The organism is Streptomyces chryseus (assembly GCF_014650755.1).
Classification (GTDB): Bacteria; Actinomycetota; Actinomycetes; order Streptomycetales; family Streptomycetaceae; genus Streptomyces; species Streptomyces chryseus.
On the sequence record NZ_BMVO01000010.1, the window covers coordinates 55255 to 170171 of the forward strand.

99 protein-coding genes, 1 tRNA gene and 3 pseudogenes (2 of these 103 only partly in view) are annotated in these 114917 nt (G+C 72.9%); 67 read left to right on the forward strand and 36 right to left on the reverse strand.

Going from position 1 to position 114917, the window contains the following annotated elements; translation table 11 throughout:
• From IE185_RS17240 to IE185_RS17255, 4 genes are all read right to left on the reverse strand, one after another.
• On the reverse strand, positions 1 to 130 hold the 5' portion of the coding sequence (locus tag IE185_RS17240) for an ABC transporter substrate-binding protein (RefSeq protein ID WP_170198256.1). Its footprint begins 713 nt before the window's first position; the window shows 130 of its 843 coding nt (coding positions 1-130); its start codon is at positions 128 to 130; its stop codon lies off the left edge, out of view.
• A 108-nt stretch (positions 131 to 238) separates the two neighbouring features.
• Positions 239 to 1672: a hypothetical protein gene (locus IE185_RS17245; protein WP_138894231.1), complete on the reverse strand. Its 1434-nt coding sequence runs from the start codon at positions 1670 to 1672 to the stop codon at positions 239 to 241.
• 169 nt (positions 1673 to 1841) lie between these two features.
• Entirely contained in the window at positions 1842 to 2135 is a 294-nt protein-coding gene (locus IE185_RS17250; protein WP_138894230.1) for a hypothetical protein, read from the reverse strand.
• Positions 2136 to 2242: 107 nt separating this feature from the next.
• The gene (locus IE185_RS17255) at positions 2243 to 2389 is read right to left on the reverse strand and encodes a hypothetical protein (protein ID WP_167518918.1); all 147 of its coding nucleotides are present in this window, start codon (positions 2387 to 2389) and stop codon (positions 2243 to 2245) included.
• A 409-nt stretch (positions 2390 to 2798) separates the two neighbouring features.
• Between IE185_RS17255 and IE185_RS17260 the strand changes: the two genes are divergently transcribed.
• Positions 2799 to 3212, forward strand: a complete 414-nt coding sequence (locus IE185_RS17260; protein WP_138894229.1) for a hypothetical protein — start codon at positions 2799 to 2801, stop codon at positions 3210 to 3212.
• 12 nt (positions 3213 to 3224) lie between these two features.
• Here IE185_RS17260 and IE185_RS17265 read toward each other — a convergent pair whose 3' ends face one another.
• Positions 3225 to 4034, reverse strand: a complete 810-nt coding sequence (locus tag IE185_RS17265) for a helix-turn-helix domain-containing protein (RefSeq protein WP_138894228.1) — start codon at positions 4032 to 4034, stop codon at positions 3225 to 3227.
• A 205-nt stretch (positions 4035 to 4239) separates the two neighbouring features.
• Between IE185_RS17265 and IE185_RS17270 the strand changes: the two genes are divergently transcribed.
• Entirely contained in the window at positions 4240 to 4545 is a 306-nt protein-coding gene (locus IE185_RS17270) for a 4a-hydroxytetrahydrobiopterin dehydratase (RefSeq protein WP_028813031.1), read from the forward strand.
• Between the two features lie 94 nt (positions 4546 to 4639).
• Here the strand turns inward: IE185_RS17270 and IE185_RS17275 are convergent, their stop codons facing one another.
• Positions 4640 to 5521, reverse strand: coding sequence for an NmrA family NAD(P)-binding protein (locus tag IE185_RS17275; RefSeq protein ID WP_138894227.1), 882 nt, complete (start codon positions 5519 to 5521; stop codon positions 4640 to 4642).
• Positions 5522 to 5622: 101 nt separating this feature from the next.
• Here IE185_RS17275 and IE185_RS17280 point away from each other — a divergent pair, with 101 nt between their 5' ends.
• The gene (locus IE185_RS17280; RefSeq protein WP_138894226.1) at positions 5623 to 6618 is read left to right on the forward strand and encodes an AraC family transcriptional regulator; all 996 of its coding nucleotides are present in this window, start codon (positions 5623 to 5625) and stop codon (positions 6616 to 6618) included.
• Entirely contained in the window at positions 6615 to 7541 is a 927-nt protein-coding gene (locus IE185_RS17285; protein ID WP_138894225.1) for a class I SAM-dependent methyltransferase, read from the forward strand. The genes IE185_RS17280 and IE185_RS17285 overlap by 4 nt, the downstream gene beginning before the upstream one ends.
• Before the next feature lie 199 nt (positions 7542 to 7740).
• On the opposite strand, the gene IE185_RS17290 is transcribed toward IE185_RS17285, so the two are convergent.
• Positions 7741 to 8577, reverse strand: a complete 837-nt coding sequence (locus IE185_RS17290) for an aldo/keto reductase (protein WP_138894224.1) — start codon at positions 8575 to 8577, stop codon at positions 7741 to 7743.
• Between the two features lie 218 nt (positions 8578 to 8795).
• Positions 8796 to 10595 (reverse strand): AMP-dependent synthetase/ligase, encoded by a 1800-nt coding sequence (locus IE185_RS17295; protein ID WP_138894223.1) that lies wholly within the window; start codon positions 10593 to 10595, stop codon positions 8796 to 8798.
• Between the two features lie 369 nt (positions 10596 to 10964).
• On the opposite strand from IE185_RS17295, the gene IE185_RS17300 reads away from it, so the two are divergent.
• Together IE185_RS17300 and IE185_RS17305 are read left to right on the forward strand one after the other, a co-directional pair.
• A complete protein-coding gene (locus IE185_RS17300) occupies positions 10965 to 12023 on the forward strand; it encodes a bile acid:sodium symporter family protein (protein WP_138894222.1) in 1059 nt (352 codons plus the stop codon).
• 175 nt (positions 12024 to 12198) lie between these two features.
• The gene (locus IE185_RS17305; RefSeq protein WP_138894221.1) at positions 12199 to 12612 is read left to right on the forward strand and encodes a (2Fe-2S) ferredoxin domain-containing protein; all 414 of its coding nucleotides are present in this window, start codon (positions 12199 to 12201) and stop codon (positions 12610 to 12612) included.
• 104 nt (positions 12613 to 12716) lie between these two features.
• On the opposite strand, the gene fdhD is transcribed toward IE185_RS17305, so the two are convergent.
• From fdhD to IE185_RS17325, 4 genes and pseudogenes are all read right to left on the reverse strand, one after another.
• Entirely contained in the window at positions 12717 to 13556 is an 840-nt protein-coding gene (fdhD, locus tag IE185_RS17310) for a formate dehydrogenase accessory sulfurtransferase FdhD (RefSeq protein WP_138894220.1), read from the reverse strand.
• Positions 13557 to 13598: 42 nt separating this feature from the next.
• Positions 13599 to 13931 (reverse strand): annotated as a pseudogene (locus tag IE185_RS17315) (2Fe-2S iron-sulfur cluster-binding protein); the annotation flags it as partial.
• Positions 13920 to 14466: pseudogene (locus IE185_RS17320) on the reverse strand (molybdopterin oxidoreductase family protein); the annotation flags it as partial. The pseudogenes IE185_RS17315 and IE185_RS17320, both read right to left, overlap by 12 nt.
• Positions 14463 to 15443, reverse strand: a complete 981-nt coding sequence (locus IE185_RS17325; RefSeq protein ID WP_170198257.1) for a 2-dehydropantoate 2-reductase — start codon at positions 15441 to 15443, stop codon at positions 14463 to 14465. The gene IE185_RS17325 and the pseudogene IE185_RS17320, both read right to left, overlap by 4 nt.
• Before the next feature lie 152 nt (positions 15444 to 15595).
• Here IE185_RS17325 and IE185_RS17330 point away from each other — a divergent pair, with 152 nt between their 5' ends.
• The 20 genes and pseudogenes from IE185_RS17330 to IE185_RS17425 all read left to right on the forward strand — a co-directional run bounded on the left by IE185_RS17330 (position 15596) and on the right by IE185_RS17425 (position 38954).
• A complete protein-coding gene (locus tag IE185_RS17330; RefSeq protein WP_138894218.1) occupies positions 15596 to 16543 on the forward strand; it encodes a beta-ketoacyl-ACP synthase III in 948 nt (315 codons plus the stop codon).
• 128 nt (positions 16544 to 16671) lie between these two features.
• Positions 16672 to 17346, forward strand: coding sequence for a GntR family transcriptional regulator (locus IE185_RS17335; protein WP_138894217.1), 675 nt, complete (start codon positions 16672 to 16674; stop codon positions 17344 to 17346).
• Between the two features lie 269 nt (positions 17347 to 17615).
• Positions 17616 to 18797: an ROK family transcriptional regulator gene (locus tag IE185_RS17340; protein ID WP_138894235.1), complete on the forward strand. Its 1182-nt coding sequence runs from the start codon at positions 17616 to 17618 to the stop codon at positions 18795 to 18797.
• Between the two features lie 229 nt (positions 18798 to 19026).
• On the forward strand, positions 19027 to 20574 hold the full coding sequence (locus IE185_RS17345; protein ID WP_138894216.1) for a sugar ABC transporter ATP-binding protein: 1548 nt from the start codon (positions 19027 to 19029) through the stop codon (positions 20572 to 20574).
• The gene (locus IE185_RS17350; RefSeq protein WP_138894215.1) at positions 20571 to 21602 is read left to right on the forward strand and encodes an ABC transporter permease; all 1032 of its coding nucleotides are present in this window, start codon (positions 20571 to 20573) and stop codon (positions 21600 to 21602) included. Before IE185_RS17345 ends, IE185_RS17350 begins: the two co-directional genes overlap by 4 nt.
• Positions 21603 to 21692: 90 nt before the next feature.
• The gene (locus IE185_RS17355) at positions 21693 to 22733 is read left to right on the forward strand and encodes a substrate-binding domain-containing protein (RefSeq protein ID WP_138894214.1); all 1041 of its coding nucleotides are present in this window, start codon (positions 21693 to 21695) and stop codon (positions 22731 to 22733) included.
• Positions 22734 to 22797: 64 nt separating this feature from the next.
• A complete protein-coding gene (locus IE185_RS17360) occupies positions 22798 to 24057 on the forward strand; it encodes a Gfo/Idh/MocA family protein (RefSeq protein ID WP_189715455.1) in 1260 nt (419 codons plus the stop codon).
• 15 nt (positions 24058 to 24072) lie between these two features.
• A complete protein-coding gene (locus tag IE185_RS17365; RefSeq protein WP_138898165.1) occupies positions 24073 to 25077 on the forward strand; it encodes a sugar phosphate isomerase/epimerase family protein in 1005 nt (334 codons plus the stop codon).
• Positions 25078 to 25393: 316 nt separating this feature from the next.
• Positions 25394 to 29140 carry a ThuA domain-containing protein gene (locus tag IE185_RS17370; RefSeq protein ID WP_189715457.1) on the forward strand — a complete coding sequence of 1249 codons (3747 nt, stop codon included), beginning with the start codon at positions 25394 to 25396 and terminating at the stop codon, positions 29138 to 29140.
• 156 nt (positions 29141 to 29296) lie between these two features.
• Positions 29297 to 30442, forward strand: coding sequence for an inositol-3-phosphate synthase (locus IE185_RS17375; RefSeq protein WP_138898880.1), 1146 nt, complete (start codon positions 29297 to 29299; stop codon positions 30440 to 30442).
• Positions 30439 to 31626, forward strand: coding sequence for an SCO3242 family prenyltransferase (locus IE185_RS17380; RefSeq protein ID WP_138898881.1), 1188 nt, complete (start codon positions 30439 to 30441; stop codon positions 31624 to 31626). Before IE185_RS17375 ends, IE185_RS17380 begins: the two co-directional genes overlap by 4 nt.
• Positions 31623 to 32561, forward strand: coding sequence for a sugar phosphate isomerase/epimerase family protein (locus IE185_RS17385; RefSeq protein ID WP_138898882.1), 939 nt, complete (start codon positions 31623 to 31625; stop codon positions 32559 to 32561). Before IE185_RS17380 ends, IE185_RS17385 begins: the two co-directional genes overlap by 4 nt.
• Positions 32546 to 33412 carry an EboA domain-containing protein gene (locus tag IE185_RS17390; RefSeq protein WP_189715459.1) on the forward strand — a complete coding sequence of 289 codons (867 nt, stop codon included), beginning with the start codon at positions 32546 to 32548 and terminating at the stop codon, positions 33410 to 33412. Before IE185_RS17385 ends, IE185_RS17390 begins: the two co-directional genes overlap by 16 nt.
• On the forward strand, positions 33412 to 34263 hold the full coding sequence (locus IE185_RS17395; RefSeq protein WP_138899322.1) for a TatD family hydrolase: 852 nt from the start codon (positions 33412 to 33414) through the stop codon (positions 34261 to 34263). Before IE185_RS17390 ends, IE185_RS17395 begins: the two co-directional genes overlap by 1 nt.
• Before the next feature lie 17 nt (positions 34264 to 34280).
• Positions 34281 to 35450, forward strand: a complete 1170-nt coding sequence (gene eboE, locus IE185_RS17400) for a metabolite traffic protein EboE (RefSeq protein WP_189715461.1) — start codon at positions 34281 to 34283, stop codon at positions 35448 to 35450.
• Positions 35447 to 36853, forward strand: coding sequence for an alkaline phosphatase family protein (locus tag IE185_RS17405; RefSeq protein WP_189715463.1), 1407 nt, complete (start codon positions 35447 to 35449; stop codon positions 36851 to 36853). The genes eboE and IE185_RS17405 overlap by 4 nt, the downstream gene beginning before the upstream one ends.
• A 38-nt stretch (positions 36854 to 36891) precedes the next feature.
• Positions 36892 to 37923 carry a sugar phosphate isomerase/epimerase family protein gene (locus IE185_RS17410; protein ID WP_138897806.1) on the forward strand — a complete coding sequence of 344 codons (1032 nt, stop codon included), beginning with the start codon at positions 36892 to 36894 and terminating at the stop codon, positions 37921 to 37923.
• Between the two features lie 3 nt (positions 37924 to 37926).
• A pseudogene (locus IE185_RS34000) lies at positions 37927 to 38109 on the forward strand (hypothetical protein); the annotation flags it as partial.
• 161 nt (positions 38110 to 38270) lie between these two features.
• Positions 38271 to 38358 (forward strand) — tRNA-Leu (locus IE185_RS17420).
• 116 nt (positions 38359 to 38474) lie between these two features.
• Entirely contained in the window at positions 38475 to 38954 is a 480-nt protein-coding gene (locus tag IE185_RS17425) for a VOC family protein (protein WP_138897805.1), read from the forward strand.
• A gap of 45 nt (positions 38955 to 38999) precedes the next feature.
• Here IE185_RS17425 and IE185_RS17430 read toward each other — a convergent pair whose 3' ends face one another.
• Positions 39000 to 40433: an aminopeptidase P family protein gene (locus IE185_RS17430; protein ID WP_138897802.1), complete on the reverse strand. Its 1434-nt coding sequence runs from the start codon at positions 40431 to 40433 to the stop codon at positions 39000 to 39002.
• A gap of 92 nt (positions 40434 to 40525) precedes the next feature.
• Here IE185_RS17430 and IE185_RS17435 point away from each other — a divergent pair, with 92 nt between their 5' ends.
• The 14 genes from IE185_RS17435 (at position 40526) to IE185_RS17500 (ending at position 55423) form a co-directional block, all read left to right on the forward strand.
• Positions 40526 to 41707 (forward strand): NAD(P)/FAD-dependent oxidoreductase, encoded by a 1182-nt coding sequence (locus IE185_RS17435; protein ID WP_138897801.1) that lies wholly within the window; start codon positions 40526 to 40528, stop codon positions 41705 to 41707.
• Positions 41704 to 42057, forward strand: a complete 354-nt coding sequence (locus IE185_RS17440) for a (2Fe-2S)-binding protein (protein WP_189715465.1) — start codon at positions 41704 to 41706, stop codon at positions 42055 to 42057. Before IE185_RS17435 ends, IE185_RS17440 begins: the two co-directional genes overlap by 4 nt.
• The gene (locus tag IE185_RS17445) at positions 42035 to 43495 is read left to right on the forward strand and encodes an FAD/NAD(P)-dependent oxidoreductase (RefSeq protein ID WP_189715510.1); all 1461 of its coding nucleotides are present in this window, start codon (positions 42035 to 42037) and stop codon (positions 43493 to 43495) included. Before IE185_RS17440 ends, IE185_RS17445 begins: the two co-directional genes overlap by 23 nt.
• Positions 43496 to 43799: 304 nt before the next feature.
• The gene (locus IE185_RS17450; RefSeq protein WP_138897001.1) at positions 43800 to 44699 is read left to right on the forward strand and encodes a dihydrodipicolinate synthase family protein; all 900 of its coding nucleotides are present in this window, start codon (positions 43800 to 43802) and stop codon (positions 44697 to 44699) included.
• A 1-nt stretch (position 44700) separates the two neighbouring features.
• Positions 44701 to 45699 carry a proline racemase family protein gene (locus IE185_RS17455; protein ID WP_138897000.1) on the forward strand — a complete coding sequence of 333 codons (999 nt, stop codon included), beginning with the start codon at positions 44701 to 44703 and terminating at the stop codon, positions 45697 to 45699.
• A gap of 61 nt (positions 45700 to 45760) precedes the next feature.
• A complete protein-coding gene (locus IE185_RS17460) occupies positions 45761 to 46429 on the forward strand; it encodes a GntR family transcriptional regulator (RefSeq protein ID WP_138896999.1) in 669 nt (222 codons plus the stop codon).
• 100 nt (positions 46430 to 46529) lie between these two features.
• A complete protein-coding gene (locus IE185_RS17465; RefSeq protein WP_138896998.1) occupies positions 46530 to 47444 on the forward strand; it encodes a ribokinase in 915 nt (304 codons plus the stop codon).
• A gap of 203 nt (positions 47445 to 47647) precedes the next feature.
• Positions 47648 to 48412 carry a peptidoglycan recognition protein family protein gene (locus tag IE185_RS17470; protein ID WP_229843561.1) on the forward strand — a complete coding sequence of 255 codons (765 nt, stop codon included), beginning with the start codon at positions 47648 to 47650 and terminating at the stop codon, positions 48410 to 48412.
• Between the two features lie 121 nt (positions 48413 to 48533).
• Positions 48534 to 49316: an SAM-dependent methyltransferase gene (locus IE185_RS17475; RefSeq protein ID WP_229843562.1), complete on the forward strand. Its 783-nt coding sequence runs from the start codon at positions 48534 to 48536 to the stop codon at positions 49314 to 49316.
• Positions 49317 to 49385: 69 nt separating this feature from the next.
• Complete coding sequence (locus IE185_RS17480; protein WP_138896997.1) at positions 49386 to 50291, forward strand: LysR family transcriptional regulator; 906 nt, start codon at positions 49386 to 49388, stop codon at positions 50289 to 50291.
• A 98-nt stretch (positions 50292 to 50389) separates the two neighbouring features.
• Positions 50390 to 50953, forward strand: a complete 564-nt coding sequence (locus IE185_RS17485) for a cysteine dioxygenase family protein (protein WP_138896996.1) — start codon at positions 50390 to 50392, stop codon at positions 50951 to 50953.
• Positions 50954 to 51007: 54 nt separating this feature from the next.
• Positions 51008 to 51625 (forward strand): TOPRIM nucleotidyl transferase/hydrolase domain-containing protein, encoded by a 618-nt coding sequence (locus tag IE185_RS17490; protein ID WP_138896995.1) that lies wholly within the window; start codon positions 51008 to 51010, stop codon positions 51623 to 51625.
• Between the two features lie 94 nt (positions 51626 to 51719).
• On the forward strand, positions 51720 to 52496 hold the full coding sequence (locus IE185_RS17495; RefSeq protein WP_229843563.1) for a 4'-phosphopantetheinyl transferase family protein: 777 nt from the start codon (positions 51720 to 51722) through the stop codon (positions 52494 to 52496).
• Between the two features lie 296 nt (positions 52497 to 52792).
• Positions 52793 to 55423, forward strand: coding sequence for an ATP-binding protein (locus IE185_RS17500; protein ID WP_229843564.1), 2631 nt, complete (start codon positions 52793 to 52795; stop codon positions 55421 to 55423).
• 81 nt (positions 55424 to 55504) lie between these two features.
• Here the strand turns inward: IE185_RS17500 and IE185_RS17505 are convergent, their stop codons facing one another.
• From IE185_RS17505 to IE185_RS17515, 3 genes are all read right to left on the reverse strand, one after another.
• Complete coding sequence (locus IE185_RS17505) at positions 55505 to 56761, reverse strand: SGNH/GDSL hydrolase family protein (RefSeq protein ID WP_189715468.1); 1257 nt, start codon at positions 56759 to 56761, stop codon at positions 55505 to 55507.
• A 119-nt stretch (positions 56762 to 56880) separates the two neighbouring features.
• A complete protein-coding gene (locus IE185_RS17510; RefSeq protein WP_229843565.1) occupies positions 56881 to 57354 on the reverse strand; it encodes a hypothetical protein in 474 nt (157 codons plus the stop codon).
• Entirely contained in the window at positions 57348 to 57788 is a 441-nt protein-coding gene (locus IE185_RS17515) for an ATP-binding protein (protein WP_138898904.1), read from the reverse strand. Before IE185_RS17515 ends, IE185_RS17510 begins: the two co-directional genes overlap by 7 nt.
• Positions 57789 to 57994: 206 nt before the next feature.
• On the opposite strand from IE185_RS17515, the gene IE185_RS17520 reads away from it, so the two are divergent.
• The 3 genes from IE185_RS17520 (at position 57995) to IE185_RS17530 (ending at position 60034) form a co-directional block, all read left to right on the forward strand.
• Positions 57995 to 58864: a Sco1979 family transcriptional regulator gene (locus IE185_RS17520; RefSeq protein ID WP_138898903.1), complete on the forward strand. Its 870-nt coding sequence runs from the start codon at positions 57995 to 57997 to the stop codon at positions 58862 to 58864.
• Position 58865: 1 nt separating this feature from the next.
• The gene (locus IE185_RS17525; RefSeq protein WP_138898902.1) at positions 58866 to 59102 is read left to right on the forward strand and encodes a DUF397 domain-containing protein; all 237 of its coding nucleotides are present in this window, start codon (positions 58866 to 58868) and stop codon (positions 59100 to 59102) included.
• Positions 59103 to 59224: 122 nt separating this feature from the next.
• Entirely contained in the window at positions 59225 to 60034 is an 810-nt protein-coding gene (locus IE185_RS17530; protein ID WP_138898901.1) for an SAM-dependent methyltransferase, read from the forward strand.
• A gap of 172 nt (positions 60035 to 60206) precedes the next feature.
• On the opposite strand, the gene xylB is transcribed toward IE185_RS17530, so the two are convergent.
• Positions 60207 to 61685: a xylulokinase gene (gene xylB / locus IE185_RS17535; RefSeq protein WP_189715469.1), complete on the reverse strand. Its 1479-nt coding sequence runs from the start codon at positions 61683 to 61685 to the stop codon at positions 60207 to 60209.
• Between the two features lie 88 nt (positions 61686 to 61773).
• Between xylB and xylA the strand changes: the two genes are divergently transcribed.
• On the forward strand, positions 61774 to 62946 hold the full coding sequence (gene xylA / locus IE185_RS17540) for a xylose isomerase (protein ID WP_138898711.1): 1173 nt from the start codon (positions 61774 to 61776) through the stop codon (positions 62944 to 62946).
• A gap of 36 nt (positions 62947 to 62982) precedes the next feature.
• Here xylA and IE185_RS17545 read toward each other — a convergent pair whose 3' ends face one another.
• The gene (locus IE185_RS17545) at positions 62983 to 64188 is read right to left on the reverse strand and encodes an ROK family transcriptional regulator (protein ID WP_138898710.1); all 1206 of its coding nucleotides are present in this window, start codon (positions 64186 to 64188) and stop codon (positions 62983 to 62985) included.
• A gap of 325 nt (positions 64189 to 64513) precedes the next feature.
• On the opposite strand from IE185_RS17545, the gene IE185_RS17550 reads away from it, so the two are divergent.
• On the forward strand, positions 64514 to 66013 hold the full coding sequence (locus IE185_RS17550; RefSeq protein ID WP_189715471.1) for a nucleobase:cation symporter-2 family protein: 1500 nt from the start codon (positions 64514 to 64516) through the stop codon (positions 66011 to 66013).
• A gap of 91 nt (positions 66014 to 66104) precedes the next feature.
• On the opposite strand, the gene IE185_RS17555 is transcribed toward IE185_RS17550, so the two are convergent.
• A complete protein-coding gene (locus tag IE185_RS17555; protein ID WP_229843566.1) occupies positions 66105 to 66827 on the reverse strand; it encodes a transcriptional regulator in 723 nt (240 codons plus the stop codon).
• 191 nt (positions 66828 to 67018) lie between these two features.
• Here IE185_RS17555 and ligA point away from each other — a divergent pair, with 191 nt between their 5' ends.
• Positions 67019 to 69109 carry an NAD-dependent DNA ligase LigA gene (gene ligA / locus IE185_RS17560; protein WP_138898428.1) on the forward strand — a complete coding sequence of 697 codons (2091 nt, stop codon included), beginning with the start codon at positions 67019 to 67021 and terminating at the stop codon, positions 69107 to 69109.
• 149 nt (positions 69110 to 69258) lie between these two features.
• On the opposite strand, the gene IE185_RS17565 is transcribed toward ligA, so the two are convergent.
• From IE185_RS17565 to IE185_RS17590, 6 genes are all read right to left on the reverse strand, one after another.
• On the reverse strand, positions 69259 to 71205 hold the full coding sequence (locus IE185_RS17565; RefSeq protein WP_138898336.1) for a M64 family metallopeptidase: 1947 nt from the start codon (positions 71203 to 71205) through the stop codon (positions 69259 to 69261).
• Between the two features lie 62 nt (positions 71206 to 71267).
• Entirely contained in the window at positions 71268 to 72497 is a 1230-nt protein-coding gene (locus tag IE185_RS17570) for an anhydro-N-acetylmuramic acid kinase (protein ID WP_138898338.1), read from the reverse strand.
• Positions 72498 to 72502: 5 nt separating this feature from the next.
• Positions 72503 to 73822: an MFS transporter gene (locus IE185_RS17575; RefSeq protein WP_138898337.1), complete on the reverse strand. Its 1320-nt coding sequence runs from the start codon at positions 73820 to 73822 to the stop codon at positions 72503 to 72505.
• Between the two features lie 155 nt (positions 73823 to 73977).
• Positions 73978 to 74772, reverse strand: coding sequence for a hypothetical protein (locus tag IE185_RS17580; RefSeq protein WP_189715473.1), 795 nt, complete (start codon positions 74770 to 74772; stop codon positions 73978 to 73980).
• Positions 74772 to 76064, reverse strand: a complete 1293-nt coding sequence (locus tag IE185_RS17585) for a VWA domain-containing protein (protein ID WP_138895380.1) — start codon at positions 76062 to 76064, stop codon at positions 74772 to 74774. The genes IE185_RS17580 and IE185_RS17585 overlap by 1 nt, the downstream gene beginning before the upstream one ends.
• A gap of 52 nt (positions 76065 to 76116) precedes the next feature.
• Positions 76117 to 76539, reverse strand: a complete 423-nt coding sequence (locus IE185_RS17590) for a cupin domain-containing protein (RefSeq protein WP_138895381.1) — start codon at positions 76537 to 76539, stop codon at positions 76117 to 76119.
• Positions 76540 to 76591: 52 nt separating this feature from the next.
• Between IE185_RS17590 and IE185_RS17595 the strand changes: the two genes are divergently transcribed.
• The 5 genes from IE185_RS17595 to IE185_RS17615 all read left to right on the forward strand — a co-directional run bounded on the left by IE185_RS17595 (position 76592) and on the right by IE185_RS17615 (position 83563).
• A complete protein-coding gene (locus IE185_RS17595) occupies positions 76592 to 77590 on the forward strand; it encodes a GlxA family transcriptional regulator (RefSeq protein WP_138895382.1) in 999 nt (332 codons plus the stop codon).
• A gap of 109 nt (positions 77591 to 77699) precedes the next feature.
• The gene (locus tag IE185_RS17600; protein ID WP_373303734.1) at positions 77700 to 78599 is read left to right on the forward strand and encodes an ABC transporter substrate-binding protein; all 900 of its coding nucleotides are present in this window, start codon (positions 77700 to 77702) and stop codon (positions 78597 to 78599) included.
• Positions 78596 to 79480 carry an amino acid ABC transporter permease gene (locus tag IE185_RS17605; protein WP_373303733.1) on the forward strand — a complete coding sequence of 295 codons (885 nt, stop codon included), beginning with the start codon at positions 78596 to 78598 and terminating at the stop codon, positions 79478 to 79480. Before IE185_RS17600 ends, IE185_RS17605 begins: the two co-directional genes overlap by 4 nt.
• Positions 79477 to 80226 (forward strand): amino acid ABC transporter ATP-binding protein, encoded by a 750-nt coding sequence (locus tag IE185_RS17610; RefSeq protein ID WP_138895384.1) that lies wholly within the window; start codon positions 79477 to 79479, stop codon positions 80224 to 80226. Before IE185_RS17605 ends, IE185_RS17610 begins: the two co-directional genes overlap by 4 nt.
• A gap of 61 nt (positions 80227 to 80287) precedes the next feature.
• The gene (locus IE185_RS17615; RefSeq protein ID WP_138895385.1) at positions 80288 to 83563 is read left to right on the forward strand and encodes an NACHT domain-containing protein; all 3276 of its coding nucleotides are present in this window, start codon (positions 80288 to 80290) and stop codon (positions 83561 to 83563) included.
• Positions 83564 to 83571: 8 nt separating this feature from the next.
• On the opposite strand, the gene IE185_RS17620 is transcribed toward IE185_RS17615, so the two are convergent.
• The gene (locus IE185_RS17620; RefSeq protein WP_189715476.1) at positions 83572 to 85347 is read right to left on the reverse strand and encodes a hydroxysqualene dehydroxylase; all 1776 of its coding nucleotides are present in this window, start codon (positions 85345 to 85347) and stop codon (positions 83572 to 83574) included.
• 147 nt (positions 85348 to 85494) lie between these two features.
• Between IE185_RS17620 and IE185_RS17625 the strand changes: the two genes are divergently transcribed.
• From IE185_RS17625 to IE185_RS17640, 4 genes are all read left to right on the forward strand, one after another.
• Positions 85495 to 85947 (forward strand): YchJ family protein, encoded by a 453-nt coding sequence (locus IE185_RS17625; RefSeq protein ID WP_138895387.1) that lies wholly within the window; start codon positions 85495 to 85497, stop codon positions 85945 to 85947.
• A gap of 118 nt (positions 85948 to 86065) precedes the next feature.
• Positions 86066 to 86338: a DUF3140 domain-containing protein gene (locus IE185_RS17630; protein ID WP_138895388.1), complete on the forward strand. Its 273-nt coding sequence runs from the start codon at positions 86066 to 86068 to the stop codon at positions 86336 to 86338.
• Positions 86339 to 86493: 155 nt separating this feature from the next.
• Positions 86494 to 87120 carry a DUF5819 family protein gene (locus IE185_RS17635; RefSeq protein WP_167519106.1) on the forward strand — a complete coding sequence of 209 codons (627 nt, stop codon included), beginning with the start codon at positions 86494 to 86496 and terminating at the stop codon, positions 87118 to 87120.
• Complete coding sequence (locus tag IE185_RS17640) at positions 87117 to 88232, forward strand: HTTM domain-containing protein (protein ID WP_167519107.1); 1116 nt, start codon at positions 87117 to 87119, stop codon at positions 88230 to 88232. The genes IE185_RS17635 and IE185_RS17640 overlap by 4 nt, the downstream gene beginning before the upstream one ends.
• Positions 88233 to 88249: 17 nt before the next feature.
• Here IE185_RS17640 and IE185_RS17645 read toward each other — a convergent pair whose 3' ends face one another.
• Positions 88250 to 90334: an MDR family MFS transporter gene (locus IE185_RS17645; protein WP_170198300.1), complete on the reverse strand. Its 2085-nt coding sequence runs from the start codon at positions 90332 to 90334 to the stop codon at positions 88250 to 88252.
• Positions 90335 to 90526: 192 nt separating this feature from the next.
• On the opposite strand from IE185_RS17645, the gene IE185_RS17650 reads away from it, so the two are divergent.
• Complete coding sequence (locus tag IE185_RS17650) at positions 90527 to 91963, forward strand: NAD(P)/FAD-dependent oxidoreductase (RefSeq protein ID WP_189715478.1); 1437 nt, start codon at positions 90527 to 90529, stop codon at positions 91961 to 91963.
• A gap of 18 nt (positions 91964 to 91981) precedes the next feature.
• Here IE185_RS17650 and IE185_RS17655 read toward each other — a convergent pair whose 3' ends face one another.
• Positions 91982 to 93058, reverse strand: coding sequence for an ATP-dependent DNA ligase (locus tag IE185_RS17655; RefSeq protein ID WP_138896318.1), 1077 nt, complete (start codon positions 93056 to 93058; stop codon positions 91982 to 91984).
• 152 nt (positions 93059 to 93210) lie between these two features.
• Here IE185_RS17655 and ligD point away from each other — a divergent pair, with 152 nt between their 5' ends.
• Together ligD and IE185_RS17665 are read left to right on the forward strand one after the other, a co-directional pair.
• The gene (gene ligD / locus IE185_RS17660; RefSeq protein WP_138896319.1) at positions 93211 to 94224 is read left to right on the forward strand and encodes a non-homologous end-joining DNA ligase; all 1014 of its coding nucleotides are present in this window, start codon (positions 93211 to 93213) and stop codon (positions 94222 to 94224) included.
• 7 nt (positions 94225 to 94231) lie between these two features.
• Positions 94232 to 95320, forward strand: coding sequence for an ABC-2 transporter permease (locus IE185_RS17665; RefSeq protein ID WP_138896320.1), 1089 nt, complete (start codon positions 94232 to 94234; stop codon positions 95318 to 95320).
• A gap of 22 nt (positions 95321 to 95342) precedes the next feature.
• Here the strand turns inward: IE185_RS17665 and IE185_RS17670 are convergent, their stop codons facing one another.
• Positions 95343 to 97505 (reverse strand): OmpL47-type beta-barrel domain-containing protein, encoded by a 2163-nt coding sequence (locus tag IE185_RS17670; protein ID WP_138896324.1) that lies wholly within the window; start codon positions 97503 to 97505, stop codon positions 95343 to 95345.
• Between the two features lie 60 nt (positions 97506 to 97565).
• Complete coding sequence (locus tag IE185_RS17675) at positions 97566 to 100055, reverse strand: ThuA domain-containing protein (RefSeq protein ID WP_138896321.1); 2490 nt, start codon at positions 100053 to 100055, stop codon at positions 97566 to 97568.
• 176 nt (positions 100056 to 100231) lie between these two features.
• Between IE185_RS17675 and IE185_RS17680 the strand changes: the two genes are divergently transcribed.
• From IE185_RS17680 to IE185_RS17690, 3 genes are all read left to right on the forward strand, one after another.
• Positions 100232 to 101209, forward strand: a complete 978-nt coding sequence (locus IE185_RS17680; protein ID WP_138896322.1) for a multicopper oxidase domain-containing protein — start codon at positions 100232 to 100234, stop codon at positions 101207 to 101209.
• Positions 101210 to 101308: 99 nt separating this feature from the next.
• Positions 101309 to 101542 (forward strand): WhiB family transcriptional regulator, encoded by a 234-nt coding sequence (locus IE185_RS17685; RefSeq protein WP_138896323.1) that lies wholly within the window; start codon positions 101309 to 101311, stop codon positions 101540 to 101542.
• An 82-nt stretch (positions 101543 to 101624) separates the two neighbouring features.
• Positions 101625 to 103202 (forward strand): GMC family oxidoreductase, encoded by a 1578-nt coding sequence (locus tag IE185_RS17690; protein WP_189715480.1) that lies wholly within the window; start codon positions 101625 to 101627, stop codon positions 103200 to 103202.
• 1 nt (position 103203) lies between these two features.
• Here IE185_RS17690 and IE185_RS17695 read toward each other — a convergent pair whose 3' ends face one another.
• From IE185_RS17695 to ssgD, 4 genes are all read right to left on the reverse strand, one after another.
• Positions 103204 to 104124 (reverse strand): chitosanase, encoded by a 921-nt coding sequence (locus IE185_RS17695; protein WP_229843570.1) that lies wholly within the window; start codon positions 104122 to 104124, stop codon positions 103204 to 103206.
• Positions 104125 to 104326: 202 nt separating this feature from the next.
• Positions 104327 to 105301 (reverse strand): acyl-ACP desaturase, encoded by a 975-nt coding sequence (locus IE185_RS17700; RefSeq protein ID WP_138908764.1) that lies wholly within the window; start codon positions 105299 to 105301, stop codon positions 104327 to 104329.
• Between the two features lie 196 nt (positions 105302 to 105497).
• Entirely contained in the window at positions 105498 to 107114 is a 1617-nt protein-coding gene (locus tag IE185_RS17705) for an ABC-F family ATP-binding cassette domain-containing protein (protein WP_138898365.1), read from the reverse strand.
• 350 nt (positions 107115 to 107464) lie between these two features.
• Positions 107465 to 107881, reverse strand: a complete 417-nt coding sequence (ssgD, locus tag IE185_RS17710; protein ID WP_138898364.1) for a spore wall synthesis regulator SsgD — start codon at positions 107879 to 107881, stop codon at positions 107465 to 107467.
• A gap of 194 nt (positions 107882 to 108075) precedes the next feature.
• Between ssgD and IE185_RS17715 the strand changes: the two genes are divergently transcribed.
• Positions 108076 to 109146, forward strand: coding sequence for a WD40/YVTN/BNR-like repeat-containing protein (locus IE185_RS17715; RefSeq protein ID WP_229843568.1), 1071 nt, complete (start codon positions 108076 to 108078; stop codon positions 109144 to 109146).
• Positions 109147 to 109201: 55 nt separating this feature from the next.
• Here the strand turns inward: IE185_RS17715 and IE185_RS17720 are convergent, their stop codons facing one another.
• The gene (locus IE185_RS17720; RefSeq protein WP_138898362.1) at positions 109202 to 109504 is read right to left on the reverse strand and encodes a YciI family protein; all 303 of its coding nucleotides are present in this window, start codon (positions 109502 to 109504) and stop codon (positions 109202 to 109204) included.
• A gap of 33 nt (positions 109505 to 109537) precedes the next feature.
• Here IE185_RS17720 and IE185_RS17725 point away from each other — a divergent pair, with 33 nt between their 5' ends.
• Together IE185_RS17725 and mmpA are read left to right on the forward strand one after the other, a co-directional pair.
• The gene (locus IE185_RS17725) at positions 109538 to 110239 is read left to right on the forward strand and encodes an endonuclease V (protein WP_138908768.1); all 702 of its coding nucleotides are present in this window, start codon (positions 109538 to 109540) and stop codon (positions 110237 to 110239) included.
• 51 nt (positions 110240 to 110290) lie between these two features.
• Positions 110291 to 110473 carry a morphogenic membrane protein MmpA gene (gene mmpA, locus IE185_RS17730; protein ID WP_138908769.1) on the forward strand — a complete coding sequence of 61 codons (183 nt, stop codon included), beginning with the start codon at positions 110291 to 110293 and terminating at the stop codon, positions 110471 to 110473.
• 99 nt (positions 110474 to 110572) lie between these two features.
• On the opposite strand, the gene IE185_RS17735 is transcribed toward mmpA, so the two are convergent.
• Positions 110573 to 111778, reverse strand: coding sequence for a saccharopine dehydrogenase family protein (locus tag IE185_RS17735; protein WP_189715482.1), 1206 nt, complete (start codon positions 111776 to 111778; stop codon positions 110573 to 110575).
• A gap of 132 nt (positions 111779 to 111910) precedes the next feature.
• Between IE185_RS17735 and IE185_RS17740 the strand changes: the two genes are divergently transcribed.
• The 3 genes in view from IE185_RS17740 to IE185_RS17750 are tightly spaced (at most 47 nt apart) and all read left to right on the forward strand, a layout consistent with a single transcriptional unit that may run on beyond the window.
• Positions 111911 to 113056 carry a CaiB/BaiF CoA transferase family protein gene (locus IE185_RS17740; RefSeq protein ID WP_189715484.1) on the forward strand — a complete coding sequence of 382 codons (1146 nt, stop codon included), beginning with the start codon at positions 111911 to 111913 and terminating at the stop codon, positions 113054 to 113056.
• Positions 113053 to 114195 carry an acyl-CoA dehydrogenase family protein gene (locus IE185_RS17745; protein WP_138898933.1) on the forward strand — a complete coding sequence of 381 codons (1143 nt, stop codon included), beginning with the start codon at positions 113053 to 113055 and terminating at the stop codon, positions 114193 to 114195. Before IE185_RS17740 ends, IE185_RS17745 begins: the two co-directional genes overlap by 4 nt.
• Before the next feature lie 47 nt (positions 114196 to 114242).
• Positions 114243 to 114917, forward strand: the 5' portion of a protein-coding gene (locus IE185_RS17750) for an acetyl-CoA C-acetyltransferase (protein ID WP_138898934.1). The gene runs 540 nt beyond the window's last position; the window shows 675 of its 1215 coding nt (coding positions 1-675); the start codon lies at positions 114243 to 114245; its stop codon lies off the right edge, out of view.

The following is a 114917-nucleotide window of genomic DNA, read 5'->3' on the forward strand; positions in this document are numbered from 1 at the left end:
CGGCCGCTTCGGAAGGCCCGTCGTCACCGGAGGAACACCCGACGGCGAGGAACAGTCCGGCCGCGGTGGCGCCGGCGGTGGCGAGCGTACGGATGCGGCGGGCGCGGTGGCCCTTGGCCGTCCTGGACACGGTTGACCTCCATGGGGCGGGGGGCGACGGCGGCGGGGGTGAGCGCACCGTCAGCGGTGATCGTAAGCCAGCCGGCCGCCGTTCGCGGAACTCTTCTCGATGGCTGGACTACGCCGTCGTGCCGGTCCCGGCCGCCGGGGCGTCGTGCACGCGGTGCACCACCGCGTGCCGCAGGGACCGCGCCAGACCGGCGGCGGCGTCGTGGTCCATCCCGTCCTCGCCGAAGGTGACGGAGCCGCCGCTGCCCTTGTCGGCCCAGCCGCACGTCACTTCGGGATCGCCGGTGACCTCCGTGGCCGCCGACTCGTACGCCACGCACCGCATCCAGCCCCCGTGGGGGCCGGCCTCGGCGCTCCAGTCGGCCACGATCGTCGCCCCCGAGGTCTCCAGATCCCGCCGGAAGCCTTCGACCGCCTCCGGTGAGACGTCGTGGTTGTCGCCGAGCGCGCCGATGACCACCACCGGGAGCGCATCCCCGCCGGGACGCGCGTACGCGTAATGGAACGGTGCGAACGCGCCGCCGTCCGCGCCGGCGGAGACGAAGGAGCCGAGGTGGTCCTCAAAGGCGCCGTCGGCGCGTTCCATTCCCCGGAAGGTGGCCGGCGCGGAAGCCACGTACCGCGGATAGTCCCGGTACTGGACGTACGACCACGCCCCCGCGCCGGCCGCGGCCGCGACGACGATCGCGGCGGCGGCGCCGGCCACGGCCTTCTCCCGGCCCGACACCGGAGGGACGGGCGGCAGCGGCGGGTACGCGCTCACGGCCGGAGGGGTCGCGGGCAGCTCGCGCCCCTCGGCCCGCCGGCGGGCGCGCCGCAGGACCTGATGAAGGGTGAGGTGGGGCAGCAGGCACAGGAGGGAAACGGTGCTCGCCCACCCCGGCAGACCGAAGGCGGGCTCGGCGACGTGCGACGACGCGGCGGCCACGGCGAGCACGAGAAGGCTGACGAGCGGTGCGCGCACCAGTGGCCGCAGCGCCGCGTACCCGGGCCGGGCCAGGGCCCCGAGCGTCTCGGCCCGTACGGCGAGCCGGCCGTCGTACGGCTGCGCGTCCGCCCGCGCCCGGGCCAGGGTCGCGGCCGTCCGCGCGTCGGCGCCGGCCAGCGCGTGCCGCGCCAGGTACCGCTGCTCCCGGGCAGCCGCCCACCCCTGCGGACGGGGGCCTGGCGTGCCGGCGGCGTCCTTGGCCGCCCCCGCCTGCGGGGGTCCGGGCGCCGGGGCGCGCAGCCGCCCGACGAGCTCGGGCCCGCGCCGGTGCCGGGCCGGCTGGTCGAACGGGTCGCTGTTCAGGCAGAGTTCCGCGTAGCCGACGAGCAGATCGAGATCGTCGGGGAAGGCGTCGAGACCCGCGCGGTACGCCTGCTCGGCGCGGTCGTCGTCGTCCTCACCCGCGTGCGCCCGCGCCAGTACGAGATACATCCCGGCATCGGGCCCGCCCCCGGTGAGGGCCGCGCTCGCGGCCCTCCGCGCTTCGCCGAGCCTTCCCGCGCTCAGCAGCGCCGCCGCACGGGCGCGTGCGCCCTCTTCATCGTCGGCCTGCATGTGTCCCCACCCCTGGTGAACGGACCGATCGCTTCGGCCGTGTCACTATTGCCCGCGCCGGCGAAGCAGGTCAATCGCCCCGGGCCGGGTCGGCGCGCCCCGGCCGCACAACGCGACGCCCGCCCCGGCGGGTCGGGCCGGGACGGGCGTCGGTGTGCGGCGGTGCGGACTACATGTTGTTCTCGGCGTCGATGAGCTGCTGGATACGCTGGTCGATCGCCGCGGCCTGGGCGCGGGCGCGCTGCGCCGCCTGGCGCTCGCCCAGCCGGTCCAGCTGCGCGGCCTTGGACTTCAGCTCGGCGGACTGGCGGCGCAGCTCGTCGATGTTGACGGTGATGGCGCCACCGCGAGCGGACATCGTCTGCTGGCCGGCGCCCGGAGCGGCGTGCGCCGGCAGCGCCGCGAAGAGAACGCCACCGGTCATCGCGGCGGTCACGGCGATCGTGGAAATGCGTCGAAGCATGAGAGCTTCCCCCTGGTAGGTCGGTCATTACCTGCCAGTAACTCTATACGAAACGATCTTGTGGTGCGGGCCGCGACACAGGAGGCCCGGCCCCTCCTTCGGCCGTTCTACGCCCCCGGCACCCAGTAGTTGTGCACCTGCGAGGTCGTCGGCTCACCACCCTGCGGCATGCCGGCCTCCGAGGCGACCGGCATGACGACCTCGTTGAACCGCCGCAGGGCTTCCTCGGACTCCCACACATCGAAGATCCGCATGCCGGAGCCCGTGGCGACGGCGACGTGCGCCAGGCACCCCTCGAAGGGGTTGCCGGGCAGCGACTGCAGTGGCGTTCAGCTTGTCGTACTGCTCGCTCGTCACGCCCGCCAGCCCCACCTGCATGAGAATCGCCATCGAGGTCTCCTCCGTGTGAACAGGTCCGTGTCCTCCCCGCCGCCGCACCGTCGGCCCGTGCCAGGAACAGAACACCACGCCCGCCCCACGACGGCATTCCGCCCGGTGCCGTACGGGGCGGCGCCGGCCCCGCACCGGTCGCATGACTCCGGAGGTAATCGACGCCCTTCCGCCGGCGCGGCATCGTTGCGGTCACCGGGGGCCGGGCGGCGCACTCCGCCCGGGCTCCGGGCCCCTTCCAGTCCGTACGACCTCGACGGAGGCTGATCCGCCATGTCCGCAGCCCTGCTCGCCCACCTGTCCAGGACCACCGACCCGCGGACGATGCTGCGCCGCTTCCTCGCGCTCGACGCCGTCGTCACCACCGGCAACGGGCTGGTGTACGTCGTCGCCTCCGGCCCGGTCGGACGGCTGCTCGGCGTCGGGTCCGGGCTGCTGCTCGGACTCGGCGTGCTCCTGGTGGTGTTCGGAGCCGGTGTCGGCCACCTGGCGTCCCGGCCGGAGCCCCCCGCGCTTCTCGTCACGGCCGTCATCGAGGTGAACCTGGCGTGGGCCGTGGCCAGTGTCGCCGCGCTCTGGCTCTGGTTCTCGCCGACGACGGCCGGTTCGTTCTGGATCCCGGTGCAGGCCGCGACCGTCGCCGGCTTCGCCGGGCTCCAGTACCTCGCGTCGCGCGCCCGGGGCTGAGCACCCGCCCGCTCAGGGGGTCAGCGACCGGAGGTACTTGACCGTCGCCGGGTCGGCCGGGAGGAACGTCTCGATGGCCAGCTCGGCGACCGTCACGTCCATCGGCGTGTTGAAAGTCGAGATCGACGACACGAACGACAGGATCTGCCCGTCGTGCTCGATCCGCAGCGGCAGTGCGAAGTAGGGGTACGGCGGGTCCTCCGGGCGCGCCGCCTCTCCCGGCTCCGGCTCCGGGACCGGATAGGCCGACACCTCCTCGTACACCGCGCGCAGGGCAGGCGAGCGGTCCAGTGCGATCTGGCGCTCCATCTGCGCCCGCAGGTGCCCGCGCCACTCCGCGAGATTGCGGATCCGCGGCGCGAGTCCCTCCGGGTGGAGGGTGAGGCGCATCGCGTTCAGCGGAGGCCGCAGGAGATGCCCGGGCACACCGTCGAGCAGCATCATGATGCCGCGGTTCGCGGCGACCACGGTGTACGAACCGTCGACGACAAGAGCGGGGTACGGCTCGTAGCCCGCCAGCAGCCGGTCGATGCCCTCGCGCAGGGCGCCGAGCGCCGGGTCGTCGAGCGGGGTCTCGGCGTACTGGGGGGCGTACCCCGCCGCGAGCAGCAGGGCGTTGCGCTCCCGCACGGGCACATCGAGGTGCTCGGCCAGCCGCAGCACCATCTCCTCGCTCGGACGCGACCTGCCGGTCTCGACGAAGCTGATGTGCCGGGCGGACGACCCGGCGCGCAGCGCCAGCTCCAGCTGGCTCAGCCGGCGCTGCTCCCGCCAGCCCCGCAGCAGCGTGCCCACACCCTTGTCGACCGCGACAGTTGTCATGGGACAAGACGGTAACCGACCGGCCCACGGACCGTGTTGGCCGTCCACGGGCCCGGTGCGGCGGGCGGACCCGGGCCCCGCGCGGGGAGCACGCCCGCGCGTCCCGCGCCGCCGGGGACGAATCGCGGCGGCGTCGAGCGCCGGATCCGGTCGGAAGGTGGGAGGCTGACCGGTGACGAGACCGCATTCCGGAGGGAGCTTCGCCATGGCCACTGAGCCGCTGTCGCAGAAGGAGATCGAGGACCGTCTGCGCGAACTCCCCGGCTGGTCGCTGGACGACAACCGGATCGCCCGTACGTACCGGCTCGGCACGCACTTCGCGGCCGCCGCGCTGGTCGTCCACGTCGCCGGGATCCAGGACGAGCTGGACCACCACTCCGACCTGACCCTCGGCTACAACACCGTGGCCCTGACGGTGAACACGCACAGCGCGGGCGGGGCCGTCACCGACCTCGACTTCGAGCTCGCACGCCGGGTGGAGGACATCGCGCCGGGCCACGGCGCGAGCTGAGCCGCACGTCCACCCGCCCGCCCGCGACACGTTCGCGTCCGCGACGCGCCGGCGACCGCGACCGGCCGCGCGTGGCGGGGCCGGTCCGCGGCCCCTACGCCCGCGCGCCCTCACCGGTCGGGGCGTCCTGGCCGGCCGTCCGGCCGTCCCACGCCCCCGACGCCGCCGCCTCCCGCACGAAGTCGGTGAAGTCCTTCGCCTCGCGGCCCAGGACGCGCCGCACCCCGTCCGTCACCGACGCGTTGTGGCCGTCCAGCAGCGAGGTGAACAGCCCGGAGATCCACCGCGCCTCCGGCGCGGGCATGCCGTACTCCTCAAGGAGCGCGGCGTACTGCGGACCGGACAGCGGGACGTACCGCACCTCGTGGCCCGTCGCCTTCGAGATCTCGGTCGCCACCTCGTCGAAGGTCAGCAGCCGGGGACCCGTCAGCTCGTGCACCAGACCCGCGTGCTCCTCCCGCGTCAGCGCCGCGACGACGACGTCGGCCAGGTCGTCGGCGTGCACCCACGGCTCCGCCGTGCCGCCCGCCGGGAAGGCCACTTCACCGGCGACGACGCCTTCGGCCAGGACGCCCTCGCTGAAGTTCTGCGCGAAGAAGGCGGCCCGTACGACGGTGAGCCCCAGGCCCGACTCGCGCAGCGCCTCCTCCGCGACCACCGCCTCCGGCTCGCCGCGCCCCGACAGCAGCACCAGCCGCCGGACCCCGCTCTCCCGCGCGATCCGCCCGAACGTCCGCACGGCCTCGGCCGCCCCCGGAGCGGCCAGGTCCGGGTAGTACGCCACATACGCGGCGTCCGCGCCGCGCAGGGCCGGACCCCACGTCGACGCGTCCCCCCAGTCGAACCGCACCGCCCCCGTGCGCGATCCGGACCTCACCGGCACACCGAGGGCCGCGAGCCGCTCGACGACCCGGCGGCCGGTCTTGCCCGTGCCGCTCGTCACCAACACCGTTTCCCGCTGCGTGTTCTCTGTCATGCCTCAAGGTTCGCGGCCCACGGCTGGACGAGCCATGCTCCAGAGGCTCAACTCCATACGTCTGCGTCCACGGTGGGCCGATGCCGCCTTACGCTGGCCCCATGGACGTACTCGCGGGTCTGCTCGACGGGCCGCGCGCCCGGGGCGCCTTCCTCCTCCGGGCCGTGCTGAACCCGCCCTGGGCCGTGCGGATCGAGGACCGGGCGCCCCTCTCGCTGATGTGCGTGACCCGTGGCCACGCCTGGGTGATGCCCGACGGCGGCGACCCCGTGCTGCTGCGCCCCGGCGACGTGGCCGTCGCGCGCGGGCCCGAGCCGTACACGTGCGCCGACGACCCGGCGAGCCCGCCGCGCGCCCTGATCGGGCCCGGCGGCGAGTGCCGCACACTCCAGGGGGAGCCGCTGGCCGAGACGATGCATCTCGGAGTACGGACGTGGGGCGACAGCCCGGACGGCGAGTCGGCGATGCTCATCGGCACGTACCAGATGGCGGGGGAGGTCAGCGGCCGCCTCCTCGACGCGCTGCCGCCGCTCCTGCACCTGCCCGCCGAGCTGTGGGACTGCCCGCTCATGCCGGCTCTGGAGGACGAGATCAGCCGGGACGAACCCGGACAGAGCGTGATGCTCGACCGGCTGCTCGACCTGCTGCTGATCGCGACCCTGCGGTCGTGGTTCTCGCGCCCGGAGGCGGCTGCCCCCGCCTGGTACCGGGCGATGGGCGACCCGGTGGTCGGCCGGGCGCTGCGGCTGATGCAGAACGACCCCGCCCACCCCTGGACGGTCGCCGGGCTCGCCGCGAAGGCCGGGGTGTCACGCGCGGGGCTCGCCCGGCGCTTCACCGAGCTGGTCGGCGAGCCGCCCATGGCGTACCTCACCGCGTGGCGGCTCGCGCTCGCGGCGGACCTGCTGAGGGAGACGGAGGCGACGGTGGGGGCGGTGGCGCGCCAGGTGGGCTACAGCGGTTCCTTCGCGCTGAGCGCGGCCTTCAAACGGGTGCGCGGGGTGAGCCCGCAGCAGTACCGCAACGGCGGCAGCGGTTTGCCGGACCGGCAAGAAGGTTCGCCGAAGGAGCGGTCCGGCGAGACAGTGGACGCATGACGAACAGCGACAGCCAACGCCACGGCGACACCCCCCGTCAGGGCCACCACCACGGCCACGACCACACCCACAGCACCACCGACTTCGACTGGGACGCGCTCGCCGTGCACCTGGAGCACGAGGCCGAGGTGAACCGCCCCGTCTACGAGCAGGCCGCCGCCTGGATCGCGGAGCGCTTCCGGGGCGCGCGGGGCGTACGCCGCGTCCTCGACATCGGCAGCGGCCCCGGAGTGATCACCTGCATGCTCGCCGCGGCCTTCCCGGACGCGGAGATCGTGGCCGTCGACGGTACGCCGGCGCTGCTGGAGCGCACCCGGGCACGGGCGGAGCGGGCCGGCGCGGGGGAGCGGGTGCGTACCGTCGTCGCCGAAGTACCGGACGGCATCGGGTCGTTGGGCGAGGCCGACCTGGTCTGGGCCGCCAACTCCCTGCACCACGTCGGCGACCAGCGCGCGGCCCTCACCGGCCTCGCCGGGCTGCTGCGCCCGGGCGGCGCCCTGGCTCTCTTCGAAGGCGGCCTGCCGCAGCGTCACCTGCCCCGCGACTTCGGGATCGGCATGCCGGGGCTGGAGGCGCGGCTGGAAGTCGTGGCGGGCGAGTGGTTCGCGCGGATGCGTGAGGAACTGCCCGGAGCCAAGTCCGAGGTGGAGGACTGGCCGGCCCTGCTGACCGCCGCCGGACTGACCCCGGAGCCCGGCCGCTCCTTCCTGCTCGACCTGCCCGCGCCGTTGGCGCCTCTCGGCCGCGAGATGGTCCTGAAGGTCTTCACGCGCTACCGGAGCGTGTACGCCGAAAGGCTGGCGGCCGAGGACGTCGCGACACTGGACCGGCTGCTGGACGCGCGGGACCCGGCCGGACTCGCGCAGCGCCCCGACGTCTTCCTGCTGCGGGCGCGCACCCTGCACCTCGCGCACCGCGCCTGACGGCCGCCTACGGGGTGACCACCGGATCCAACCGCCATCACTGGCCGGGGGAGTCGGTCCTTCACTCCTCCGGTCGGTCGGTCGTGGCACCGGCGGCCGGTGGGGGTACGGGGCGGTCGCGCGCCGCCCGCACATGGCGGACGGCGCCGACCGGACCGAACCGGCCGGCGCCGCCGCGCCGTTGCTCGTGGTGTGCGGGTCAGGCGCCCGCGTCGAACGTCGCCGGGTCGGGCCCGAGACGCTTGCCCTCGTCCAGCGCGGCGAACGCCGCCAGGTCGTCGGCGTCCAGCTCGAAGTCGAACACGTCGATGTTCTCCTCGATCCGCGACGGCGTCACGGACTTCGGAATCACGACGTTGCCGGTCTGCAGGTGCCAGCGCAGCACCGCCTGGGCCGGGGTCTTGCCGTGCTTGCGTGCGACGGCGACGACCGTCGGCACGTCGAGCAGGCCCTTGCCCTGCCCCAGCGGCGACCACGCCTCGGTCGCGATGCCGTGCTGCGCGTGGAAGGCGCGGGACGCCGCCTGCTGGAGCTGCGGGTGGAGCTCGATCTGGTTGACCGCCGGGACCACCGAGGTCTCGCCGATCAGGCGCTCCAGGTGCTCGGGAAGGAAGTTGGAGACACCGATCGCCTTGGCGCGGCCGTCCGCGTAGATCTTCTCGAACGCCTTGTACGTGTCCACGTACGCGTCCTTGGACGGCAGCGGCCAGTGGATCAGGTACAGGTCGACGTAGTCGAGGCCGAGCTTCGACAGCGACTCGTCGAAGGCGCGCAGCGTGGAGTCGAACCCCTGCTCGGAGTTCCAGAGCTTCGTCGTGACGAACAGCTCTTCGCGGGCGACGCCGGAGGCGGCGATGGCCTTGCCCGTGCCGGTCTCGTTCTCGTAGATCGCGGCCGTGTCGATGGATCGGTAACCGGCCTGGATGGCGGTGTCGACGGCCTTCTCGGCCTCGTCGTCAGGCACCTGCCAAACGCCGAACCCCAGCTGGGGCATCTCGACGCCGTTGTTCAGGGTGAGGGAAGGGGCCTTGCTCACGAGCGATCGATCCTTACGTCGTCGGTTGGTACTCCCCGGGTCAACGATCACGGTGCCCCGCGCATTCCCGCGGTCCGGCCGGGATGTGCCCGCGCCGGCGGCCGGGTCCCGGTGCCGCGAGGCGACGCCGTGCGCGACGGGCGGCGCGGTCCTCCTCGGCGGCCAAGTGGCGCGCACGGAGGGTCGGTTGCCCGTCGTCCTCGCCGGCCCCGCGCGCATCACCGGTACAGCGCGTCGACCTCCGCCCGGTACGCCGCCTCGATCGCCTTGCGCTTCAGCTTGAGCGAGGGCGTGAGCAGCCCGTGCTCCTCGCTGAACTGGTGGGCCAGTATCCGGAACGTACGGATCGACTCCGCCTGCGAGACCAGCGTGTTCGCCGCCACCACCGCGCGCCGCACCTCCGTCTCCAGGTCCGGGTCGCGCACCAGGTCGGCCGAGCGCAGCGGCGGTTTGTCGCGCATCTGCAGCCAGTGGTCCACGGCCTCCTGGTCGAGCGTGACGAGCGCGGCGATGTACGGCCTGTCGTTGCCGACGACGATGCACTGGGCCACCAGCGGATGCGCCCGCACCCGTTCCTCCAGCCCGGCCGGCGACACGCTCTTGCCGCCCGACGTCACCAGGATCTCCTTCTTCCGCCCGGTGATCGTCAGATAGCCGTCCTCGTCCAGCGCGCCGATGTCCCCCGTGGCCAGCCAGCCGTCCCGCAGTACGGCGTCGGTGGACCTGGGGTCGTTGAGGTACCCGGAGAAGACCTGGCCGCCGCGCAGCAGGATCTCGCCGTCCTCGGCGATGTGCACGGTGGTGCCCGGGAGCGGCTGCCCCACCGTGCCGTAACGGGTGCGCTCGGGCGGGTTGGCGGTCGCGGCGGCCGTGGTCTCGGTCAGCCCGTACCCCTCGAAAACCGTCACGCCGGCGCCGGCGAAGAACAGGCCGAGCCGCCGGGCCATTCCCGATCCGCCGGACATCGCGTGCCGCACGCGGCCGCCCATGGCCTCGCGCACCTTCGCGTACACGGCCTTCTCGAAGAACTGGTGCTGGAGCCGCAGCGCGGCGGAAGGCCCGGGCCCGGTGCCGAACGCACGGTGCTCCTGCGCCTCGGCGTACCGCACCGCCACCTCGACGGCCTTGTCGAAGGGCCCGGCCCTCCCGTCGGCCTCGGCCTTGCGCCGGGCGCCGTGGAAGACCTTCTCGAAGATGTACGGCACGGCCAGGATGAACGTCGGCCGAAAGCTCACCAGGTCGGGCATGAGGGCGTGCGCCGCGAGCACCGGCTGGTGCCCCAGCTTGACCCGCCCCCGGACCGCCGCGACCTCGACCATGCGCCCGAAGACGTGGGCGAGCGGCAGGAAGAGCAGCGTCGCGGGCTCGTCGCCCGGTGTGGAACGGAACAGCGACTCCCAGCGGGCCAGCACGGTGTCGGTCTCGTACATGAAGTTCGCGTGCGTCAGCACACAGCCCTTGGACCGTCCCGTGGTCCCCGACGTATAGATCACGGTCGCCACGGAGTCGGGCGTCACCGCCCGCCGGTGGCGGTGCACCACGTCCTCGTCGAGATGCGCGCCCGCCCGGACCAGTTCCGCCTCCGCGCCCGCGTCGAGCTGCCACAGGCGCCCCAGCATCGGCAGCCGGTCGACCACCGAGCCGATGGTCATCGCGTGGTCCTCGTGCTCGACCACGCAGGCCGTGACGCCGGCGTCGTGCAGGGTCCAGTACACCTGGTCCGCGGAGGCGGTGGGATAGATCGGGACGGGCTGGGCCCCGACCGTCCACAGCGCGAAGTCGAAGAGCGTCCACTCGTACCGGGTGCGGGACATGATCGCGACCCGGTCGCCGAACCGTACGCCGTGCGCCAGCAGTCCCTTCGCGACGGCGAGCACCTGGTCGCGGAAGCGGACGGCCGACACGTCGTGCCACCCCCCGTCGTCGCCCTTGCGGGCGAGTACGACGCGGTGCGGGTCCTGCTCGGCGTGGTCGAAGACGACGTCCGCCAGCCCGCCGACCTGAGGCGCCGTCGCCATGGGTGGGACAGTGAACTCGCGCAATGACCTGCTCCTTGTGACGCTCCGCACAGCGCCGTGACGCTACCCCAAGCCTTCCGCGCGCGGCAGGGGGGCACGGATTACGAACTCCTGTGCATATACACAGCTCAACAGGCGATATGCGGTCACATGGGGAAGGCCCGGGCGGTCTCCTGACCGTGGAGTAAGCACGGTGCGCGGAAATCTCCACGGAATCTGTACGCCCGCTTCCCATTCCGCGCGCCGCCTGCGTGCGGACGCCCGCGCACGGAATGCGGAATTCCCCGTGCCACGGTTCCCGTGGAACATGGGAGGACCCGCCGACCGCGCGCACGCGCCGACCGAGAGCAAGTGGAGCACCACGCCAGCATGAGCCGCCGCCCGTCGCAGATCCGGATGCCGTCCTGGCTGCCCCTCGACCCGTACATCCTCCTGCTGATCGGCACGGTCGTCCTCGCCACACTGCTGCCGGCGTCCGGCCAGGCCGCCCAGGCCGTCGGCGGGGCCTCGACCGGGGCCGTCGCGCTGCTGTTCTTCCTGTACGGCGCCCGGCTCTCCACCCGCGAGGCGCTGGACGGACTGCGCCACTGGCGGCTGCACCTGACGGTCCTCGTCTGCACGTTCGCGCTGTTCCCGCTGCTGGGACTCGCGGCGCGGGGCCTGGTGCCGTACGTCCTGACCCCCGAGCTGTACGGCGGCCTCCTCTTCCTCTGCCTCGTCCCCTCCACCATCCAGTCCTCGATCGCCTTCACCTCGATCGCGCGCGGAAACGTTCCGGCGGCGATCTGCGCGGGCTCCTTCTCCAGCCTCGTCGGGATCGTCGCCACCCCGCTGCTCGCGGCCCTGCTGATCGGCGGCGCGGCCGGCGGCTTCTCGGCGGACTCGGTGCTGAAGATCGTCCTGCAGCTCCTGGCGCCGTTCGTCGCGGGCCAGCTGCTGCGCCGGTGGGTCGGCGGCTTCCTGCTGCGGCACAAGAAGGCGCTGGGGTACGTGGACCGGGGATCGATCCTGCTCGTCGTCTACACCGCGTTCGGTCACGGGGTCACCGAGGGCATCTGGCAGCGGGTGAGCCCCGGCCGGCTCGGGGCGCTGCTCGGGGTGGAGGTCGTGCTGCTCGCCACGATGCTGGCGGTGAGCTGGTACGGGGCGCGGCGGCTCGGCTTCGACCGCGCCGACCGGATCGCGATCCAGTTCGCCGGATCGAAGAAGTCGCTGGCGGCGGGGCTGCCGATGGCGAGCGTGCTGTTCGGCGCGGAGGCGAGCCTGGCCGTACTGCCGCTGATGCTGTTCCACCAGATGCAGCTGATGGTGTGCGCGGTGCTCGCGAAGCGGCGCTCGCGCGACGGCGAGCAGCGGACCCGGGAAACGGGGCGTTCCGACTCCGGCACCGGCGCCGCGTGGCGCAGATCGAGCCCGACCGGCGTGTAAGCCGGGGGCCCGAAGTGCCGGGGTGGGTCCGACGGGTGTGTGCGGCCGGGGAGCGCTGAGCCCGACCGGCGTGTGAAGGGGCCCGGATCGCCGCGAAGGGCCCCGGCCACAAACGTGACCAACCCCTCCCGCCGGGCGCCGACGCCCCACCGCGCCCGGCTGGCAAGATCGTCAAGTGACTTCCGCGATACGTCCCTTCGGGCCCCGCCCCTGCGCCCTCACCGTGTGCCGAGGCTGCTGCTGCGGCGACGCCCGGAAGAACCCCGGCACGGACCACGAGGGCCAGCTGCGCCGTCTGCGCGACGCGGCCGCCGCGTCCGGCGGGCGGCTGCTCGTGCGTACCAGCGACTGCCTCGGCCCGTGCGGCCAGGCCAACGTCGTGGTCGTCCAGCCCTCCACGGAGGGCCGCCGCAGAGGCGGCCGCGCCGCCTGGGTCGGCTGGGCGCTGGACGACGACTGCACGGACGACATCCTCGCCTGGGTCGCGGCCGGCGGCCCCGGCGTCGCGAAACCCCCCGCCACCCTCGCGCTCCAGTTCATCCCGCCACCGGCCGAGGCCAGGCAGCGCGCCCGCCGCGGCAAGCGCTAGCGCGGGTCCGGTCCGCGAGCGGAGAGGACCGGCGAGCGGAGAGGCCCGGCCGCGCAGGGGGCGCTCCCCGCCGGCCGGGCCCGTATCCCGTGTCGCGGGGCGCGTCAGACCCCGGAGTGCAGGGCGATGCGCTCGTCGCCCGCGTACACGTTCATGTTGGGTCCGCGCAGGAAGCCGACCAGGGTCAGACCCGTCTCGGCCGCCAGGTCCACGGCCAGCGAGGAAGGCGCCGAGACCGCCGCCAGCACCGGGATCCCGGCCATGACCGCCTTCTGCGCCAACTCGAACGAGGCCCGCCCCGAGACCAGCAGCACCGCCCGCGACAGCGGCAGGCGCCCGTCCGTGAGCGCCCGGCCCACGAGCTTGTCGACCGCGTTGTGCCGGCCCACGTCCTCCCGCACGTCGAGCAGTTCGCCCTCCTCCGAGAAGAGCGCCGCCGCGTGCAGACCCCCGGTCCTGTCGAACACCTGCTGCGCCGCGCGGAGCCGGTCGGGGAGGCCGGCGAGCAGTTCGGGCGTCAGACGGACCGGGGGAGTGTCGGCGATCGGGAAGCGGGCCGTGGTGCGGACCGCGTCCAGGCTGGCCTTGCCGCACAGGCCGCACGACGACGTCGTGTAGACGTTGCGCTCCAGGGTGATGTCGGGGACCGGGACGCCGGGGGCCAGCCGCACGTCCACCACGTTGTACGTGTTGGAACCGTCCGCCGTCGCCCCCGCGCAGTACACGATCGACCGCACCTCCTCGGCGGCGCCCAGCACTCCCTCGCTCACCAGGAACCCGGCCGCGAGCGCGAAGTCGTCGCCGGGCGTGCGCATGGTGATCGCGAGGGGCTTGCCGTTCAGGCGGATCTCCAGCGGCTCCTCGGCGACCAGCGTGTCCGGCCGGGTGCTCACCGCCCCGTCCCGGACGCGGATGACGCGGCGGCGCTCGGTGACCCGTCCCATGGTGATCAGTCCGTTTCCTCGGGTTCTTCGTGATCCGCGCGGTCAGCGCTGCTGTACGTGCTGGTAGCCGAACCGGCCCTTGATGCACAGGTTGCCGTGGGTCACCGGGTTGTCGTGCGCCGAGGTGACCTTGACGATCTCATTGTCCTGCACGTGCAGGGTGAGGTTGCAGCCGACGCCGCAGTACGCGCACACCGAGTCCGTCAGCGGGGCGTCCTGCTCCACCGAGATGCGGGCGTCGAAGCCCCGGCCCGCGACGGCGATGGCGAAGGTGTTCTGCCACTGCTCCCCGCACGCGTCGACGCACTTGAGGCAGAGGATGCACTTGTCGTCGTCGCGGACGTAGAGCTCGTTGTCGATCCTCGCCTGCTCGCTGTCGGCCTCCGACTGGGCCGGGTTCTCGCCGATGCAGTAGACCGCCCGCAGCTCGCGGCTCTCCATCGCCTCGAACATCCCCGTCAGCGTCATGCCGTACCGGGGCTGGATGACCGTCTCCCAGGTACGTTCGAACTTGCCCCGCGCCACCGGGTCGAGGATGTCCTGGAAGCCGGGCAGCCGGTTCGGGATGGCGCCCATGTCGCCGCCGCCCTGGACGTTGTTCTGCCCGCGCAGCGGCTGCACGCCCGCGCCGTACCGTCCGCATCAGGATCAGGTCGGTGTGCTCCACCTCCTCGTACGACGAGGTGCCGCCGCCCGAGCCGAACGCCGCCGAGAGCCCGGCCACGCTCGGCGCGTGGCACGTCCGGTTGCACGAGTCGACGTTGCTGGTGCCCATGACCACCCGGGTGAACTTCCGGGCGACGTAGTTCATCTCGTCCCAGCCCGCTCGGCGCAGGACAACCTCGGAGTCGCGGACGAGCGGGTGGGTCAGCCGTGCGTACTGCGTGGGCTGCCTGTCTTTCCTTTTCACGGTGCGCTTCCGGACGAGGAGGAGGTCTGGGCCAGCAGGTCCGCCAGCGCGTGGATCGCGCGCAGCGTCGGTACGGGGGTGCCGGTCACGCCGGCGAGTTCGACGACGGCGGCGAGCAGGACGTCGAGTTCGAGCGGTTTGCCCTTCTCCAGATCCTGGAGGGTGGACGTCTTGTGGTCGCCGACGCGCTCGGCGCCCGTGATCCGCCGCTCCACGGAGATCCCGGGGCGGCAGCCCACCGCGGTGGCGACCGCCAGCGTCTCGCGCATCATCGACTCGACGAGCGCGCGGGTGTCCGGATGGCGGCAGATCCAGATGTCGTTCCTGAGGTCCGGTTCCACGGGGCACTTCAGGCCGCCCGCCCGTATGGCCTCGCTGAAGTCGAGGCAGCGGCGGGAGACCTCACGGCCCGGCTCGCCGATGGAGAAGCGGGTGCCTTCCAGATGCCGTACGACACCGGGGGCCTCCAGTGCGGTGGCGGCGTACACGACGCACCCGATGGCGCGTGCCGGTGGCAGGGTCGCGCTGACCGTGCCCGCCGGGTCGACGCTCTCGATGCGGCGGCCGGCGTGCGGCCCCGGCAGGCCGTGGAAGGCCCTCCAGGGGATGCCGTTCTGGGCGGCGATGACCGCCGTCCGGTCGTGCAGCAGCGGGTGTACGAGCGGGCCCGACGCGGCGTAGGAGTTCGCCTTGAGGCCGAGGAAGACGTAGTCGACGGGCCCGACCTCGGCCGGGTCGTCCGTCGCGGCGGGCCGCGCGGTGAAGTCGCCGCGCGGGCTGAGCACCCGGACACCGTCCCGGCGCATGGCGGCGAGGTGCGGGCCACGGGCGATCAGATGGACCTCGGCGCCGGCGCGGTGCAGCGCGGCCCCGACATACGCGCCGATGGCTCCGGCGCCGACAACTGCGACTTTCACGGGGCTCTCCGATCGGTTGACGGACCGAGTGAGGGGGAGCGAGTATGGTCGACAGAATATTGTCTACAGTATGTGGGTGGTCAAGGGTTGCCGTCAGCAGGAAGCTCCAAAGAGTCGGGAGCGAATCCTGTCGGTTCACCTGCCCTCGTACCGGTGAGTCACAAAGAAGACTGGACCGTTCCGACTGTCCGCAAAGAGGGGTGGAACCGCCAATGACCGGCTCACGAGTCGTCGCGCTCGGGCACTATCAGCCTGCCAAGGTGCTCACGAACGACGATCTGGCGGCCATGGTCGACACCACCGACGAGTGGATCACCAGCCGGGTGGGCATCAAGACCCGCCACGTCGCGGGCCCCGACGAGCCCGTCGACGAGCTGGCCGCGCACGCCGGGGCCAAGGCCCTGGCCGCCGCCGGGCTCACCCCGGCCGACGTGGACCTGGTCCTGGTCGCCACCTCCACCGCGATCAACCGTTCGCCCAACATGGCGGCGCGGGTGGCGGCCCGCCTCGGGATGAAGTCGCCGGCGGTCATGGACCTCAACGTCGTCTGCTCGGGCTTCACGCACGCCCTCGCCACCGCCGACCACGCCGTACGGGCCGGATCCGCGACCCGGGCCCTGGTGATCGGCGCCGACAAGATGGCCGAGATCGCCGACTGGGCCGACCGCACCACCTGCGTGCTCGTCGGCGACGGCGCGGGCGCCGCGGTCGTCGAGGCGTGCGCCGACGACGAGGAGCCGGGCATCGGCCCGGTGCTCTGGGGTTCGGTGCCGGAGATGGGCCACGCCGTACGGATCGAGGGCACGCCCCCGCGTTTCGCCCAGGAGGGTCAGTCCGTCTACCGCTGGGCCACCACCCAGCTGCCGCCCATCGCGCGCAAGGTCTGCGAGCGGGCCGGTGTGACGCCCCAGGAGCTGGCGGCGGTCGTACTGCACCAGGCGAACCTGCGGATCATCGAGCCGGTCGCGCAGAAGATCGGCGCCGTGAACGCGGTGATCGCCCGCGATGTGGTCGACTCCGGCAACACCTCGGCGGCCAGCATCCCCATGGCCCTGTCCAAGCTGATCGAGCGCGGCGAGATCGAGTCCGGCGCGCCGGTCCTGCTCTTCGGCTTCGGCGGCAACCTCTCGTACGCCGGCCAGGTCATCCGCTGCCCCTGACGCGCCGGACGGCGCCCGGCGTGACGAGGAGCTCGGCATACCCCCGATCGGCGATCGCGATCGGTAGACTGTAGACGATAGCCAATTCGTCCGCGCTCGCCGATGTTGGCCCGAAGGGGGACACCGCGATGTTGTCCGCAGGACTGCCGCAAGGGACCGTACCCAGGCTGGAGAGGCCGGGACCACTCCGCGAGCGCGTGTACGAGGCGCTGCTCGAACTCATCACGACCCGGACCCTGCGGCCCGGCCAGCACCTGATCGAGTCCGAGCTCGCCGGGCACCTCGGGGTGTCCAGGCAGCCCGTCCGTGAGGCGTTGCAGCGGCTCAACACCGAGGGGTGGGTCGATCTGCGGCCCGCGCAGGGCGCGTTCGTGCACGAACCCACCGAGGAAGAGGCCGACCAGCTCCTGTCCGTCCGCACGCTGCTGGAGGCGGAGGCGGCCAGGCTCGCCGCCGCGAGCGCCGGGCCGGCCGCGATCGCCGCGCTCGAAGAGGTGTGCGCGAAGGGTGAGCGGGCGGTCGCGGACGACGACGTGGACCTCGCCGTGTCGCTCAACGCCCAGTTCCACGCCAAGGTCATGGAGCTGGCGGGCAACGTCGTGCTCACCGAGCTGGCGGCGCAGGTCGGCCGGCGCGTCCGCTGGTACTACACGCCCGTCGCCCGGCAGCGCGGCATGCAGTCCTGGATCGAGCACCGCGAGCTGATCGCCGCCATCGCGGACCGCGACGAGCGGCGCGCCACCGAGATCATGCGCGCCCACACGGAGCACACCCGCACGACGTACCACGAGCGCGCCGCCTGAGCGAGCGCCCCTGCACACGGGTGGCCGGGAACGAGCGGCCTGTACGCGGGTGGCCCGGCCGCACTTCGTCACCGCGCGCCCTGCCCGCCCCCCGCCAACCAGCCGCACGGCGGGGCCGTTTGTGCACGGAACCGTCTTTGTCCTCGGTGTGGAGAAAGTTGAGGTGGATTCCCGCGCAACTTCTTCCCACTCCCGGCAGCCGCTGCTACGTTCCCCTCCAAAGCCCGGCAGTGAACGGCCGATGAGGCAGGGAGGGGCACGTGAGACGGATGACGGCTCGACCGGCGAACGCGCATCAGGCGCGGCTGCTCCGTCTGCTGCGTGACGGCGGACCCAACTCCCGCGCCCAGCTGGGCGATCAGATCGATCTCTCCCGTTCCAAACTCGCCGTCGAGGTCGACCGGCTCCTCGACACCGGCCTGGTCGTCGCCGACGGCCTCGCCGCCTCCCGGGGCGGCCGCCGCTCGCACAACATCCGGCTCGCGCCCGCCCTGCGCTTCCTCGGCATCGACATCGGCGCCACCTCGATCGACGTGGCCGTCACCAACGCCGAGCTGGAGGTGCTCGGCCACCTCAACCACCCCATGGACGTACGGGAGGGCCCGGTCGCGGTCTTCGAGCAGGCCCTCGCCCTGGCGGCCAAGCTCAAGGCGTCCGGCCTCGCCGAGGGCTTCGACGGCGCGGGCATCGGCGTGCCGGGCCCGGTCCGCTTCCCGGAGGGCGTGCCGGTCGCGCCGCCGATCATGCCCGGCTGGGACGGCTTTCCCGTACGCGAGGCACTCAGCCAGGAGCTGGGCTGCCCCGTCATGGTCGACAACGACGTGAACCTGATGGCGATGGGGGAGCAGCACGCGGGTGTCGCACGCTCGGTGGGCGACTTCCTCTGCGTCAAGATCGGCACCGGCATCGGCTGCGGCATCGTCGTCGGCGGCGAGGTCTACCGGGGCACGACCGGCAGCGCCGGCGACATCGGCCACATCCAGGTCGAACCGGAGGGCCGGTCCTGCGCCTGCGGCAACAAGGGCTGCCTGGAAGCCCATTTCAGCGGCGCCGCGCTCGCCCGCGACGCCGAGGACGCGGCCCGCTCCGGCCGCTCGCCCGAACTGGCGGCGCGCCTCGACGCGGCCGGACGGCTCACGGCCGCCGACGTGGCCGCCGCGGCGGCCGCCGGCGACGCCACCTCGCTCGATCTCATCCGCGAGGGCGGCAACCGCGTCGGCCAGGTCATCGCGGGACTCGTCAGCTTCTTCAACCCCGGGCTCGTGGTGATCGGCGGCGGGGTGACCGGCCTCGGCCACACCCTGCTCGCCAGCGTCCGCACCCAGGTCTACCGCCAGTCGCTGCCGCTGGCGACCGGCAACCTGCCCATCGTCCTGGGCGAGCTGGGGGCCGCCGCCGGCGTGATCGGCGCGGCCAGGCTCATCAGCGACCACCTGTTCTCGCCGGCCTGACCCGGCCGGCGCCCGTACGACCCGTACGCCACACGCAACGCGAACGGCACCACCTCACAGCGCCGGCTCCGCCGTGCCCAGCTCCGTCCTGCCCGCCTGCCCGCTTCTTTCCGTCCCGCTCGTCCCAGCCGTACCTCCCGAACCGCCCGCACCACCCGTACCCGTACTGCCCCTGCTCCGTCCTGCCCTGCTCGCTCACCGGCCGCCGCACCAGCCGAGGGGAACCGTCATGGCACCACCGCAAGCAGCCCCAGCAGCCCCGCCCCTTCTTCTCACCATGTCCGGCATCACCAAGTCCTTCCCCGGTGTCCGGGCCCTCGACGGCGTCGACCTGGAGGTCCAGGCCGGCGAGGTCCACTGCCTGCTCGGCCAGAACGGCGCCGGGAAATCCACCCTCATCAAGGTCCTCGCCGGCGTGCACCAGCCCGACGGCGGCGAGATCACCTGGCAGGGGGCCGCCGTCACGCTCAAGTCGCCCATCGCCGCCATGCGCCTGGGCATCGCCACCATCTACCAGGAACTCGACCTGGTGGAGGGCCTGTCGGTCGCCGAGAACATCTTCCTCGGCCACGAACCCACCACCGCCGGCTTCGTCGTACGCGGCAGACAGGCCCGCGCCTCGGCCACCGCCCTCCTCGAACGCCTCGGCCACGCCGAGATCGACGCCGGCAGCCTCGTCGGCTCGCTCTCCGCCGCCCAGCAGCAGATCGTGTCGATGGCGCGGGCCCTCTCCCACGACGTACGCCTCATCGTGATGGACGAGCCCTCCGCCGCCCTCGACCCCGACGAGGTCGACAACCTCTTCCGCATCGTCGCCGGACTCACGGCGGACGGCGTCGCCGTCGTCTACATCTCCCACCGGCTGGAGGAGATCCGGCGCATCGGCGACCGCGTGACCGTACTCAAGGACGGCCGCGCGGTCGCGGTCGGCCTGCCCGCCAGGAGCACTCCGACCCGTGACGTCGTCGCGCTGATGACCGGCCGCGACGTCGAGTACGTCTTCCCCCGGCGGCCCGGGGACGGTGCTCGGGCCGCCGGGGCGGAACCGGTTCTGCGCGTCGAAGGACTGTCCAGGGACGGGGAGTTCGCGGCGCTCGACCTCGACGTCCGCCCCGGCGAGATCGTCGGTCTCGCCGGACTGGTCGGCTCCGGGCGCTCCGAGGTCCTGGAGACGGTCTACGGCGCGCGCAAACCCAGCACCGGCCGTGTGCTCGTCGACGGCCGGCCCCTGCGCCCCGGCAGCGTCCGCGCCGCCGTCCGCGCCGGCATCGGACTCGCCCCCGAGGAGCGCAAGGCCCAGGGCCTGCTGATGCTCGAATCCGTCACGCGCAACGTGTCCGTGTCGACCCTGTCCCGCTTCTCGCGCGGCGGCTGGCTCGACCGTACGGCCGAACGCGAGGCCGCCCGTGCCGCCACCCGCGAACTGTCCCTGCGGCCGGACAACCCCGACGCCCCCGTCCGCACCCTCTCCGGCGGCAACCAGCAGAAGGCCGTCCTCGCCCGCTGGCTGCTGCGCGGCTGCCGCGTCCTGCTGCTCGACGAGCCGACGCGCGGCGTCGACGTCGGCGCGCGGGCCGAGCTGTACGCCGTGATCCGCCGGCTGGCCGACGAAGGCCTCGCGGTACTTCTCGTATCCAGCGAGGTCCCCGAAGTCCTGGGCCTCGCCGACCGGGTGCTGGTGCTCAGGGAGGGCCGCGTCGTCCACACCGCGCCCGCCCGGGAGCTCGACGAGCACCGCGTACTCGACCTCGTGATGGAAGGGAGCCCCACGCCATGACGCAGCCAGTCTCGCCGGCGCAGCGGCACCAGCAGGACGGACCGGCCGCCACCCCCGCCAAGACGCCCGCGCGGCAGCCGGCCGGGCTGCGCCCGGACGTACGCAACCTGTCGCTGCTCGGCGTCCTCGCGGTCCTGGTCGCGGTCGGCGGCTTCACCAAACCCGAGCAGTTCCTGGACAGCAGCAACCTCCAGCTCGTCCTCACCCAGGCGTCCGTCATCGGCGTCGTCACCGTCGGCATGACCTTCGTCATCACCAGCGGCGGCATCGACCTGTCGGTCGGCGCGATCGTGGCCCTCGCCTCGGTGTGGGCGACGACGCTCGCGACGCAGGAGTACGGCTTCGCGGGCATCCTCTTCACCGCGGTCGTCGTGGGTCTCGCCTGCGGGCTCGTCAACGGGCTGCTCATCGCGTACGGCGGGATGGTGCCGTTCATCGCGACGCTCGCCATGCTGGCGTCGGCCCGCGGCCTCGCCCTGCAGATCACCGACGGCAAGACGCAGATCGTCACCGTCGACTCCGTGCTGGACCTCGGCGTCCCCGACTCCTACGTCCTCGGCATACCGCCCCTCGTGCTGGTCTTCGCCGTCGTCACCGTCGTCGGCTGGCTGCTGCTCAACCGCACCACCTTCGGGCGGCGCACCGTCGCGGTCGGTGGCAACGCGGAAGCGGCCAGGCTCGCCGGGATCGACGTACGCCGCCAGCGCCTCTACCTCTACCTGCTGTCCGGACTGTGCTGCGGAATCGCCGCCTTCCTCCTGGTCGTCCTGTCCGGCTCGGGCCAGAACACCAACGGGAACCTGTACGAACTCGACGCCATCGCGGCGGCCATCATCGGCGGGACGCTGCTCAGCGGCGGCCGGGGCACCATCGTCGGCTCCGTGCTCGGCGTCCTGGTCTTCACCACCATCACCAACATCTTCGCCCTCAACAACCTCCAGAGCGACGTCCAGCAGATCGCCAAGGGCGCCATCATCGTCGCCGCCGTCCTGGTCCAGCGCCGCACCGCGCGCGACGGCGCGATCTGATCCGGGCCGCTGTCGCCCGTCTCCCTTTCTCCTTCTCCCGCTTCCCCCCGCCCCGTCCCGCACGCCCTGACCTGAAGGGTTGGAACCGCCATGCCAGAAACCAGTCGCAGAGGACTGCTCTTCGGCACCGCCGCCGTGTCCGCCGGCGCTCTGCTCACCGCCTGCACCAGCAACGAGCCCAAGACCAAGGAACCGGCCGCGAACAACGAGCCGGCCGCCTCCGACGACAAGCCCGGCAAGAAGGTCACGATCGGTTTCGCGGGCCCGCAGGCCGACCACGGCTGGCTCAACGCCATCAACGAGAACGCGAAGTCACGCGCCGGGAAGTACTCCGAGGTGACCCTGGAGATCACCGAGGGGTCGAACGACACGGCCGCGCAGATCGGCCAGGTCCAGACGCTGATCAACAAGAAGGTCGACGTACTGGTGATCCTGCCGGCCGACGGCAAGGCCCTCACCCAGGTCGGCCTCCAGGCGATGAAGGCGGGCATCCCCGTCATCAACCTGGACCGCGTCTTCGCGTCCCCGCAGGCCTACCGCTGCTGGATCGGCGGCGACAACTACGGCATGGGCCTCAACGCGGGCAACTACATCGGCGAGCGGCTCAAGGACAAGAAGAACGCCAAGGTGGTGGAGCTCGCGGGGCTCGACAACCTGGAGCTGACCAAGCAGCGCAGCCAGGGCTTCGCGGACGCCCTCAAGAACTACCCCAACATCAAGCGCGTGGCCCGCCAGGCGGCCGACTTCACCGTCGAGTCCGGGCAGGCCAAGATGGCCCAGCTGCTCCAGGCGCAGAAGCAGTTCGACGCGCTGTGGAACCACGACGACGACCAGGGCGTGGGCGCCCTGCGTGCCATCGAGCAGGCCGGGCGCGACGACTTCCTGATGGTCGGCGGGGCCGGGGCCAAGGCCGCGATGGACGCCATCAAGGCCGACAACAGCGTGCTGAAGGCCACCGTCCTCTACCCGCCGACCATGGCCGCCTCCGCCATCGACCTGGCCCGCGCGCTGGGCCAGGGCAAGGGGGTGGGCGGGATGTCGGAACTGGAGATCCCGGCCTCGATCACCCTCTACTCGGCCGTCGTCACCAAGGACAACGTCGACGAGTACCTGCCGACGGGCTTCAGCTGACCGGGCCGCGGCGCCCGCCTGCCCCCCACCGTGCGAGTGACGAGTTCGACGAGGAGGAATCCGTATGGCCCGCAGGGAAGAGTCACAGACGGAGACAGAGGCCGGGACAGCCGCCGGAACGGGCGCGCCGGCCGGTGTGCGGTCGCCGGCGCTCGGCGTCGGCATGGTCGGGTACGCGTTCATGGGAGCCGCCCACTCGCAGGGCTGGCGCACCGCGGGCCGCGTGTTCGACCTGCCGGTACGGCCGGTCCTGGCGGCCGTCTGCGGACGCGACGCGGTGGCCGTGCGCGCCGCGGCGGACCAGCACGGATGGGCGGCGGCGGAGACCGACTGGCGTGACCTGATCGCCCGCGACGACGTACAGATCGTCGACATCTGCACGCCGGGCGACAGCCACGCCGAGATCGCCGTCGCCGCGCTCGAAGCGGGCAAGCACGTGCTGTGCGAGAAGCCGCTGGCCAACTCGGTCGCCGAGGCGGAGGCGATGACCGCCGCCGCCGAGCGCGCCCGGGCGCGGGGCCAGGTGGCGATGGTCGGCTTCAACTACCGCCGGGTTCCCGCCATGACGTACGCCCGGCGGCTGGTCGCCCAGGGGCGGCTCGGGGCGCTCCGGCACGTACGCGTCACCTATCTCCAGGACTGGCTCGTCGACCCGGACTTCCCCCTGACCTGGCGGCTCCAGCGCGAGCACGCGGGCTCGGGCGCGCTCGGCGACCTGGGGGCGCACATCGTCGACCTCGCGCAGTACCTGGCGGGCGAGCCGGTGGTGGGGGTGTCCGCGATGACCGAGACGTTCGTACGGTCGCGGCCGCTGCCGGCGGCCGCTTCGGCGGGGCTCGCGGCGGGGGCCACGGGGGCCGGGCGCGGTGCGGTGACGGTCGACGACGCCGCCCTGTTCACGGCGCGGCTGGCCTCGGGGGCGCTGGCCTCGTTCGAGGCGACGCGCACGGCGGCGGGCCGCAAGAACGCGCTCAGCGTCGAACTCAACGGTGAGCGGGGTTCGTTGGCCTTCGACCTGGAACGGCTGAACGAACTGTCCTTCCACGACCACACCGAGCCCGCCGTCTCCTCCGGGTTCCGCCGGATCCTGGTGACCGAGCCGCAGCACCCGTACCTGGAGGCGTGGTGGCCGCCGGGCCACGCCCTGGGGTACGAGCACACCTTCGTCCACCAGGCGCGCGACCTGCTGCACGCCATCGCCACCGGCACCGACCCGGAGCCGTCCTTCGCGGACGGGCTGCGGGTGCAGCGGGTGCTGGCGGCGGTGGAGGAGAGCGCCCAGAAGAACGCTATCTACACGCCCGTACTCCCCGCACTCCCGTAGGAGGGCCGTTCCCGCATGCCACGACCATTCACCCTCTTCACCGGCCAGTGGGCCGACCTGCCACTGGAGGAGGTCTGCCGACTCGCCCGCGACTTCGGCTACGACGGCCTCGAACTCGCCTGCTGGGGCGACCACTTCGAAGTCGACAAGGCGCTGAACGAACCCGGCTACCTGGCAGGACGGCACCAGCTCCTCGACAAGTACGGCCTCGGATGCTGGGCGATCTCCAACCACCTGGTCGGCCAGGCGGTCTGCGACGCGCCCATCGACGAGCGCCACCAGGCCATCCTGCCGGCGCGGATCTGGGGCGACGGCGAACCCGAGGGCGTACGGGGCCGGGCCGCGGCCGAGATGGCGGACACGGCCCGGGCCGCCGCCGCCTTCGGCGTCCGTACGGTCATCGGCTTCACCGGCTCCTCGATCTGGCACCTGGTGGCGATGTTCCCGCCCGTACCGCCGCGCATGATCGAGCGGGGGTACGAGGACTTCGCCGAGCGGTGGAACCCCGTCCTCGACGTCTTCGACGCGGAGGGGGTGCGTTTCGCCCACGAGGTGCACCCGAGCGAGATCGCGTACGACTACTGGACGACGCGGCGGGCCCTGGAGGCGGTCGGGCACCGGCCGGCGTTCGGGCTGAACTTCGACCCGAGCCACTTCGTGTGGCAGGACCTGGACCCGGTCGGGTTCCTGTACGACTTCCGGGACCGGATCTACCACGTGGACTGCAAGGAGGCGCGCAAGCGGCTCGACGGGCGCAACGGCCGCCTCGGCTCGCACCTGCCGTGGGGCGACCCGCGGCGCGGCTGGGACTTCGTGTCGGCCGGGCACGGTGACGTCCCCTGGGAGGACGTGTTCCGGATGCTGCGCTCCATCGGATACGAGGGGCCGGTCTCGGTGGAGTGGGAGGACGCGGGGATGGACCGCCTCACAGGGGCGCCGGAAGCCCTCGCCACGCTGAAGCGGTACGACTTCGACCCGCCGAGCGCGTCGTTCGACGCGGCGTTCGGGGGCGCGGACTAGGCCCCGCCACCGGGGCGCGTCCCCCCGCGAGGGGCCCCGGGCGGGGCAGCGCACGGCAGCCCGGCGGCACAGTGCCGCCGGGCCGGTCCGGGCTGAGCCCCGGCCGCTTTGTCCTGCGGCGGGAGAAAGTTCAACTTCCTTGCCGCACAAGGGCTTTCCGTTCCGGACGAACGCGGCTACCGTCCCTGAGGTGTACAGGACATGACTCCGGTACCGGTATGACGGCGCATTCCGGTGCCGGTTCCGTATTGAGAGAGCTTCCCGCCCGGCACCGGTGCAGGACGAGCACCGCCCGGCCCACTCCCGGAGGACACTCGTGCACAGGAAACGGCTCAGAGCCGGATCGGCCCGAAAAACCCTCGCACTCCTCACCGGCGGCCTCCTCGCCGCCACGTCGCTCGCCCTGACCCCCACCGTGTCCACCGCCGCCGAGCACCCCGAACCGATCGGCGGCGCGGGTTCGGCGCCCGCCGCCGAACCCGCCGCCGAGGACTTCCAGCAGGTCACCCTCGCCAAGGGCGAGCCCGAGACGGGCGAGCCCATGTCGCTCGCCGTGCTTCCCGACCGCAGCGTCCTGCACACCTCGCGCGACGGCGAGCTCCGCATGACCGACGCGGCCGGCAACACGCGTGTCGTCGGCACCATCCCGGTCTACTCGCACGACGAAGAGGGCCTCCAGGGCATCGGCATCGACCCGGAGTTCAGCGAGAACCGGCGCATCTACCTCTATTACGCGCCCCCGATGGACACGCCGGCGGGCGACGCCCCCAACGAGGGCACGGCCGCCGACTTCGCCAAGTTCGACGGCGTCAACCGGCTCTCGCGCTTCGAACTCAAGGCCGACGGCACGCTCGACAACGCCAGCGAGAAGAAGATCCTCGACGTACCCGCGACCCGCGGCATCTGCTGCCATGTCGGCGGCGACATCGACTTCGACGCGCAGGGCAACCTCTACCTCTCGACCGGCGACGACTCCAACCCCTTCGCCTCCGACGGCTTCACCCCCATCGACGAACGCCCGGACCGCAACCCGGCGTACGACGCCCGTCGCACCTCCGGCAACACCAACGACCTGCGCGGCAAGATCCTGCGCATCAAGGTGAACGACGACGGCTCGTACGCGGTTCCCGAGGGCAACCTGTTCGCGCCCGGCACCGACAAGACGCGCCCCGAAATCTACGCCATGGGCTTCCGCAACCCCTTCCGCTTCAGCGTCGACAAGCCCACCGGCGTCCTGTACGTCGGCGACTACGGGCCCGACGCCGGCGCCGCCGACCCGAAACGCGGCCCGGCCGGACAGGTCGAGTTCGCCCGCGTCACCGAGCCCGGCAACTTCGGCTGGCCCTTCTGCACCGGCAAGAACGACGCGTACGTCGACTACGACTTCGCGACGAAGGAGTCCGGCGCGAAGTTCGACTGCGCCGCGCCGAAGAACACCTCGCCGCACAACACCGGCCTGACCGACCTGCCCCCCGCCCAGGAGGCGTGGATCCCGTACGACGGCGGCTCGGTCCCCGAGTTCGGCACCGGCTCGGAGTCCCCGATGGGCGGACCCGTCTACCGGTACGACAAGGACCTCGACTCCCCGGTGAAGTTCCCCGAGGCCTACGACGGCGACTTCTTCGCGGGCGAGTTCGGCCGGCGCTGGATCAAGCGCGTGGAGCAGGACGCGAACGGCGCCGTGCAGTCCATCAACCCCGTCCCGTGGACCGGCACCCAGGTCATGGACTCCGCCTTCGGCCCCGACGGCGCGCTGTACGTCCTCGACTACGGCACCGCCTGGTTCGGCGGCAACGAGAACTCCGGCCTCTACCGCATCGAGAACGCCACCAGCGGCCACTCGCCCGTCGCGGAGGCCGCGGCCGACAAGACCTCGGGCCAGGCCCCGCTGCGCGTGAGGTTCTCCTCCGCGGGGACGACGGACTCCGACGGCGACGCCCTGAAGTACTCCTGGACCTTCGGCGACGGTGGCACGTCGACGGCGGCCAACCCCACGTACACGTACCGCAGGAACGGCACCTACACCGCCACCGTCACCGCCAAGGACAGCACCGGGCGCACCGGCTCGGCGAGCGTGCGGATCGTCGTCGGCAACACCGCGCCCAAGGTGACGCTCGAACTGCCCGGCGACGGCCAGCTCTTCACCTTCGGCGACGACGTGCCCTTCAAGGTGAAGGTCACCGACCCCGAGGACGGCACGGTCGACTGCGCCAAGGTCAAGGTGACGTACGTCCTCGGCCACGACAGCCACGGCCACCCGATCACCTCGGCCAACGGCTGCACCGGCACCATCAAGACCCCGGCCGACAGCAGCCACGACCCCAACGCCAACATCTTCGCGGTGTTCGACGCCGAGTACACGGACGGCGGAGGCGGCGGCCAGGAGCCGCTGACGACCCACGACCAGAAGGTGCTCCAGCCCAAGCAGCGCCAGGCCGAGCACTACGCAAGCCAGAGCGGCGTCGCACCGCAGAGCAAGCCGGCCGCGCACGGCGGCAAGACCGTCGGCGACATCGACGACGGGGACTGGATCGCCTTCAAGCCCTACCGGGTCGGAGACGCCACCTCCCTCACCGCACGCGTCTCCTCCGGGGGAGCGGGCGGCACCCTCGAAGTCCGTACCGGAGCGCCCGACGGCAGGCTCATCGGCTCCACCGTCGTCCCCGTCACGGGCGGCTGGGACGTCTTCCAGGACGTCACCACCACCATCAAGCGGCCCCCGGCCGGCACCACCACGCTCTACCTGGTCTTCAAGGGCGGCGCGGGAGCGCTCTACGACCTCGACGACTTCACCTTCTCGACGGCGAGGGGCGACGCCACCCCCAAGAAGCGGGTCCTGGTCTTCTCCAAGACCGCCGGATTCCGCCACGACTCCATCGCGACGGGCATCACCGCGCTCAAGGAACTCGGCGCGCAGCGCGGCCTCGCCGTCGACGCGACCGAGGAGGCCAGGCAGTTCACCCCGCAGAACCTCGCCCGCTACGACGCGGTCGCGTTCCTCTCCACGACCGGCGACGTGCTGAACGCCCACCAGCAGACGGTCTTCGAGCAGTACGTCGCCGACGGCGGCGGCTACCTCGGCATCCACGCGGCCGCCGACACCGAGTACGACTGGAAGTTCTACGGCGGACTCGTCGGCGCGCACTTCGACTCGCACCCGCAGATCCAGTCGGCGACCGTACGCGTCGAGGACCACGACCACCCCGCCACCGCGCACCTGGACAGCACCTGGCAGCGCACCGACGAGTGGTACAACTACCGCACCAACCCCCGCGACCAGGCCCGCGTCCTGGCCACCCTCGACGAGACGAGCTACACCGGCGGGAACATGAAGGGCGACCACCCGATCGCCTGGTGCCAGCCGTACGAGGGCGGGCGCTCCTTCTACACGGGCGGCGGTCACACGAAGGAGTCGTACGCCGAACCGGCCTTCCGCAAGCACCTGCTCGGCGGGCTGCTCTACGCGACCGGCATCGCCAAGGCCGACTGCAAGCCCTCCAAGGGCTACCGGCCGATCTTCAACGGCGAGACCCACGAAGGCTGGAAGCAGGCCGGCCCCGGCTCCTTCGAGATCAAGGACGACCGCACGCTGAACTCCGTCGGCGGCATGGGCATGCTCTGGTACCAGGCCAAGGAGCTGAAGTCGTACTCGCTCAAGCTCGACTGGAAGATGGCCGGTGACGACAACTCCGGGATCTTCGTGGGCTTCCCGGCCTCCGACGACCCGTGGTCGGCCGTCGACAAGGGGTACGAGATCCAGATCGACGCGACCGACGCCCCCGACCGCACCACCGGGTCCGTGTACGGCTTCAAGGCGGCGAACATCGCCGCCCGGGACGCCGCGCTCAACCCGCCGGGGGAGTGGAACACGTACGAGATCAGGGTCGGGGGAGAACGGCTGCGGCTCTTCCTCAACGGCGTGAAGATCAACGACTTCACGAACACCGATCCCGCGCGCAGCCTGGCCGAGGGGCACATCGGCATCCAGAACCACGGCGCCGGCGACCAGGTCTCCTTCCGCAACATCAAGCTCAAGGAGACGGCGGTGAGCAACGGCTCCTGACGGCCGCCCCCAGGACCGGCGGCGGGCGGGAGCACGCCGAGCCCCCGCCCGCCGCCCCCACCTCGTCCACGCGTTTCCCGCCTCACCGCACCTCCGCACGCCCGCTCCACTTCCCCACCTCTCCATCTCTCCATCGCTCTGGCAGGGAGGCAGCCCGTGACCACCCCATCCGAAGGCACGACGGCGCACACGGCAACGGCACGGACCGGCGTGTGGTTCGTCGGAGCGCGTGGTTCCGTCGCCACCACCGCCGTCGCGGGCTGCGCGGCGCTCACGGCGGGGCTGCACGCCCCGGACGGCCTCGTCACCGAGACCCCGCCGTTCGCCGGGAGCGGGCTGGCCCCGCTCGCCTCGCTCGTCTTCGGCGGACACGACACGGTGAGCTGCCCCCTGCCCAAACGGGCCGAGGAACTGGAGGCCGGCGGTGTCCTGCCGTACGGTCTGGCCTCCGCCGTACGCAGCGAACTGGCCGCCGCCGACCGGGAGATCCGCACCGGCGGCCCCCTGCCCGGGGACACGCGCGGCGACGAGGAACTCATCGGCACGTTCGCGGCGGACCTGCGCGACTTCGCCCGGCGCCAGTGCCTGGACCGGGTCGTGGTCGTCAACGTGGCCTCGACCGAACCCGCGCCCGCGGACCCCGACACCCTGCCGCCCAGCTCCCTCTACGCGGCCGCGGCGCTGCGGGCAGGCTGCCCGTACGTCAACTTCACCCCCTCCACCGGGCTGCGCGCACCGGCCCTCCAGGACGCCGTCACGGCCAGTGGCCTTCCCCACGCGGGACGCGACGGCAAGACGGGCCAGACGCTGCTCCGTTCCGTACTCGCCCCGATGTTCGTCCAGCGCGCCCTGTCCGTACGGGCGTGGTCCGGCACGAACCTGCTCGGCGGCGGGGACGGGGCGGCGCTGGCCGACCCGGCCGCGGCTGCGGCCAAGAACGCGGGCAAGAACCGGGTACTGGCCGACACGCTCGGCGTGCTGCCCGAGGGCGACGTCCACATCGACGACGTACCGGCGCTCGGCGAGTGGAAGACGGCGTGGGACCACATCGCCTTCGACGGCTTCCTCGGCTCGCGGATGACGCTCCAGACGACGTGGCAGGGCTGCGACTCGGCGCTCGCGGCGCCGCTGGTGCTGGACCTCGCCCGGCTGGTGGCCCGCGCCCACGAGGTGGGCGTGTCCGGCCCGCTGCCGGAGCTGGGCTTCTACTTCAAGGACCCGGACGACGGCGGCCCGGCGGCGCTCGCGGCGCAGTACGAGGCGCTGCTCGGCTTCGGGGCGCGGCTGCGGGCGGCCCGATGAGGCCGGCCGCGCGCGCGGCCGCGTGGGCGCAACTCCTGCGCGTGTCCGCCCTGTTCACCGTCCCGGGCGACGCGGTGGCGGGCGCGGCGTCCGTCGGCGTACGGCCGAACCGCGGAACGGCGCTGGCCGTGGGAGCCTCGCTGTGCCTGTACGAGGCGGGCATGGCGCTCAACGACTGGGCGGATCGCGCCGAGGACGCGGTGGACCGTCCGCACCGCCCCATCCCTTCGGGCCGCGTCACACCTCGGGCCGCCCTGGCGGCGTCGGGCGCGCTGACGGCCGCGGGCCTCGCGCTGGCCGCCGGGGCGGGCCGGCCGGCGCTGGCGGTGGCCTCGGGGCTGGCCGCCACGATCTGGGCGTACGACCTGCGCCTGAAGCACACCCCGGCGGCCCCCGCGGCGATGGCCGCGGCCCGGGCCCTGGACCTGCTCCTGGGCGCGACGGCGACGGCGACACGGGCCCGGTCGGACACTCTCCCCGCGCGTCTCGCTGCTTCCCGAGGCTTTCGGCCGCCGGGCGGGCCCGCTGCGGCCGGGGCAGGCGCTCACGACGCGGCCGGCCATGCGCGGCGCCGGGACCCGGCCCGTCCGGCGTCCGTCGAGCGGGGTCCGGAGGGAATCCTCGGTGCGCCCGGCGGCGGGGCGAGGAACGAGGGCCGCAGGACACGGCCCACCCCAGGACGCGACGCACTGACCGCCGCGACCGTGCTCGGCGCGCACACCTACGCCGTCACGGCGGTCTCGCGCCGGGAAACGCAGGGCGGCTCCACCACAGCGCCTCTCGCCGCCCTCGCGGCAACCGCCGTACTGGCCACCCTGACCGCCCGCACCCGCCCCGGTGACGCGGGCGCCGTGGCGCCGCCCCGGGGAGCCGGTGGCGCACCCGCGCCGGCCACCCGGCAACCACGCGCCCGCCACCGAGGCCACAGAGTCGCCACCCACTTGGCGACCCCCGCCGGCCTCGCGGCCGCCGCCTACTTCCGCACCGCCGCCAAGCCGTTCCTGCACGCCGTGCTCAACCCCTCGCCGGCCCTCACCCAGCGGGCCGTCGGCGGCGGGATCCGGGCCATGATCCCGCTGCAGGCCGCGCTCGCCGCCCGTAGCGGTGCGGCCGGGACCGGGGCGGCGCTCCTCGGGCTCGTGCCCGTCGCCCGCAAACTGTCGCGAAAGGTGAGTCCCACATGACCGGCGACCCCGTACGTCACTCCGGCCCCGGCCCCCGCTCCGCACCCGGGCCCGTCCGGTTCGGCTACGGGACCAACGGGCTCACCGACCTGCGGCTGGACGACGCCCTCGCCCTCCTCGCCGACCTCGGGTACGACGGCGTCGGGCTGACGCTCGACCACATGCACCTGGACCCCCTCGCCCCCGGACTCGCCGCCGAAACGGCCCGCGTGGCCCGCAGGCTGTCGCAGCTCGGCCTGGGCGTGACCGTCGAGACCGGCGCGCGGTACGTGCTCGACCCGCGCCGCAAGCACGGTCCGTCCCTGCTCGACCCGGACCCGGCCGGCCGCGCCGCCCGCGTCGGCCTGCTCGTCACGGCGGTAGGCGTGGCGGCGGACCTGGGCGCCCACGCCGTCCACTGCTTCAGCGGCGTCACCCCGGCCGGCACCCCGCCCGACACCGCCTGGCAGCGGCTGACGGCATCGCTCGCCCCCGTGGCCGACGCGGCCGCCACCGCCGGCGTACCGCTCGCCGTCGAGCCGGAACCCGGTCACCTCCTCGCCACTCTCGCCGACTTCCACCACCTGCGCGGTGCCCTCGGCGACCCTTCCTCCCTCGGCCTGACCCTGGACATCGGCCACTGCCAGTGCCTGGAACCGTCCTCGCCCGCCGACTGCGTGCGCGAGGCCGCTCCGTGGCTGCGGCACGTGCAGATCGAGGACATGCGCCGGGGTGTGCACGAGCATCTGCCGTTCGGGGACGGCGAGATCGACTTCCCGCCGGTACTGGAGGCACTCGCCACCAGCGGCTACCAGGGCCTGACGGTCGTCGAACTGCCCCGCCACTCGCACGCCGGGCCCGCCCTGGCCGCACAGTCCCTCGACTTCCTGCGTGGGGCGCTGCCCGCCGGACCGCTCGTTCCGGCGGGGGGTGACGCGCGATGCCGACGGCACTGACCGAACTGACCAACGGCGCACCGGCCCCCGCCCTGCAAGCCGCACTCGAAGGACATCTGGCGGGTGCGGACCGCGTCTGGCTCCACGAGGCGCTGGCGGAGGCGGAGGCCGCAGCGGGGGACGAAGCCGAGGCGGGGGCCGGGGCTGCGGGCCGGTCCGCGTGGGCCCTCCCCACCTGGGAGATCCGGTTCGCCGAAGCCGGGCGTCACTGCCGCCCCGCCCAGGGCGGCCCGTCCGGCCCGAGCGCCCAGGACCTCGCCGACGCCGCCCGCGTCCTGATCCTGCACACCGTACGAGCCGACCACGACACCACCACCCGCCTCTACACGCACGGCACCGCCGCCGAACGCCGCGCCGTTCTGCTCGCCCTGCCGCACCTGAGCGCGCACATCCCCCCGGCTTCCGCCCTTCCGCTCGTCGAAGACGCCCTGCGCACCAACGACACCCGCCTCGTGGCCGCGGCCGTCGGCCCGTACGCCGCCGAGCACCTCGATCAGCACGCCTGGCGGCACGCCGTTCTCAAGTGCCTGTTCACCGGAGTGCCGGTGGACGCCGTCGACGGCCTGGCCCCGCGCGCCCGGGCCGACGCCGAACTGGCCCGGATGCTCCGCGACTACGCCGCCGAACGCACCGCCGCGAGCCGCCCCGTACCGGACGATCTCCACCGCGTCCTCGCCCTCACGGCCGACCGCGACACGGCAACCGGCCCGGACACGGCAACCGGCCCGGACACGGCAACCGGCCCGGACACGGCAACCGCCCCGGACGCGCCCGGCGACCGGGACACCACCGCCCGCCCGGACACGGCGGACCGCCCCCACGTCACGGCCGCCCCCACCGAGGAGTCCTGATGCGCATCTTCGACCCCCACATCCACATGACCTCCCGCACCACGGACGACTACGAGGCGATGTACGCCGCCGGAGTGCGCGCCGTCGTCGAGCCGTCCTTCTGGCTGGGCCAGCCCCGTACCTCGCCCGCCAGCTTCTTCGACTACTTCGACACGCTCCTCGGCTGGGAGCCCTTCCGCGCCTCCCAGTACGGCATCGCCCACCACTGCACGCTCGCCCTCAACCCCAAAGAGGCGAACGACCCCCGCTGCACCCCCGTTCTCGACGCGCTTCCCCGCTACCTCGTCAAGGACTCCGTCGTCGCCGTCGGCGAGATCGGCTACGACTCCATGACGCCCGCCGAGGACACCGCCCTCGCCGCCCAGCTCCAGCTCGCCGCCGACCACGGGCTGCCCGCCCTCGTGCACACCCCGCACCGCGACAAGCTCGCCGGTCTCCACCGCACCGTCGCCGTCATCCGTGAATCGGACCTCCCCCCGGAGCGCGTCCTGCTCGATCACCTCAACGAGACAACCGTAAAGGCCGCCACTGACAGCGGCTGCTGGCTCGGCTTCTCCGTCTACCCCGACACCAAGATGGACGAGGACCGTATGGTCGCCGTCATCAAGGACCACGGCACGGAGAAGGTACTGGTCAACTCCGCCGCCGACTGGGGGAAGAGCGACCCGCTCAAGACCCGCAAGGTCGGCGACGCCCTGCTCGCCGCCGGCTTCACCGAGGACGACGTCGACCAGGTCCTGTGGCGCAACCCCGTCGCCTTCTACGGCCTCAGCGGCCGCCTGCGGCTCGACGTGACCGACGCCCCCGAGCCGCTCCACGAGGGCAACTCCATCCTCCGCGGCGGGGAATGAGAAGGAGGACAGCCACCATGCGCTTCCGCCACCCCGACGGTTCCACCGTCCACCTCGCGTACTGCACCAACGTCCACCCCGCCGAGACCCTCGACGGCGTCCTCGCGCAGCTGCGCGACCACTGCGAGCCCGTCCGCAGACGCCTCGGCCGCGACCGCCTCGGCATCGGTCTGTGGCTCGCGAGGGACGCCGCGCGCGCCCTGATCACCGACCCGGCGGCCCTGCGCGGCCTGCGCGGCGAACTGGACAGACGCGGACTGGAAGTCGTCACCCTCAACGGCTTCCCGTACGCCGGGTTCGGCGCCGAAGAGGTCAAGTACCGCGTCTACCGGCCCGACTGGACCGAGGCCCCGCGGCTCGACCACACCACGGACCTCGCCCACCTCCTCGCCGCGCTGCTGCCCGAAGACGTCACCGAGGGCACGATCTCCACCCTCCCGCTCGCCTGGCGCGTCCCCTTCGGCGCGGCCGCCGCCCAGGCCGCCCGCACGGCGCTCACCACCCTGGGGGAGCGCCTCGACGTACTGGAGGAGCTGACGGGCAAGTCCGTCCGCGTCGGTCTGGAACCCGAGCCGGGCTGCACCGTCGAGACCACCGCCGACGCCATCGGCCCCCTCACCGACCTGGCCTCCCCGCGCGTCGGCGTCTGCGTCGACACCTGCCACCTCGCCACCTCCTTCGAGGATCCGGCGACCGCCCTCGACGCGCTCACCGCGGCCGGCGTCACCCTCCCCAAAGCCCAGCTCTCCGCCGCCCTGCACGCCGAGCACCCCCACCTCCCCGAGGTGCGCGAAGCCCTCGCCGCCTTCGCCGAACCCCGCTTCCTCCACCAGACCCGCACCCGCACCGCGGCCGGCCTGCGCGGCACCGACGACCTCGACGAGGCCCTCACCGGGGCGGTGCTCCCCGACGGCGCCCCCTGGCGCGCCCACTTCCACGTTCCCCTGCACGCCCCGCCCGCCCCGCCGCTCACCTCCACCCTCCCGGTGCTCCAGGACGCCCTCGCCCGCCTCGTCGGCGGCCCCGCGCCCCTCACCCGGCACCTGGAGGTCGAGACGTACACCTGGCAGGCCCTCCCGCCCGAGCTGCGCCCCCGCAACCGCACCCAGCTCGCCGAGGGGATCGCCGCCGAACTCGTCCTCGCCCGCGACCTCCTGGTCGACCTCGGCCTCAAGGAGCTGCCGTGACCGAGACACCCGCCAACGGCGGCCCCACGCCCCTGCTCGTCCTGGACGTCGTCGGCCTCACCCCGCGGCTGCTCGCCCACATGCCGCACCTCGGGCGGCTCGCCCAATCCGGCTCCCAGGCCCCCCTCGGCACCGTCCTGCCCGCCGTCACCTGCGCCGCCCAGTCGACCTTCCTCACCGGCACCACCCCCGCCGAGCACGGCATCGTCGGCAACGGCTGGTACTTCCGCGAACTCGGCGAAGTACTCCTGTGGCGCCAGCACAACGGCCTCGTCGCCGGCGACAAGATCTGGGACGCCGCCCGCCGCGCCCATCCCGGCTACACCGTCGCCAACATCTGCTGGTGGTACGCGATGGGCGCCGACACCGACTACACCGTCACCCCACGCCCCGTCTACTACGCCGACGGCCGCAAGGAACCCGACTGCTACACCCGGCCCCCGTCCCTCCACGACGAACTCACCGACCGGTTCGGCACGTTCCCCCTCTTCCACTTCTGGGGCCCCGGCGCCGACCTCGTCTCCTCCCAATGGATCATCGACGCCACGCGCCACATCCTGCGCACCCGCCACCCCGACCTGGCCCTGTGCTACCTCCCGCACCTCGACTACGACCTCCAGCGCTACGGCCCCGACGACCCCCGCGCGCACCGCGCCGCGGCCGACCTCGACGCCGCCCTCGCACCGCTGCTCGACGACGCGAGGGCCGAGGGCCGTACGGTCGTGGCGCTCTCCGAGTACGGCATCACCCGCGTCTCGCGACCCGTCGACATCAACCGGGCCCTGCGCCGCGCCGGCCTCGTCGAGGTCCACACCCAGGACGGCATGGAGTATCTGGACCCCATGACCTCACGGGCGTTCGCCGTGGCCGACCACCAGCTCGCGCACGTCTACGTCCGACACCCCGAGAACCCCGAGAACATGGCAGCCGCCCGCGCCGCTCTCGCGGACCTCGAAGGCGTCGCCGAACTCCTCGACGACGAGGGCAAGAAGAGCCACGGCCTCGACCACCCACGCTCCGGCGAGCTGGTCGCGGTGGCGGAGCCCGACGCCTGGTTCACGTACTACTACTGGCTCGACGACGCGAAGGCCCCGGACTTCGCCCAGCTCGTCGAGATCCACCGCAAACCCGGCTACGACCCGGTCGAACTCTTCATGGACCCCCTCGATCCGTACGTACGCGTGAAAGCGGCCACCGCACTCGCCCGCAAGAAGCTCGGCATGCGCTACCGCATGGCGGTCGTGCCCCTCGACCCCTCACCTGTCCGCGGCAGCCACGGCCGCCTCCCCGAGAGCGACGGCGAAGGTCCGCTCATCCTGTGCTCCACCCCCCGCGCCGTCGACGGCCGCGTAGCGGCCACCGATGTGAAAGCCCTGCTCCTCCAGCTTGCCGGACTGCACTGACAAGAGCCCTGACGAAGGAGTTTCCACCCGTGCGACCCATGAGCCGCAAGACCACCACCGCCGACCCCGAACTCACCCACAAGCTCTCCCGGCGAGGCATGCTCGGCGTGGCCGCCGGGGCCACCGCCGCGGCCCTCCTCGGTGCCACGGCGCCCACCGCCACGGCGCGGAGCAACGGCCGGGGACGGCCCGTCCTGCCCCCCGGCCGCCTCGGCATCCAGCTCTACTCCCTGCGCGACAAGGTCTCCACCCTCGGCTTCGCGAAGGTCTTCGCCGAGCTGGAGCGCTTCGGTTACGACGAGGTCGAGTACGCCGGCTACACCCAGGGCTCCGCCGGCGCCATCACCCTGGCCCAGCTCCGCAAGCTCACCCGCGACCACGGCCTGCGCGGCATAGGCAGCCACGTCGGGTACTACTCCGACGGCAACCCCGGCGCGTACACCTTCGCCCAGAACCTCACCAAGGTCCTCGACGACGCCCAGGCCCTCGGCCTCCAGCACATCGGCACCGCGTCCGGACCCTGGCGCTACGGCGCGACCGTCGACGGCTGGAAGCGGGCCGCCGAGGACTTCAACACCTACGGTGCGGCGGCCAGGGCGCGCGGCATGAAGTTCTACCAGCACAACCACGCCGAGGAGTTCTCCTTCGCGACCGACCGGCCCGACGTCCGTCTCTACGACGTACTCCTCGCCGAGACGGACCCCGACCTGGTCTACCTGGAGATGGACATCTACTGGGCCTACGCCGCCCAGTTCCGCTTCGGCAAGCGCGCCGACGGCACCCCGGCGCCCTTCGACCCCCTCGACTACGTACTGAAGCAGCCCGACCGCTACCCGCTGTTCCACGTCAAGGACGGCGAACACGACGCATCCGCCCGCGACGGCTACCGGATGGTGGACGTCGGGGACGGAGACATCGACTACCAGCGGTTCATCTCGGCGGTGTCGAAGACCCGGGGCGGGCGCCGGGACCACCACTGGCAGGCGGAACACGACAACCCCGTCGAGTCGTTCGCCTTCGCCCGCAAGTCCAGCGCGCACCTGCACTCCCTGCGCGAGAAGGACTGCTGAGAGCGGCGGCGGTCAGACCGCGTCGCGGCTGAGTGGCGGGGCGCGTTCGTCGGCGGCGACCTCCTCGTCCGGTCCGTCACCGAGGGCCCGGACGAGGAGCGCACGATGCCGCGCCAGCGGCTCCCGCGGGCCACCGGCGCCGGGCGCGGCAAGGGCGCGGAGAACGGGTGCGAACGCTGCGCGTAAGCGCATGGCAACAGCCCGTGATATCGGCTGCGCGGCACCCCCAAGATCACGCCGCCCGGACTCGCCGCAAGCCACTGACCACGGGATACGCAGGTGAAAGCCACACCGAACCCCTGGTATTGTTTTCCATGTCGCCACGGGAAACCGGGGCCGACCACCTGGTCCGGGTGGCGGAATGGCAGACGCGCTAGCTTGAGGTGCTAGTGCCCTTTATCGGGCGTGGGGGTTCAAGTCCCCCCTCGGACACCAGCAGGAAGAGACCCCAGTCGATCTGGGGTCTTTTTCGCGTTCCAGCGTGTCAACGATGAGTTCTCGGCCGACGGGCGGTCTGCATGGGTACACCCACTCACGTGCTGGAGGTACCGATGGGCGCCAAGGGATTCACCACCTGTCTGTGGTTCGACGGGCAGGCCGAAGAGGCCGCGAACCACTACGTGTCGATCTTCAAGGACTCCAGGATCGGCAGGATCACCCGCTACAACGAGGCGTCGCCCGGGACGGCCGGTGAGATCATGGCCGTCGAGTTCGAAGCCAACGGGCAGCGGTTCGTGGCGCTGAACGGCGGTCCGCAGTTCACCTTCAACGAGGCCGTCTCGTTCCAGATCCTCTGCGCCGACCAGCCCGAGCTGGACTATTACTGGAACAGCCTCGTCGAAGGGGGCTCGGGCACCGCCTGCGGCTGGCTCAAGGACAAGTACGGGGTGTCCTGGCAGGTCGTTCCTGACGGCCTCGTCGACATGATCGGCGACGCCGACCCGGAGAAGGCGAAGCGGACCACCGAGGCGATGCTCTCCATGGTCAAGTTCGACATCGCCGCACTGCGGAGGGCTTACGCGGGGGAGTAGTCCCTGCTGTGGGGTTCGGGGTGCTCTGCCGGGTGCCGGTGGAGATCATTCCGGGGTCGTGAGGGACCGCATCCACGTCTCGATCCCGGTGGAGGTGCGGGGCAGGCCCGCCGACAGGTTCTCGTTCCCGTCGGCGGTGACCAGGATGTCGTCCTCGATGCGTACGCCGACGCCCCGGTACTCCGCCGGCACGGTCAGGTCGTCCGGCTGGAAGTACAGGCCCGGCTCGACGGTCAGCACCATGCCCGGCCGCAGCGTTCCGTCGACGTACGCCTGCCTGCGCGCGGTCGCGCAGTCGTGCACGTCCAGGCCCAGCATGTGGCCCGTGCCGGCCATCGTGAAGCGGCGTTGCAGGCCGAGGCGGTGGACGCGCTCGGCAGGGCCCTCCAGCAGGCCCCACTCGACCAGCTTCTCCGCCAGGCGCCGCTGCGCCGCCTCGTGGAAGTCCCGGTAGCGCGCGCCCGGCCGCACGGCGTCGATGCCGGCCTGCTGGGCCTCGTACACCGCGTCGTAGATCCTGCGCTGGAGGGGCGTGAAGGTGCCGTCGACGGGGAGGGTGCGGGTGACGTCGGCGGTGTAGAGGGTACGGGCCTCCACACCCGCGTCGAGGAGGAGCAGGTCGCCGGGGCGCACCTCGCCGTCGTTGCGCACCCAGTGCATGATCGTGGCGTGCTCGCCCGCCGCGCAGATCGAGCCGTAGCCGACGTCATTGCCCTCCAGGCGGGCACGGCGGAAGAACGTGCCCTCGATCCACCGCTCGGAGGTGGCGACGGCGGTCGCCAGCTCCCGTACGACGTCGGTGAAGCCGCGCACGGTCGCGTCGCAGGCCTTGCGCAGTTCGCCGATCTCCCACTCGTCCTTGACGAGGCGCATCTCGGACAGGGCCGTCTTCAGCTCGCTGTCCCGCGCGTCGTCCGTCTCCAGGGCCGCCTCCAGGCCCGCGTCGTAACCCCGCACCATCCGCGTGGGCGTCGTCGGCGCCGCGGCCACGGCGGCGCGCAGCTCCGCGGCGGCCAGGCGTACGTCACGGCAGGGCAGGCCCAGCAGCGTCGCCGCCTCGGCCAGGCTGTTCCTGCGGCCGACCCACAGCTCGCCCTTGGCCGCGTCCTGCCAGAACTCGCCGGTGTCCCGGTCGGACCGGGGGAGGAGGTAGGCGGTCGCCGCGTGGCCGCCGTCCGCGCGCGGTTCCAGGACCAGCACCGCGTCCTCGCTCTGGTCGCCGGTGAGGTGGACGTACTCGCTGGAGGGGCGGAAGGGGTAGTGGCTGTCATTGGCGCGCACCTTGAGCTTCCCGGCGGGGACCACCAGGCGCTCGCCGGGGAAGCGGGCGCAGAGCGCGGCGCGGCGCTTGGCCGCGTACGGGCTCTGCTCGGCCGGTTCGAGGTCGCGCCGCTCGGTGTCCGCCCACCCGCGCCTCATGAGCTCCGCCAGCTCGGCGGAGACAGTCGGGCTGAGGCTGTTCTTCCGGTCCCTGTACATGGGTGGGCCCCTCTCGTCCTGCGGCTCGCTGCCGGCGAGGAACCAGCGTAGAGACCCTTGGCGCGAAAGGGAACATGTGACATTGTACTGCCGTGAGCAACCAACTGACCTGCGACGTTGTGGTAGTTGGGGCCGGAATGGTGGGCGCGGCCTGCGCCTTCTACGCGGCCCGGGCGGGCTTGCGCACCGTACTCGTCGACCGGGGGCCGGTCGCCGGCGGCACCACCGGGGCGGGCGAGGGCAACCTGCTGGTGTCCGACAAGGAGCCGGGACCGGAGCTGGAACTGGCACTGTTGTCGCTGGAGTTGTGGCGACGGCTCGTGGCGGAGGACCCGGGTCTGCGGACGGCCGTCGAGTACGAGGCCAAAGGCGGGCTCGTGGTGGGTTCGGAGTACGCCGGGCTCGCCGCGCTCGAAGAGTTCGCCGCGCGCCAGCGTGCGGGCGGGGTGGCGGCGGTGGGGGTTGACGCGAGTGAACTCCGCTCCCTTGAGCCGAACTTGGACGGCGGACTGGCGGGAGGCGTGCTCTACCCCCAGGACTGCCAGGTGATGCCCGCCCTCGCCGCCGCGCATCTCGTACGGGAGGCGCGACGGGCGGGCGCTGTGTTGCGTACCGGGGAAGTCGTGACCGCGGTGCGACGGGCGGCGGGCGACGGCGGGCGCGTGCTCGGCGTGCGCACCAGCCGGGGCGACATCCACGCGCCGGCCGTCGTCAACGCGGCCGGGACGTGGGGCGGTGAGATCGCCGCCCTGGCCGGCGCGCACCTTCCGGTGCTCCCGCGGCGCGGCTTCGTGCTCGTGACCGAGCCGCTGCCGCCTCGGACCGTCCGGCACAAGGTGTACTCCGCGGACTACGTCGCCGACGTCGCCAGTGACTCCGCCGCGCTCCAGACCTCGGCGGTGGTCGAGGGGACGGCCGCCGGTCCCGTACTGATCGGCGCGAGCCGGGAGCGGGTCGGCTTCGACCGCACGTTCTCGCTGCCGGCCGTACGGCGGCTCGCGGCGCAGGCGGTCGGGCTCTTCCCGGTGCTGGGGAGGGTCGGCGTGGTGCGCGGGTACCTCGGGTTCCGGCCGTACCTGCCCGACCACCTGCCGGCGATCGGCCCCGACGCGCGCGTGCCGGGCCTGCACCACGCGTGCGGACACGAGGGGGCGGGGATCGGACTCGCCACGGGTACGGGGCACTTGGTCGCCCAGGGGCTCATCGGCGAGGTGCCGGAGCTGGACCTCGCGGCCTTCCGGCCCGACCGGTTCGGTGCGGAGGAGAGTGGATGAGGTTGCGTCGTACTACGCCGCAGGGGCTCGTGCGGGCGCGGCCCGGGCCCGGCTTCGAGGTCACGCTGGACGGGCGGCCCGTTCCGGCGCTGCCCGGCCGGACCGTCGCCGCCGTGCTGTGGGAGGCGGGCGTCGTCGCCTGGCGCACCACGCGGGACGGGGGGCGGCCGCGCGGGGTGTTCTGCGGCATCGGGGTGTGCTTCGACTGTCTGGTGACGGTCAACGACCGGCCGAATCAGCGGGCTTGTCTGGTGACGGTTTCAGCCGGGGACGCGATTCGGACGCAGGAGGGGGTGGGGGATGCGGGTGGCTCGGGTGCGGATGCGGATGCGGAAGCCGGTGGGGAGTGAGGGGCGTCAGGAGCGTGGGGGGCGTGCGGGTGCTGGTGCGGTTGTGGTGGTGGGTGCGGGGCCTGCCGGGGTCGCTGCAGCCGTCTGCGCCGCCGATCAGGGGGTGCGGGTCGTTCTCGTGGACTCCGCCGTGCGGGCCGGCGGGCAGTTCTACCGGCAGCCCGACGCGCGGTGGGGTGCGCGGCGGCCCCAGGTACTGCACCACGGGTGGCGTACGTGGCAGCGGCTGACCGCGCGGCTGGACGCCCACCTGGCCGACGGTCAGGTCACGCATCTCGCCGAACGCCACGTCTGGTTCGTCGAGCGGGCCGGCGGGGACGGGTTCGTCGTGCACGCTCTCGGGGGCTCCGGGCAGGACCGACCGGAGACGGTGCGGGGCGACGCCGTGCTCCTGGCGACCGGTGCGTACGAGAAGGTGCTGCCGTTCCCCGGCTGGACGCTGCCGGGGGTCGTCACGGCGGGGGGCGCGCAGGCCATGCTCAAGGGCGGGCTGGTGCTGCCGCCCGGTCGTACCGTGGTGGTCGCCGGGACGGGGCCGCTGCTCATGCCGGTCGCCGCAGGGCTGGCGGCGGCGGGGGCGCGGGTGGGCGCGCTGATCGAGTCCGCCGGTCCCGGGCGGCTGGCGTGGGGCGCGGCGAAGGTGGCCGGGCATCCGGCGAAGCTGGCGGAGGGCGCGCGGTACGCGGCGGCGCTGGTGTGGCGCGGGGTGCCGGTGCGGACCGGGCACGCTGTGGTCGCCGCGCACGGCTCGGTCCGGTTGGAAGCGGTGACGGTGGCGGCGCTGGACGCCGAAGGGCGCGTACGGGCGGGCACCGGGCGGCGGATCGCGTGCGACGCGCTGGCGGTGGGGCACGGGCTGCTGCCGCACACCGGCCTTGCCGGGGCCCTCGGTTGCCGGATCGAGGAGACGGCGTACGGGGGCTGGGGGGTGGCCGTGGACGGTGAGCAGCGTACGGACCTGCCCGGTGTCTGGGCGGCGGGAGAGGCGAGCGGGGTGGGGGGCGCGGAACTGGCCCTCGCCGAGGGGGAGATCGCCGGGCGCTCGATCGCGGCGCGGCTGCGGGGGCGTGAGCCGGACCGGCGGGGGTGCGCGGCGGCGGCCGGCACCCGGGCGGGGCTGCGGGCGTTCGCCCGGGTGATCGACGGTGTGTACGGGCCGCCCGCGCAATGGGCGGAGCGGGTCGGGGACGACACCGTCGTCTGCCGCTGCGAGGAGGTCCCGGCGTCGGCCGTGCGGTCGGCGGTGGCGGGACTGGGCGCCACGGACCTGCGCAGCGTCAAGCTCCTGACCCGGGCCGGTATGGGGTGGTGCCAGGGGCGCGTGTGCGCCCCGGGGGTCGCGGGGGTGGCCGGGTGTGCGTGGAGTCCGGCGTCGCGGGTGCTCGCGCAGCCGGTTCCCCTGGCGGTGCTCGCCCGGGAGGAGGGGGCGGCGCCGTGAGTTCGGCGGGGCTGCGGCGGCGGCCGTTTCGGGGGCGTCGGGGTCGGTGCCGCGCCGGGGCGTCTCCGCGGGCGTCGGACGTTCGGGCAGGTCGGGGTGCGTCACGGTGGTCGCGTTCAACGCCCTGTGGGGAGCGCCCCGGCACGTCCCCTCCCGGCAGCTGTGATCGCTGGGCGGTGGTGGGGCGGGCACCGCAGCGCGTCCCGGGTTCGCGTTGTTGTGCGGTGTCCCGGAGTTCGGCACCGGGATGCTTGGTCGGCGCCACAGGGGCGACTGGCCATCGCTGAAGAGGAGATGAGGGTCCATGAACGCGTACGACAGTCGCCGCCCCTGGCACGGTGTCCTGGTGGCCACCGCGTTGCCCCTGCGGCACGATCTCAGCATCGATTACGACACCTTCGCGGCGCACTGCGTCTGGCTCGTCGACAACGGCTGCGACGGCGTCGTGCCGAACGGGTCGCTGGGCGAGTACCAGGTGCTCACGGCGGAGGAACGCGCCAGGGTCGTCGAGACCGCCGTCGCCGCCGTCGGCGGGGAGCGCGTGATGCCGGGTGTCGCGGCGTACGGCGCCGCCGAGGCCCGGCGGTGGGCCGAACAGGCACGGGACGCCGGCTGCGCCTCCGTCATGCTGCTGCCGCCGAACGCCTACCGCGCCGACGAGCGTTCCGTACGGGCCCACTACGCGGAGGTCGCCGAGGCCGGGATCCCCGTCGTCGCGTACAACAATCCGCACGACACGAGGGTCGATCTGCTGCCCGAGCTGCTGGCGACCCTGCACGCCGACGGGTGCGTCCAGGCGGTCAAGGAGTTCTCCGGGGATGTCCGCCGGATCTACGAGATCGGTGAACTCGCCCCGGAGCTCGACGTGCTGGCAGGGGCCGACGACGTGGTGCTGGAGTTGGTGGCGGCTGGGGCCAAGGGCTGGGTGGCCGGGTACCCGAACGCTCTGCCCCGGGCCGCTGTGGAGCTCTACCGGTCGGCTGCCGCGGGTGATCTGGACACCGCCGTACCGCTGTACCGGCAGCTCCACTCACTGCATCGCTGGGACTCCAAGGTCGAGTTCGTGCAGGCGATCAAGCTGTCCATGGACGTCGTCGGCCGCCACGGGGGTCCGTGCCGGCCGCCGCGCGTCGCCTTGTCGCCCGAGCAGGAGACGGCCGTCCGTGCCGCGACCGAGAAGGCCGTCGCGGCGGGGCTTCGCTGACATGCGGAGCAGACGGGTTCTGCACGCGGTCGACTCGCACACCGAGGGCATGCCCACCCGGGTCGTCACCGGCGGTGTGGGCACCCTTCCCGGTGCGAGCATGTCCGAGCGGCGCGCGTACTTCATGGAGCACCTCGACCATCTGCGTACGCTGCTGATGTACGAGCCGCGCGGTCACGCGGCGATGAGCGGCGCGATCCTCCAGCCGCCCACCCGGCCGGACGCGGACTTCGGCGTGCTGTTCATCGAGGTCTCCGGCTGTCTCCCGATGTGCGGGCACGGCACGATCGGGGTGGCGACCGTACTCGTCGAGACCGGCATGGTCGCCGTCACCGAGCCGGTCACCGTGATCCGGCTCGACACACCGGCAGGGCTCGTCACCGCCGAGGTGGCGGTCGAGGAAGGCGCCGCCACCGCCGTCACCCTGCGCAACGTTCCCTCGTTCTGCGCGGGTGTCGACCGTGAGGCGACGCTCGCCGACGGACGGACCGTCACCTACGACCTCGCGTACGGGGGGAACTTCTACGCCATCCTGCCGTTGGAGCAGTTCGGTCTGCCCTTCGCCCGCGAACGCAAGGACGACATCCTCGCCGCCGCTCTCTCGCTCATGGAGGCGATCAACGCCGACCCTCCGGTCCATCCGCAGGACCCCACCATCCGCGGGTGCCACCATGTCCAACTGCTCGCCCCCGGCTCCACGGCCGAGCGCTCCCGGCACGCCATGGCCATCCACCCCGGCTGGTTCGACCGCTCGCCCTGCGGTACGGGCACCAGCGCGCGGATGGCGCAGTTGCACGCCCGCGGTGAACTGCCGCTGTTCCAGGACTTCGTCAACGAGTCCTTCATCGGTACGTCGTTCACCGGGCGTCTCCTCGGTACGGCCGAAGTGGGCGGGGTGCCCGGCGTCCTGCCCGCCGTCACCGGCCGCGCCTGGATCACGGCAACCGCCCAGTACCTCCTGGACCCCACCGACCCCTTCCCCGCCGGGTTCCTCCTGTAGCCGGCCGGTACGTGGGCTCGCACTAGGATCGGTCGACGCGTACCAGACCGAGGAGGACCCCATGGCCGCTGCCGCGGTGCCGGATCTGCCGTCGCTCGGCGGCCGGCGCAACCACTACCGCGAGCGTGTCGCCGACGCCCTGCGCGCCGCCCTGATCGCCGGTGAACTGCGCCCCGGTGACGTCTACTCCGCGCCCAGCCTCGCGTCCCGCTTCGGAGTCTCTGCGACGCCCGTACGCGAAGCGATGCTCGACCTCGTACGGGAAGGTCTGGTCGACACGGTCCCGAACAAGGGGTTCCGGGTGACCGAGGTCTCCGAGCGGCAGTTGGACGAGTACAACCACATCCGCTCGCTCATCGAGATCCCGACGGTCGCGGGGCTGGCCACGACGGCGGACCCGGCGGCCCTGGAAGCCCTCCGGCCGGTCGCCCGCTCCATCGTCACCTCCGCCGCCGCCGGCGATCTCATCGCGTACGTCGAAGCCGACCGGCAGTTCCACCTCGGGCTGCTGGGCCTGGCAGGGAACGCCCACCTGGTGGAGGTGGTCGGCGACCTGCGCAAGCGTTCCAGGCTGTACGGCCTCACCGCCCTGGTCGAGCGGGGGCTGCTGGAGGCGTCGGCCCAGGAGCACCTCGAACTCCTCGACGCCCTGCTGGCACGCGACGCCGAACAGGCCCGCGCGATCATGACCCGCCACCTCGGCCACGTCAGGGACAAGTGGGCGGGCTGAGCGGGCTCGGGTGACAGCCCGTCGGGGCGGCGGCGCGGCGCCGGGCGACCAGCGTGGTAAAGGTGCCGGTCAAGCCGTCGACAGCGAAGGCAGGACAGGTATGAACGACTACGACCTGCTGGTCGTGGGGTCGGCCAACGCCGATCTGGTGATCGGCGTCGAGCGCCGCCCCGCGCCCGGCGAGACCGTCCTCGGCTCCGACCTGGCCGTCCACCCGGGCGGCAAGGGCGCCAACCAGGCCGTCGCCGCCGCCCGCCTCGGCGCCCGGACCGCCCTGCTGGCCCGCGTCGGGGACGACGCCCACGGCCGGCTGCTGCTGGACTCGCAGCGCGCGGCCGGTGTCGACACCGGAGGGGTACGCGTCGGCGGGGCGCCGACCGGCGTCGCGCTGATCACCGTGGACCCGTCGGGCGACAACAGCATCGTCGTCTCGCCCGGCGCCAACGCCCGGCTGACCCCCGAAGACATCCGCGACGCCGCCGGCCTGTTCGCCCGGGCCCGGGTCGTCTCGGCGCAGCTGGAGATCCCGCTGGAGACGGTGACCGAGGCGGTACGCGCCCGGGCGGCCGGGAGCCGGTTCGTACTGAACCCCTCGCCGCCCCGGCCGCTGCCCGCCGAAGTGCTCGCCGCGTGCGATCCGCTGGTGCTCAACGAGCACGAGGCCCGGTTCGTGCTCGGCGACGGCGGTGGTGACGGGGGCGACGGCAAGGACCCCGAGGGCCGCGCACGGGCGCTGCTCGCGCTCGGCGCGCGGTCGGTCGTCGTCACCCTGGGCGCGGAGGGCGCGCTGGTCGCCGAGGGCGGTACGGCCGTACGGGTCCCGAGCCCCCGCGTCGGCGCCGTCGACACCACGGGCGCCGGCGACGCGTTCACCGCGGCCCTGGCCTGGCGGCTCGGCCTGGGCGAGGATTTGGCGACAGCCGCCGCGTTCGCGGTGCGGGTGGGCGCGGCCGCCGTCACCAAGGAGGGGGCGCAGGCGTCGTTCCCGACCGCCGGGGAGGTCGCGGCGCTGTGAAGAGGCCGGGGCCCTGAACCGTCACCCGGCGGCGGAACTCGTCATCGAAGGCGCCCCGCTACCGGCGGCGGAGCTGTCCCCGGCCGTCCCCCGACACTTCGGCGGCTGGACGGGTAGGGGCGCACCCAGCGGCCCGACGGGCGCGTTCACCCGTCCGGCCGACGCGCGTGGCGTGCGGCGGCGGGCGGGCCGACGGTGGGAGCATGCGTGACCTCCGCGTGGCGCGGCGCCGGATGCCCGGGGCCCTCGTGACCGGGCTCCTGCTGCTGTGCGCCACGGCCGTCGACCCGGCGCCCCCGCACCGGTCCGAGACGCCGGCCGCCGAGGCCCCCGTACGCCGGGCGTCCTCCGCGCACCGCGCTCCGCCGCCGTCCGTGGTGCCACGGGAGAAGTGGCTCCCGGACACCGGACAGCGCCGGGTGCGGGCGCGTTACGCCCCTCCGGTCGAAGCCGCCTTCGTCCACCACACCAACTCCCCCAACGGCTACGACTGCGCCGACGTCCCGCGCATCATCCGCAAGGTCTACGCCGCCCAGGCCGGCGGCCGGCACTGGGACGACATCGGGTACAACTTCCTCGTCGACCGCTGCGGCACGATCTACGAAGGCCGTGCGGGCGGCACCGGCCGCCCCGTCGTGGGCGCGCACGCCCAGGGCTTCAACCACCACACGGTGGGCATAGCCGCCATCGGCGTCTTCACCGAAGGGGCGGACGTCCCCAAGCCCATGCGCGACGCCATCGCGGCGCTCGTCGCCTGGAAGCTCGGCATGGCGGACGTCGACCCGCGCTCCACGGTGCGGCTGGTGTCCTCGAACAGCCGGAGCAAGTACCCGAAGGGGACGAGCGTGCGGCTGAACGCCGTGCCGGGCCACAGCGACGGCTACTCGACGCAGTGCCCGGGCGCCGCGCTGGCGGCGGAACTGCCCGCCATCAGAAACGCGGCCGCCCGCCTCCAGGGCCGCCGGTAGCAGACGCCTGCGGCGGTGCACAAGTCGGCCCCCGCGCGGGCGGGTTGAGGGTCGTTTCGCGGTGGCGAAGAGGTTACCTTGGGGGCCGATCGTCGGACGACGCCCCCAGGAGGCAAAGCCCGTGGCCGCCATAGACACCTCGAAGCCCCACTCCGCCCGTTTCTGGAACTACTTCGTCGGGGGCAAGGACCACTACGAGGTGGACCGGCAGATCGGCGACGAGATCAAGTCGATCTTCCCCGGCCTGGTCGACGTCGCCCTGAGCAGCCGCCGCTTCCTCGGCCGCGCCGTCCGCACCCTCGTCGCCGAGCACGGCATCCGGCAGTTCCTCGACATCGGTACGGGCCTGCCGACCGCCGACAACACGCACGAGGTCGCCCAGCGGGCCGCACCCGAGTCCCGGATCGTGTACGTCGACAACGACCCCCTGGTGCTCACACACGCCCGCGCCCTGCTGGTCGGCTCGCCCGAAGGCGCGACGGCCTACGTCGACGCGAACCTGTACGAGCCCGAGAAGGTGCTGGCCGAGGCGGCCCGTACGCTCGACTTCGAACAACCCGTGGCCCTGATGCTCCTCAACGTGCTCGGGCACGTCGCCGACTACCAGGAGGCCAGGTCGCTGGTGTCCCGGCTGGTCGCGGAGCTGCCGTCCGGCAGTTGCCTGGTGATCAGCGACAGCACCGCCACCAGCGAGGGCATGATCGCCGCGTCGGAGGCGTACAACGCCAGCGGGGCGGTGCCGTACCACGTGCGCGGTGTCGAGGAGATCGCCGGCTTCTTCGACGGTCTGGAGCTCCTGGAGCCCGGGGTCGTCCAGGTCACGCGGTGGCGGCCGGAGCCCGGCGACGGGGAGGGACCCGGCACACCGGTCGACGCCTACGCCGGGGTCGCGCGCAAACCGTAGGGGCGGTCTTCGGCCACGGGTCCGAAGCGGCGGTGTCCGGACCTCCCAAATTCCGCTTATGGTTCACGGGTGTTCGACTCGCGGCACATCAGGACGTTCCACGAAGTGGTCAGGACCGGCTCGTACTCCGCCGCCGCCCGCGCCCTCGGGTACACACAGCCCGCGATCACCCAGCAGATGAAAGCGCTCGAACGCGACGTCGGCACCCCCCTGTTCACCCGCGCGGGCCGTGGCCTGCGGCTCACCGAGGCCGGGGAGACGCTGTCGCGGCACGCGGCCGTCATCCTCGACGACATGACGGCCGCGCGGCAGCAGATGGACTCCCTCACCCGGCTCCACGCGGGCCGGGTGCGCCTCTGCGCCTTCCCCAGCGCCAACGCCACCCTCGTCCCCGAGGCCATGGGGCTGCTCGCCGCCGCCCACCCGGGGGTCGCCGTGGAACTCCTGGAGGACGAGCCGCCCGGGTCGCTGCGGCGCCTGGTGCGCGGTGAGTGCGACATCACGCTCGCCTTCGCCTTTCCCGGGCTGCGCGAGGACGTGCCCGACGAGGTGAGGGAAGTACCGCTGATGGAGGACCAGTCGCTGGTCCTGCTGCCGTCGGGGCATCCGCTCGCGCGGCGCCGTGCCGTGCGGCTCGCCGACCTCGCCGGCGAGCGCTGGATCGTGGGCTGCCCGCGCTGCCGCGTGCACTTCCTGCACGCCTGCGCCGACGAGGGTTTCGCGCCGGACATCGCCTTCACCACCGACGACAGCCTCGTCGTGCAGAGCCTCGTCGCGGAGGGGCTCGGGGTGGCCATGATGCCGGGCCTGGTGCTCAACTTCCTGCGCCACCCCAAGGTCGCCGGACGCGCGTCGCAGCCCGCGTCCCGGCGGCAGATCTCGGCGTACGTCCTGCGCGAGCATCTGCGGATCCCGGCCACGGCGGCGGTGCTCGGGGAACTCCGTACGGTCGCGGCCCACAAGATCGGCTGCTGAGCAGCGCCCCCCTGACCGCCGGTCCATAAGCGGAGGTTGGCCGACGTCGCACGAACTGTCCTTGGACGTCCCGGTCCGGGCGGCGCGAAGGTGCCCGTATGACCTCTTCGACCGCACCCGTGTCAGGGCGTACGACCACGCGTCTCGCCGTACTCGTCTCCGAAGTCCGCGAGGCTGTCGCCCTCGGCCTGCCGCCGGACCTCACGTCGTACCTCGTCGGCGAGCGGCTCGCCCCGCACCTCGGCGCCGACGACCTGCTCACCGCCGGGCAGCGCGCCGGTGACCCCGCGCGCTACCGCCAGCACCTGCTGCACGCGGAGGACGACGGCGGCTTCTCGGTCGTCGCGCTCGTGTGGCTGCCCGGGCAGCGCACGCCCGTGCACGACCACGTGGCGTGGTGCACGACCGGCGTCCACGCGGGCACCGAACACGAGCGGCGCTACCGGCTCGTCCCGTCCCGCGACGGCGCCCCCGCCCGGCTGACCGCCACCGAGGACGTGGTGAACCCGCGCGGGACGGTGTGCGGCTTCGCGCCGCCCGGAGACATCCACGAGGTGCGGAACGCGGGCACGGACGTGGCGATCTCGCTCCATGTGTACGGCGCGGACCTGTCGCGGCTCGGCACCAGTGTCCGGCGCCTCTACGCCCGCCCCGACGACTGACCGTCCCGGCGAAAATCCCTACCCCGGGCAGCCGGGAAGGGGGAGACTCGTCCCATGGCTGACATGGGGGCGTTCCGCGAGGCGGTCACCGCGTGGGCGGCCGGCGGCCCCGGCGGCCCCGCGCGCGAACTGGCCGCGGGGCTGCACGTCCGGGCAGCCGTCCTGCTCGAAGGGCCGAGCGACGCCGCGGCGGTCGGCGCGCTCGCCGCGAGCCGCGGCCGTGACCTGGCGGCCGAAGGGGTCTGCGTCCTGCCGATGGGCGGTGCCATGAGCGTCGGGCGCTTCGCCCGCCTCCTCGGGCCGCCCGGGCTCGGCCTGCGCCTCACGGGGCTGTGCGACGAGGCGGAGCGCCGCTACTACGCCCGCGCCCTGGACCGGGCCGGCGCCGCGCGGGGGCAGTTCTTCGTCTGCGCGGCGGATCTGGAGGACGAGCTCATCCGCGCGCTCGGCGTGGCCCGGGTGGAGGAGCTGGTCCGGGCGGAGGGCGATCTGCGCGCCCTGGATACCTTCCTGCGCCAGCCCGCACAACAGGGCCGCACCGCACAGAGGCAGTTGCGGCGCTTCCTCGGCACGAAGAAGGGGCGCAAGATCCGATACGGCCGCGTCCTCGTCGAGGCCCTCGACCCCGGCAGCACACCGGCCCCGCTCGACGACCTGCTCACCAGCCTGTGACCACGGGGCGGTGCCACTCCCGTCGCGACGTCGCGCGGTCGCGTGCGGGCCGGCCCGCTTCGGCGATCGCACACGAACTGCCTATGCTCGGCCGGTGAACGCAACCGTGATGTACGAACCCACGCCCGCGGTGTTCGAGGAGCCCGCCGCCTTCGCCCGGCCGGAGCCGTCCGGGCGGGGCGGCCACGCGGCGCCCGTGCTGTGGAGCGTGGACGCCGAGCTGCAGGGAGACGCCGCGATGCGGCTGGCCGGCGGCGTACTCGACGACGGGGAGAAGGAGCGCGCGGCGGCCTTCGTCCGCGAGGCCGACCGCAGGTGCTACGTCACGGCCCACGTGGCGCTCAGGTCGATGCTGGGCGCCTGCCTGGGCCTGGCACCCGGCGCGGTCCGGCTGCACCGGGAGCCGTGCGTGTCCTGCGGCGGCCCGCACGGGCGGCCCGCCACGGCGGACGGGCCGGTGCACTTCTCGCTGTCGCACAGCGGCAGCGTGGCCCTGATCGCCTGTGCGGCGGTGCCCGTGGGAGTGGACGTGGAGGCGGCGCCGCGACCGGGTGTCGTGAACGAGGTCGCGGGGGAGCTGCATCCGCGCGAGAGGGCCGAGCTGCTGGCCCTGCCGGAGGCCGCGAGGAGCGCCGCGTTCGCGCGCGTCTGGGCGCGCAAGGAGGCGTACCTCAAGGGCCTCGGCGTCGGCCTCGCCCGCGGTCTCTCGCTGGACTACCTCGGCACCGGCCCGGCGGCGGCGAACCATCCGCCGGGGTGGCGCGTCGCCGACGTGGCCGCGCCCGACGGATACGCGGCCGCCGTCGCGCTGCGGACGGGCCTCGGCTCCGTACCGGAGGCGCGGGTGACGCGGACGCCGGGCACCCCGTGACGGCGGACCGGCCTGCGGGCCCGGGCGGGAGGGGCGGCCTGGGGGCGGACCGGCCGGGCGCCGGGCGCCGGTACGGAGCGGGGGCTTCCGGGAGCTGACGTCCCGTCCGCGCGCCGGTCGTATACGACCGCAGGTGTACGCGCGTTGACCGGAGCCCCCGAATCCGCAAGCCGGGCCGACCAGTGACGGAGCCTGCGGGTAACGCTCGTTCACTCGTACCGGACCAAAGTGCGCGGAACGATTCCACCCACCGCGTCGCCGGGCTACGCTCGAGGTCCGCCATGGTTTGGGGAGGGATGATGGTGTCCGGCCCGGAGCGCCCGGTCACCGTCCCGCTGCTGGAGCGCGAGACGGAACTCGCGGCCGCCGCAGGCGCTGTCGAAGCGCTCTGCGCGGACGTGCCGACCGGTGGAGTCCTCGTCTGCAGCGGCGAGGCCGGCATCGGCAAGACGGCCCTGCTGTCCGAGATCCGGCGGCTGGCCGCCGGACGGTGCACCGTGTGGTCGGCGCGCGGTGGCGAGACCGTCACCTCCGTGCCCTTCCACGTCGTACGGCAACTGCTGCAGCCCGCCGTCGCCCTGCCCGGCACGGTGGACACCAGGGAACTGCTCGGCGACGGCTACGAGATCATCGGTCCCGCGCTCGGCGTGGCCCCGCCCGACGGCCGGGCCGACCCCCAGGGCGTCCGCGACGGACTGGACACGCTGCTGCTGCGCCTGGCCGACACGCACCGGCCGCTGGTGCTGCTCGTCGACGACGCGCACTGGTGCGATCTGGAAACCCTCGGCTGGCTGGCGTCCTTCGTCCAGCGCGAGGACCTTCCCGTGCTCGTCGTCATCGCGTACCGCACCGAGGAGGCGGACGACGAGACCGCGGAGTTCATCCGGGCGATGGAGGCCGCCGCCGGGCAGTGCGTGTCGCTGCGGGCGCTCACCCCCGACGCCGTGGCGAGCCTCGCCCGGGCCGCCCTCGGCGAGCACGCGGACGACCCGTTCTGCCGGGAGGTGTGGGCGGTCACCGGCGGCAACCTCTACGAGACCGTCGAGCTCGTCGCCAAGGTGCGCGACGAACGCCTGGACCCCGTCGAGGCGTCGGCGGGCGCCCTGCGCGCCCTCGGCGCCGCCGCGCGCGGCACCGGCCTGATCGCCCGGCTCGAGGAACTGGGCACCGACACCACCCGGTTCGCCTGGGCGGCCGCCATCCTCGGCACGGAGATCTCGCTCGACCTCGCGGCGTCGCTCGCCGGCCTGGGCGACGCGGAGGCCGCCGACTGCGCCGAACGCCTGCGCGCGGCCCGCATCCTCGCCGGTACGGACCCCACGGAGTTCGTCCACCCGCTCATCGCGGGCGCCGTCTACCGCGCCATTCCGTCCGCCACCCGCACGGCCATGCACGGCCGGGCCGCCTGGGCGGTCACCCGCGCGGGCCGGGGCGCGGCGGCCGCGGCCCGCCACCTCCTGGAAGTCCACCCGGACGACGACCCCGAGCTGGTCGCCCAGTTGCGCGAGGCCGCCTCCGAGCACCTCGCCGTCGGCGCGCCGGACGCCGCCCGGCGCTGCCTCGAACGCGCTCTCCAGGAGCCCCCGCTGCCGGAGGAGTACGCCCCGGTGCTGTACGAACTGGGCTGCGCCACGCTCCTCACCTCGCCCGCCACGACCGTGGGCCACCTGCGGGACGCGCTCGGGATGCCGGGCCTCGACGCCGGCCAGCGGGTGGACGCGGTCTTCCGGCTCTCCCAGGCGCTCACGCACAACAACCAGACACGGGAGGCGGCGCAGGTCGTGGCCGACGAGGTCGCGCGGACCGCCGCCGGCCCCACCAGAATGCGGCTCCAGGCGGTGCACTTCCTGTGGGAGGGCGTACAGGCGGCCGAGGACGACGGGCCCGGGCGCTCCCGGCGCCTCGCCGAGATGGCCGAGGGCCTGGAGGGCCGCGACAACTCCGAACGGGTCCTGCTCATACTGAGGGCCTTCGACGGGACGGCACGCGGCGAGAACGCCGAGGAGATCGTCCAGATCTGCGACCGCGCACTGGTCGACGGCATGCTCGCCCCGGGCCTCGGCTGGACCAACACGGCGTGGGGCTTCGAACCCCCGGCGCTGCTCGGTCTCACGTACGCCTTCGCGGACCGGCTCGACCGGGCCGAGAGCCTCTTCGACGAGGCCCTGCGTGCCTTCGAGATCTCGGGCTGGAGCGGCGGGCACCTGGCCTTCGCCCACGCGCTCGTCGGCTACCTCAACCGCAGGCGCGGAAAGCTCGCCCAGGCGGAGATGTACCTGCGCGAGAGCCTGCGGCTGGCCGAGCGCGTCGGCAACGGCCTGCCGATGCACTGGGACGCCGCGTGCATGCTGATCGACACCCTGCTCGCGCGCGGCAGGATCGGCGCCGCGTGGGAGGCCGCGGAGCGTCACGGGTTCGCCCCTCCGTACCCGTCGTCGATCGTCATCCCCGACGCCCAGTGCGTACGGGGGAGGCTGCTGCTCGCGCAGGGCCGGACGAAGGAGGCCGTCGCCGAACTCGAGGCGGCGGGGGCGGCGTTGACCGCTCGCGGCCGGCACAACGGCGTCATGGCCCCCTGGGCGAGCGACCTCGCCCGGGCGGTGGCCGCCGACGACCCGGACCGCGCCGCCGCTCTCGCCGCGCACGTACGGGACCGCGCGGAGCGCTTCGGCACGGACACCGCCATCGGGGAGTCGCTGCGCTGCGCCGCGGCCCTGGAGGAGGGCGAACGTGCCGTCGAACTGCTCGCCAAGGCGGTGGCGTTCCTCGAAGGGTCCCCGTGCGCGTACGAGCACGCCCTGGCCCGGGTCGAGTACGGCATCGCGGCCCGGTCGGCCGGCGAGCTGTCCCGCGGCCTGGCCCTCGCCGAGAAGCGCAGCGCCGACGGACTGGTGCGGCGGGCCAGGCAGGAGCTGCGCGCGCTCTGAGGAGCGCCTGCCGGGCCGCGCGGGGGTGGGGAGCGTGTCGCGGACACGGCCCTCCGCCGGAGCGGCCCCGGTCGCGGGCCGTCAGCGCCGGTGGCAGCGCAGGCTCTTCAGGTCGACGATGTCGGCCATCCTGCGCATCCCCAGGTCGTTGGGGTGGAGATGGTCGCCGCTGTTGTACGCCGGGAGGATGCGGGACGGCGCGGCCGGGTCCATGACGGCCCGGTCGAAGTCGACGACGGCGTCGAACGCGCCGCTCTCCCGGACGAACGCGTTGACCTCCTGCCGCACCGCCTCGCCCGCCGGCGTCCACTCCCGCCAGCCCTCGTACGGCATGACCGTCGCCCCCACGACGCACACGCCCGCCGCGTGCGACCGGTCGACGATCTGCCGGTATCCGGCGATCAGTTCGGCGGCCGTCGGCGCGGGAACGGACTTGATGTCGTTGACCCCTTCGAGCAGCACCACCGTCCGCACGCCGGCCTGCGTGAGCACGTCCCGGTCGAGCCGTTTGAGCGCGCTCTCGCCGGAGCCGTCCTTGAGGACCTTGTTGCCCGAGATCCCCTCGTTCGCGACACCCTTGACGCGCGTACCGGCGTCGGCGTCCAGCCTCCGGGCCAGGAAGTCCGGCCAGCGGCGGTTGGTGTCGCGGGTGGACAGGGCGCCGTCGGTGATCGAGTCGCCGAGGGCGGCGACCGCGCTCGTGCCGCGCCGGGCGTTCACGGTCACGGCGTCGAGGTAGAACCACGAGGTGACCGGCTGGGTGTACGCCGTCGCGGTGTCGTCGGAGGCGTGGTCGCCCGAGGGTGCGACGTACGACGTCTGGAGTGCCATCCGGTGCCCGGTGGCGGCGCCGCCCGCGTCGCGTACGTACAGGCTGACGGCCAGGTCGGACCGGGGCCGTACCGTGCCGGGCAGCGGGTCGCTGGAGACGGATCCGCCGGGCGGGACGGTCACCGAGGGCGAACCGGCGAAGGACAGCGGCCGGTTGGTGCCCGGCACCAGGGCGGCCCCGGTGGCCCGCAGTCCGGCGTGGGCGCGGCCGAAGGTCACGGGCCGGGTGCCGAAGGCGTTGGAGAGCCGGATCCGCAGCCCGTCGCCGCCCGCGCTGGTGCGCACGACGAGCCGGTACGTCCGTTCGGGGGCGGCGCCCGCGGTGGACAGCCGGTCCGCGCTCGCGGCCCAGGTGACGACGGACGTTCTGCCCGGCTCGGCGGCGCCGGGCGGGGCGGCGGGCCGGGCGGTGGCGGGCGGCCCGGAGGCCAGGACTACCGTGGTGAGCGCGACGGCGGCGGCGGCCAGGGCGCGCGGGGCGTGCCGGCGCGGCGTGGGTCTGTTCATGGCGCGGAGATCCCTCCCCTGAGCATGGGCATGCCAGTACCGGCACTCAGGGGATTGACGCGCGGACGGCATGCGCTGTCCAGGGCGCGGCGCCGGAACAGGCCATCGCGTGCGGCAGGTCAGGACCCCTGATGCGGCACAGTGGACCACGCCGGAGCGGTGCCCGCGACCCGGCAGACCATCAGGTACAGCGGAATCGGCGGCGTGTACGGCGCGCTCGCCTCCGGCAGGTGGATCAGGCGCGGACGCGTCGGCACGTACGCCCCGGGAACGTAACGGGCGGGCTGCGGCCAGGAGAGTCCGAGGTCCGACTCGGCGGGCACGATCCACCACCACCAGTCGGTGTCGGCGAAGACGCAGCCGGGCCGGGACAGGTGCGCCATCGTCCGGAACCCGTGCCGCGCGGGAAGCCCCACCGCGTCGCAGCCCAGCGGTGTGGTGAAGCCGGGCGGCAGGGGCAGGCGGACCGGCCCGCCGCTCGCGCCGCCGTCGGGGGCGGTGCTCCGCGACGAGGCGAGGTCGTAACCGCTCCGCTCACGGAGCCCGCGCGACAGGCGGCCGGCCGGCAGACCGGTCATCACGGACCTCAGCAAGGAACCTCCGCCCAGACGATGCGCCCGGGCCCGTCCGCGGCGTCGCGCGTGCCCCAGAAGCTGCTCAGGGTGTCGACGAGCTGAAGCCCCCGCCCGTGCTCGTCGTCGCCGGCGTGGCGCAGGCGCGGGCCCGTGGGGCGCCGCCCCTGGTCCTTGACGGCGACCCGCAGACGGCCGTCGCTGTCGCGCAGTTCGCAGACGACCCGCTCGCTCGCGGTGTGCAGCACGGCATTGGTGAACAGCTCGGAGACGATCAGCGCCGCCGCGTCGCAGGTGTCCTCGCCGATGCCCCACTGCGTCAGCTGCTGCCTGGTCAGGCGGCGGGCGGCCGCCACGAACTCGGCGCGGCCCGGCAGTTCGAACCCGTAACGGCGTATGGCCGTTCCCCGGCAGTGGTCCATGAGCGGGGGGACGAGGGCGGTGCCATGTGCCACGAGCGTTTCCTCACGGTGTGGGGGGCAGGGCCGACTGCTGCTTCCCCCCGGTGGGCAGCGACGGCGTCCGCGTGTTCTGGTTCACCGCGCAACTCTCCCTCCGAAAGCGACACTTGGCAAGGGTCACAATGAAAATTGCAGAGTGTCGTGTCTTGGGTCGCGACCGCGTGGCACACTGCTCGCAACAGCCCATGGGGAGGTCTGAAGTGAGTGAACCGCGGTCCGCCCCGACGGTCGGTCAGGTCGTTCTCGGCAAGCGCCTGCTGGATCTGCGCGAACGGGCCGGCCTGAGCCGCGACGAGGCCGCCAAGGTCCTTCGCGTCACCCCGGCGACCATCCGGCGGATGGAGACCGCCGAGGTCGCGCTCAAGATCCCTTACGTACAACTCCTGCTCCAGGCCTACGGCCACGGCCCCGAGGACATCGCGTCCTTCGTCGAGCTGGCCGAAGAGGCGAACAAGCCGGGCTGGTGGCAGCGGTTCCACGGCATCCTGCCGGACTGGTTCAGCATGTACGTGAGCCTGGAGGGCGCCGCGTCGCTCATCAGGGCGTACGAGCCGCAGTTCGTCCCGGGCCTCCTCCAGACCGAGAGCTACGCCCGCGCCATCATGCGCGGCGGAGCCCTCGGCCAGTCCGGCGCCGGGAGCGCCGAGGCCATCGAGCGGCATGTGGCCCTGCGCATGGAGCGCCAGAGCCTCCTCACCCGCCCCGACGCCCCGAGACTGTGGGTCGTCATGGACGAGACGGTGCTGCGGCGTCCGGTGGGCAGCCCGAACGTGCTGGGGGAGCAGATCGACCGGCTCCTGGAGGCCGTCGAGAGACCCAACGTCACGCTGCAGATAGCCGAGTTCGCGACGGGCCACCACCCCGGCACCTACGGCCCGTTCGTCCTCTTCCGCTTCGCCGTGCCGGAACTCCCGGACATGGTCTACAGCGAGTACCTGACCGGCGCCGTCTATCTCGACGCGCGCCCCGAGGTGGCGGCCCACCTGGAGGTCATGGACCGCATGGCGGCTCAGGCCGCGACTGCACAACGCACGAAGGAGATCCTCAAGGATCTCCGCGAGGAGCTGTGAGATGGACCCCATATACAACGGCATGCCCGCCAACGACCTGCCCGCGGAGGGCTGGTACAAGCCGTGGAGCGGCGGCAACGGCGGCAACTGCATCGAAGCCATGAAGCTGTCCGACGGCAGAGTCGCCGTCCGGCAGTCCGCCGACCCCGAGGGGCCCGCGCTGATCTACACCCCCGGCGAGATCGCCGCGTTCATCCGGGGGGCGAAGGCGGGCCAGGCCGACTTCCTGCTCACCTGACCCGCACGGACCCGCCGGACGCCCGTTCCCGGCCACTGCCCACGACCACTGTCCCGCGACCCCGTTCCCGGGCCGCCACCCGGCCGCCCGTCCACCGTTCACCCCCACCCATGGAGCGCCGTATGACCGGGCAAGACCGCACCGCCGTCGAGATCGACACCAGCAAGCCGCACCCGGCGCGCATGTACGACTGGTTCCTGGGCGGCAAGGACAACTACCCGGTCGACGAGGAGATGGCCCGCCAGCTCCTCACCCTCGACTCGCGGGGGCGCGACATGGCGCGGGTCAACCGGGCGTTCATGCACCGGGCCACGCGCTGGCTCGCCGAGAACGGCGTACGGCAGTTCCTCGACATCGGTACGGGCATACCGACCGAGCCGAACCTCCACCAGGTCGCCCAGCGGACCGCCCCCGACGCGCGCATCGTCTACTGCGACAACGACCCGATCGTGCTGGCCCACGCGGAGGCGTTGCTGCGGTCCACGCCCGAGGGCGCCACGGAGTACATCCAGGCGGACGCCCGGGAGCCCGACCTGATCCTGGAGCGGGCCGGCAAGACGCTCGACTTCTCGCAGCCGGTCGCCCTGTCGCTGGTCGCGCTGCTGCACTTCGTGGGCGACGAGGACGGCGCGCACGCGCTGGTGAACCGGCTCATGGACCGGCTGGCGCCCGGCAGTTACCTGGTGCTCTCGCACGTCACGGGGGACTTCGACCCGGAGGGCGCGGCGAAGGCGTCGGCGCTGTACTCGGCGAAGGGGCTGACGCTTCGGCCGCGCTCCCGCGCGGAGTTCAGCGCGTTCTTCGACGGGTACGAGCTCGTCGAACCGGGTGTCTCGCTGGCCGCCGAATGGCGGCCGGAACTGGGCGAAGTGGTCCCGGTCGCCGGCGACGACCCGATCCCGGGGTACACGGGCGTGGCCCGCAAGGTTTGACGAGGCCGGCGGTTTCAGGGGGCCCGGGCGGCCGCCCTCGCGGGGTCGTACGCCGCTGGGGGCGGCCGGTCCTGCGGGTGCGCGCCGTCGCGGGCGGGGGCCGGTCGCGACGGCGCGCACGCCCCCGGGCCGGCCGGGATCGCGGCGGCGGTGAGGGGCGGCGCCCCGCTCTCTAGCCGGGGCTCCCGCCGGCGACGAGGCCGTCGATTACCGACGTGACCCGGTACCAGGTGGCCCGGTCCCGCTCCACCGGCGGCACCAGCCTGCCGTTCCCCGTGCCCCACTCGCCCGCCACCTCCACCGCGTCCCGGCCGCTCGCCGCGCCCGCGGCGAGCGCCGCCGCGCCGAGGGCGACCAGTTCGCCTGCCGCCGGGATCAGGAGCGGCCGGCCGGAGAGGCGGCGTACCGTCTCCACCCACGTACGGCCCCGCGCCCCGCCCCCGACCAGCCGCAGCGGGCGCGACGCGACGGCGGGGTCGGCGGGGTCCAGGCCGCAGGCGCGCACCACCTCGTCGAGGGCGCGCAGCACGGTGACGGCCGCGCCCTCGTAGGCGGCGCCCAGGAGCTGACGCGGTGTGGTGTCGTGGCGCAGTCCGGTCAGGACGCCGGAGGCGGCGGGGAGGTCGGGGGTGCGTTCGCCGTCGAGGTAGGGCAGGAGCACCGCCTCGCCGCCCGGCGCGGCGTCGTCGCGGTCCAGGCCCAGCAGGGCGGCCACCTTGTCGACGGCGAGGGTGCAGTTCAGCGTGCAGGCGAGCGGCAGGTAGCCGCCGTCGGCCGACGCGAAGCCCGCGAGGGCAGCGGAGGCAGGGCGGGTCCGGGTCGCCGCGAACACGGTGCCGGAGGTGCCCAGGCCGAGCACCGGGTGGTCCAGCAGGCCGGCGCCGCCGAGGCCCAGCCCGACCGCCGCCGCCATGTTGTCGCCGGTGCCCGCCGCCACCGCGATCCCCGCGGGCAGGCCGAGCCGTTCGGCCGCCGCACGCGTGAGGGAGCCGACGCGGGTGGCGCCGGTGGGTGCCACGGGCGGCAGCAGACTCTCGTCCAGTCCGACCAGGCCCAGGATCTCGGTGTCGTACGCGCCGGTGGCGGTGGAGTACCAGCAGGTGCCCGAGGCGTCGCCCGGGTCGGTCGCGGCCACCCCGGCGAGGCGCTCGGTGAGGAAGTCGTGGGGGAGGCGCACGGCGGCGGCCGACTCGGCGGCGTACGGCTCGTGCTCGCGCAGCCACTGCCACTTCGCGGCCGTCATGGAGGCGACGGGGACGGATCCGGTACGCGCCGCCCAGGCGGCCGGGCCGCCGAGCGCCCCCGCGAGGGCGGCGGCCTGCGGAGCCGCACGGGTGTCGTTCCACAACAGGGCCGGGCGCAGCGGCCGCCCGTGGCCGTCGAGGACCACCAGGCCGTGCTGCTGGCCCGCGACCGCGATGCCGGCGACCGCCGAGGCCGGCACCCCCGCCTCCCGCAGCCCGGCGGCCACGGCCTCGCCGAGCGCCCGCCACCACTCCTCGGGGTCGCTCTCGCGGGCCCCCGCCCCGCCGGTGACCCGGTGCGGCGCGCGCCCGAGTGCCAGCAGCCGGCCGGTCGCGGCGTCGGTGAACGCGGCCTTGGTGGACTGCGTCGAACTGTCCACCCCGACGACGACCGTGCTCGGCGTCATGGGACCCCTCGTTTCCTCGGTTGTCTTCTGTGGAACAGATTGGTCGTGGCGTATTAGTCATGTCAACAAACAAATGGAGGACGGTCGTATGTCGGAGCGCTTCACCCCCACCCCGGACGACAAGTTCACCTTCGGCCTGTGGACCGTCGGCTGGCAGGGCGTCGACCCCTTCGGCACGGCCACCCGCCCGGCCCTCGATCCGGTCGAGACCGTCCGGCGGCTGGCCGGGCTCGGCGCGCACGGCGTCACCTTCCACGACGACGACCTCATCCCCTTCGGCTCCTCGGACGCCGAGCGCGAGGCGTGCGTCAAGCGGTTCCGCCAGGCACTGGACGCCACCGGCATGAAGGTGCCGATGGCCACCACCAACCTGTTCACCCACCCGGTGTTCAAGGACGGCGCGTTCACCGCCAACGACCGCGACGTCCGCCGCTACGCCCTGCGCAAGACCATCCGCAACATCGACCTCGCCGTCGAGCTCGGAGCGAGCACCTACGTCGCCTGGGGCGGCCGCGAGGGAGCCGAGTCGGGGGCGGCGAAGGACGTCCGCGTCGCCCTCGACCGCATGAAGGAAGCCTTCGACCTGCTCGGCGCGTACGTCACCGAGCAGGGGTACGACCTGCGCTTCGCCATCGAACCCAAGCCGAACGAGCCGCGCGGCGACATCCTGCTGCCCACCATCGGCCACGCGCTGGCGTTCATCGAGCGCCTGGAGCGCCCCGGCCTGGTCGGCGTGAACCCCGAGACGGGCCACGAGCAGATGGCCGGGCTCAACTTCCCGCACGGCATCGCGCAGGCCCTGTGGGCGGGAAAGCTGTTCCACATCGACCTCAACGGCCAGACCGGCATCAAGTACGACCAGGACTTCCGCTTCGGCGCCGGCGACCTGCGCCAGGCCTTCTGGCTCGTCGACCTCCTGGAGACGGCGGGCTATGACGGCCCCCGGCACTTCGACTTCAAGCCGGTGCGCACCGACGGCGTGGACGGCGTGTGGGCCTCGGCGGCCGGCTGCATGCGCAACTACCTGATCCTGAAGGAGCGCGCCGCCGCCTTCCGCGCCGACCCGGAGGTCCAGGACGCCCTGCGCGCCTCCCGGCTCGACGACCTCGCCCGCCCGACCGCCGCCGACGGTCTCACGGCGCTGCTCGCCGACCGGGGCGCGTACGAGGACTTCGACGTGACGGCGGCGGCGGAGCGGAGCATGTCCTTCGAGGTGCTCGACCAACTGGCCCTGGACCACCTGCTGGGCGTACGCGGCTAGCGGCGCCGGCGGCCGGCGCGCGGCCCGCCCGGTCGTCTAGGCGTACGCCGCCGGGTCCGCCAGCGCGTCGCGGACCACCAGGGCCGCCGCGCCGCGTGACGCGTCGCCGGTCAGGGACGAGGCGCGCAGGCGGCCGCTGTCGCCCGACCAGAGACCCGACACCACCCTGCGGTCAAGCTCCCGGGCGGCGGGGGGCGCCAGCCACGGCATCAGGGTCCGGTAGATGCCGCCGAGCACCACCGCGTCCGGATCGAGGAGGTTCACCGCGCCGGACAGGACGAGCCCCAGCGTCGACCCGGCCCGGCGGATCGCCTCGACGGCCCGGGTGTCGTCCGCGCGGGCCCGGGATTCGAGCTCCGCCATGCCCGGCAGCCCCGCGTTCTCGTCGATGCCCGCCGCCCGCAGCACCGCCCGCTGGCCGGCGTACTGCTCCAGGCAGCCCCGCGAACCGCAGCGGCACGCGGGCCCGGCGGGGTCCACCACGACGTGGCCGATCTCCCCGGCGAAACCGTGGGCCCCGCGCAGCAGTTCGCCGCCCAGCACGAGGGCGCCGCCCACGCCGATCTCCCCGCTCAGGTAGAGGAACGTGCGCTCCCGGCCCACACCGCCGAACCACAGCTCGGCCAGCGCCGCCAGGTTCGCCTCGTTGTCCGAGCCGACCGGCAGTGGTCGCGCGAGCGCCCGCGCGAAGAGTTCCCCGGCCGCCACGCCGTTCCAGCCCAGGTTGGGCGCCTGGCGGACCGTACCGCCGGACACCAGGCCGGGGAGCGCCAGCCGCACGCCGACGGGGCGCAGATCCAGCTCGGCCGCCGAGCCCAGGGCCCGCGAGGCGAGCGCGGCGGCGTGCGCCAGGACCTCGGCGGGCGGGGCCGCGCGGTTGTCGGTGTGCTCGGCGAGGCGGACCCGGTCGTCACCGGACAGATCGGTCACGCACACGGACACGTAGTCGATGTTGACCTCGACCCCCAGGCCCGCGACGCCCGTGCGCGCCACCTTCAGGACGGTGCCGGGCCGCCCCGCCTGCCCGCTGAACGTCTTGCCCGACTCGGTGACGAAACCGCTGTCCAGCAACTGCTCGACCAGCGAGGAGACGGCGGCCCGCGTCAGGCCCACCCGCGCGGCGACCCCCGCGCGCGTCGCCTCGCCACCGTCGTGGACGGCGCGCAGCACCAGGCTCAGGTTGTGCCTGCGCACGGTGTCCTTGTCAGCCTTGGGCTCCAGGCGCGGGGGGTTGCTCCTCATGGCACCGAGAGCCTAGGCGACGCCGTCCGGAAAGGATCGTTCCGGTGGAGGCGCCGGTTACTCGCGAGGAACGACGAGGTTGCTCTAAGGTGAGCGCTCCGATCGGCGCCACCTGCGGATCCCATGGGTGAAGCGGGCTTTGCTGTGCCAATCGAAGGAAGTCCTGCCAATCCAGGACGCAATGTGTAGCGCAGGGCGACGTGGTGTCGGCAACTCCGCCAGACGTCGGCTTCCCGTACGAGCCGATCCGCCCTCCCTCCCGCCATCCGGGACTCGACGGCGGCGGTCCTCTCTCAATCACCTACCTCGCGAAGGCAAGGCAGAGATGGCACGAGTCTCCCGACAGTCCGCCGCACCGTCCCCCCGCCGCTCCGGCCGGCAGTCCGCCCGGGACCTCTCCCGGCAGCAGACCCACCCCGTCGACCACCGGCTGCCCCTCCCCAAGCTCACCCTCTTCGGCTTCCAGCACGTCCTCGCGTTCTACGCGGCCGCGGTGATCGTCCCGATCCTCCTCGGCAACGCCCTGGGCCTGTCCCACCAGGAACTCGTCTACCTGATCAACGCCGACCTGCTGACCTGCGGCGTCGCCTCGATCATCCAGGCCCTCGGCGTCTGGCGGATCGGCGCCAGACTGCCCCTGGTCCAGGGCGTCACCTTCACCGCCGTCTCTCCCATGATCGCCATCGGACTGGGCGCGGGCGGCGGCACCGCAGGGCTGCTCGTCGTCTACGGGGCGGTGATCACGGCCGGCATGGCGACGTTCCTCCTCGCACCGTTCTTCAGCAGGCTGGTGAAGTACTTCCCGCCCGTCGTCATCGGCACGATCCTCACCATCATCGGCCTCACCCTCATACCGGTGGGCCTGCGGGACGCGGCGGGCGGCTCGCAGCTGAGCGGGGACGACCCGGCGTACGGCGATCCGAAGAACCTCGCGTACGCGCTCGGCACGCTCCTGTTCATCCTCGCGCTGGTCCGCGTCGGCAAGCCGTTCCTCAGCAGCCTTGCCGTGCTGCTCGGACTCGTCGGCGGTACGGCCGTCGCCTGGCTCCTCGGCGACGTGCACTTCGGCGCGGTCGCGCAGGCCGACTGGTTCGGGGTCAGCACGCCGTTCCACTACGGCATGCCGAGGTTCGAACTCCTCCCGATCGTCGCCATGACCGTCGTCATGCTGATCACGATGGTGGAGACGACCGGCGACGTGTACGCCATCGGGGAGATCACCCGCAAGAAGGTCGACGGCGACACCGTCGCCCGGGCGCTGCGGGCCGACGGCGTCGCGACCGTTCTCGGCGGCGTTCTCAACTCGTTCCCGTACGTGGCGTTCGCCGAGAACATCGGCCTCGTGCGGATGTCCAAGGTGATGAGCCGGTACGTCGTGGTCGCGGCCGGCGTGTTCATGATCATCCTGGGGCTGCTGCCGAAGGCCGGAAGCCTGGTCGCCGTGATTCCGCAGCCCGTGCTGGGCGGTGCGGCGATCTCCATGTTCGGCATGGTCGCCGCCGTCGGCATCCAGATCCTGGGGAAGGCCGACCTGCGGGAGGAACGCAACGCCCTGATCCTCGCGGTCAGTCTGGGCGCCGCCCTGCTGCCCACCACGGTCCCGTCGTTCTTCGACCGGATGTCGGACGACGTACAGGCGGTCCTGGACAGCGGGATCACGCTCGGCGGCCTCACCGCCATCACGCTCAACCTGTTCTTCAACGTCTTCACGCGCCGCAAGACGATGGAGATCGACTGGGACGACCTGGAAGCCCCGGAGGACACGGGGGGACCGGTGGACACCGGCGGCCCGGCGCGGCCCTACCGGGGCGCCACCCCTCGCTGAGCCGTCCGCGCCACCGGTCACGGGCCGGGAGGGCACACGCCCTCCCGGCCCCGGCCGGCGCCTCGCGGTGGTGCGGCGTAACGGCGTCGGGTCAGCGGCCCACCGCGGGGAACGGCGTCACGTCGCCCGGCTCGCCGATCAACTCCCAGAAGTGGTCGACCAGCCGGCGCAGGAACGCGGCGCGCTCGGCGGCGATCTCCTTGAGCCGGGCGTCGTCGTTGCGCGCCACCAGATGACCCATGTAGCGCTCGGAGAACTCCGCGAACTGCGCGTGCATCGTCCGCAGCGCGTCGCCCACCAGGGTCTCGTCGACGCACACGATCTCCGCCACCGGAGCCACCTGCGCCTTCCACCGCCCCTCGATCGCCGTCCGCAGGTGCTCGGCCAGCTCGTCGACCCGGCCCATGATGCCGATCAACTTCCGCAGGGAGAGCCCCAGTGCGTCCAACAGGGCCCTGGTCTGGCGCGGGTCCCCGTCCCAGCGCTGCGCCGCCTCGGCGGCCCGGTAGGCGGCCGCGTCCATGCCGATCCGGTACGCCAGCCGCTCCGCGCTCAGCAGCTTGGCGAGCCGGTGCTCGGCGAGCGTCCGCGGCTCGACGCCCATCAGCGTGGTCGGCGTGCACCACAGGACATCGGCCAGTGCGAAGAGCTGCGGCTCCGAGGGCACATGGGACCCCTGCTCCCAGCCGGCTATCAGGTCCGGGTGGGCGGGGGCGCCGCACGCCGCCATCGCGTGGGCGACCTGAGTCGTGGTCAGTCCCATCCGGGCGCGCGCGGCTCTGGCTTCTGCGGGGGAGAAAGGAGTGCTGTACACGGACGGGACACCTCGCTGCACCCGGTGGGCCGCGGGCGCTTGGGGAGACGGACGGGTGGACGAACATCCAGGAGCGGGCAGATTAACAGAAGGTCCAGTGGTACGAACCCCCGACTGGCCTTCGATACGAAGGCGGAGCCGCACGGTCGCCGGTGCGTGGATCAGGGGCGTTGTCAGTGCTGGGAGGCAGGATGAACGGCATGACGAACACACCTGCCGCCCTCGCACATTCCGCCGCGTACGCCGAGGCGGTCCAGACCGCGACCCGCGCCGCCGCCGCCTACTACGCCCGGGGCGACAGCGCGCTGGACGACGACGCGTACGACCGGCTGGTGCGCCTGATCGAGGCGTACGAGCAGGCACACCCCGACGAGGTCCTGCTGGACTCGCCGACCGGGAAGGTGGCCGGTGGCGCCGCGGTCGGGGACGTGCCGCACACCGTGCCGATGCTGTCGCTGGACAACGTGTTCTCCGCCGAGCAGTTCGTCACCTGGACGGCGTCGCTGGAGCGCAGACTCGGCCGGCCGGTGGAGCGGTGGAGCGTCGAGCCGAAGCTCGACGGCCTCGCCGTCGCCGCCCGCTACCGGCACGGCAGACTCGTCCAGCTCGTCACGCGCGGGGACGGCACGGCGGGCGAGGACGTCTCGCACGCGCTCGGCAGCGTCGTGGGGCTGCCCGGCGAGCTGACCGAGCCGGCCACCTTCGAGGTGCGCGGCGAAGTCCTCATGACCACCGAGCAGTTCGAGAAGGCGAACGCGGTGCGCACGGAGCACGGCGGGGAGCCGTTCGCCAACCCGCGCAACGGCGCGGCGGGCACGCTGCGCGCCAAGGACCGTCCGTACACGGTGGAGATGACGTTCTTCGCGTACGGAGCCCTGCCGCTGGCCGGGTCGGGGGAGCTCGGGGAGGGGCTGGCGGAGTGGCCGCACAGCGAGATCCTGCGGCGCGTCGCCGCGCTCGGCGTGCACACCGCGGCCGACACCGCCGTGCCGCCGAGCACAGCGGCCACGGCCGAGGAGGTGAAGGCCCGGATCGAGGAGATCGCGGCGCTGCGCCCCGAGCTGCCGTTCGGCATCGACGGGATCGTCGTCAAGGCCGACGCGGCGGCGGACCAGCGGCAGGCGGGGGCCGGATCGCGGGCGCCGCGGTGGGCCATCGCGTACAAGCTGCCCGCGGTCGAGAAGGTCACCCGGCTGATCGCCGTGGAGTGGAACGTCGGGCGCACGGGAGTCATCGCGCCGCGCGCCGTGCTCGAACCGGTGGAGATCGACGGGTCCACGGTCACCTACGCCACCCTGCACAACCCGGCCGACATCACACGGCGCGACCTGCGCCTCGGTGACCAGGTGATGGTCTACAAGGCCGGCGACATCATCCCGCGCATCGAGGCGCCCGTCGCCCATCTGCGCACCGGCGACGAACAGCCGATCGTCTTCCCCGAGACCTGCCCGCAGTGCGGTTCCGAGATCGACGCCAGCGAGCAGCGCTGGCGGTGTGTACGCGGCCGCGACTGCCGGGTGGTGGCGTCCATCGCGTACGCCGTCGGGCGCGACCAGCTCGACATCGAGGGCCTGGGGACGTCGCGTGTGGTCCAGCTCGTCGACACGGGCCTGGTCACCGACTTCTCCGACCTGTTCACGCTGACGCGCGAGCAGCTCCTCCCGCTGGACCGGATGGGCGAGACCAGCGCGGACAATCTGCTGGCCGCCATCGACCGGGCCAGGACCCGGCCGCTGTCCCGCGTCCTGGCGGCGCTCGGCGTGCGCGGGACCGGCCGCTCCATGTCCCGCCGCATCGCCCGGCACTTCGCGACGATGGACCACCTGCGGGCGGCCGACGCGGAGGCCGTGCAGCGGGTGGAGGGCATCGGTGGGGAGAAGGCGCCGGTGATCGTGGCCGAACTGGCCGAACTGGGGCCGCTGATCAGCAAGCTCGTCGCCGCGGGCGTGAACATGACGGAGCCGGGGGCGACGCCTCCGGCGGAAGAGGAAGCCACGGCGGGAGACGGGGCGGCGCTGCCCGCCGGGCCGCTGGCCGGCATGACCGTCGTCGTCACCGGCGCGATGACCGGGCCGCTGGAGAAGCTCAGCCGCAACCAGATGAACGAGGTCATCGAGCGTGCGGGCGGCAAGGCGTCGTCCAGCGTCTCGAAGCGCACGGCGCTGGTGGTGGCGGGCGAGAACGCGGGCTCGAAACGGGCGAAGGCGGAGGACCTCGGCGTACGGATCGCGACCCCGGACGAGTTCGCGGTGATGGTCGCCGACGCGCTGCCGGAGGACTAGCGGAGCGGAGGGCCGGCGACCGGAGAACCTGCCGGGACCGGAGGACCAGCGGCTCGGCGCCCGCAGGGGGCCAGAAGCGGGGTCGGGGGCGCCCCGGTTCGGAACGGCGGGTGGCGGGGAACACCCCCGCCACCCCCCGGCCCGTACCGCTACCGGCCGACGCCCGCCCCCGCTCCCGGCGGAACCAGCGTGACCCGGAACGCCCTCGCCGGGCCCGTGTTGCCCGCCGAGTCGATCGTGCGGTACTCGATCGTGTGCGCGCCGTACTCCGGCGTCGCGTCGTCCCACGGCACGACGCGCGGCGTGCCGAGCTTGCCGTACACCAGGTCGTCGATGACCGTGCCGCCCGGCGTGAAGAGGAACGGGGCGTCCGCGTCCGTCGGCCAGCCGAAGTACGTGTACCAGCCGTCGCCGTCGACCCGGAACTGCGTGACCACGTACCCGTCCTGATCGTCCCGCGCCGTCAGCTTCATCGTGAACGGCCCGTCATAGACGTACTCCACCGGCCTGCCCGGCCGCCGCACCGTGCGCAGCGGATCGGACAGCGCGTACGCCGCTGTCGCGGGTGTCGCGTCGACCGTCCAGGTCAGCGTCCGCTCCGTACCGGCGATGCGCGCCGTCAGGACGTGGCTGCCGCCGCCCGGCGCCAGCGCTCCGAGGTCCAGGTCGCGGTCGTTGCCGGGGTTGCGGACCGGCCGCCCGTCGAGTGTCCACCGCACGCGCGGGTCGCGGTCCGTGGGGTGGGTGGTGTCGGCGTACACGACCGACTCGGCCCCCACCGGGGCGGCGGTCGCGGTGTGACCCGTGAACGCGGCTGCGACGGGCGACGGTCGCGTCGTGAGGGACGGGTCGACCGTCCACGTGACGGTGCGGGTCAGCGCCGACGAGGCGCGGATCCCGGGGTCCCGCACGAACGGGGTCGGGTCGGACACCGTCGCTGTGAGGGTGTGCCGGCGGCCCTCGCGCAGCCCGAGGCGCCGCAGGTCCAGGCTGCGCTCGCCCGCCGTGCCGCCCACCCGGCGGCCGTCGAGCCGCCACACGGTGTCGAGTTCGCCGCCCACCGGATGCAGTGTGTCGACCCACACCGTCCGGTCGTCGCCGACCGGTCCGCCGTTCGGGGTGTGCCCCTGCACCAGGTTCACCTTGGCGGAGATCGCCCGCGTCATCACCTCCCGCTCCACCTGGTCGAAGGAGTAACCGAGCGTCTTCATCAGGGAGTGCCTGCTCGGCCGCCACACCCCCTTCGTCTGGTACATGCCGCCCTCATGACGTCCGATGACACCGCCGGCGTCGCTGCGCTCGCCCAGCCAGCGCCACCACTTGCGCCGCTCGGCGCGCATCTGCCGCTCGGTGAGGAGTGTGTGGTGGGCGGAGTCCGGCTCCCCGCCCTGGTACGTACCGCCGGGCACTCCGCGCGCGTAGTAGTCGTACTCGTCCTGGAGCTTGCCCAGCGAGTGCCCGATCTCGTGCGGCGTGATGAGCGACGACAGCGCGTTGCCGCCGGACGCCGTGGCGAAGGTGCCGCCCGCGCCGCCGTACGTCGCACTGTTGGCGAGACCGACGATCTGCCGGTTGGAGCTGTTCGAACCGGGGACCAGATCGGCCAGGGCGGTCGCCGCCGCCGCGTCGATCGACAGCAGCCGCTGCACACTCGCCGGGTTGCAGCCGCCCCAGAAGCCCATGTCCAGCGGGGTGTCGCGGCGGGGTGCGTCGAGGCCAGGATCGCAGTCGACGCCCGACTCGGCGGACGGCACCTGCACCGCCCAGACGTTGATGTACGAACGGTAGGAGGCGAACGGCTCCGTGCTCCACAGCACGTTGAGGTGCTTGTCGACATCGGCGCGGAAGGCCGCCATGTCACCGGCCGTGTACCCGTCACCGAGAACGACCAGGTTGAACCGCCGGCCGGCCGGCCCCGTCCGCTGGACCGGCACCACCTCGGCGTGCTCCGTCACGGGGTGCGGCGCTCCCGCCACCGCCCCCGACGTCACTGCCGCTCCTGTCGCCGCCGTGGCCGGCGGTGTGGTGCCGACGGCGCAGGCGACGAGGAGCGCCCCCGTCACCGCGAGAAGCGCGGGTCTGTTCCGAAGTCTCATGGTGGTGCGCCCTCCGTCTGCCGTCCGGTGATCAAGCGGTGGCGGGGAGCGTACGGGTGCGGTCAACGCGCGGTAAAGGGGCGGGAGTTGCCGTTGGCGTGAATCGTGAGGCGGCCGGGCGCCGACGTCAGCGGCTCCGGCAGCCGCAGGCCGGGTCCGCCCGGCGTCACCGAGCCGAGGACGCTCGCGCGCCGGGCGCCGGTGCACGAAGGCACGGTGCCCGGCAGGCCGTGCGCGGTCAGCCAGCCCAGCACGGCGAAGGCGTACGCCTCCTTCGCGTCCGACGGCAGCCCCAGCTCGTCCGACGTCCGCAGCGGTACGCCGCCTCCGCCGCCCAACTCCTCCCGCAGCCACTCCATCAGCACCGGGTTGCGGGTCCCCCCGCCCGACGCGATCACCTCCGTCGCCCCGAAGGGCCGGACGGCGTCGGCGACGGTCCGGGCCGTGAGCCGGGTCAGCGTGGCCACCACGTCCTCGACGGGCAGTGGCCCGAACGCGCCGAGGGCCGCGCGCAGGTAGGGCAGATGGAACAGCTCCTTGCCCGTCGTCTTCGGCGCGGGCCGGGCGTAGTACGGCTCGTCCAGCAGCCGTCGCAGCAACGGCGGACGCACCCGGCCCCGTGCGGCGAGCGCGCCGTCCACGTCCATGGAGTACGCCCCACCGAGGGCTTCACGGGCCGCCGGCTCCTGGACGGCCGCGTCGATCAGCGCGTTGCCCGGCCCGGTGTCGAAGGCCAGCGGTCCGCCGCCCGCCCCGTCGGAGGCCACCGTGACGTTCCCGATCCCGCCCAGGTTGAGCGCCACGGGCACCCCCGGCCGCCCCCGCAGCCACATGACGTCGACGACGCTCACCAGCGGCGCGCCCTGGCCCCCGGCGGCCACGTCCCGCGTACGGAAGCCCGAGACGACGGGGCGGCCGGTCGCCTCGGCGATCCAGGCGGGCTCGCCGATCTGGAGCGTGCCGTGCACCCGGCCGGCCTCGGTCCAGTGGTAGACGGTCTGCCCGTGCGAGGCAATCAAGCCGGCCCGCCCGTCGCACAGTTCCAGGTCGGCCCGGACCGCTGCCGCCGCGAACGCCTGGCCGATGCGCGTGTCCAGCCGGCACACCGTGGCCAGATCCGTCGCGGCGGGCGGCAGCGCCCCGGCCAGCGCCGCCCGCAGGTCGTCGTCGTACGCCGTGCTGATCAGGCCCAGCGGCGTGAGCACCAGCGTGTCCCCGTCGAGGACGAGCTCGGCGGCGGCCGCGTCGATGGCGTCGTACGACGTGCCGGACATCAGCCCGATCACCCGCAGGGCGCTCACCGCAGCGCCCGGTGGTGAGCCTCGCCGCGCAGCGTCAGCAGCGCGGCGAGGCTCACCGCGCAGGCCGCCGCCGCGTAGTACGCGGGAATGTCGGCATTCCCGGTCCGCTCGACGACCTGGGTGATGATCAGCCCCGCGCAGCCCGAGAACACCGCGTTGGACAGCGCGTACGCCAGCCCGAGCCCCGTGTAGCGCACCGTGGTCGGGAACATCTCGGCCAGCATCGCGGGCCCCGGCCCCGCCATCAGCCCGACGGCGGCCCCCGCGCCGAAGAGCGCCGCCCCCTTCGCGTACGTCGGCGTCCCCGGGTCCTGCACCAGGTTCAGCAGCGGCAGCGCGAGCACCGCGACCAGCAGCGCGCCGGCGACCATCACCGTCCGCCGCCCGATCCGGTCGCTGACCGCGCCGGCGGGCAGGATCGAGGCCGCGAACCCGAGGTTGGCCAGGACGGTGGCGACGAGCGCCTGCTGGAACGTCGCGTTCAGCGTGCTCTGGAGGTACGAGGGGAGGACGACCAGGAAGGTGTAGCCGGCCGCCGACCAGCCCATCAGCCGCCCGGCGCCCAGCGCGACGGCCCTGACCGTCTCCCCGGCGGGCGGCCGCCGCGCGGGTGCGCTCTTCTCGACGACGGCCGACGCGAAGGCCGGCGTCTCGTCCAGCCGCAGCCGCAGCCACAGCGCGACGAGCCCGAGCGGAAGCGTCAGGAGGAACGGCACCCGCCAGCCCCACCCGTTCAGCTGCGACGTGGTCAGCACGGTCGCGAGGAGCGCCGCCGCGCCGGCGCCCGCGAGCAGGCCGAGCGCCACCGTGAACGACTGCCACGCCCCGTACAGGCCCCGGCGGCCCGGCGGGGCGAACTCCGTCATGACCGACACCGCCCCGCCGAACTCGCCGCCCGCCGAGAGCCCTTGCAGGATCCGCAGCAGCGTCAGCAGCCACGGCGCGGCCGCACCGATGGAGGCGTACGTCGGCAGCGCGCCGATCAGCGTCGTGGCGGCGGTCATCAGGCAGATGACCAGGATGAGCGTCGGCCGGCGGCCGATCCGGTCACCGAGCCGCCCGAACAGCGCCGCCCCGACGGGCCGGAAGAAGAACGCGAGGGCGAACGACGCGTAGGTCTTGACGAGCGCCTCCACCTCGCTGCCCCCCTCGGGGGTGAAGAAGTGCGCCGCGATGACGGTGGCGAAGTAGCCGTAGACGCCGAACTCGTACCACTCGATGAAGTTGCCGACGGACCCCGCGACCAGCGCCCGGCGGGAGCGGGCCGGCCGGGCTGTCACAGGGGGCGGGACCGGACCGGTGGCGGGTGTGGTCATGGGGCCAGCGTGCTGACCGCGAAGCCGCTCCACAAGCCCCGTGCGCCACCTGCCGTACGCCGCCGGGCGCCCCGCGCACCCCTGCCCCATGACGCCGGGCGCGCCCGGTGACCCGGGCGGGGGCTGCCCGGAGTCGACCGGCGCGCGGGCGTCGCTCAGGCGCCCGGCGGCACCCGTGAGGGCCGCCCCGCGCCCCGCGTCACGGTGTACCCGGCGATCGCCGCGGCCGCCCCGAGGACGCCCCCGCCCACCGTCCAGATCCAGCGCGAGGACCACCAGCCCGACGAGAAGGCCCCGTCGGCCGCTTCGGCCACCTCCGCGTCCGACGCGCCCGGCACCAGCGGCACCGCCAGCGTGCCGTCCACCGCCCGTGCCCCGCCCGCGTCCTTCGCCGTCGCGAGGACCTCCGCGCGCACCGGCAGGCCGAGGTCCTCCTGCGGCAGATCGGCGACCGTCAGCCGTACGAAGTAACTCCCCGGCAGTGGATCGTCGGCCCACGGCTCCGCCCAGGCCCGCACCGTCCGCAGCGTGCAGGAAACGGTGACGGAAGCCGCGCCGGCCGGCGCCGCCTTCGTCTGGCCGCCGTGCACGCAGGCCTGACGCCGGCGCAGTCCGTCGTACACGTCGAGCCGCCACGTGGCCGCGCCGTGCCGGGCCGCCGCCTCCGGCAGCTTCACCGTGGCCCGCACGGTGGCGGTGCGCCCCGCGTCGGCGTCGAACACCCAGTAGAGGTAGTCACCGGTGGACGCCTCGGCCGTGGCCGGCTGGTCCTGCCGGATCTTCACCGCCGTACGGAAGGCGGTGCCCGCCTCCGTCGGCGCCGCCTGCTCCTCGCCGTCCCCGGAGGCCCCCGGCGAGGGGGCCGGGTCGGCGAGGACGGGAGCGGCCGCCTGGAAGAGCGCCGCGCCCGCCAGCAGGACCCCGCTCAGCATCCGTGTCGTCGTACGCATCAGTTCGTCCTCCATACGGCGAGGCGCCAGCGCGAGAGCCAGCCCCACACGAGACCGGCGAGCAGGCCGGTCAGAGCGAGCACGCCGAGCAGCCACCAGCCGTGCCCGAGACCGAAGGAGGCGACGTCCGACGCCTCGTCGGGGCCGTCCACCAGGTCGACGGCCAGCTCGACCGGCAGACCGGGCGTCGTCTTGACGGACGGGGGAGCGGAGAAGGAGTTGCTGACCTGGAGACACACGGTCTCCGCCGCCGGTTTCACCTCGTCGGCGGTGTCGTCGTCCAGCGGGGCCTTCGGATAGCGCAGCCCGGTCGAGATCACGTCCGTACGGCCGTCCCCCGCCTCCTCGCCGCGCACGATCTCGCGGCCGCGCGTGGTCACCGCCCGCAGCAGTACGCCGTAGTCGCGGTTCACGGCGCGGTCGGCGCCGACGCTGACCGCGGCCCGCAGTTCCTGACCGGGCAGTACGTCGACCCGGTACCAGCGGTGCTCGGAGAACTCCTCGCGGTCGGTGTAGAGGCCCGCCGTCAGCCGCGGCGCGTCCGCGCACCGGTCCGCGCCGTCGGTCGCGACCGGCTTGACGACCGGGTCGGCCGCGCGGTCCACCAACTGCTTGACCCGGCTGGACAGTTCATCGGTGTGCTGTACGGCCGTGTACGTGCCGCCGGTCGCCTCCGCGATGCAGGTGAGCTGCCGGCGGATCTTCGCGTTCGGGACCAGGCCGAGGGTGTCGACGACCAGGTGGGTGCCCTTCGCGGCGATCTCACGGGCCACTTCGCACGGGTCGAGCGGACCGCAGGTGTCCTCGCCGTCGGTGATGAGCACGATCCTGCGTGTGCCGTTGCCGCCTTCGAGGTCGTCGGCCGCGCCGAGGAGGGCGGGGCCGATCGGCGTCCAGCCGGTCGGCGCCAGGGTGGCGACGGCGGTCTTGGCCTCGGTCCTGTCCAGCGGGCCGACCGGGTACAGCTGCCGGGTGTCCTTGCAGCCTGTCTTGCGGTTGTCGCCGGGATAGTCGGCGCCGAGGGTGCGTATGCCCAGCAGCACCTCCTCGGGCACGGCGTCCAGTACGTCGTTGAACGCCTGCTTGGCGGCCGCCATCCGGGACTGGCCGTCGATGTCCTTGGCCCGCATGGAGCCGCTGACGTCGAGGACCAGTTCGACCTTGGGGGACTCGCGCGCGTCCGGTTCGTCGGCGGCAGCGGCGGCTGCGGCGGGGCCGGCCGGGAGCAGGCCGGCGGCCAGGGCGACGAGCAGGCCGAACGCCCTTGCCGTCAGCCGTTTTCTTGTGATCATCGCCGGATCCTATTGAAGATCGTCTCCGGCGCCCAAACGTGGCTCCGTTCCGTCAGAGCGCGTGCCCGGTGGTCGCGTCCACGTGCGCCGGGACAGGATCGTGGCGGTCGCCCACGGTGGACGTGCCCGTCGGCTCGAACAGCAGGATCGACGCGCCGGCCGCCGCCGACGGCTTGTGCCACGTGCCGCGCGGCACGACGTGGACCGAGCCGGCGGGCAGGACCACGGACCGCTCCGCGCCGTCCTCGCCCCCCTCGCGCAGCGCGATGGTCAGCTCACCCTCCAGTACCTGGAAGAACTCGTCCGTGTCCTCGTGGACGTGCCAGACGTGCTCGCCGCGGACCTTGGCGACGCGTACGTCGTAGTCGTTGACGCGGGTCACGATGCGCGGGCTCCACAGCGCGTCGAAGGAGCCGAGGGCGTCGGTGAGCGCGACGGGGGATTCCTGCCGGGTGTGCGGTGCGTTCGTTGCCATGGCCTCATCGTCGTCCCTGGTGTCCGTCCGCCGTGAGTGCTACGAATCGCACATGGCGCAAGAATCCTCGCAGGCGGCGTCCCGGCCCCGCCTCCACCGGGTCGTCGTGATCGTCGACGAGAACTCCAACCCCTTCGAACTCGGCTGCGTCACCGACGTGTTCGGCCTGCGCCGGCCCGAACTCGGCCGGGAGCTCTACGACTTCGCGCTCTGTTCCCCCGAGCCCCGCACCCTCATGAGGGACGGGTTCTTCACACTCACCGGGGTCGCGGAGCTGGCGGCGGCCGACACCGCGGACACCCTGATCGTCCCCAACCGGCCGGACACCGAGGTGCCGCGCCGCCCCCGCGTACTGGACGCCGTCCGGCGGGCCCACGCACGGGGCGCGCGCCTCGTCGGCTTCTGCAGCGGCGCCTTCACCCTCGCGGAAGCGGGGGTACTGGACGGGCGCCGCGCCACCGCGCACTGGCAGTGGGCGGACTCCTTCCGGGCCCGCTTCCCCGCGGTCCGGCTCGAACCGGACGTGCTGTTCGTCGACGACGGCGACATCCTCACCGCCGCCGGCAGCGCCGCCGCCCTGGACCTCGGCCTCCACCTGGTCCGCCGCGACCACGGCGTGGAGGCCGCGGTCTCCGTGAGCCGGCGCCTCGTCTTCGCCGCCCACCGTGACGGCGGGCAGCGCCAGTTCGTCGAGCACCCGCTCCCCTCGGCCGCCGCCTCCGCCGACCTGTCGCTCGGCCCGCTCCTCGCCTGGGCCAGGGAACGGCTCGCCGCACCCCTGACCGTCACCGCCCTCGCCGCGCACGCGGCCGTCAGCCCGGCGACCCTGCACCGCAGGTTCCGCGCCCAGCTCGGCACCACCCCCCTGGCCTGGCTCACCGCCGAACGGGTCGCCCTGGCCTGCCGCCTGATGGAACGCGGCGACCCCGCCGTCGAGTCCGTGGCCCGCGCCAGCGGACTCGGTACGGCCGCCAACCTCCGCGCCCAGCTGCGCCGCCGCACCGGCCTGACTCCCAGCGCCTACCGCGAGCGCTTCGCCCCGGGCGCCTGAACCGGTTGGAGTTCACGCACCCGCAACACTGCGCGGCCATCATTTCAGGATGCGGACGTTTCCCGCCGTGACCTGGACAAACGCCCTCGCCCACTGCGACGCTCCCGCCATGCGCCCTGCCAGCCGGCCCCGCCGCCGCACGACCGCCCTCGCGCCGTTCGCGACCTTCGCCGCGCTCACCGTCACGGCCGTCGCCGCCGTCACCGGCTGCGCCCCGCAGCCCGAGTCCCCGGCCGCCGCGCCCGACGCCACGGCGAGCTGCGCGCCCGGCGAACTGCCCACCGAAGTACCGGGCAAGCTCACCATCGGCACCGACAAGCCCGCGTACGCGCCCTGGTTCGAGGACGACGACCCGGCCAACGGCAAGGGCTTCGAGTCGGCCGTCGCGCACGCCGTGGCGAAGCAGCTCGGCTACGGCAAGGACCAGGTGGTGTGGCAGACCGTGCCGTTCAACACCGCTTTCGCGCCCGGCGAGAAGAAGTTCGACTTCGACCTCAACCAGATCTCCATCAGCGAAAGCCGCAAGAAGGCCGTCTCCTTCTCCTCCGGCTACTACGACGTCCGCCAGGCCGTCATCGCCCTCAAGTCGTCCAAGGCCGCCGAGGCCGGCACGCTGGCCGGCCTGAAGGACGTCAAGCTCGGCGCCCAGGTCGGCTCGACGAGCCTGGACGTCATCCGCGACGTCATCAGGCCCAAGCAGCGGCCGGCCGTCTTCCAGAAGAACGACTTCGCCAAGACCGCCCTCAAGAACGGCCAGGTCGAAGCGATCGTCCTCGACCTCCCCACCGCGTTCTACATCACCTCGGCCGAGGTGCCCGAAGCGAGGATCGTCGGCCAGCTGGAGAACGCCGGGGGCGCGGCCGAGCAGTTCGGGCTCGTACTCGACAAGGACAGCGGGCTCACGTCCTGCGTGAGCGGCGCCGTGGACGCCCTGCGCGCGGACGGGACGCTCGCGGCGCTGGAGAAGCGGTGGCTGTCCGACGCCGCCGACGCACCGGTGCTCAAGTGACGGTGGAGAAGGCCGAAACGGCGACGCGGACGCGGGAGTACGTCCCCTCCGCCCGGCGCCTCGCCCGCGAGCGCCACCGGCGCGCCCGCACCCGCCGCGCCACCGCCGTCGCCGCGCTCAGCACCCTGGTCACCGGGGCGGTCCTCTTCCTCGTCGTCACGCGCTCGCCCGGCTGGCCGCGCACCCGCGAGACCTTCTTCAGCGCCGAGTACGCCCGCGAGGCACTGCCCGAGGTCGTCGACGGCCTCTGGCTCAACCTGCGGCTGCTGGTCGTCTGCGGAGCCGCCGTCCTCGTCATCGGCATGCTCCTCGCCGTCGCCCGCACCCTGCGCGGACCGGTGTTCTTCCCGCTGCGCGCCCTGGCGGCGGCGTACACCGACTTCTTCCGCGGCCTTCCGCTGATCATCTGCCTCCTGCTGGTGGTCTTCGGCGTACCCGCCCTGCGCCTGGCCGGTGTCACCACCGACCCCGTCCTGCTCGGCGGCGCGGCGCTCACCCTGACCTATTCGGCGTACGTCGCCGAGGTCTTCCGCGCCGGCATCGAGTCCGTCCACCCCTCGCAGCGGGCGGCCGCACGCTCGCTCGGTCTCTCCAGCGGCCAGGCACTGCGCTTCGTGGTACTGCCGCAGGCGGTGCGCCGGGTGGTGCCGCCGCTGCTCAACGACCTGGTGTCGCTCCAGAAGGACACCGGGCTCGTGTCGATCGCGGGCGCCGTCGACGCCGTGTACGCGGCGCAGATCATCGCCAGCAAGGAGTTCAACTACACGCCGTACGTCGTCGCCGGCCTCGTCTTCGTGGCGCTGACCATCCCGATGACGCGCCTCACCGACTGGGTCACCGCCCGGATGGACCGGCAGCGAGCCCAGGGAGGCACCACATGACACCGGTCCTGCGGCTGGAGAACGTACGCAAGGCCTTCGGACGCGACACGCTCGTGCTGCGCGACGTGAACCTCGACGTCGCCCCGCACACCGTGACCGCCCTCATCGGCGCGTCCGGCTCGGGCAAGTCGACGCTGCTGCGCTGCGCGAACCTCCTGGAGGAGATCGACGACGGCGTGATCTTCCTCGACGGCGAGGACATCACGGACCCCGGCGCCGACGCGGACGCCGTACGCCGCCGTATCGGCGTCGTCTTCCAGGCGTACAACCTCTTCCCGCACATGACGGTGCTGGAGAACATCACCCTGGCCCCGCACCGCGTCCACGGCGTCCCGCGCGAGCAGGCCACCCGGCGGGCGCGCGAACTCCTCGACCGGCTCGGCCTCGCGGAGAAGGCCGGGGCCTACCCGGACCGCCTCAGCGGCGGCCAGCAGCAACGCGTCGCCATCGCCCGCGCCCTCGCGGTACGCCCGCGTCTTCTCCTGCTCGACGAGATCACGGCGGCGCTGGACCCGGAGCTGGTGGGCGAGGTGCTCAACGTCGTACGGGACCTCAAGGGCGACGGCATGACGATGGTCCTCGCCACGCACGAGATGGGCTTCGCGCGCGAAGTCGCCGACCAGGTGTGCTTCCTGGACGACGGAGTGGTGCTGGAGCGCGGCACGCCGGAGCAGGTCTTCGGCGACCCGCAGGAGGAACGCACCCGGCGGTTCCTGCGGCGGATCGTCGAAGCCGGACGCCTGTGACCGCCTGCGGTGATAAACCAGAACGGTGCGGGGGCGACGACTTCTCAGTTACAGCGACGCGGTGGCGATCCTCGGCGGCGACAGCGCGGCGCTGACGGCGGCCGACCAGGCGCTCGGCGGCGCGCTGTCGATGGCTACGGGCGGGGCGAGCGACGCGGTGCTCAACCTGTTCGCGGCGCGGGGAGGGGTCCTGGCTCTCGGCCGTGATCTCACGTCCGGGCTGCGGGAGCGGCTGGGCACCTCGGAGCGGGCCGAGCGCACGGAACGGATCGCGGCGGCGCACGCGGTGCTGGTGGTGACGGCGTACTTCGAGGCCCTCGGGGAGGTGGAACTCCCCTTCGACCTGGCCGAGGCGCGGCTCACGCGGCGCGAGCAGATCGCACTGGCCGGCGGTTCGGACGCGGCGCACAGCTTCGTCCGGCGTCTGGTCGCGACCGGTGCGCCGCAACCCGCCCCGCACGTGCCGTACGAGCAGACCCTCGTCGATCTCCGCTTCTGGTACCTGGAGCTCTCGGTCCGGCTGAAGACCTTCCTCCACGGGCTGGCGGTGTGGGACGGGCTGGACGCGACGCGGCGCGGCGCGGCCGAGAGCGCGCTGGGCACCGAGCTGTGCGAGACGGCGGTCGGGCGCTTCCAGGATCTGTACACCCAACTCGCCCTCGAAGTACCGGAGTTCGGCTTCTGGTCCGGCCAGATCGAGCACCAGGCCACCCGCACGAGCCTGCGCCAGGCCCTCACCGGCATCGAGACCGCCCTGGCGGGGCTGAGCCCCCAGCGGCCGCTCACCCACGCGGCGCAGGGTCTCGCCACCGGCTACCGGGCCGCACTGGCACGCGCGATCCTGGCCGAGGGCCAGGCCCGTTCGGGAGTCGTCCTTCCCACCCTCGGCGAGGGGTACGTCGATCCCGACTTCCGTGTCCGCGCCGTACTCGAGGGCACGCAGGGCCCGGCCGAGGAGGAGTGGTGGGAGGGGGTGGACGTGCGTTCCGACCTCACCGAGTACCTGGCCGGGACACTCACCTCGGTCGCGTCGACGACCGCGCCGCTGGTGGTGCTCGGCCAGCCCGGTGCCGGAAAGTCCGTACTGACGAAGATCCTGGCCGCGAGGCTGCCTTCGGCCGGGTTCCTGCCGGTGCGCATCGTCCTGCGCGAGGTACCGGCGGACGCCGACGTACAGGACCAGATCGAGTACGCCGTCCGGTCAGCGACCGGCGAGCGGACGACCTGGCCCGACCTGGTCCGGGCGGCCGAAGGGGCCGTCCCCGTCCTCCTCTTCGACGGCTTCGACGAGCTGCTCCAGGCCACCGGCGTCAGCCAGTCGGACTTCCTGATCCGCGTCGCGCGCTTCCAGGAGAGGGAGGCCGATCAAGGGCGTCCCGTACTCGCCGTCGTCACCAGCAGGACCGCTGTCGCGGACCGGGCGCGGTATCCGCACGGAGCGGTGGCGCTGCGTCTCGAACCGTTCCGGCAGCAGCAGATCGAGCGCTGGCTCGATCTCTGGAACCGCCTCAACGGCTCCTTCTTCCAGGCCGAGGGACTTCGCGCGCTGCCCGCCGGCGTCGCCGTACGCCACCAGGCTCTCGCATCCCAGCCCCTGCTGCTTCTCATGCTCGCGCTCTACGACGCCGACGGCAACGCGCTGCAGTTCGGCGCCGAAGGTGACGAGCCGCTGGGGGAGGCGGAACTGTACGAGGAGTTACTGGTCTCGTTCGCCGTCCGCGAGATCGCCAAGTCCTCCTCGGGGCTGACCGAGCGGGAGCGTGAACGGCGGGTCGAGCAGGAGCTCCAACGGCTGTCCCTCATCTCCTTCGGCATGCTCAACCGCCATCGTCAGTGGATCACCACGGCCGAACTGGAGCAGGACCTGGCCGCTCTGCTGGGCCGCCATGAGCCTGCGAGCAACAAGGACACTTTCCGGGCGGAGCTCGACCAGGCGGACATCGCCCTCGGCCGGTTCTTCTTCGTGCAGCGGGCGCAGGCACTGCGTGACGACCAGCGGCTGACGACGTACGAGTTCCTCCACGCGACCTTCGGCGAGTACCTCGCCGCGCGCCTCGCCGTGCAGCTGCTCCACGGGCTGCTCGGCCAGCGGCCCGCGCTGGCCCTGGGCCACGCCGGAGTGGATGACGACCTGCTGTACGTACTGCTGTCCTTCGCCTCACTCTCGTCCCGGCAGATGCTCCGCTTCGTCGGCGCGCGGATCCAGCGCATCCCCGCCGAGGAACGGGAGCGGCTCGGTGAGCTGCTGATCACCGTCATGGCCGATCACCGCAACCGCATCGAGCACCGTTTCCCGGAGTACCGGCCGAGGGCGCGGGGCACCTCGTCGCGTCACGGGCTCTACGGCGCGAACATGCTGATGCTGACGCTTCTGGTGACGGGGGGAGTCAAGGCGAGCGAGCTGTTCCCCCTCGACACGAACCCGGCCGGTGTCTGGCACCGGCGTGTCCTGCTGTGGAGGTCGGCGCTCAGCGAACCCGAGTGGACCGACTTCGCCCTGGCGATCAGCATGCGCAACACCTGGAACGGCGACCGGAGAGAACTCGACATCCGCCCGGCCGCGGACCTCCTGGACGCGCCACAACCGGTCGACCCCTACTGGCTGTACGGCTGGGCGCTGCGCCACGAGGGCCGCAACCGGCGCGTGGCCTGGTCACGGCCCTATCCGGACCAGATCCGGCACAAGATGTCGGTGTCGGGCGGTACCAACGACGCGGTGGTCCTGCACGCCGTCGATCCCCTGTTCAAATGGCTGGGATCGTCGGTCACCACGTTCGTGGGGCGGCCGGACGGTGCGGCCACGTCGCTGGCGCACAGCCTGACGTCGCTCTGGCTGGCGAGCGGTCTCGGCACAACGGACGAGGAACTGCTGGGGCTGTACGAGCAGTGCGCCGGGTTCATGGAGGACGGAGCCCTCGGGCAGGAGTCGATGCGACGCACGATGCTGCTGTTCTACCGGCAGTTGAGCCTCGACGCGGACCGGCTCCCGACGGCCGCGGTGGCTGGGATGCTGCGGCCACGGGCCGCCGTCCGCTACTCGACGGACACGCTCCTCCTCATGCTGGCGGCAGCTTTGCTGGGGCTGGACGGAGCGGATCCCGAGGAGAACGTCGCCGACCTCGTCTCGACCCTCCACGGGCTGGTCGTCCCCCTCACACGGGACACGGCCGTTCTCCACCTGTGGTGGAAGCAGCGGCACCGCAAGTCGGTCCGGCTCTTGGCCAGTCACGTCCGCCGAGTGCTCCGCGACGCCCCTCCGGACGAACTCGCGGAAGTTCCACCGGTCATCCTCGATGCGGCCCGCGCCTTCGTGGGCGCCGACGACTCCGCGAACTGACCCTTCGCTCACCCCACATCGAGTGCGTTCCGCAGCCCCAGCCGGTAGCGCGTGCGGTCGTGGCGCTTCAGGAACTCGATCTCGGGCGGCCGGAACAGCGGGGTGACGGTGCAGCGCGGCGCCGTCGAACCCGTGCGGTCGAGGAGGGCGTTGACCGCCGAGCGGGCCGACGCGTTCGCGCCCTCCATCGTCGCCAGGTCGATGTCGACGGACACGTAGTCGCCCGCCAGGAAGAAGTTGGGGATCCTCGTGGCCGCCGACGGGCGGTTGTGCAGCGTGCCCACGGGGTGGATCAGCAGCTCGTCCTCGTTCGTCGGGTTCGGCGTCCCGATGCCGTCCACGCCCGGGTCGAGGAACCACGAGTGCAGCGTGCTGTCGCGCAGCACCGTCCGGCCGGTGTCGTTCAGCGCGGCCTTGAGCTGCGCCCACACCTCGCGCGCGACCTCCTCGCGGGTGCACTGCTTGGCCGTCTTCCCGTACAGGATCCCGGTTCTGTCCCATTCGGAGATGTCGACCGACAGGCAGTCCGCCGCCGTGCCGTCGCCGTAGTCGGCCGGGAAGTTCCGGCCCGGCCAGTGCTGGGCCTGGGCGATGGCGGTCAGGGACCAGGGCGAGTCGATGCAGTTGAGGTGGCCGTGCAGGATCGGCGTACGCTCCGTCAGATAGAACTGGATGCCGGTCATCCAGTCCGTCCTGAGCCGGTCGCACCGCGCCAGTTGCGGGTCGGCGGCGCGCATCGCTGCGTTCCAGGTGGGGCGGGCGTGCTCCACCGGGAGGGCGCAGACGTAGTGCCCGGCGGTCACGGTCCGGCGTACGCCGTCCGGGTCCTCGATCATCGCCGCCGCGATCCTGCCGTCGGCGTACTTCATCTCCCGTACGGTCCAGCCGATCCGGAAGTCGACGCCGAGGCCCCGCAGGTGGTCCACCCAGGGGTCGATCCACGCCTCGTTGGTCGGGGCGTCGAGGATGCGGTCGGGCGGGCCGTCGGCGCCCCGGCCCAGCGCGTTGAGCACGAAGGCCTCGCCGAGCGTGCCGACCGTACGCGTACTCGCCTCCTCGGCCTTCGTCGCGACGATGTTGCGGGTGACGCCGATGGCGAGGATGCGCTGGTAGTCCTTGGACATGCGGGCGGCCCGGGTGAACTCCCACCAGGGCGTGCGCTCCCACGTGTCGTCGCGCCGCTCGTCGCAGCTGGTCAGGAAGACGAGCGCGCGGTTCACGAAGTAGGCGCTCTCGTGCGCGGGGAGGTTCACCGCCGTTTCGAGCAGGCCGGTCAGCGCGCGGCGCAGGTCGTCGAGGGTGAGCTCGGCCGGCTGGTGGCCGGGCCAGGGGATCGGGATCCGCAGGTCCTCGCGGCCCGTGCGCGCGAACATCATCTCGCGCGGGGCGACGAGGTTGTCGTGCACGCCGTTGGCGTTGCCGGGGAACGGGATGCGGCGCATCGTGTCCGGCAGGTTGTGGTAGATGCCGGGGATGAAGCGGAAGCCGTGCTCGGCGGGCAGCGGCCTGCGGCCGCCCTTCGCGCTGTTCGGTACGTCCATGCTGCGGGCCTTGCCGCCGAGCGCCCGCCTCTCGTAGACCGTCACGGCGAACCCGCGCTCGGCCAGCTCGTGCGCGGCCGTCAGACCCGCGACCCCGCCGCCCAGCACGGCGACGGACTCCTGGGCCGCACGCCCGGGCGCTGCCGCCGGCCCGGCGGACGCGGCGGCGGGCGCCGCCCCCAGGGCCATCGCCCCGCCCGCCGCCGCGGCCCCCGCCACGAAGGTGCGTCTGGAACTTCCCATGCCTCGTCCCCCTGTCGCCTTACCGGCGGTAACCACCGCGTCAGGCCCAGGAGAATACGGGCGGCCCCCAGGGCCCGGAAGGCACGTGCGGGCCCCGTTCGCACATTGGCGCGAAAGGGCCCCACCGGCCACGGGCACAATGGGGACATGTCCCGAAGCAGTGCACGCGGTACGAGCCGCAGCCCCCGGAAACCCTCCGTCCCTCCGCCCCTGTCCGCCGCATCGCCCTGCCCCTGCGGGCTGCCCGCCCCGTACGGCGAGTGCTGCGGGCGCTTTCACTCCGGCTCGGCCGCAGCGCCGACCGCCGAACTGCTGATGCGCTCGCGCTACAGCGCCTTCGTCGCCCAGGACGCGGCGTACCTGATGCGCTCCTGGCACCCCGACACCAGGCCGGCGACCCTCGACCTCGACCCGGACACGCGCTGGCAGGGCCTCGACATCCTGGCCACCACGGACGGCAGTGCCTTCCACACCACGGGAACGGTCACCTTCCGCGCCCACTACGCGCACCGGGGCGAGTCCGGGTCCCTGCACGAGCAGAGCCGTTTCGCACGTCACGAGGGCGCCTGGGTCTACCTGGACGCGGTCTTCACGCGGTAGTCGTCGGACCCTTTCCTCCCGTTCTGGTGGTGTTTCGGGTGACGTCGCAGGGGTACTGCGGACGCGATCGCACCTGCCCCCACCGCCCGCAGCACCACGAACCGCCGGGAGGTATCAGATGGACCGCACGACAGCCCTGGAGCTCGACTGGCTCTGGGACGACTTCCACCGCGTGGTGAACATGACGTCCCAGGAACTGGGCACCTGGCTGCGGACCAGTGGCGCCGGTGAGAACAGCGAGCCGCTGCCCGAGCGCGCCGGGACCGAGACCGGGCGGAAGGTGCTGGCGATCCTGGGCAAGCGGCGCACCGACCTGGAACCGGCGGCGGGGGACAGCGCCTGGCGGCGCCGGCTGATGACCCTGGGCCACGCCCCCCTGAAACCGGCATGAGCGCCGCGCACGAGCCGTACCGACGGCGGCGCCCGTCCGGGCCTTTCGCACGGCCCGTCCAGGAGGTCTGACGCGGGGGACCGCCACGGGGGCGGCGGCGGGGATGGATACTCTGGGCGCCGTTGAGATGCGTGGGCACCATGAGGAGAACCAGCGTGGCCGAGTCCGTCATACCGCCGCCCGACCCACTCGCCCCCAGAGGTACGCCTCTTGGGGCGTCGCGGCGCGGGATCCTCCGGTGGTGCGCGGCTTTCGTCGCGTTCGTCGCCCTGGTCCACTCCAGCATGCTGCTGCTCTACGTCGCCACGGACTTCCCGCTCTCCAGGACCTACGCGAAGCAGGTCAACGGGTGGATGCGGCCGCTCTTCCCGCAGGACTGGAGCATCTTCGCCCCGGAGCCCTCCAAGTTCAACCAGCACCTCGAAGTGCGCGCGAACGTCGACGGGAGGTTCGGCCCCTGGATCGACCTCACCGCGCACGACAACGCGGCGTACCGCGGAGAACTGCTCCCCAGCATCGAGGACCAGCTCGTACTGCGCCGGGCCGTGTCCCAGTACCGGAGCAACGCGGCCCGCCCCGACGCCCGCCAGGCCACCGGCCGTTCGGCGCGCTATCTGCTCAACGTGGTCCTGGTGCGGCTCGACGCCATCGGCGAGGAGCCGGGTCAGGCCGTCCAACTGCGCCTGAAGAGCACCCGTATACCGGCCCCCGGCACCCGGCCCGACGCCTCCGTCACGCGCCCGCGGTATCAGGCCCTCGGATACTGGAAGGTCCGCCCATGACCGTACGCGCAGCACTCGCCCTGGGGCGCGACGCCGCCGGCGGTCCCCTCCGTCAAGTCGCCGCCACCGCACGGAAGCTGACCCTCCAGCCGCTCGCGCCGTACAGCGCGGCCGCGATCCGCATCGGTCTCGGCGGCCTCTACCTGATCCACCTGCTCCGCGAATCGGTGCGCGCCGACCGCCTGTGGGGGCCGGGTTCCCCCTTCACGGCCGACCTCTTCGCGCAGACCCTGGAGGCCCGGGGCTGGGACGGCCCCTTCTCCTGGTGGTACTCGCTGCTCGTCACCGACAGCGCCCTCGTGTTCTGGGCCTGGTACGGGCTGGCCGTCGTCCTCAGCGCGCTGCTGATGCTCGGCTGGCGCACCCGGGCGGTGTCCGTGCTCTTCTGGTTCCTTGTGGTGGCCTTCTACATCCGCGGATCCATGGCCAACAGCGGCTGGGCGCTGCTGAGCCTGCTGTTCGCCAACTACCTGGTCTTCGTCGCGTCGGGCCGCCACTGGTCGCTCGACGCGCGCCGCCGCGCCCGCCGGGCGCAACGGGAGAAGGCGGCGGCCGGGTCGCGGTTCGTCTTCTGGGGCGAGGAGACGGAGGAACTGCGCCGCCGCCTCGTCACCGTCCTGCACAACGGCGGCATGGCGATGATCGCGCTCCAGGTCATGGTGATCTACGGCTCCGCGGCCATGTACAAGATCCAGGGCGAGTCGTGGCGCAACGGCACGGCGCTCTACTACTCGATGATGTACGACGACTTCTCGACCTTCCCCGAACTCTCGGCCTGGATCGCGAGCCACGGCACGTTCGCGGCGCTCATGGCGTACGTCACCGTCTTCTCGCAGATGCTGTTCCCGGCGCTGGTGTTCAACCGGCGGCTGAAGTACTGCATCCTCGTCGTCATGCTCACCACGCACATCGGCATCGGTCTGCTGATGGCGCTGCCGATGTTCTCGGCCATCACGATCGTCGGGGACCTGGTGTTCCTGCCGACCACGTTCTGGCTCGCCGCGTCGCGCCTGGTACGCACGGTGCGGGCGGCGCCGGAGGAGGAGAAGCCGCGGGCGCCGGTCCCGCCTGCCCGCGAGGCGGCGGACGCCGGGGTCGGTTCGTCGGCGTGAGCCAGGGGTGAGGCGGCTCAGCGGCGGGCGGCCGGCAGGAGCCCGCCCTGCTCCAGGTCCTCGGCGAGCAGCCGCTTGGCGATCGCGTCGACGGCGGCGGTCAGCTCCTCGTTGCCAGGCCGCCCGCCGTCCATCTCCAACTGGTCGCCGAGCCACCGGCCCCAGGCCGCGCTGATGACCTCGGCCTCGCGCTCGCCCGCCGGGGTGTGCGAGAACAGATTGCCGTCACGGGTGAGGTAGCCCTCGTCCACCATCCGGTCGAAGACCGGCAGCAGCACCTCCGGCGGGAGGCCGCGCCGGACGGCGACCAGGCCGAGGCTGGCGTGCCCGACGATGCGGGTCAGCAGCGTGACCTGCATGACCGCCCAGGCGCCCGCGATGTCCAGCCGGGTGTCGGAGCCGCTGACGATCCAGCGCGCGGTGTCCGGGCCCTTGGCGCGGAGGACCTGCGCGACGTTCAGCTCCAGCAGCTTCGCCGAGTCGCCCGACATGGGCGACGCGAACCCCTCGCCCATGTCGGTGGACCCGGCGCGGGCGGCGTCGCGCAGCTTGACCTGCCTGAGGAACAGCGACACCACGAAACCGACGAGCGCGACGGGGACCGTCCACAGGAACACCGTGTGCAGCGAGTCGGCGTACGCCTGCACGATCGGCTCCGCCTGCGCGGGCGGCAGCGCGTGCACGCCCTCCGGGCTCTGCGCCGCCCCCAGCAGGTCCCCGGGGTCCGCCCCGTCGGCGCGGGCGGCCTCGGTGACGCCCGCGGTCAGGTTGGGGCGCAGGGAGTTGGCGTAGATGGTGCCGAAGACGGCGGTGCCGAACGACATGCCGAGCGTACGGAAGAAGGTGACGCCGGAGGTGGCCGTCCCGAGGTCGGAGTACTCGACGGTGTTCTGCACGGCGATCGTCAGGACCTGCATGCACAGGCCGATCCCGATGCCCAGCACGAACATGTAGAGCGACTCCAGCCAGGCGCTGGTGCCGGTGTCCATCAGGGACAGCAGGAACAGGCCGATGCCCATCACGAGCGAGCCGACGATGGGGAAGATCCGGTACGTGCCCGTCTTGCTGACGACGTTGCCGCTGAAGACGGACGCGATGAGGAGGCCGACGATCATGGGCAGCGTACGGACGCCCGAGACCGTGGCCGAGTCCCCGTCGACGTACTGGAGATACGTCGGCAGGAAGATCATCGCGCCGAGCATCGCGAAGCCGACGACGAAGCTGAGGATCGAGCAGACGGTGAAGACAGGGTTCGCGAACAGCCGCATGGGCAGCATGGGCTCGACGGCGCGCGTCTCGGCGTAGCAGAACAGCGAGAGCGCGATCAGGCCGCCCGCGAAGAGGCCGATGATGACGCCCGAGCCCCAGGCGTACTCGTTGCCGCCCCAGCTGGTCGCCAGGATCAGGGCGCTCGCGCCGAGCGCCACGAGCGCGATGCCGAGGTAGTCGATGACCGGGCGGGCCGCCGAGCGCACGGCGGGGATGTTGCGGGCGGCGGCGATGACCACGACGATCGCGATCGGCACGTTGACGTAGAACGCCCAGCGCCAGGTCAGGTGGTCGGTGAACAGGCCGCCGAGCAGCGGGCCGATGACGGTGGCGACGCCGAACACCGCGCCGATCGCGCCCTGGTACTTGCCGCGCTCGCGCAGCGGGATGACGTCGGCGATCAGCGCCATCGAGGTGACCATCAGCCCGCCGGCGCCGATGCCCTGGAGGGCGCGCCAGGCGATCAGGAGCGTCATGTCGCCGGCGAGGCCGCACAGGAACGAACCGGTGATGAACACGACGGCCGAGACCTGGAAGACCAGTTTGCGGCCGAAGAGGTCGCCGAACTTCCCGACCAGGACGGTGGCGACGGTCTCCGCCAGCAGGTAGGCGGTGACCACCCACGACATGTGCTCCGCGCCGCCGAGTTCGGCGACGATGGTGGGCAGGGCGGTGCCGACGATTGTCTGGTCGAGAGCGGCCAGCAGCATCCCGAGCATGATCGTCCCGAAGACGATGTTGCGCTGCCGCCGGTCGAGCACGGGCGGCGCGGAGCCCGCCGCCGGTGCGGGTACCTGGGCCTTCGCCGGGCCGGACGCGCGGGTGGTGGTCACCCCTGCACCCTCACACCGGCACGCCCGCCCCGCACGCGCAGACGTCCGCACGCCGTACGGCGGCGTCCTTCCGGGCCGTCACCCCGGTCCCCGGAGCGCCCGCGGGCCGCAGGCCCGGCGCCGCGGGCGGGGTCGGGCGGGTCGCGGGTGGGCAGACTGCAGCGAGGGGAAATCCGGGCGGAGGGGGACGGCATGGCGGGCTTCGCGGTGATCGGCGGCGGCATCGCCGGACTGGCGGCAGCGCTCTTCGCCGCCCGACGGGGAAACCGCGTGACGGTCTTCGAGCGCGACGCCCGCGCCCCCGGCGCCGTCACCCTGGACGAGGACTTCTTCGGCTGGCTGCGCCCCGGCGTGCCCCAGGCCGCCCAGCCGCACCTGATGCTCGGCGCCGCCCGCTCGGTGCTCCGTGAAGAGGCCCCGGACGTGTACGACGCGATCATGCGGCTCGGCGCCCGCGAACGGCACGAGCTGGACTGGTTCGAGGCACGGCCCCCCGCCCGCCCCGGCGACCAGCACCTCGTGACGGTCCAGGCCCGGCGCATCGTCGTCGAAACGGCGCTCACCGACGCGCTGCGCGCCGAGCCGCGCGCCACCGTGCGCTACGGCGAGCCCGTCACCGGACTGCTCGTCGACCCGTCCTCCGCCCCGCCGCGCGTCCGCGGCGTGCGCACACCCCTCGGCGCGTACGAGGCCGACCTGGTGATCGACGCGGGCGGCCGCCGGTGCGCCGCGGGGGAGTGGCTGACCGGGGCGGGCTGCCGGCCCCCGGTGGTGGAGCGCCACCGTACCGGCATCGCGTACTTCTGCCGCTGGTACCGGCTGCCCGCAGGGTGCGCGGACGGCCCCGTACGCCCCTGGACCGTCGCCGGCGGAACGTTCGCCGGCTGCGCCGTCTTCCCCGCCGACAACGGGCTGTTCGCCGTCACGCTCTTCGTCCACACCGGCGACCCGACGCGCGGCGCGCTGCGCGACCCCGCCGTCTTCGAGGCGGCGGCCCGCACCTTCCCGCCGGGGGAGGCCTGGCTGGAACTGGGCGCCCGGCCGCTCTCCCCGGTGCTCGCGACCGCCGGTCTCGACAACCGCTGGAGCGCTCTCGTCGACGACCGGGGACCCGTCGCCACCGGCATGGTCGGCGTCGGCGACGCCGTCACCCACACCAACCCGACCATCGGCCAGGGCATGTCGCTCGCCCTGTGGACCGCCCGCCGGGTCGCCCGGGAGACCGACCCCGGCGCGGGCCGCGACCGGGGCCACGGCCGGGGCCCGCGCCCGGCTCCCGGCTCCCCGGACTTCGTCACCGAGCACTACGCCTGGGCGCTGCGCACCCTCAAGCCCTGGTTCGACTTCCAGGTCGTCACCGACCGCGCGATCGGGGAGCGTTTCGCCGTACGGGAGTTCAGCGCCGGGCCCGCCCGGGAGATGGCGGCGCTCTTGGAGTGCGCCCAGGAGGACCCGGAGGTGATGCGGGCCCGCGCCCGGGTCCGGCACCTGGTGGCGCCGCCGACCGAGGCGTACGGCGCCCCGGAGGTCAGGACGCGGGTCGAGGCCTGGCTCGCGGCGCGCCCCGGATTCGTACCCCGCCCCGTCGGACCGGACCGCCGCGAGTGGGACAAGATCACCGCACCCTGAGGGCGCCCGGGCTCCGCGTCACCGCGCCCTGAGCACGTCGGCGAGGTCGTAGCTCACCGGTTCCTCCAACTGGGCGTACGTGCAGCTCTCCGGCGTACGGTCCTCGCGCCAGCGGCGGAACCGGGCCGTGTGCCGGAAGCGGTCGCCCTCCATGTGGTCGTACGCGACCTCGCACACCGCCTCCGGGCGCAGGGCCACCCACGACAGGTCCTTCTTGCCGGACCAGCGGCTCGGCGCACCGGGCATCCGGGCGCTCTCGTGGGCGGCGTCGTCCGTCCACGCCGCCCACGGGTGGCCCTCCGCCTCCGGCGACTCCATCCGCAGCGGCCCCAGCTCGTCGATCAGCTCCTGGCGGCGGCGCATCGGGAACGCGGCGCACACCCCGACGTGCTGGAGGGCGCCCGCGTCGTCGTACAGACCCAGCAGGAGCGAGCCGACGACGGCGCCGGTCTTGTGGAACCGGTACCCGGCGACCACGCAGTCCGCCGTCCGTTCGTGCTTGATCTTGTACATCAGACGGGTGTCGGGGCGGTACGGCATGGACTCCGGCTTGGCCAGCACCCCGTCCAGGCCCGCGCCTTCGAAGTGCTCGAACCACTCCCTGGCCACCTCGATGTCGTTCGTCGCGGGCGCCAGGTAGACGGGGGGCGGGGCCCCCTCCAGCGCCCCCGCCAGGGCGCTTCGCCGGTACACGAACGGGGCGTCGAGCAGCGCCTCGTCGTCCAGGGCCAGCAGGTCGAACGCGATGAAGCTCGCGGGCGTCCGCTCGGCGAGGGTGCGCACCCGGGACGCCGCCGGATGGATGCGCTCGCTGAGCCGGTCGAAGTCCAGCCGGCCGTCGTGGACCACGACGATCTCGCCGTCGACGACGCAACGGGCGGGCAGCGCGGCGCGCAGCGACTCGACCAGCTCGGGGAAGTAGCGGGTCAGGGACTTCCCCGTCCGGCTGCCGATCTCCATCTCGTCGCCGTCCCGGTGCACGATGGCCCGGAACCCGTCCCACTTGGCCTCGTACTGCATGCCGGGCCCCGGCGGGATGCTGGCCACGGCCTTGGCCAGCATCGGTTTCACGGGCGGCATCACCGGCAGATCCATGGATCGATTCTGCGGCTTTTCGGAGCGAATCGCCCGCTATGGCCCGGGCGTGTGGACGGGTGTCTCGCGGGTGTCTCACCGATGGGTGCACGGGCGCGCGGCCGGAGCGCTCCGGTGTGCGGCCCGGGACCGCCCGGCTTAGCGTGGCGGGCATGGGTGAAGCGGTGGAGCTGCATGCCGGCGAGCGGACCGTACGACTGTCGAGTCCGGACAAGATCTACTTTCCCGAGTCCGGCTACACCAAGTGGGACGTGGCCCAGTACTACCTGGCCGTCGGCGACGGGATCACCCGCGCCCTGCGCGACCGCCCGACCACGCTCGAACGCTTCCCCGAGGGCGTCGGCGGCGAGTCCTTCTTCCAGAAGCGCGTCCCCAAGAACCTCCCCGACTGGATCCCCACCGCCCGGATCGCCTTCCCCAGCGGCCGTACGGCCGACGAGATGTGCCCCACCGAGACCGCCGCCGTGCTGTGGGCCGCGAACCTGGGCTGCCTGACCTTCCACCCCTGGCCGGTACGCCGCGACCGCCCCGAGCACCCCGACGAGCTGCGCATCGACCTCGACCCGCAGCCCGGCACCGACTTCGGGGACGCGGTCAGGACCGCCCACGAACTCCACGCCCTGCTCGACGAACACGGCCTGCGCGGCTGGCCCAAGACCTCGGGCGGCCGCGGCCTGCACGTGTACGTGCCGATCGAGCCGCGCTGGACGTTCACGGAGGTACGCCGCTGCGCCATCGCCGTCGGCCGCGAGCTCCAGCGGCGCATGCCCGACCGGGTCACCACCGCGTGGTGGAAGGAGGAGCGCGGCGAGAAGATCTTCGTCGACTACAACCAGACGGCGCGCGACCGTACCATCGCCTCCGCGTACTCCGTACGGCCGCGTCCGCACGCCCCCGTGTCCGCGCCGCTGACCTGGGACGAACTCGACGAGGCCGACCCGCGCGCCTTCGACATCGCCACCATGCCGGTCCGGTTCGCCGAACTCGGCGACGTGCACGCGGACATGGACGACCACGCCTTCGGCCTGGAGAGCCTGCTGGAGCTCGCCGCACGCGACGAACACGACCACGGGCTGGGCGACATGCCGTACCCGCCGGACTACCCGAAGATGCCGGGCGAGCCGAAACGGGTGTCGCCGAGCAGGGCGAAGCGCGAGGGCACGTGAGCGCCGTATGAACGAGGCGCCGGGAGACGGCGCCGCGTCCCCCCACGGCGCCCACGGAAGGCCGCCGACGCGCGCCGAGAAGTGGGCGGCCTTCAAGGAGTCGCCGTTCCTGCCCGCCCTCGTCCTGGTGTTCATCCTCGCCCTCGCCGCCGGGCTCTTCGCCGGCTCCTACACGTACACGATGGCCGACCCCACCCCGCGCCGGATCCCGACCGCGGTCGTCGGGGACGTCGACACGGGCGACGGGCGGGCGTTCGCCGCCGGCATGGAGGAGGCGCTCAACGCCTCGCTCGCGCTGACCCGCTACGCCACGTACGCCGAGGCCCGCGAGGCCGTCGACGAGCAGGAGGAGTTCGCGATCCTGCGGACCGGGGGCGACGCGGTGGAGCTCGACGTGGCGGGCGCGTCGGGCGCCTCCGTCGCCCAGGTGCTCGCCGAGACGGGCGCGGAGGTCGGCCGGCGGACCGGTGCGACGGTCGTGATCAGGGACGTCAAGCCCTTGCAGGAAGGCGACCCGCGCGGCCTCGCCCTGTTCTACGTCTCGCTCGCCGCCGTCATCGTCGGCTTCGTCGGCGCCATCCAGCTCAGCGTGCACGCCCGCGCCCTGAACCCGGCGGAGCGGATCGCCTTCACCGTCGCCTACTCACTGCTCGGCGCGTTCGCGATCGCCGCCGTCGTGGACTGGCTGCTCGGCGCGCTCGACCTGCCGTTCACCGAGTCGTGGCTGATCCTCGCGCTGACGATGTTCACCTCGGGCATGGTCTTCACGATGTTCAACACCCTGATCGGCCGCTGGGCGATGCTCCCCACCTGGGGCCTGATGGTGCTCCTCGGCAACCCTTCGTCGGGCGGCGCGGTGTCCTGGCCGCTGCTGCCCTCCGTGCTCGGCCACATCGGCCAGTGGCTGCCGCCCGGCGCCTCCGTCAACGCGCAGCACACGGCCGTGTACTTCGAGGGCCACCAGCACCTCTTCCCCTTCCTCGTGCTGGCCGGCTGGGCGCTGGTCGCCTGCACGGTCTTCGGCGTGTACCGCCACCGGCACCCCGGCGGACGCGACCGCGTGCCCGCGCACGCGGCCGCGCCCGCCGGGGCGTGACGGCCGTCCGGAGCCGGAAGGGCTACAGCGGCTTGACGCGGATGTCGCGGTAAGAGATCACGTCGGTGGTCCCGTGGACCTGGAGGCCGATGTAGCCGGAGGCGTACCGCCGGCCGTCCGTCCCCGGGTCGTCGCCGCGCGGCGGGGAGAAGTCCTGCCCGCCGGTGTTGTCGAACTCGTTGATCAGGACACCGTTCCTGAAGACCGAGTAGTGCTGGTCCTCCACCCGGATCTCGTAGTCGTTCCAGGTGCCCTTGGGCGTGACGCCCGCACCGCCCAGACCCACCCGGTCGAAGCCGTACACCGAGCCGGTCTTGTACATGTCACCGTCCGGGCGGTCCAGGATCTGCACCTCGTGCCCGTACTTGATGGCGACCCACTCCGGACGCGGTTCCTCCGGGTGGTCGTGGACCTGCGGGAAGCGGACGAAGACACCGGCGTTGGCGTTGCCCGCGCCCGGTGCGTCGTCGCGCCAGCGCAGCTTGAGGGAGAAGTCCTCGTAATGGCGCTCCGGGAACCACAGCATGCCCATGCCGGGTGTCGTCGTGCTGCTGGTCATCGACCCGTCCGCGTTCAGGCCGAACGACCCGCCGCCCACCTGCTGCCACTTGGCGAAGGAGGACCGCGTACCGTCGAACAGGTCGCGGTATCCGGCCGTCTGGCCCGGCTTGCCGATGCCGGACTGCCGGGCGGCGCGGTAGATCTTCCGGTGCTCCCGCTCGTCGATGACGCCGTCGTACAGCAGCTTGTCGAGGACCTTGTCCACGTGCTTGAGGAACAGGGCCTGGGAGGTCCACTCCCGCTCGTCCTCGATCAGCTCGTTGATCGTGCACCGGCTGCGGGTGATCCGGTTCGGCACGCCCGTGTCGACCGTGCCGACGACGACCGTCAGCCGCTCGTCGTGCTCGGGGCAGTTCGGCGCGGGCACGCCGCCGCCCTCCGCGACGGTGAACGCCACCTGCTTCGCGACGGACGTGTTGCCCGCCTTGTCGGTCGCGCGGTGGTCCACCGTGTGCCGGCCGACGCGGTCGACGATCACCGGCACGGTGTACGCCAGGTACGGGCCGCCGTCGAGCGAGTACTCGACCTTGTCGACGCCGGAGCCTCCCGCGTCCGTCGCGGCGAGCGTCACCTTGGCGCTGGTGATGTAGGCCCCGTCGGCGTTCTTGTCGCCGGTCACCGTCGCGGTGGTCTCCGGCGGGGTCCTGTCCTCGGTCGGCGGTGCGACGACCGTGAAGTCGACGGCCTTCTCGGCCGCCACGTTGCCCGCCCGGTCCGTCGCGCGGAAGCGGACCTTGTGCGTGCCGGTCTCGTGCACCATGACCGGGCCGCTGTACGCCGTCCAGGCGCCGGACGCCCCGAGCGCGTACTCGATGGTGTTGACGCCCGACCCGGTGTCGGACGCCGTCACCGTGACCGTCGCCATCCCCAGGTACTGGCCCTCGGGGTTCTTCTCACCGCTGACCGTCGCCGAGGTCTCCGGCGGCGTCCTGTCGTCCGTGGGCGGGGCGACGACGGTGAAGTCGACGGCCTTCTCGGCGGCGGTGTTGCCCGCCTTGTCGGTGGCCCGGTAGCGGATCTTGTGCGTACCGACCTGGTGGACCATGACCGGGGCGGTGTACGGCTGCCACGCGCCGTCCGCCCCGACCGCGAACTCCACCTTGTCCACGCCCGAGCCCGCGTCGGTCGCCGCGAGCGTCACCGAGGCGTGCCCGACGTAAGCCCCGTCGGCGTTCTTCTCGCCCTGCACCTTCGCCGAGGTCTCCGGCGCGGTGGTGTCCTCGCCACCGCCCTCGGTGACGGTGAGGATCCCCTGCATCGAGCCGTGGCCGGGAATGGTGCAGTGGTAGAAGTACCGGCCGGGGGTGAGGGTGACGGTGGCGGTGTGCCGGCCGCCCTGGGCGTCACTCGGGTTGGCGAGGATGTTCAGCTGTACGTCGTCGTTGTACTCCGGGTCGGAGACGTCGAACGTCAGCGTGTGCGGCATCCCGGTCGTGTTGCCGGTCGCCGCGCTGTTCTCGAAGACGATCGTCGTCTCGCCCGCCACCGCCGTCCTCGGGAAGGTCAGGTAGCGGTCGATCGGGTCGCCTGCGGTCCAGGTGAGGGTCTGAGCGGCGGCGGCCTTCGTCGCCGCCCCGTCGTCCTCGCGGCCGTACGCCGCCGTCGACGTCAGGCCGAGGACCATCAGCAGGGCGGCCGCCAGCGCCGTCCACAGGTGAGGTGTTCTCCGTTTCCGCTGCACTGCCTACTCCGCCTTCCTGGCCAGGTCCGTGGCGGCCGGTGTCGGCTCACCGCCCTTGTAGGTCACGCGCCACAGCGCCGACTTGGCGTCCGAGGTGAAGAACCCGCGTCCGTAGTCGAGGACGTAGAGCGAGCCGTCCGGCGCGAACTTCCAGTCCATGAGGTTGCGGACGCCGTCCGCGCCCACCGGGACGATCTTCTTCAGGGATTCGGCGTGCGTGGGAAGCCCGCCGTTGCCGACGGTCTTCGGGTCGGTCAGCACCGCGTGGCGCGGCTGGTCGCCGTCGTAGAAGTCCCCGACGAACCACTTGCCGTCCCAGTACGAAGGCCACTTGTCCTTGCTGTCGCTCGCCGCGTCGTACCGGTACACGGGACCGTTCATCGTCGCCTGGCCGCCGCCCTTGAGCCACGGCAGCAGCAGCTTCTGCTCCTCCTGCTGGTAGCTCGGCACACCGTTGGCGTCGCGCGGGTAGTCCACGCCACCGCCCTGGGGCGAGTACCAGATGGTGTTGGGCGTGACGGGCGGGAGGTTGACGAGACCGTCGTTGTTCGGGGACTCGTTCTTCGGCCTGTCGCAGTCGTACCAGCCGAGCGGCTTGCTGGGATCGGGCAGGTTGCGGTCCCGGTAGGGCTGGTTGTTGCCCATGCAGTACGGCCAGCCGTGGTTGCCCGGCTTCGTGATCGCGGCGAAGGTGTCGTACTTCGCCGGGCCCCAGGTGGTGCTGGGCGCCCCCGCGTCCGGGCCGACCCATCCGGCGTACAGGACGTCGGTCTTCGGGTCGACGGCGATGCGGGCCGGGTTGCGCACGCCCATCACGTAGATCTCGCCGCGCGTCTTGCCGCCGCCCTCGTCCGGCTCCCTGCCGGTGAAGAGATTGCCCTCGGGGAGCGTGTACGTACCGTCGTCCTCGGGGTGGATCCGCAGGATCTTGCCGTTGAGGTTGTTCGTGTTGCCGGCGGTACGGCGGGCGTCCGCGAAGGACACGCCCTTGAAGTTCGGCTCCGGGTTGTTGCCGGAGTAACCGTCGCTGAAGCGGGAGGAGTTGTTGTCACCCGTGGCGATGTAGAGGTTCTGCTTCGAGTCCCACGCCATGCCGCCGCCCGCGTGGCAGCAGCTGTGGATCTGGACCGGCCACTTCAGCAGGACCTTCTCGGAGGCGAGGTCCAGCTGGTTGGTGGCGAGGTCGAGCGTGAAGCGGGAGACGCGGCGCTCGGCCATGCGCGTGTCGCGGTTGATCCGCGAGTGGGGCGTGTAGTGCAGGTACACCCAGCCGTTGGTGAGGAAGTCGGGGTCCGTCTCGACGCCGAGCAGCCCCTCCTCGTTCTTGACCAGCTCGTCGCCGCCGCCCTTGTTCCCGAAGACGGTGAGGGCGCCCGCGAGGGTCACCTTCTTCGTCTTCGGTTCGTAGACGTGGACCTGGCCCTGGCCCTTGCCGACGTCGGGGTTGTTCCAGTCGGTGACGACCGGCGCGTCGCCGTCGCCGCCGCCCCGGCCGATGTAGATCACCCGGCCGTCCTTCGCGGTCACCAGGCCGTGCGGCTCGCCGATCTGGTCCGACCGGCCGGGCTGGTTGGGCGCGGTGAGGCGCTCGGCCTTGTAGTGGGCGTTGATGCCCGCCTTGCAGTCGGCCCGGGAGATGCGCGTCGTCCACTGCAGGGCGCCGCGCAGATGGTCGCGGAAGTCCGCCTCCTGGAAGGACTCGGCCGTACCGCCCATGCCGGTGTAGAAGGAGCGGCCGCCGTCGTAGTCGCGGCACCAGGAGACCGGGTGGTCCCAGCCGTTCGCGCTCGTCCCGGGCTTGTACGTCGCCTCCCGGACCCGGGCCACCGTGTGGACGTCGCCGGACGGGTTCTTCGTCCAGTTCAGCCACGTGTCGGGGCGCTTCCACTGCAGGGGCAGGTTCTTGGTCGCCGGGTGCTGCCGGTCGCCGACCTCCACGGTCGCGCGCTGTACGTTCGCGGGACCGCCCGGGGCCGGCCGCGCCCCGATCAGGCCGCCGAACCAGTCGGAGTACGGCTCGGTGCGCGCCGCGTCGTGGATGCCGAGGAACCCGCCCCCGGCCTCCATGTACGCCTCCAGGCCCGCCTCCTGCTCCGGATCCAGGACATCGCCGCCGCCCGTCAGGAACACGACCGCGTTGAACCTGCCGAGCCGGGCGGTCGTGAAGACGGCCGCGTCGTCCGTCGCCTCGACGCGGAACCGCTGGGCCGCTGGGCCGCTCTGGCCGATCTTCTCGATGGCCTGGATACCGGCGTTGACGGTCGGTGACTCGTCGGCGCCCGCCGAGCCGTGGAACACGAGCACCCGGACGTTCGCGCCGCCGGGCGGAGACGGCAGGTCGGGGAGCGACAACGTTGTCGTGGGCGGAGGTTCCGGGTACGGCTTGGCGGAGGCCGAGGTGCCGCCGAGCAGGCCGGATGCGACAACTCCGGCTGTCAGTACGGCTGCCAGGCCGCGTCGGCCTCTTGACCGGTGATGTGGTGCGCGCTGCATGTGTTCACCCATCCCTCAGTGGTCACAGGAACAGCCGATGAAGCTAGACCTCTTTTCGCGACGCGCCAAGAGGTATGACCGGAATACCGCGAACTTTGTCCTTGGTGTGGATGAACGCGGACGCTCCCGCTACGGTGTGGCCGTCAATCTCCGATCCGCGCGTGGGGAGTTGGGCCATGGACAGACGAAGCTTCAACCGGCGGTTGCTGGCGGGCGGCGCGGTCGCCGCCGCCGGTGTGACATCGTTGTCGCTCGCGGAATCCGCCCCCTCGGCGGCGGCCGCCGAGACCCCGCCGAGAACCGCGCCGGCCGGGGGGCAGGTCCACCGGCTGAAGATGTACGCCGAGAAGCTGCCCGACGGGCAACTGGGTTACGGGTTCGAGAAGGGCAAGGCGTCGGTGCCGGGGCCGCTGATCGAGCTGGTCGAGGGCGACACCGTGCACATCGAGTTCGAGAACACGCTGGACGTGCCCGCCAGTCTGCACGTGCACGGCGTCGACTACGACGTGGCGAGCGACGGCACGAAACTGAGCAGAAGTCATGTGGAGCCGGGCGGGACCCGGACGTACACCTGGCGCACCCACCTGCCGGGGCGGCGCAAGGACGGCACCTGGCGGTCCGGCAGCGCCGGCTACTGGCACTACCACGACCACGTGGTGGGCACGGACCACGGGACCGGCGGTATCCGCAAGGGCCTGTACGGCGGGGTGATCGTGCGGCGCAAGGGCGACATCCTGCCGGACAAGACCTTCACCATCGTCTTCAACGACATGACCATCAACAACAGGCCCGGGCACCAGAGCCCCGACTTCGAGGCGACGGTGGGGGACCGGGTGGAGATCGTCATGATCACGCACGGCGAGTTCTACCACACGTTCCACATGCACGGGCACCGGTGGGCGGACAACCGGACCGGCCTGCTGACCGGGCCCGACGATCCGAGCCGGGTGATCGACAACAAGATCACAGGCCCGGCCGACTCGTTCGGTTTCCAGATCATCGCCGGGGAGCACGTCGGGGCCGGCGCCTGGATGTACCACTGCCATGTGCAGAGCCACTCCGACATGGGTATGGCCGGTCTGTTCCTGGTGGCCAAGCCGGACGGGACCATCCCGGGGTACGAGCCGCACCATCCGCAGGAGCACGGGCACTAGGTGCCGCGGTGGCGGTTTCTGGTGGCGTCGAGCGGCCGACGGTCGGTCGTTGAGCGGTCGTTGAGCGGACGTTGATCTCCGCCGGGAAGGGTGTGGCGCATGTTCACCACTACCGAAATCTCCTGGCAGGAGACCGCGTTGTGCGCCCAGGCCGGGCCCGAGTTCTTCTTCCCGGCCCCAGGCAGCTCCACCCGCGAGGCCAAGCAGCTCTGCGGCGCGTGTGAAGGGCGGGTGGCCTGCCTGGAGTACGCACTCACCAACGACGAGCGGTTCGGCGTCTGGGGCGGACTCTCCGAGCAGGAGAGACTGCGGCTCCGGCGCGGCTCGCGCTGAGCGGCCGCCCGGGCCCCCTGGCACGCGGACGGCGCGCCGTACATGCTGAAGGCCGCACCGTCCGCGAGCGGGGGGAGAGGCCGTGAGGGAGTACGACTACGTGGTGGTGGGCGCGGGTTCGGCGGGGTGTGTCCTCGCCGCCCGCCTCTCCGAGGACCCCGCGGTGCGCGTCGCGGTCGTCGAGTCGGGGGGCCGGGACCGCAGACCCGAGATCCGTATCCCCGCCGCCTTCCCCAAGCTCTTCAAGACGTCGTACGACTGGAACTTCCGCACCGCCGAGCAGCACGGGCTGGGGGGCCGCGAGCTGTACTGGCCGCGCGGTCATGTGGTGGGCGGCTGCTCGTCGGTCAACGCGATGATGTGGGTGCGGGGGCACCGCGACGACTACGACGCGTGGGGCGATGCCGCGGGGGACGCCTGGTCGTACGACGGGATCGAGCCGTACTTCCGGCGCGCCGAGCGGTGGACGGGGGGCGGGGAGGGGCGTTCCGTGTACGGGACACGGGGGCCCATGGTCATATCGCCGCCGCGTGACCCCAATCCCACCACCGCCGCCTTCCTCGACGCCTGCCGCCATGCCGGGATGGCCGAGCTGGCGGAGCTCAACGTGCCCGAACCCGACGGCTTCTCGCTGACCCCCGTCAACCAGCGCGCGGGGCGCCGGTGGAGCACGGCCGACGGCTACCTGAAGCCGGCCGCGCGGCGGCGGAACCTGGACATCCGCACGGGCGCCCGGGTACGCCGACTGGCCTTCGAGGGCGGGCGCGTCCGGGGCGTGGTGACGGAAGCCGGCACGGTGCTGCGCGCCCGGCGGGAGGTGATCCTCAGCGCCGGGGCCGTCGGGTCGCCGCACCTGCTGATGCTCTCGGGCATCGGGGACCCGGACCATCTTCGCGAGGCCGGTGTGCCGGTGCGGGCGGCCTCTCCCGACGTCGGACGGCACCTGCGGGACCACCTGTCCACGGCGGTCACCGTGCGCTGCCCGCTCCCGGTCACCCTGACGGGCGCGGACACGCTCGCCAACGTCGCGCGCTTCCTGCTGGCCGGGCGCGGGCCGCTCACCTCGAACGTGGGAGAGGCCGTCGCCTTCGTCCGCAGTACGCCGGACCTCGCGGCGCCCGACCTGGAGTTGATCTACGCCCCGGGGCCGTTCGTCGACCACGGCCTCACGCCGCCGGCCGAGCACGGCGTCACGATCGGCGTGATCCTGCTCCAGCCCGCGAGCGAGGGGCGCGTCAGCCTGGCCGGGGACCGGGTGGGCGTGGCTCCCCGCATCGACCCCGGCTACCTGACGGACGCGTCCGACCTGCGGCGTCTGGTGGCCGGTGTACGCCAGGCCGAGGCGCTGCTGGCGGACCGCGCGTTCGCGCCGTACACGGCGGGGCCCATGGCACCGTATCCGGGTGTCGTCGACGACGAGGCGCTGGCGCGGGCGGTCCGGGGGTCCGCCCAGACGCTCTACCACCCCGTCGGCACCTGCCGGATGGGCGCCGACGAGGGGTCGGTGACCGACCCCCGGCTGCGGGTGAGGGGGGTGGAGGGGCTGCGGGTCGTCGACGCGTCGGTGATGCCCGGGATCACCCGGGGCCACACGCAGGCCCCCACGGTGGCCGTCGCCGAGAAGGCGGCGGAGCTGATCCGCCAGGACGCGCGGGCGTAGCTCAGGACGCCGGGACGCGGAACGTCTCGCCGTACATCCGCCACACCAGCGGCGGTTCGAGGTCCAGGTTGCCGGCGCGCAGGAACTCGCGCTGCGCGGTGTCGATGCGCGAGGTGTCCTTGTGGGCCTTCTTCACCTTCATCACCGCGCGTCCGGCGTCCAGGAAGGCGTTCAGGTACGCCTGCTCCCCGCCGCCCTCGGCGACCGTCCGCGCGGACCTCATGGCCGCCTCGCGGATGCCGTAGAAGCCCTTGGGGCCGACGCCCGGGCCGTGCAGCACCATCGCGTCGTAGTAGACGAACTGGCCGAGTGTGCCGAGACCGTCCATCTTCGCCTGGCGGACCGCGGGCCGGAAGTAGATCCTGTCCCGGGTCTCGTCCTGCGCCCTGCGGAACGCCGGGCTCTCGGCGGCCTGTGCCCAGGCCGTGCGGAAGCCGGGGTCGAGGCCCTCGTGGGACGCGGTGCCGTCCACCGCGCGCAGGGCGGGCAGGTACGGGGCGAGCGGGTTGTCCGGGTGGTCCTCCGTGTAGCCCTCGACGAGCTGCAGCATGTCGTTGGTGCCCGAGCAGAAACCGATGACACCGGCGGTGTAGCCGCAGCCGTCGCCGATGTCCTCGATGGTGTCGTACTGACCGCGCCAGTCCAGGGTGGAGTTCTCCGCGCTCGCCACGATCTGCGAGGCGATCTCCTTCTTGGCGGGAGCCGCGAGACCGGCCGGCATCCGGGCGATCCGCTCGTCCACTTCCTTCTGCGCGCGTATCTCCTGGTCGGTCCGCTTCTCGGGCTTGCTCGTCGGCCCGCCCGTCGTCAGGTCGCCGGCCGAGGCGGGCACGTCTGAGACAGGGACCTGCGAGCTCTTGCCGCCGAAGACGAGGGAGACGGCGATGGCCAGCGGTGCGCCCACGAGCGCGAGACGGGTCAGAGGTTTCACGCCGCACAGCGTACGGGTCACCCCGCCGGGCGGCGCCGGTGCTCCCCGCCTCCGCCGGCGGCAGCCCGGCGAACGGGGCGGATCCCCGCCCCGGCCTGCCGAAACGGCTGCGCCGCCCCCCGGCGCGGGGCGTCGGTGACGCGGCCCGCGCCGGGGTGGCGGCTCAGCGGACGGCGGGTGGGCGCCGGCGGGGTCAGGAGGCGGCGCGGGCGGCCATCCGGGCCTTGCGCGCGGCCAGCTTCTCGTCGAACTTGCTCGCCTCGGCGTCCAGCCCGTTCATGTACAGGCCGAGCTCCTCCTGTGCCTTGAGCCCCTCCGGGCCGAGCCCGTCGATGTCCAGGACCTTCAGGTAGCGCAGGACGGGCTGGAGCACGTCGTCGTGGTGGATGCGCATGTTGTAGATCTCGCCGATCGCCATCTGGGCGGCGGCGCGCTCGAAGCCCGGCATGCCGTGTCCCGGCATGCGGAAGTTCACCACGACGTCGCGCACGGACTGCATGGTCAGGTCCGGAGCGATCTCGAAGGCCGCGCCCAGCAGGTTGCGGTAGAAGACCATGTGCAGGTTCTCGTCGGTCGCGATGCGTGCCAGCATGCGGTCGCAGACGGGGTCGCCCGACTGGTGGCCGGTGTTGCGGTGCGAGACGCGCGTGGCGAGCTCCTGGAAGGCGACGTACGCCACGGAGTGCAGCATCGAGTGGCGGTTGTCGGACTCGAAGCCCTCCGCCATGTGCGCCATGCGGAACTGCTCCAGCTTGTCCGGGTCGACGGCGCGCGAGGTGAGCAGGTAGTCGCGCATCACGATGCCGTGGCGCCCCTCCTCGGCCGTCCAGCGGTGCACCCAGGTGCCCCAGGCGCCGTCGCGGCCGAACAGGCTGGCGATCTCGTGGTGGTAGCTGGGGAGGTTGTCCTCGGTCAGCAGGTTCACGACGAGCGCGATCTTGCCGATGTCGGTGACCTTCGACTGTTCGGGCTCCCAGGCCTGTCCGTCGTCGAACTGGCCCGGGAAGTTCCGGCCGTCGGAGAACGGCACGTACTCGTGCGGCATCCAGTCCTTGGCGACCTTGAGATGGCGGTTGAGTTCCTTCTCCACCACCTCTTCCAGCGCGTACAGCAGTCGCGCGTCGGTCCACGCGTCCGAACTGCCGAGTTGGGGAGAGGTGATCGTCACGGGTGCTCCTGGGGACGGGGGCGGTGGGCAGAAATTACCTACGGCCTCGTAGGTTACGAGACCGTAGGTTAAACGGGTCGTAAGAGCTGAGCCAAGTCCCCGCTGGTAATGTCCCGATACCGTCTGTTATGTGCGCAGGTCGCGGCCGTATGCCGCGAGACATCTCACGCCCACCCTGTGCCCGAATCCCCGCACATCACTCCATAGCCGCAGTCGCTTCCTCCTCACGCCCCAGTTCCAGCCGCCGGGTGATCCCGAGCGACTCCAGGAACGGCTCGTCGTGGGACGCCACGATCAGCGCCCCCTCGTACGACCCCAGCGCCTGCGTCAGCCGGCGCACACTCGCCATGTCCAGGTTGTTCGTCGGCTCGTCCAGCAGCAGCAACTGCGGCGCCGGCTCGGCGAGCAGCAGTGCCGCGAGCGTCGCCCGGAACCGCTCGCCGCCCGACAGTGTCCCGGCCGGCTGATCCGCCCGCGCCCCCTTGAACAGGAAGCGCGCCAGCCCCGCCCGCACGGCGTTGTTGGTCGCCGAGGGCGCGAACCGCGCCACGTTCTCGGCGACCGTCAGCCCGTCGTCCAGCACGTCGAGCCGCTGTGGCAGGAAACGCAGCGGCACGTGCGCCACCGCCTCTCCGGAGACCGGCTCCAGCTCCCCGGTGATCGTGCGCAGCAGCGTCGTCTTGCCCGCCCCGTTGCGTCCCGTCAGCGCGATCCGCTCGGGGCCGCGCACCTCGAACTCCCCGGGGACCCCGGCCCCGTACCGCAGCCCGAGGTCACGCAGCGTCAACACCCCGCGTCCCGGGTGCACGATCGTGTGCGGCAGTACGACGTTGATCTCGTCGTCGTCGCGCACCGCGTCCACCGCCCCGCTCAGCCGCTCCTTCGCCTCCGCCAGCTTCTCGGTGTGCATGATGCGGTGCTTGCCCGCCGACTCCTGCGCGGCGCGCTTGCGGGCGTTCATGACGATCTTCGGCTCGCGCTTGCTGTCGTACATCTTCTGCCCGTACCGCTTGCGGCGGGCCAGCTTCACGTGTGCCTCGGCCAGCTCCCTCTTCTGCCGGTGCACGTCGGCCTCCGCGACGCGCACCATGCGCTCGGCCGCCTCCTGCTCGACGGCGAGTGCTTCCTCGTACGCTGTGAAGTTGCCGCCGTACCAGCGCACTTCGCCGTCCCTGAGTTCGGCGATCTGGTCGACACGCTCCAGGAGCTCACGGTCGTGGCTGACCACGATCATGACCCCCGACCACGCCTCGACCGCGGCGTACAGACGCTCCCGCGCGCGCCGGTCCAGATTGTTCGTCGGCTCGTCGAGGAGCAGGACGCCGGGACGGCGCAGCAGCAGCGCGGCCAGCCGCAGCAGCACCGACTCGCCGCCGGACACCTCGCCGATGGTCCGGTCGAGCCCGATCCGGCCGAGGCCGAGCTGGTCGAGGGTGGCGCGGGCGCGCTCCTCGACGTCCCAGTCGTCGCCGACGGCGGTGAAGTTCTCCTCGGTCGTCTCGCCCGCCTCGATCGCGTGCAGGGCGGCACGCGTGCCGGCGATGCCGAGGGCCTCGTCCACGCGTGTCGCGGTGTCGAGCACCAGGTCCTGCGGCAGGTAGCCGACCTCGCCGGCGACCTGGATCCTGCCGTCGACAGGCGTCAGTTCACCGGCGGCCAGGCGCAACAGGGTGGACTTCCCGGAGCCGTTGAGTCCGATGAGCCCGGTCCTGCCGGGTCCGACGGCCAGGTGGAACCCGTCGAAGACGGGCGTTCCGTCGGGCCAGTTGAAGGAGAGCGCGGAACAGCTGAGATGGGTGGGGAAGGTGGACAAGGGGCCTCCTGTTGCGGGAAACGAGCAAGGGCAACGGATGGAGACACCGGGGGCGCGGGACGACGTACGGCGGGAGAGTGTGACAGTCCTCGACCGGGAATCCGGAGGGCCGGGATCAGACCGGCCCGGGATCGGGCTGGGGACCAGCGGGAAGCCCGGTCGGGGGATGGGCGGCTCAAGTGCCGAGGTCGCACGCGGCGCGCACAGACAGAAGCTGTACGACACGGTGCCTCAGGACCTCAGACGAGCAACGTCCCACTCCGATCGACGACAACAGGGCCACGACCAAAGTACGTCGCGGCCCCGTGGGACGCCAACGGATTATTCGCGGTCCGGCCGCGTCCCGTCCGTCACAGCGCGTCGCGCAGCAGTTCCGCCAGGTCCTGGTCGACGTCGAGGTGCAGATGCTCGCCGCCGACGGGGACGAGCGCGTGCGTGCGCTTGAGGAAGCGGCGCAGGTCGGCGGTGCGGATGTGGACCATCGCGGTCCCCTCCGTGGCGTGGAACTCCAGCACGGTCCGGCCGTACCCGTACGGCCGGACCCGTACGTCGCCCACGCCGGCCCGCGACTCGATGCCCGCCTCCAGCAGTTCGCGGGCGAACGCCCAGGACACCTCGACGCCCTCCAGGGTGGCGGCGGGCGGGAAGGCCATGCGTACGGCGAACGGGTCCGAGCGGTTGTACCGCAGGGTCGCGGCGACCGTCTCCGCCCGGGGTGTCGACGAGACCAGACGGGCCTGCACGGCTTGCTCAATCACGGGAGGCAAGGCCTGCTCCCTCTCACGGTTCGGTTGATGCGTCCTGTCACAGGGTGAGACGTAAGAACAACGAAATCCGTGCATGCACTGGTGATGTGACCTGCGTCACTCGGTCGGGGCGCCGGGCGGCGACGCACCCTGGACGGCCTCGCGGGCGTGGGCTAGCTTCCAGCGCCATGAGGGGCATGGGGAAGACGAGACGAATGGTGTCGCTCGGACTGTGCGCGGCGGCGCTGGCCGCCGCCCTGGCCGCGCCGGCGCGGGCGGACGCACCCACCCGTGCGGAAGCACCGCGGGCGGCTGCCGCCTGGCGCCTGAAGGACACCGGCAGGAGCGACGTACGGTTCCGCGGCCTGGCGGCCGTCAGCCGGCAGGCCGCGTGGGTGGCGGGCTCCCGGGGCACGGTCCTGCGCACCAAGAACGGCGGCCGGAGCTGGCGGAACGTATCGCCTCCGGGCGCGCAGGGCCTGGAGTTCCGCGACATCGAGGCCTTCGACGGCCAGCGTGCGGTGGTGCTGGCGATCGGCGAGGGCGAGGCGTCCCGGATCCTGCGCACGGACGACGGGGGCGCGACCTGGACCGAGAGCTTCCGCAACGACGACCCGAGGGCGTTCTACGACTGCGTCACCTTCTTCGACAGCCGCAACGGGCTGGCGATGAGCGACCCGGTCGACGGCAAGTACCGCATCCTGTCCACCCGTGACGGGGGCAGGTCCTGGAGGGTCCTGCCGGACGCGGGCATGCCGGCCGCCCAGCCGGGCGAGGCGGGCTTCGCCGCGAGCGGCCAGTGCCTGGTCAGCGCCGGGCCGCAGGACGTGTGGCTGGCGACCGGCGGCGGGGCGACGGGCCGGGTGCTGCACTCCGCCGACCGCGGTCTGACCTGGACCGCCACCGAGACAGGCATTCCGGCGGGCGACCCGGCGCGGGGCGTCTTCGCTCTCGCCTTCCGCGACCGTCGCCACGGGATCGCGGTCGGCGGCGACTACCGGACGGGCGAGCCGTCGCCCCACGCGGCGGCGCGCACCGGCGACGGCGGCGGGACCTGGCGGCAGTCGGCCGCCCCGCCCCCGGCGTACCGCTCGGGCGTGAGCTGGCTGCCGCGCACCCGCTCCGGCGCACTGGCGGTCGGCCCCACGGGTACGGACCTCACGCGGGACGGCGGCCGCACGTGGCGGACGATCGACACGGGCTCGTACGACACGGTCGACTGCGCCCGGGACTCCGCCTGCTGGGCGTCGGGCGAGAAGGGGCGGGTCGCCCGGCTGGAGCGCTGAGGGCCGGGCCCGGCGGGGCGGCGCGGTGCACAGCTCCGCGGCGCCCCCGCCGGGTCTACGCCGAGGGCAACTGCTGCCGGTACGGGGCGAGGGCGGGCGCGGTCTTCGTCGCCACGAACTCGGTGATCCGGTACGCGCACACGCCCGCCACCGTGAACGGGTCCGCCGCCGCGATCTCCTCGATCCGCGCCCGGTCGTCCGCGACGGCCAGGATCACCCCGCCGTCACGCGGCTGCTTGCGCCCCGAGGCGATGAAGACCCCCGCCTCGTACTGCGCGTCCAGCCACTCCACGTGCGCCGCCAGCAGCTCGTCGACGCGCTCGACGGGCGCGGTGTAGGTCAACTCCAGTACGAACATGATCGCCAGGCTACCCCGTACGCTCTGACCACTATGAAGAGCCTGCGTTCCCCCGCCGACGAAGCCGAAGCCCGAGCCGTCCAGGACGAACTGCGCGGCCGCGTGGTGCTCGACGAGCCCGGCCCACCCCCCGGCGCCGGCCTGGTCACGGGTGTGGACGTGGCGTACGACGACGAGCGTGACGTCGTCGCCGCGGCGGCGGTCGTACTCGACGCCGCGACGCTCGCCGTAGTCGAGGAGGCCACGGCGGTCGGCCGCGTCGCCTTCCCGTACGTTCCCGGCCTGCTCGCGTTCCGGGAGCTGCCGACGGTGGTCGCGGCGCTCGAATCCCTGTCGGCGGACCCGGGGCTCGTGGTCTGCGACGGGTACGGCCTGGCGCACCCGCGCCGGTTCGGCCTGGCCAGTCACCTCGGCGTCGTGACGGGCCTCGCGACCATCGGCGTGGCCAAGAACCCCTTCACGTTCACCTACGAACAGCCGGGCCCGCGCCGCGGCGCCCAGTCGCCCCTCCTCGCCGAGGACGGCGAGGAAGTGGGTCGCGCGCTGCGTACTCAGGACGGCGTGAAGCCGGTGTTCGTCTCCGTCGGCCACCGGGTGAGCCTCGACAACGCCTGCGCGCACACCCTGCGTCTGGCCTCGGCCTTCCGGCTCCCGGAGTCGACGCGCGCGGCGGACACCCTGTGCCGGCGGGCACTGGGCGAGGCACTCGGTGCCGGTTTCGGAACAAGCACGTAACTGAGTAGGTGTACGGATGTTTGAACTGCCGTAATCGGACAGAGTGATCGTATGACGATGTATACGCACCCCGATTACCCCACGCACCCCACGCCGCCCCGGGCGGCCGAGTCGGTGACGGTCCACCGGGCCGGCCGGCGCACGAACCTGGTCATCCTGGTCGGCGGCCTGGCCGCGCTGGGCTGGACCGGGGGGATCATCTACACGCTCGCGGGCTGGTTCACCGGCCACTGACGGGGGCCGCACGCGTCACCCCCGGACGCGTCGCCCCCCGCCTTCCGGGCTGCCCCGCCGACAGCCACTGCCGTCGAGCTCCCGTGATCCCGCCCGCCGTCACCCCCGGACGGCCGCGACCCGGAACCTCAGCCCGGCCGCCGTCAGCCGCTCCAGCAGCGCGTCGCCCATCGCCACCGCCGTCGTCACCTGCCCCGAGGTCGCGGGCAGTTCGTCGAAGGCCAGGCACAGCACCGACTCGGCCAGCATCTTCGCCGTCTCGCCGTAGCCCGGGTCCCCGCCCGACACCTCGGTGAAGACCCGGCGCCCGCCGCCCTCGCCCACGAAGCGCACCGTGAACCAGCTCCGGCCCCTGCGCTCCGCGTCGGGACCCGACCCCGCCGCATACCGGTCCATGAGCCACGACCGCGCCGCCGGAACCTGGGCCAGCGCCGCGGCGGCCCCCACCGCCGCCACCCCGCCCACCGCGACCGGCAGCCACTTCACCGACGCGTAGTGCCGATAGCGGAAGTCCGGACCGTACCGCTCCAGCGCGGCCGCCGAGCGGGCCACCATCTGCGGGTCGATGGTCGGCAGCGGCAGCGCCCAGGTCCCCGTCTCGCGACTGCGCCGCACCGCGCCGATCGGGGCCCGCGCGCGCCGCCCCACGAGCCTCGGTTCGGCCGTCCGGCGCTCCCGCGCGGCCCGCAGCGTCTGCCGCCCGCGCCCCAGAGCGGTCATGGCGGACGCGAAGGTGCCGCCGGAGAACATCGCGTTGGAGCGGACGAAGCCGTCGATACGCAGCGGTACGCCCTCCGGCAGCTGCTGGACGGTGAAGTACACGCCGAGGTCGTGGGGGATCGAGTCGAAGCCGCACGCGTGCAGGATCCGCGCCCCGGTCTCCCGGGCCCGCGCGTCGTACGCCAGGTACATCCGGTCGGCGAACTCCGGCTCGCCCGACAGGTCCGCGTAGTCCGTGCCCGCGTCGGCGCAGGCCGCGACGAGCTCCTCGCCGTACCAGACGTAGGGGCCGACGGTCGTCGCCACCACGCGCGTACGGGCGGCGAGTTCGCGCAGCGACGCCGGGTCGGACGCGTCGGCGTACAGGACGGGAAGCGTCGCGCAGGCCGGATTGACCGCGACGAGCTGTTCGCGCAGCTTCTCCAGCTTCGCGACGGTACGTCCCGCTATCGCCCAGCGGCAGTCGGCGGGTGCGTGCGCGGCGAGGTACTCCGCGGTCAGCTCTCCGACGAAGCCTGTGGCCCCGAAGAGCACGATGTCGTACGGGCGATCGGTGTCGCCCCTGCGTGGAACCGTCTCGCTCATGGGGGCAGAGGGTAGCGGTGATCCCCGGCAAAAAGAACTAAGCGCTTGCTCGCCCGAAGGGCTTGTGCGGAGTGGAACACGTTCTTAGCATCATTGATGTTACATCAGTAGTGTCACAGCGCTGGGGGCTTGATGGCAGGGACAGGAAGCGGCCCGCTCCACGGAGTGCGCGTGGTGGAACTGGCGGGCATCGGCCCCGGCCCGTTCGCCGCCATGCTCCTCGCCGACCTCGGCGCCGACGTGGTGCGCCTGGACCGGCCCGACGGCGCGGGACTGGGCATCGACCCGGCGTACGACCTCACCAACCGCAACAAGCGCTCGGTGATCGTCGACCTCAAGGCGGCCGACGGCCCGGCCCGGGTCCTGGACCTCGTCGAGCGCGCGCACGTGCTGATCGAGGGCTACCGCCCCGGCGTCGCCGAGCGCCTCGGCGTCGGGCCCGACGCCTGCCTGGCCCGCAATCCGCGGCTCGTCTACGGGCGGATGACGGGCTGGGGCCAGGAGGGGCCGCTCGCCCAGCGCGCCGGACACGACATCGCGTACATCGCCCTCACCGGCACCCTCGGCATGATCGGCGCCGCCGGCGAACCGCCCACCGTCCCCGCGAACCTCGTCGGCGACTACGCCGGCGGCTCCCTCTACCTCGTCGTCGGCGTCCTCGCCGCCCTCCAGCACGCCCGCACCGAGGGCGGCCGCGGCCAGGTCGTCGACGCCGCGATCGTGGACGGCGCGGCCCACCTCGCCACGATGATCCACGGCATGCTGGCCGCCGGCGGCTGGCAGGACCGCCGGGGCGCCAACCTGCTCGACGGCGGCTGCCCCTTCTACGGCACCTACGAGACGTCCGACGGCCAGTACATGGCGGTCGGCGCGCTGGAGCCGCAGTTCTACGACCGGTTCACCGCCCTCCTCGGGCTCGACGACGCCCAGGCGGGCGCCCGCGCCGACATGGCCCGCTGGGACGAGCTGCGCGACCGGATCGCCGCCCGCTTCAGGGAGCGGACCCGCGACGAGTGGACGGCCGTCTTCGAGGGCTCGGACGCCTGCGTCGCCCCCGTCCTCTCCCTGCGCGAGGCTCCCGCCCACCCGCACCTCGCCGCCCGTTCCACCTTCGTCACCCACGGCGGCCTCACCCAGCCCGCGCCCGCCCCGCGCTTCTCGGCCACCCCGGGAGCCGTGCACAGCCCACCGGCCCTCCCCGGTGCGCACACGGCCGAGGTGGCGCGCGACTGGGACGTACCGAGCATCGAGAAGGCCGCCCGCAGGAGGCAGAGTTGAAACGTCGGATCTTCACCCCGGAGCACGAGGCGTTCCGGGAGACCGTGCGCACCTTCCTGGCCAAGGAGGTGACGCCGTACTACGAGCAGTGGGAGCGGGACGGCATCGTCAGCCGGGACGCCTGGCTGGCGGCGGGCAGGCAGGGGCTGCTCGGCCTCGCCGTGCCGGAGGAGTACGGGGGCGGCGGCAACGACGACTTCCGCTACAGCGCCGTACTGGCCGAGGAGTTCACCCGGGCGGGCGCCGCCGGGCTCGCCCTCGGCCTGCACAACGACATCATCGGCCCGTACCTCACCGGGCTCGCCACCGACGAGCAGAAGCGGCGCTGGCTGCCCGGCTTCTGCACCGGTGAGACGGTCACCGCCATCGCGATGACCGAGCCCGGCGCCGGCTCCGACCTCCAGGGCATCCGTACGACGGCCGAGGACCGGGGCGACCACTGGCTGCTCAACGGCTCGAAGACCTTCATCTCCAACGGCATCCTCGCCGACCTGGTGATCGTCGTCGCCAAGACGTCGCCCGAGGGCGGCGCCAAGGGCCTGTCCCTGCTCGTCGTGGAGCGCGGCGCCGAAGGGTTCGAGCGCGGGCGCAACCTCGACAAGATCGGCCAGAAGTCCCAGGACACCGCCGAACTGTTCTTCGACGACGTACGCGTCCCCAAGGAGAACCTGCTCGGGGAGCTGAACGGCGCCTTCGTCCATCTGATGACCAACCTCGCCCAGGAGCGCATGGGCATCGCGGTCGCCGGGATCGCCGCCGCCGAGCACCTGCTGGAGATCACCACGGCGTACGTCAAGGAGCGCGAGGCGTTCGGACGGCCGCTGTCCAAGCTGCAGCACATCCGCTTCGAGATCGCGGAGATGGCCACCGAGTGCGCCGTCACCCGTACGTTCCTCGACCGCTGCATCGTCGATCACTCGAACGGGGAACTCGACGCGGTCCACGCGTCGATGGCCAAGTGGTGGGCCACCGAACTCCAAAAGCGCGTCGCCGACCGCTGCCTGCAACTGCACGGCGGCTACGGCTACATGAGCGAGTACCGCGTCGCCAAGGCCTTCACCGACGGCCGCATCCAGACGATCTACGGCGGCACGACCGAGATCATGAAGGAGATCATCGGCCGTTCGCTCCTCGCCTGATCCGCCGGACCCCCTCGCTGTCACGTATCCCCCGAAAGGCTGCTGTCTTGAGTACCGAAGCGTTTGTGTACGACGCGATCCGCACCCCGCGCGGACGCGGCAAGGCCAACGGCGCCCTGCACGGCACCAAGCCGATCGACCTGGTCGTCGGCCTCATCCACGAACTCCGGGCCCGCTTCCCCGGGCTCGACCCGGCCGCCATCGACGACATCGTGCTCGGCGTCGTCGGCCCCGTCGGCGACCAGGGCTCCGACATCGCCCGGATCGCGGCCATCGCGGCCGGGCTGCCCGACACCGTGGCCGGCGTACAGGAGAACCGCTTCTGTGCCTCCGGCCTCGAAGCCGTCAACATGGCGGCCATGAAGGTCCGCTCCGGCTGGGAGGACCTGGTCCTCGCCGGTGGCGTCGAGTCCATGTCACGCGTCCCCATGGCCTCGGACGGCGGCGCCTGGTTCGCGGACCCGATGACCAACTACGAGACCGGATTCGTCCCGCAGGGCATCGGCGCCGACCTCATCGCCACCCTTGAGGGCTACTCGCGCCGCGACGTCGACGAGTACGCGGCGCTCTCCCAGGAGCGGGCCGCCGAGGCGTGGAAGGACGGCCGTTTCGCGCGCTCCGTCGTCCCCGTCAAGGACCGCAACGGGCTGACCGTCCTCGACCACGACGAGCACATGCGGCCGGGCACCACCGCGGACTCCCTCGCCGGGCTGAAGCCGTCG

Bases quoted from the DNA above. Each gene is read 5' to 3' on its own strand.
- xylA (WP_138898711.1), top strand. From the start codon at position 61,774: ATGTCGGAGCGCTTCACCCCCACCCCGGACGACAAGTTCACCTTCGGC.
- IE185_RS17340 (WP_138894235.1), top strand. From the start codon at position 17,616: ATGACGGCTCGACCGGCGAACGCGCATCAGGCGCGGCTGCTCCGTCTG.
- IE185_RS17430 (WP_138897802.1), bottom strand. From the start codon at position 40,433: ATGTACAGGGACCGGAAGAACAGCCTCAGCCCGACTGTCTCCGCCGAG.
- IE185_RS17530 (WP_138898901.1), top strand. From the start codon at position 59,225: ATGACCGGGCAAGACCGCACCGCCGTCGAGATCGACACCAGCAAGCCG.
- IE185_RS17505 (WP_189715468.1), bottom strand. From the start codon at position 56,761: ATGAACAGACCCACGCCGCGCCGGCACGCCCCGCGCGCCCTGGCCGCC.
- IE185_RS17610 (WP_138895384.1), top strand. From the start codon at position 79,477: ATGACACCGGTCCTGCGGCTGGAGAACGTACGCAAGGCCTTCGGACGC.
- ligD (WP_138896319.1), top strand. From the start codon at position 93,211: ATGGGTGAAGCGGTGGAGCTGCATGCCGGCGAGCGGACCGTACGACTG.
- IE185_RS17640 (WP_167519107.1), top strand. From the start codon at position 87,117: ATGACCGTACGCGCAGCACTCGCCCTGGGGCGCGACGCCGCCGGCGGT.
- IE185_RS17250 (WP_138894230.1), bottom strand. From the start codon at position 2,135: ATGCTTCGACGCATTTCCACGATCGCCGTGACCGCCGCGATGACCGGT.
- IE185_RS17470 (WP_229843561.1), top strand. From the start codon at position 47,648: ATGCGTGACCTCCGCGTGGCGCGGCGCCGGATGCCCGGGGCCCTCGTG.
- IE185_RS17595 (WP_138895382.1), top strand. From the start codon at position 76,592: ATGGCGCAAGAATCCTCGCAGGCGGCGTCCCGGCCCCGCCTCCACCGG.
- IE185_RS17445 (WP_189715510.1), top strand. From the start codon at position 42,035: ATGCGGAAGCCGGTGGGGAGTGAGGGGCGTCAGGAGCGTGGGGGGCGT.
- IE185_RS17500 (WP_229843564.1), top strand. From the start codon at position 52,793: ATGATGGTGTCCGGCCCGGAGCGCCCGGTCACCGTCCCGCTGCTGGAG.
- IE185_RS17675 (WP_138896321.1), bottom strand. From the start codon at position 100,055: ATGCAGCGCGCACCACATCACCGGTCAAGAGGCCGACGCGGCCTGGCA.
- IE185_RS17580 (WP_189715473.1), bottom strand. From the start codon at position 74,772: ATGCGTACGACGACACGGATGCTGAGCGGGGTCCTGCTGGCGGGCGCG.
- IE185_RS17715 (WP_229843568.1), top strand. From the start codon at position 108,076: ATGGTGTCGCTCGGACTGTGCGCGGCGGCGCTGGCCGCCGCCCTGGCC.
- IE185_RS17260 (WP_138894229.1), top strand. From the start codon at position 2,799: ATGTCCGCAGCCCTGCTCGCCCACCTGTCCAGGACCACCGACCCGCGG.
- xylB (WP_189715469.1), bottom strand. From the start codon at position 61,685: ATGACGCCGAGCACGGTCGTCGTCGGGGTGGACAGTTCGACGCAGTCC.
- IE185_RS17655 (WP_138896318.1), bottom strand. From the start codon at position 93,058: ATGGATCTGCCGGTGATGCCGCCCGTGAAACCGATGCTGGCCAAGGCC.
- IE185_RS17735 (WP_189715482.1), bottom strand. From the start codon at position 111,778: ATGAGCGAGACGGTTCCACGCAGGGGCGACACCGATCGCCCGTACGAC.
- IE185_RS17360 (WP_189715455.1), top strand. From the start codon at position 22,798: ATGGCCCGCAGGGAAGAGTCACAGACGGAGACAGAGGCCGGGACAGCC.
- IE185_RS17685 (WP_138896323.1), top strand. From the start codon at position 101,309: ATGTTCACCACTACCGAAATCTCCTGGCAGGAGACCGCGTTGTGCGCC.
- IE185_RS17285 (WP_138894225.1), top strand. From the start codon at position 6,615: ATGACGAACAGCGACAGCCAACGCCACGGCGACACCCCCCGTCAGGGC.
- IE185_RS17390 (WP_189715459.1), top strand. From the start codon at position 32,546: ATGCCGACGGCACTGACCGAACTGACCAACGGCGCACCGGCCCCCGCC.
- IE185_RS17740 (WP_189715484.1), top strand. From the start codon at position 111,911: ATGGCAGGGACAGGAAGCGGCCCGCTCCACGGAGTGCGCGTGGTGGAA.
- IE185_RS17245 (WP_138894231.1), bottom strand. From the start codon at position 1,672: ATGCAGGCCGACGATGAAGAGGGCGCACGCGCCCGTGCGGCGGCGCTG.
- IE185_RS17585 (WP_138895380.1), bottom strand. From the start codon at position 76,064: ATGATCACAAGAAAACGGCTGACGGCAAGGGCGTTCGGCCTGCTCGTC.
- IE185_RS17275 (WP_138894227.1), bottom strand. From the start codon at position 5,521: ATGACAGAGAACACGCAGCGGGAAACGGTGTTGGTGACGAGCGGCACG.
- IE185_RS17680 (WP_138896322.1), top strand. From the start codon at position 100,232: ATGGACAGACGAAGCTTCAACCGGCGGTTGCTGGCGGGCGGCGCGGTC.
- IE185_RS17590 (WP_138895381.1), bottom strand. From the start codon at position 76,539: ATGGCAACGAACGCACCGCACACCCGGCAGGAATCCCCCGTCGCGCTC.
- ligA (WP_138898428.1), top strand. From the start codon at position 67,019: ATGAACGGCATGACGAACACACCTGCCGCCCTCGCACATTCCGCCGCG.
- IE185_RS17380 (WP_138898881.1), top strand. From the start codon at position 30,439: ATGAGGCCGGCCGCGCGCGCGGCCGCGTGGGCGCAACTCCTGCGCGTG.
- IE185_RS17665 (WP_138896320.1), top strand. From the start codon at position 94,232: ATGAACGAGGCGCCGGGAGACGGCGCCGCGTCCCCCCACGGCGCCCAC.
- IE185_RS17450 (WP_138897001.1), top strand. From the start codon at position 43,800: ATGAACGCGTACGACAGTCGCCGCCCCTGGCACGGTGTCCTGGTGGCC.
- IE185_RS17335 (WP_138894217.1), top strand. From the start codon at position 16,672: ATGTTGTCCGCAGGACTGCCGCAAGGGACCGTACCCAGGCTGGAGAGG.
- IE185_RS17395 (WP_138899322.1), top strand. From the start codon at position 33,412: ATGCGCATCTTCGACCCCCACATCCACATGACCTCCCGCACCACGGAC.
- IE185_RS17355 (WP_138894214.1), top strand. From the start codon at position 21,693: ATGCCAGAAACCAGTCGCAGAGGACTGCTCTTCGGCACCGCCGCCGTG.
- IE185_RS17490 (WP_138896995.1), top strand. From the start codon at position 51,008: ATGGCTGACATGGGGGCGTTCCGCGAGGCGGTCACCGCGTGGGCGGCC.
- IE185_RS17600 (WP_373303734.1), top strand. From the start codon at position 77,700: ATGCGCCCTGCCAGCCGGCCCCGCCGCCGCACGACCGCCCTCGCGCCG.
- IE185_RS17365 (WP_138898165.1), top strand. From the start codon at position 24,073: ATGCCACGACCATTCACCCTCTTCACCGGCCAGTGGGCCGACCTGCCA.
- IE185_RS17525 (WP_138898902.1), top strand. From the start codon at position 58,866: ATGGACCCCATATACAACGGCATGCCCGCCAACGACCTGCCCGCGGAG.
- IE185_RS17255 (WP_167518918.1), bottom strand. From the start codon at position 2,389: ATGCGGATCTTCGATGTGTGGGAGTCCGAGGAAGCCCTGCGGCGGTTC.
- IE185_RS17550 (WP_189715471.1), top strand. From the start codon at position 64,514: ATGGCACGAGTCTCCCGACAGTCCGCCGCACCGTCCCCCCGCCGCTCC.
- IE185_RS17265 (WP_138894228.1), bottom strand. From the start codon at position 4,034: ATGACAACTGTCGCGGTCGACAAGGGTGTGGGCACGCTGCTGCGGGGC.
- IE185_RS17385 (WP_138898882.1), top strand. From the start codon at position 31,623: ATGACCGGCGACCCCGTACGTCACTCCGGCCCCGGCCCCCGCTCCGCA.
- IE185_RS17295 (WP_138894223.1), bottom strand. From the start codon at position 10,595: ATGGCGACGGCGCCTCAGGTCGGCGGGCTGGCGGACGTCGTCTTCGAC.
- IE185_RS17670 (WP_138896324.1), bottom strand. From the start codon at position 97,505: ATGGTCCTCGGCCTGACGTCGACGGCGGCGTACGGCCGCGAGGACGAC.
- IE185_RS17720 (WP_138898362.1), bottom strand. From the start codon at position 109,504: ATGTTCGTACTGGAGTTGACCTACACCGCGCCCGTCGAGCGCGTCGAC.
- fdhD (WP_138894220.1), bottom strand. From the start codon at position 13,556: ATGGGACGGGTCACCGAGCGCCGCCGCGTCATCCGCGTCCGGGACGGG.
- IE185_RS17345 (WP_138894216.1), top strand. From the start codon at position 19,027: ATGGCACCACCGCAAGCAGCCCCAGCAGCCCCGCCCCTTCTTCTCACC.
- IE185_RS17620 (WP_189715476.1), bottom strand. From the start codon at position 85,347: ATGGGAAGTTCCAGACGCACCTTCGTGGCGGGGGCCGCGGCGGCGGGC.
- IE185_RS17465 (WP_138896998.1), top strand. From the start codon at position 46,530: ATGAACGACTACGACCTGCTGGTCGTGGGGTCGGCCAACGCCGATCTG.
- IE185_RS17625 (WP_138895387.1), top strand. From the start codon at position 85,495: ATGTCCCGAAGCAGTGCACGCGGTACGAGCCGCAGCCCCCGGAAACCC.
- IE185_RS17650 (WP_189715478.1), top strand. From the start codon at position 90,527: ATGGCGGGCTTCGCGGTGATCGGCGGCGGCATCGCCGGACTGGCGGCA.
- IE185_RS17460 (WP_138896999.1), top strand. From the start codon at position 45,761: ATGGCCGCTGCCGCGGTGCCGGATCTGCCGTCGCTCGGCGGCCGGCGC.
- IE185_RS17350 (WP_138894215.1), top strand. From the start codon at position 20,571: ATGACGCAGCCAGTCTCGCCGGCGCAGCGGCACCAGCAGGACGGACCG.
- IE185_RS17565 (WP_138898336.1), bottom strand. From the start codon at position 71,205: ATGAGACTTCGGAACAGACCCGCGCTTCTCGCGGTGACGGGGGCGCTC.
- IE185_RS17455 (WP_138897000.1), top strand. From the start codon at position 44,701: ATGCGGAGCAGACGGGTTCTGCACGCGGTCGACTCGCACACCGAGGGC.
- mmpA (WP_138908769.1), top strand. From the start codon at position 110,291: ATGACGATGTATACGCACCCCGATTACCCCACGCACCCCACGCCGCCC.
- IE185_RS17300 (WP_138894222.1), top strand. From the start codon at position 10,965: ATGAGCCGCCGCCCGTCGCAGATCCGGATGCCGTCCTGGCTGCCCCTC.
- IE185_RS17630 (WP_138895388.1), top strand. From the start codon at position 86,066: ATGGACCGCACGACAGCCCTGGAGCTCGACTGGCTCTGGGACGACTTC.
- IE185_RS17545 (WP_138898710.1), bottom strand. From the start codon at position 64,188: ATGAGGAGCAACCCCCCGCGCCTGGAGCCCAAGGCTGACAAGGACACC.
- IE185_RS17440 (WP_189715465.1), top strand. From the start codon at position 41,704: ATGAGGTTGCGTCGTACTACGCCGCAGGGGCTCGTGCGGGCGCGGCCC.
- IE185_RS17270 (WP_028813031.1), top strand. From the start codon at position 4,240: ATGGCCACTGAGCCGCTGTCGCAGAAGGAGATCGAGGACCGTCTGCGC.
- IE185_RS17410 (WP_138897806.1), top strand. From the start codon at position 36,892: ATGAGCCGCAAGACCACCACCGCCGACCCCGAACTCACCCACAAGCTC.
- IE185_RS17280 (WP_138894226.1), top strand. From the start codon at position 5,623: ATGGACGTACTCGCGGGTCTGCTCGACGGGCCGCGCGCCCGGGGCGCC.
- IE185_RS17330 (WP_138894218.1), top strand. From the start codon at position 15,596: ATGACCGGCTCACGAGTCGTCGCGCTCGGGCACTATCAGCCTGCCAAG.
- IE185_RS17575 (WP_138898337.1), bottom strand. From the start codon at position 73,822: ATGACCACACCCGCCACCGGTCCGGTCCCGCCCCCTGTGACAGCCCGG.
- IE185_RS17425 (WP_138897805.1), top strand. From the start codon at position 38,475: ATGGGCGCCAAGGGATTCACCACCTGTCTGTGGTTCGACGGGCAGGCC.
- IE185_RS17485 (WP_138896996.1), top strand. From the start codon at position 50,390: ATGACCTCTTCGACCGCACCCGTGTCAGGGCGTACGACCACGCGTCTC.
- eboE (WP_189715461.1), top strand. From the start codon at position 34,281: ATGCGCTTCCGCCACCCCGACGGTTCCACCGTCCACCTCGCGTACTGC.
- IE185_RS17725 (WP_138908768.1), top strand. From the start codon at position 109,538: ATGAAGAGCCTGCGTTCCCCCGCCGACGAAGCCGAAGCCCGAGCCGTC.